Origin of the sequence: Actinoallomurus sp. CA-142502 (assembly GCF_050936355.1) — a bacterium.
GTDB classification, from domain to species: domain Bacteria; phylum Actinomycetota; class Actinomycetes; order Streptosporangiales; family Streptosporangiaceae; genus Actinoallomurus; species Actinoallomurus iriomotensis.
In genome coordinates this window covers 6823516-6938206 of the sequence record NZ_JBNJMY010000001.1, presented here as the reverse complement: position 1 = coordinate 6938206, position 114691 = coordinate 6823516, and the positions used below count along the sequence as shown (strand labels likewise).

Below are 114691 nucleotides of genomic sequence, written 5' to 3'. Positions count from 1 at the left end.
CCGCAGGGCGCCACCATGGCCGCGCCGTACATGGTCCTGAAGTCGACCAAGCACCGCGCGCTGGCGCTCAAGCTCGTCCAGTGGCTCGTCACCGACAAAGCCGCGGTGACCAGCCAGCTCCAGCAGGACGGCAACTTCCGCAAGGGCTACGACCGGAAGTTCACCCCGCTCGAACAGCAGGTGCAGCAGATCCTCGACGCCGCGCCGTCCGGCGTGCCGCAGGGTGAGGGCTACGGCGACTACACCCTGCCGAGCGGCTTCAACGACGCGTGGAACACCCAGGTGCAGGGCCTCTACGTCGGCCGCTCACCCGAGAAGGTCGCCTCCGCCGTCGACGAGTGGGTCAGCGCGCACTCATGAATTTCGTGAAGCGGACCAAGCGGGCGGGTGACGGTGCCGCCACCCTGCTCATGGTCGTCCCGGCGACCGTGGTCTTCGTGGTCATGCTCGTCGTCCCGGTCGGTCTGGCGTTCTACCTGAGCCTGACCGACTGGGACGGCTACAGCGCCCAGCCGAAGATCATCGGTGGGTCCAACTACACGCACCTGTTCTCGGACCCGGTGATGCGGCACGCCGCGTTCGTCACGCTGCTCGTCGCGGTCGCCGGCACGGCCGGGATGAACCTCCTCGGGCTCGGCTTCGCCCTCCTGGTGAACGGCACATCACGGATCAACCGGTTCCTGCGCGTGGTGCTGTTCTACCCGCACGTGCTCAGCGCGCTGGTCGTGGGCTTCCTGTGGAGCGCCATCCTCGGCACCACCGGGGCGGTGAACAGCCTGCTCACCGCGCACGGCGGGAGCGTCCTGCCGTTCCTGTCCGATCCCACCTGGGCCCTGATCACGATGATCGCGGTCCTGGTCTGGGCGGGCTTCGGGGTGAACGTCGTGCTCTACCTGGCGGGGCTGCAGGCGGTTCCGCGCTCGCTCGTGGAGGCCGCGCGGATCGACGGCGCCACGCGGTGGCAGGTGTTCCGCCACGTGACGCTGCCGGCGCTCGGGCCGGTCGTGACGGTCAACATCGTCCTGTCGCTGGTGACCCTGCTGAAGACGTACGACCTGGTGGTCTCGCTGACGGCCGGCGGGCCGGCCGGGCAGACCCAGACGGTCGCCTACCTCATCCTGTGGAACTCCTTCCATGACAACCGGCTCGGGTTCGGCTCGGCGCAGTCCGTGGTGCTCATGATCGTCACCGGGATCCTCGCCCTCGTCGTCACCCGCATGCGCCGTCGCGGCGAAATGGCGGTCTATTCATGAGCGAGCTGACGGTGACGGAAAGTCGTGCGGAGGAGGGAACGGCCGTCTCGGAGGCGGCCGCTCCCGAGCGGCGGAGCGTCCGGCGGCGCAGCGGACTGCCGCGGGCGGTGTTCCTGGGCCTGGTCGCGATCTTCATGCTGACCCCGCTGTACGTCCTGGTGGTCAACGCGTTCAAGCCGCAGGAAGAGATCCTCGCCAACCCGTTCGGCCTGCCGGTGGGCGCCCTCACCACCCGTTACCTCTCCCACGCGCTGCACAACCCGCAGTTCAACATCGTGCGCGGGTACGCCGTGACCATCCTGTTCGTGGTGGCGGTCAACGTGCTGTCCGTGGCGCTGGCCGGGCCCGTCGCGTACGTCATCGCCCGCAGTTCCCGCCGCCGGTACCGGCTGCTGCTGCTGACCTTCCTGGCCGGCACGTTCATCCCGGGCCAGGTGCTGGTCATCCCGGTCGTGTACGTGCTCAAGACGCTGGGGCTGATGGGCACGATCCGCGGTTTCGTGCTCTTCGAGACCGCGCTCACGCTGCCCTTCTCGGTCTTCCTGTACGCCGGCTACATCGGCACGATCCCGCCGACGCTGGACCAGGCCGCGGCGGTCGACGGCGCCGGGCGGCTGCGGACCTTCTGGAAGATCATCTTTCCGCTCATGCGGCCCGTGGTCGCCACGATGGTCATCCTCAACACCTTCTCGGTGTGGAACGACTTCGTGAACCCGCAGATCATCCTCGGGCCGGGCAGCGGCCTGTACACGGTCACGACGGGCGTCTACGCGGCGGTCAGCCAGTACTCCACCGACTACTCGGTGGTCTTCCCGACGCTGCTGCTGGCGATCGCCCCGCTCCTCGTCTTCTTCGTGGTCATGCAGCGGCACATCATCAGCGGCCTGACGGCCGGCGCGACGAAGGGCTGACCCGTGTCTCAAGATGTCCCGCGTGTAGTGGCGAGTGTGCCAGCCGGGGCGCCGCCGGCCTGGGCGGTGCTGGAGCGCCGGCTGTTCGACGTGCTCGACGAGGCCTGGCGCGCGTTCGCCGCGCACTACTGCCTGCCCGACGGCGCGCTGCGGTACAACGGCGAGATCGCGAGCCGCGACGGCGCCGACGACTTCTACGAGGCGTTCTTCAACTGGCCGGTCCTGTACCAGCTCGGTGGCGCCGACGACCTGCTGGACGCCTGCAAGCACCACTGGGAGGGGGTGACGGCCCAGCTCACCGGATTCGGCTACCTGGTGGACGAGTTCGAGCGCGGCTACGACTGGTTCCATCAGGGCGAGTCCCTGCTGCTGTTCTACGGGATCTGCGCCGCCGACCCCCGCGACGAGAAGTTCGCCGCCCGCGCGCACCGCTTCGCCGAGCTGTACCTGCCGGACTCGCCGACCGGCAACTACGACCCGGAGCACGACATCATCCGCGCGCCGCACAACGGCGGCGGCGGGCCGCGCTACGGCGTCAACGAGGAGTGGGCGTCGTCGTACCGCCCGGACCAGCCGTCGATGCGGCCCTTCGGGCTGCCGCTGCGCGACCTGCCCGGCATCGAGAAGTGGGACGACCTGGCCGACCCGGCGAAGGCCGCCCGTATGGGCGCCGCCATGAACGAGCGGATCGGGCGCGGCGACGTCGCGGTGAACCTGGCCGCTACGAGCCTGGCCACCAACGCCTGGCTGTACGGCCACGAGGACCGGTTCCGCGACTGGGCGCTGCGCTACATGGGCGCGTGGGAGCGCCGCGCCGCCGAGCTGGGCGGGATCCTCCCGGACAACGTGGGCCCGTCCGGCCGGGTGGGCGAGCTGCACGGCGGACACTGGTACGGCGGCAACTACGGCTGGCAGTGGCCGCACGGCATCTACAGCGTCGGCGCGGCGGCGGCCGTCGCCGCGGTCAACTCCGTCATCCTCACCGGCGGCACGGACCACCTGGACCTCGGCCGCGGCCCGATCGACCTGGTCCTGGGCGAGAGCCGGCGCGGTTCGGTCAGCGGGACCGACATGAGCATCAGCGACCGGTGGTACGCCGAGCTCGGCGAGGACGCCGCCCGCGAGACCCTGCTCGTGCCGAACCGACACGACGACGGCGGCTGGTTCGACTTCCAGCCTCCGCAGCTCGGCCTGCCGGTATGGCTGTGGCACGCGGGCATGGCCGAGCCGGACCGCGACCGTCTCGACCGGCTGCGGCGGGAGTCCGGCTACGACTGGCGGGTGGTGCGCGCCTTCCGTAACAAGGAGGAGGCCGGTCACGAGGCGCCGTGGCTGGAGTTCCTGCGCGGCGACAACCCCGGCTTCCCCGAGGCCATGCTCGCCACGGCGCTCGGGCAGGTGCAGCGGCGGATGGCGCTGATCGACGTGGACGAGGCCGACCCCGGCGAGATCCACGTCCACCACTGGCAGCGGCTCAACCCGGTGCTCACCGAGGCGCTGCTCCAGCTCACCACCGGCACGCCGCAGGTCCTCTACAACGGCGGCCTGCTGCCGGCGCGGCTGGCCTACTTCGACGCCGACCGCCGCCGGCCGGGCCTGCCGCCGGACGTGGCGGCGCTGGTCGACGAGGTCGGCCCCGACCGTACCGGCGTCGAGCTCGTGCACACCGGACTGACCGGCACCCGCCGTGTGGTCGTGCAGGCCGGCGCGTTCGGCGAGCACCGGATCACGCGCGCGGTGGTCACCGCCGCGGAGACGGCCTACCCCGGCGACCTGACCTCGTACGTCGCGCCGGACGCGGCCGTCGTCAGCCGGGAGCTCGAGGTCGGCGGATCGCGGATCGAGGTCGTCCTGCCGCCGGGCCGCCGGATCCGGCTCGACCTGCACCTGGCCCCGCGGGCCGTCCGGCCCGCCCATCAGCACGCCGGGACCATCCCGGCGGACGCATGACCATGAAGGAGTCGTCAGTGGAAGACAGCGGCCGAAGTGCCGACGAGGATTCGGTGTGGGACCTGCCCGTACGGGGCGATGCTCCGGAGCCGGCCGACCCCGACCTCGTGCGACGGCTCTCCGCGGTCAGCGCCGCGACGGCCTGCGCCAAGCTGCACGCGCAGGGAATACGCCGGACGTTCGTCGCCGGACCGCGGCCGCTGGAGCCGGGACAGAAGGTCGCCGGGCGGGCGCTGACCCTGCAGTTCATGCCGCAGCGGGAGGACATCGCCTCCGGTCTCGGCCAGGAGTACATCGAACGGCACACCGCGCTGTGGGCGGTGCTGGAGACCGTCCAGCCCGGTGACGTGCTCGTCGTGCAGGCCTACGGCAGCGCCTACACCGGCTGCTTCGGCGACATGCTGGTCCGCTACTTCAAGCAGAAGGGCGGCGCGGGCATCGTCGTCGACGGCTGCATCCGGGACGCGCCGCGCGTGCGCCAGCTCGGCGTGCCCATCTGGACGACCGGCGTCACCCCGCACTACGCGTCCCAGTCCGAGCTGTTCCCGTGGGCGTACGACGTGCCGATCGCGTGCGGCGGCGTGCTGACGCTGCCCGGCGACCTGGTGGTGGCCGACGACGACGGCGCCGTCATCGTGCCGCGCCGCCGTGCCCGCGAGGTCATCGAGTCGGCCGGCGAGCACGAGGAGTGGGAGAAGTTCAGCCGGTCCCGCATCGAGGACGGCGGCGCGCTCGTCGACTACTACCCGCTCACGCAGGAGACCCGCGCCGAGTACGAACGCTGGCGCGCCGACCGGCACTGACCGCAGGACATCGGGGGGCCCGTTCACCTGTGATCCCGAGGAGGGCTCATTGTTCCGCAGATCCCGTAAGAGATTTCTGCGCGGCGCCGTGTGCGCGGCCGCCGCGCTCGCGTGCCTGACCGTACCGGCGGCCGCCACCGCCGGTGCCGCCGACGCCGGTCAGAGCACCTGCACCCCGAAGCGCTTCTTCGTCTCCACGCAGGGAGATGACGGCGCGAACGGCACGATCGGCAAGCCGTGGAAGACCGTCGAGCACGCGCGTGACGTCATTCGTCAGCGTGGGCTGAACAAGAACATGTCCTGCGACATCCAGGTCGAGCTGCGGGCCGGGGACTACCCGGTGGCGAAGACCATCCAGTTCAACGAGGCCGACTCCGGCAGCAACGGTCACTCGGTCGTCTACCAGAGCTATGACGGCCCGGGGAAGGCGCGCTTCCTCGGCGCCCGGCAGATCACCGGCTGGCAGAAGTACAAGGGCAACATCTACAAGACCCAGGTCGACAAGAACCAGCCCTTCTACACGCTGTACGACAACGGTCAGCGGGCGACGACGGCGCGTACGCCGAACCGCACGTCCACCGAGACGCTCGGCCCGTACTTCCAGGCCGTGGAGAGCTCCGACGACGCGCTGACCAACTCCCAGCAGTGGATGGCCTACAAGGACGGCGACCTGGACCAGAACTGGGACCTGCACGACGCGCAGGTCGTGGTCTGGTCCGGCGGCCACTGGAGTTGGTTCACCGACACCGACCCGATCCTCAACGTCAACTGGACGAAGAAGTTCATCAGTCTTCGCTACCCGACGAGGTTCTCGCTGTACTCCCACGTCGGGTCCAGGTACTTCCTCCAGAACTCCCTCGACTTCCTCGACGAGGCCGGGGAGTACTACCTCGACCACGCCACCGGTGAGCTCTACTACTGGCCGCGCAGCGGCTCGATCGACAACTCGCAGGTCTGGGCGCCGACCGTGCAGACGGTGTTCTCGGTCGCGGGCAGTTCGCCGAACGCCAAGGTGCACGACCTGTCGCTCGACGGGCTGACCGTGCAGTACACCGACTTCACCGACTGGTACCGCTACGGCTGGAACGGCGTCGGCGACTCGGGCGTGATCCACAAGTACCCCGACTACGACCGCCAGATCGAGATGACGCGCAACCGGTACGGGGCCGTCACGCTGACCAACACGACACACGTCGCCCTGCGGCGCATGCACTTCGCCGACACCGGCTGGACCGGCGTGTTCATGCTGTTCGCCAACGACCACGACACGATCTCCGACAGCCTCTTCGAGCGGCTCGGCGGCGACGGCGTCAAGCTCGAGGGCGGCTACCCCGGTGAGGGGAACCTCTCACACGACAACGTCCTGACCGACAACTTCATCAACTGGGTCGGCGAACTGGTGCCCGGCGACGCCTCCGGCTACGAGGTCGTCGACAGCGGCCACAACGAGCTGAGCAACAGCGTCATCCAGCACAGCGCCCGGTACGCCGTGAGCGTCAAGGCGATCACCACGGTGGCCAACGCGGACAACTACGCCGGCGGCAACGTGCTGAAGTACCTGAAGATCGCGCACGCCGGCCAGGACAGCGGCGACATGGGCGCGATCGACTCCTACGGCGTGCAGAACTTCGAGCCGCACACCATCGAGAGCCAGATGTCGCAGATCACCGTCGACGACGTCAACGCCGACCCGTCGATGCCGGACGTCGTGCCGAGCGGCATCCACATGGACGCCGGCGGCTGCGGCTGGAACTTCAGCAACATCAAGGTCACCAACGCCCAGTACAAGGCGCCCTTCCACGGCGACACGCACTGCAACACGTTCGAGAACGACAGCTGGAACGACGGGTTCGACGAGTCCAAGCTGGAGCTCGACAAGATCGGGGTCACCCCGAACTTCCCGTATCCGCTCCCGGAGAACACCCCGGCCCACTGAGCCGCCGACGCGCCGGGGCGGGCCCGTACGGGCCCGCCCCGCGCCAGGACGTCGAGGAGCGACGTTGATCTCGAAGAAAAGAACGCGCCGGTTCGGCATGGCCACGGGCGTGGTGTTCACGGCGCTCGCCACCGGTCTGGCCGGTACGCCGGCCCACGCCGTCGGCGGGCGCGCGAACGAGGTGTCCACCTGGGCCGCCGCCGACGACACCACCGGCGGCACCCTCACCGAGATGACCGTGCGGAACCCCGTGCACATCAGCCGCGGCGGCACCGGCCTGCGGATCCGGCTGTCGAACGTCATGGGCGACCAGCCGGTGACGTTCGGCGCCGCGTACGTCGGCCGCCGGCGGTCGGGGCCGGAACTCGTGCCCGGGTCCAACCGCCGCCTGAGCTTCGGCGGCCGGTCGTCGGTGACGGTCCCGGCGGGCGCCGTGGCGTTCAGCGACCCGCTTCCGGGCCGGGTGCCGGACGGGAGCGACCTGGAGGTGAGCCTGTACCTCCAGGGCACCAGCGGGAAGCTGACCGCGCACAACCGCACCATGCAGTACACCTACAAGTCCACGACGGGCGACCACGCCGCCGAGGAGTCGGGCACGTCGTTCCCGACGCAGTCGGCCGTGTGGTTCTGGCTGGACGCCGTCGTCGTGACCGCGCCGAGGACCGTCTCGACGGTCGCCGCCCTCGGTGACTCGATCACCTCGGGCGTCGGCTCCACCCAGAACGCGAACCACCGGTGGCCCGACCTCCTCGCCGACCGGTTGCGCGCGCTGCCGCCCGCGCGGCGGCTCGCCGTGACCAACGAGGGGATCTCCGCCAACCAGGTCCTCAAGGACGGTGTCGGCCGCAGCGGGCGGACGAGGCTGGTCCAGGACGTCCTGACCAAGCCCGGCGTACGGACCGTGATCCTCTTCGAGGGGGTCAACGACATAGGCACGGGCGGAGCCTCGGCGGACGCGCTGATCGCCGGCTACCGGGACATGGTCGCGAAGGCCCATGCCGCGGGCCGCTGCCTCATCGGCGCGACCATCACGCCGTTCGGCGGGTCGGTCTACGAGGGCGACCGTAACGAGGCCGTCCGCCAGGAGGTCAACGCGTTCATCCGCACGAGCGGAGTGTTCGACGGGGTGGTCGACTACGACCGGGCGACCCGCGACCCGGACGACCCGACGCGGCTGCTTCCCGCGGACGACTCGGGCGACCACCTGCACCTCAGCGACGCCGGGTACCAGGCCATCGCCGACTCGGTCGACCTGGGCCTGCTGCGCTGCGACCGGCACGGGACGGACGGAGAGTAGGTGACCGACAGCGACGCGGGCCTCGGCGCGTTCGGCGATCTCGCCGAGGCCGCGGCCGTCCTCGCCCCGCCGGGCGACGGCCGTCTCGACATGGCCGCGGCGCGCCGGATCATCGGCGCTGACCGCGACGAGGCCCCGATCGCGCCAAGAGTGGAACGCCGCTGGTCCAGGGACGGGATCGACGGCGAAGAGGTGTCCTGGTCGGCCGGGTACGGCCCGCGGACGCACGCGTGGCTGCTGCGCCCGTCCGGGGCGCGCGGGCCGCTGCCCGGCGTCCTCGCCCTGCACGGCCACGACGCCTTCAAGTACCACGGCAAGGAGAAGATCGCGGACGGCCCGGACGGCGAGGTCCCCGGTGTCGCGGGCCTTCGGCGGGAGTTCTACGGCGGCCGTCCGTTCGCCGACGCCGTCGCCCGCGCCGGCTTCACGGTCCTGGTCCCCGACGTCTTCCTGTGGGGGAGCCGCCGGTTCCCCGCCGAGCACATGATCGACCCCGCACCGGACGGTGAGTGGATCGCGGCCGAGCCCGCCGACGGCGATCCGGCGGATCTTCGCTCGTACAACCGCCTCGCCGCGCGGCACGAGCACGTGGTCGCCAAGCACTGCGCGGTGCTCGGCCTGAGCCTGGCCGGCGTCGCCGCGTACGAGGACCGGATCGCCGCCGCGTATCTCCTGGCCCGGCCGGACGTCGGCGACGGGCCGATCGGCTGCGTCGGCTTCTCCGGCGGAGGGTGCCGGTCGGCGCTGCTCCAGGCGACGAGCCCGCACGTGGGCGCGGCGGTCGTGACCGGGATGATGAGCACGCACGGAGCGCTGCTCGACCGGCACGTCGCCGGGCACACCTGGATGTTCTTCCCGCCGGACCTGCGGCGGGCCGGCGACTGGCCCGACCTGGCCGCCGCCCGCGCGCCGTCCCCGCTGCTGGTGCAGTACCTGCGCGACGACCGGTTGTTCCCCCTCGCGGGGATGGAGGCCGCCCACCGGCGCCTCGCCGGGCACTACCGCCGGGCGGGCGCGGCCGAGGCGTACGTGGGCGAGTTCGTGCCGGGCCCGCACCGGTTCGACCGCGCCCTGCAGGAGTCCGCGATCGACCACCTACGCCGGTGGCTGACCGGATGACCGCCGAACTGCGCGGCATGACCTGGGATCATCCGCGAGGGTACGCGCCGCTGGACACGCTGGCGCGCCTGGACGACCGGTCGGGCCCGCGCGGCCCGTACCCCTACGAGCCCGTACGCCGCCCGCTGCGCTGGGACCGCCGGCCGATCGAGGACCTCGAGTCGGGTTCCCTGGCGGCCCTCACGCCCGGCCACGACGTCCTCGTCGTCGATCACGCGGCCCTCGGCACGGCCGTCGCCGACGGCTGCCTGCTGCCCCTGGACGAGCTGTTCGACGAGGCGGAGCTGGCCGCGTGGCGGGACGGCTCGGTCGGCGCCTCCTACGACAGCCACGTGATCGACGGCCGCCCGTGGGCGTTGCCGGTCGACGCCGCGGCCCAGGTCGCCGCCGCCCGGCGGGACCTAGCGGCCGCGCTGCCCGGCACCTGGGCGGAGGTGCGGGAACTGGCCCGCTCGTACCCGGTGACCCTGTGCCTCGGCGGGCCCCACGCCTTCCTGACCTTCTGCGCGCTCTGCGTGGCCCAGGGCGCCCCGCCCTGCCGGTACGAGGGCACCGTCGTCCCGCCGGACGCGGGCGAGGCCGCGCTGGACACCATGGCCGAACTGGTCTCGCGCTGCGGCTCCGAGGTCTGGCGGCGCGGTCCGGTCGGCGTCCTGGAGGCGATCGCGGCCGGCGACGGCCCGGCGTACTGCCCGCTCGTCGACGGCTACGTGACCTACGCCGGCGGCCTGCGGTACGCCGACGCGCCGGCGTGGGAGCCGGGCGGGCGGCCGGGCAGCGTCCTCGGCGGCACCGGGCTGGCCGTCTCACGCCCGCGCGCGGCCGACCCCGCGGTGCGCGACGCGATCCGCGACCATCTGCGCCGCCTCTGCTCCCCGGCGGTGCAGCGCGACCTGTACCCGGCCGCCGGCGGGCAGCCGGCGGCCCGCTCCACCTGGACCGACGCCGAGGCGAGCGCGTTGAGCGGCGGGTTCTACCGCGCCACCCTCGCCACCGTCGAGGCGGCCTGGGTGCGGCCGACGGGCGCCGGCTACGTCCCGTTCCAGGACGCCGCGTCGCGCCTGCTCCGCGACGGGATCGCCGGCCGCGTACGGCCCCGAAGCCTTCTTCGTGACCTCGACACTCTCTACCGCTCCTGGAGATGCCCATGACCACCAGTGCCCTTGTTACCGGTGCGGGCGGGGCCCTCGGCCGTGCCACGGCGCTGCGCCTGGCCACCGACGGACACCCGGTGGCCGCCCTCGACGTCGACGAGTCCTCGCTCACCGAGACCGTGCGTCTCATCGAGGGCGCGGGCGGCACCGTCCTGCCGCTGACCGTCGACCTGCGCGACGCGGCGGCGATCGAGACGGCGGTGACGGCGGCCGCCGCCGGGCTCGGCCCGGTGGGGATCCTCGTCAACAACGCGGCCGTCTATCCCAGCCGGCCGTTCCTGGAGGTGCCGCTCGCCGAGTACGACGACGTGCAGGCGGTCAACCAGCGCGCGTACTGGGTCGCCGCCCAGGCCACGGCCCGGCGGATGGCCGAGCGCGGCGGCGGCGCGATCGTCAACATCGCGTCCATCACCATGCACGGCGGGTGGGCGAACCTCGCCGCCTACGTCGCGACCAAGGGCGCGGTGACCGCCCTGACCCGTGCGCTCGCCCGCGAGCTCGGGCCCCACGACATCCGCGTCAACGCGGTCTCGCCGGGCGCCTTCCCGACCGCCGCGGAGGAGATCCACCCGGACCCGGAGGCATACACCCGGTTCGTGCTGGAACGGCAGGCGCTGCAACGGCGCGGCAGGTCCGAGGAACTCGCCTCCGTCGTGGCCTTCCTGGCCGGCCCGGACGCGTCGTTCGTGACCGGCCAGACGATCGAGGTCAACGGCGGCTGGGTGATGACTTGACGTCCTCCCCTGCCTGGAGGCGGGGGATTCCAACCCGATCCTTCTACACAGAGGAGAGAACAGGTTGAGGTTCGCGGTTCATGGCCCCGCCCAGTGGCTGGAGGGCTCCCCGCACGGGAGGTCGGTCGGGGTCGGTTGGTCGGGACAGGCACGTCACGGCACGCCCTGCCGCGATATTTTTCGCCGCGTTCACGTCCACGTGATCGACATGCCCGCAGGCGCGACAGCGAAAAACCGCTTGGCTCTCACGGTTGTCCGCTGCGCAATGCCCACAGGCATGACAGGTCTGGGACGTATAAGCGGGATGGATTTTCTCTACCCGGCCGACGGCTTTGTGCTCCAGCCAGGTCGCCAGGTGGCCCCATCCGGCTGCGTGGATGGAGCGGTTGAGTCCGGCTTTGGCGCGCACGTTCACGCCCGGTGCGGCGATGGTGCCGCGTGCGGAGCGGACCATGTTGCCGATTTTCAAATCTTCGAGGCGGATCAGGTCGAAGCGGCGGGCCAGATCGGTGGAGGTCTTCTCCACCCAGTCCTTGCGCCGATCGGTCTGGCGGGCTTTCAACCGGGCGATCGCGGTCTTGATGCGTTTGTGCCGGTTCGACCCACGCGCGGCGCGCGCCAGCCGGCGGATCTGAACCTCACCGACCTTGCGAGACAGCCGCCGAACGTCCCAGTGAGCGCCACGGTGGCCGACGATCCGGAACCCCTCGTGCACGCCCGCCTTACGCCACCTCGGACGCCGATGCGTGCCGGTGAAGAAATGCGCCATGGCCTGGCCGAAATCCCGCAACGCCTGCTGCTGCACCGTCTGCGAACCCGCCGCCAGCCACGCGAACTCTCTCCTGGCCTCGGTCAGCTGACGGCATTGTTCGGCATAGCCCGGCGCGCTCGCACGCCCCGGCCGCCAGTGCAGGTGCTGCTCACACGCCAGATTCCACACATACCGGGCATGCGCACAGTGCTCCAGCAACGCCGCCTCCTGAGCGGGCGTGGGCTGAAGCCGAAATCGCATGCGACGACGCCAACCACCACCACCGACATTCCAAGGAGGGAGCGGCGTGCCTACCCCGGCCTGACAGTCAGGGTCTCAACGCCGCGCAGCCGATGAACCTGTACGGAAAAGAGACCGGACGGCGGGAGCTCGCCGCGCGGGCCGGTGACGTGGCGGCGGCCGGTGGTGTCCGGCTGGTGACGCTCGGGGACGGCCTGGAGCGCGGGATCCGGACGCTGGAGTTCCGCACCGGCAGCGGGCTGGCGTTCGACGTGCTCGTGGACCGGTGCATGGACATCGGCGCGGCCGAGCACGCCGGACGGGCGTTCGGCTGGCGGTCACGGACCGGCTTCCGTCACCCCGGCCTGCACGAGAACGCGGACGAGGACGGGCTGTCCTGGCTCCGCTCGTTCTCCGGCCTGACCGTGACGGGCGGGCTGGACCACACCCTGTTCGGCGGTGAGGTGGACTCGGCGTCGTACCGGTATCCGCCGCGGCCGACGGTACGGCACGGGCTGCACGGCCGGGTCGGCAACATTCCCGCGCGGCTGACCGGCTACGGCGAGCGGTGGGACGGCGACCGCTGCGTGCTGTGGGCCGAGGGCGAGGTGCGGCAGGCCGCGGTGTTCGCCGAGAACCTCCGGCTCACGCGCCGCATCGAGGCCGACCTGGGCGGAGACGAGATCCGGCTGGTCGACACCGTGACCAACCCGGGGTTCGACCCGGTCCCGCACATGTTCCTGTACCACATCAACCTCGGCTGGCCGCTGCTCGACCAGGGCAGCCGGTTCCTCGCGCCGGTGCGCGAGACGGTGTGGCGGTCGGACAGCGTCGCCGAGCAGGGCGTGGACAACCGCGTCCTCCCGGCGCCGCTGCCGGGCTTCGTCGAGCAGGTGTACGAGCACGAACTCGCCTCCGACGAGGAGGGGGTGACCGGTGCCGCCCTCGTCAACGACCGGCTCGGCCTCGCGGTGAGCGTCGAGTGGCGGGCCGCGGAGTTCCCCTGCTTCTTCCAGTGGCTGAACCTGCGCGCGGGCGACTACGCGGTCGGCGTGGAGCCGTCGACGCACCACGTGGCCGGCGACGCGGCGGCCCGCGACGACGGAAGCATGATCTGGCTCGGGCCGGGCGAGTCCCGGACGTACCGGACGAGCTTCCGGGTCCACCAGGGCGCCGAGCAGATCGCCGCCCTCCAGGCCCGTCTCTCCTGAGGTGCCCGGGATGGACGGAACACCGGACCGCCGCCCCGTCGGCCGCGGCGGCCTGACCCTCGGCCGGCTGGGGCTGGGCACCGCGCCGATCGGCGGGCTGTTCGAGGCGGTGAGGGAAGACCAGGCGGCGGCGACCCTCCAGGCCGCCTGGGACGCGGGCGTCCGCTACTTCGACACCGCGCCGCATTACGGGGCCGGGCTGGCCGAACGCCGGCTCGGCGCCTTCCTCACCCCGGCCCGGCGCGCCGAGGCCGTGGTCTCCAGCAAGGTCGGCCGGCTGCTGCGGCCGGACGGGACGCAGGTCCGCGACTACAGCCGCGACGGCGTCTACCGCTCCCTGGCCGGCAGCCTCGAACGGACCGGCCTGGACGCCTTCGACCTCCTGTACATCCACGACCCGGACGACTACTGGGCCGAGGCGGTCGGCGAGGCGTACCCGGCGCTGGAACGGCTCCGTGACGAGGGCGCGGTGAAGGCGATCGGGGTGGGGATGAACCAGACCCACCTGTTGTCGCGCTTCGTGGCCGAGACCGACGTGGACTGCGTCATGGTGGCGGGCCGCTACTCGCTGCTGGACCGTGAGGCGGCCCGTGACCTGCTGCCGCGCTGCCGGGAGCGGGGCGTCGCGGTGATCGTCGCGGGCGTGTTCAACAGCGGGGTGCTGGCCGACCCGCGGCCGGGCGCGCACTTCGACTACGCCCCGGCCGGGGAGGCCGTGCTGGACCGGGCGCGGGCCATGGCCCGCCGATGCGCCGCGTACGGGGTGCCGCTGAGCGCCGCGGCCGTGCGCTACCCGCTCCGGCATCCGGCCGTGACGGGAGTGGTCGTCGGCGCCCGCACCCCCGCGGAGGTGTCCGCGGCGACGACGGCCCCGCCGGTCCCCGAGCCGCTGTGGGCCGAACTCGAGGAGCTCTGACATGCCCCGGATCGACGCCCACCACCACGTGTGGGACCTGGGCCTCCGCGACCAGCCGTGGATCGCGGGGCCGTCGATGACCGCGATCCGCCGCGACTTCACCGTCGACGACCTCCGCCCGGCCGCACGGGCGGCGGGCGTCTCCGGGACGGTCGTGGTGCAGACGGCGAGCGTCGTGGAGGAGACCCTCGAACTCCTCGAACTCGCGCACCGCGAGGACCTCGTCGCGGGCGTCGTGGGCTGGGCCGACCTCACCGCGCCCGGCGTCGCCGACGCCCTCGCGAAGCTGCGAGCCGCCCGCGGCGGCGAGCACCTGGCCGGGCTCCGTCATCCCGCGCACACCGAGGCCGACCCGCTCTGGCTGTGCCGGCCCGACGTACTGCGCGGGCTCACCGCCGTACGCGACGCGGGCCTGGCCTTCGACCTGCTCATCCGGCCGCACCACCTCTCGGCCGCCGTCCGCGCCGCGCGCGCCGTCCCCGGGCTGACGTTCGTGCTGGACCACCTGGCCGCGCCCCGGCCCGCCGACGGCGGGTTCGGTACGTGGGCGGCGGAGGTTCGCGCCCTCGCCGCCGAGCCGGGGACGTTCTGCAAGCTGTCCGGGATGCTGACCGCGGCCCCGCGGGCGGCCTGGACACCGTACGCGGAAGTGGTGCTGGAGGCGTTCGGCCCGCGCCGGGTCATGTTCGGCTCCGACTGGCCCGTCTGCCTGCTCGCCGCCTCGTACGCGGAGGTCGTCGCCGCCGCGGAAGGCCTCACCGGCGATCTGCCGGACGAGGACCGGGAGGCGGTCTTCGGCGGCACCGCCGCCCGCGCGTACCACCTCGCGCCGCCCTGAACCTTCTGTCTCTCGGGGGGTCCACCGCTCGCAGTAACGAAGAAAGGGACCGACATGTCCAAACCATCCCGGCGTGACGTCCTCAAGGCCGCCGGCGTCGGCGCGGCGGTCGCCTCGGCGACCATGGTCGCTGGCGGCGCCCTCGCCGACCCGGCTCTCGCCGGCACCGCCGCCGGCCAGGAGACCAATCCGCTTCGCCTCTGGTACAAGGGCCCCGCGCAGGAATGGCTTCAGGCCCTCCCGGTCGGGAACGGCCGGCTGGGCGCGATGGTCTTCGGCGGGACCGACACCGAACGCCTCCAGCTCAACGAGGACACCATCTGGGCGGGCAGCCCGCACGACTACGACAGCCCCGACGCCCTGGCCGCCCTTCCGCAGATCCGCCAGCTGGTGCTCGACGGCAAGTGGAACCAGGCGCAGAGGCTGGTCGACGCCAAGTTCCTCGGCCGCCCGTCGGAGCAGGCGGCGTACCAGCCCGTCGGAAACCTGAACCTCACCTTCCCCGACACCGGCGAGGTGACCGAGTACCAGCGCGAGCTCGACCTCACCACGGCGATCACGAAGGTCACGTACCTGCGCGGCGGCGTCCGCCACACCCGTGAGGTGTTCGCCAGCACGCCCGACCAGGTCATCGTGATGCGCCTGACCGCCGACAAGCCGGGCTCGATCTCCTTCCAGGCGAACTTCGACAGCCCGCAGCAGACGACCACGTCGGCCTCCGACGGCCACACCATCGCACTCGACGGTGTCAGCGGCGAGTGGCAGGGCCGGGCCGGCGCCGTACGCTTCCAGGCGCTGGCGCGGGCCACCGCGGACGGCGGGAAGATCCACACCGATCAGGGCAAGCTCATCGTCGAGGAGGCGAACTCCGTCACCCTGGTCATCTCGGTCGGCACCAGCTACCGCAACTATCAGGACGTCGGCGCGGACCCGGCGGCGCGGGCGCGCCGGCCGCTCACTCCCGCGGTGGCCAAGCCCTACGACCTGCTCCGGCGCACCCACGTCGCGGACCATCACCGGCTGTTCGGCCGCGTCGACATCGACCTGGGCACCTCCGACAACGTGAGCCTGCCCACCGACGAACGGATCCCGCTGTTCGCCTCGGGCGCCGACCCGCAGCTCGCCGCCCTCTACTTCCAGTACGGCCGCTACCTGCTGATCTCCTGCTCGCGCTCGCCCGGCCAGCCCGCGAACCTGCAGGGCCTGTGGAACGACAGCATGACCCCGGCCTGGGAGTCCAAGTACACCGTCAACATCAACTTCGAGATGAACTACTGGCCCGCCGGGCCGACGAACCTGGCCGACTGCTGGGAACCCGCGGCGGCCATGGTCCACGAGCTGGCGGAGTCCGGCCGCCGTACCGCGAAGACGCAGTACGGCGCCGACGGCTGGGTGCTCCACCACAACACCGACGGCTGGCGCGGCACGGCGCCGGTCGACTACGCGCAGTACGGCATGTGGCCGAGCGGCGGCGCGTGGCTGTCGGTCGTGCTGTGGGACCGCTACCGCTTCACCGGTGACAAGAACCTGCTGCGGCACGACTACCCGGTGATGAAGGGTGCCGCGCAGTTCTTCCTCGACACGCTGGTGGAGGACCCCGAGCACGGCTGGCTGATCACCAACCCGTCGCAGTCGCCCGAGGTCACGCACCACCAGGACGAGGGCGAGAGCGTGAGCATCTGCGCCGGTCCGACGATGGACATGCAGATCCTGCGCGACCTGTTCGACGCCTGCGCCGAGGCGTCGGAGATCCTCGGCCAGGACCGCGACTTCCGCGCGAAGGTGAAGGCGGCCCGCGCGCGGCTCGCGCCCATGCAGATCGGCTACCTGGGCCAGCTGCAGGAGTGGCTGGAGGACTGGCGGGAGGCGGCGCTGGTGCAGAGCCGGCACGTCTCCCACCTGTGGGGCGTGTTCCCCAGCGCGCAGATCGTGCCGCGGCAGACCCCCGATCTGGTCAACGCCGCCAAGCGGAGCCTCGAACTGCGCGGAAACGCCGGCCAGGGATGGTCTCTGGCCTGGAAGATCAACATCTGGGCCCGGCTGGAGGACTCCGCGAAGGCCTACGAGCACCTGTCCAGGCTGCTCACCCCGGCACGGACCGCGCCCAACATGTTCGACCTGCACCCGCCGTTCCAGATCGACGGCAACTTCGGCGGCGTCTCGGGCATCACCGAGATGCTGCTGCACAGCCACGCGGGGGAGTTGTTCCTGCTCCCGACGCTGCCCGCCGACGCGTGGCCGACCGGCCACGTGCGCGGCCTGCGGGCGCGGGGCGGCTTCGAGGTCGGCATCGAGTGGTCACAGGGACGCCTGACCCAGGCCGACATCCGCTCCGACCTCGGCGAGCAGGTCCGCATCAGGACCCAGGCGCCGGTGTCGGTGACGGGTGCGCGCGTCGAACGGCCCGAGGCCAACGTGGTGGTCTTCGACACCCGGCCGGGTCAGACGTACCGGATCCGGCCGTCCTGACCTCGATGGTGCGGGGATGATCCCGATCGGCTCGGTGTCGCGTGGGGGCGGCACCGAGCCGATCGCCGTCTACCGTGGGCGGAATGGACGACCACCCGACCGTGCGCGCGCTGGGTGCCGCCCTTGAGGCGTGGCGCGGTCTGCTCGACCAGGTCACCCCGGCGGAGCTCGGGCTCCCCACGCCGAACCCCGGCTGGGACGTCGCCCACGTCGTCGACCACGCGATCGCGGTGACCCGTAAGTTCACCGCCTTCGCCCGTGGCACGACCGACCGGCCGCGCACCCGCGCCCTCGTCGCCGCCGATCACCGCGCCGCCTTCGACGCCGCCGCCGACGACGCACGGGCCGCGTGGCGTCACGCCGATCCGCGCCGGAGCTGCCACCTGCCCTTCGGCACGTTCCCCGCCGAGCTGGCGGCCGGCATCAACCTGTTCGACCTGCTCGCCCACGGCTGGGACATCGCCCAGGCCACCGGCGCGACCTTCACCTCTTCGCCCCGGGCGTGGGAGACCGGACTCGACGCCGCCCGGCGCGTCATCGGCGAGCGGCGCGACCCTCGCCACTACGCCCCGGAGGCGCCGGTGGCACCGGGCGCGTCCGCCCGTGTGCGCCTCCTGTGCTTTCTGGGCCGGCCGGCGGACACCGGCCCGCCCGCTACCCGACCGCGGAGGTGATCGGCGCGCCGGTGCGGTCCGCGACCTCTCCGGTGCCGACGCCGGGGGCGGTCTCGACGAGGACGAGGCCCGCCGGCGTGACGTCCAGGACGGCGATGTCGGTGATGATCCGGTGGACGCACTCCCGGCCGGTCAGCGGCAGGTCGCACTCCTTGACGATCTTCGGGCGGCCGTCCTTGGCGTTGTGCGTGGTCAGGACGATCACGCGGCGCGCGCCGTGGACCAGGTCCATCGCGCCGCCCATACCCTTGACCATCGCGCCGGGGATCATCCAGTTCGCCAGGTCGCCGCGGGCCGACACCTGCATGGCGCCCAGGATCGCGGCGTCGATGTGGCCGCCGCGGATCATCCCGAACGACAGGGACGAGTCGAAGAAGGACGCGCCCGGAAGGACGGTGACCGTCTCCTTGCCCGCGTTGATCAGGTCGGGGTCGACCTCGTCCTCGCGCGGGTAGGGGCCGACGCCGAGGACCCCGTTCTCCGAGTGCAGGACGACCCGCACACCGGGCGGCACGTGTCCCGGCACGAGGGTGGGCAGGCCGATGCCGAGGTTCACGTAGGCGCCGTCGGTCAGTTCGGCGGCGGCGCGGGCCGCCATCTCGTCACGGGTCCAGGCCATCAGGCGCGCACCGTCCTCTTCTCGATCCCCTTGGCGGCCGCCTGCTCGGGTGTCAGGGCCACGACCCGTTGTACGAACACGCCCGGCAGCTGAACCTCCTCAGGGTCGAGGGCGTCCACGAGCTCCTCGACCTCGGCGATCGTGGTGCGGCCGGCCATCGCGGCGAGCGGGTTGAAGTTCCGGGAAGCCTTGGCGAACACCAGGTTGCCGTACGGGTCCCCGCGCAGCGCCCGTACCAGCGCGAAGTCGGTGGTGATGCCGCGCTCCAGCACGTGGTCGACGCCGTCGAAGGCACGGACCTCCTTGGCGGGGGAGGCGACGGCGACGGTGCCGTCCGCCGCGTACCGCCACGGCATGCCGCCCTCGGCGACGGCCGTTCCGACCCCGGCGGGGGTGTAGAAGGCCGGGATCCCGCAGCCGCCGGCGCGCAGCCGCTCGGCCAGGGTCCCCTGCGGAACCAGTTCGACCTCGACCTCACCGGCCAGGTACTTGCGGGCGAACGTCTTGTTCTCGCCGATGTAGGAGCCGGTCACCCGGGCGATCATGCCCGCCTCGAGCAGGAGGCCGAGACCGCCGCCGTCGACCCCGCAGTTGTTCGACACGACGCTCAGCTCGCGGGGCCCGGCCACGCGCACCGCCTCGATGAGGACGTTCGGCACGCCGCTCAGCCCGAACCCGCCGACGGCCAGGGAGGCCCCGTCCCGTACGTCGGCGACCGCCGTCGCGGCGCTCGCCACCACCTTGCCCATGCCCCACCCGCCGTCGTCTGTTCGCCTGGTGAACTTTCCTTCAAAAACGGATCGAGGCAGTCTCCGCCGCCGTCACCTGCGATGTCAACCGGCGGCCGTGCGGACGGCACACTGGTGGCGAGTCCGGCCCCGATGAGAGGAGCGCCGTTGCGAGACGACCGGCCGACCGTGCGGGCACTCACCGGCGAGGACCTCGTCTGGCTGCGGGCGCTGTTCGCCGAACGATGGGGCGGGGTCGTCTCGGTGAGCCGGGGCGTCGCCCACGACACGACCGCGTTGCCCGGCGTCGTCGCCCGCCTCGACGGACGGCGCGCCGGCGTCGCCACCTACCGGATCGCCGGCCGGGAGTGCGAACTCGTCACGCTCGACTCCGTACGGGAGGGCGCCGGCGTGGGCACCGCGCTCATCGACGCGGTGGCCGAGGCGGCACGCGTCGCCGGCGCCGTCCGGCTCTGGCTGGTCACGACCAACGACAACCTTCCGGCGCTGCGCTTCTACCAGCGGTACGGCTTCGACCTCGTCGCCGTGCACCACGACGCGGTCGCCCGGAGCCGGACCCTGAAACCGGCGATCCCCGCGATCGGCCACGACGGCATCCCGATCCGGCACGAGCTCGAACTGGAACTCCCGCTGCCCTCGGCGTGAGTTCGGCGTGAGCGAGGTCAGCGGTGGTCCGCCAGGGCGTCCTCGACGCGCCGCGCCGCGGTGGACAGCGCGTTGACCCACGCGGGCAGGGCGTCCCGGTCGAACCGCGCGGTCGGCAGCGCGATGGACACCCCGGCCAGCGGGACTCCCTCCGCGTCCTCGACCACCGTGCCGATCGCGGTCAGGCCGGTCTCGGTGAGCTGATCGTTGATCGCGAACCCCCGCTTGCGCACCAGCGCCAGCTCGCGCCGCAGCCGCGGGAGATCGACCTCGCCGGCGTCCTCGTACATCGCGCTCACCTCCTCGGGCGGGAGCGCGGCGAGGATCGCCTTGCCGCCGGAGGTCAGGTGCGCCGGCAGCGACCGCCCGACGCGGTCGCCCACGCGCAGGACGCGCGGAGACTCGACGGTGGCGATGAAGCGCACCTCGGTGCGGGCCGGCACCACGACGTTGGCCGACTCCTGCGTCTGTTCGACGAGCCACTTCAGCGGGGCGTCGCACACCGCGCGCAGCAGGGCGATGGGCGCGCCGGAGATCTCCGCGGGCCGCAGCACCTTCCCCGGCCCGTACCGCCGGTCGGCGCCCTGCTCGGCGAAGTCCCGGTACACCAGCATCGCCAGCAGCCGGTGAGCGGTGGAGACCGCCACGCCCAGCCGTTCGGCCGCGTCGGTCACCCGCAGCGGCCCCTCCTGCTGCAACAGCGCGGCGAGCTGGAGCGCGTGGTCGACCGAGGTGAGCGCGTACGGCGGCTTGTTCCTCATAGCAGAAAAAGCTTATCTGCCATGCGGAATGGCCGGCATCCTGGGGTCACCGCCCGAACCGAGGAGGGCCCATGACCGAGCGGAGCGAGGGAATCGAAGGCACGGCCCTGTGGTCACTCCCTCCGACGGAGGAGGGCCCATGACCGAGCGGAGCGAGGGAATCGAAGGCACGGCCCTGTGGTCACTCCCTCCGACGAAGGAGGGCCCATGACCGTTACCGACGGATCGCCGGTGAGCATCGTCGCGACCGACGCCGACGACCAGCCCACGCGGACACCGGAGCTCGAGGCGCTGTACCGGGGTTTCGAGTCCGAGCTGCTCGTCCCGCTGTGGACCGAGATCGGCGATCTCATGCCGCCGTCTCCCCGGTCGAAGGCGCTGCCGCACCTGTGGCGATGGCAGGCGCTGCTGCCGATGGCCGAGCGGGCCGGGGAGCTGGTGCCGGTCGGACGCGGCGGTGAGCGGCGGGCGATCGCGCTGGCCAATCCCGGGCTCGGCGGCCGGCCGTTCGCGACGCCGACGCTGTGGGCGGCGATCCAGTACCTCAACCCCGGGGAGGACGCCCCGGTGCACCGGCACACCCAGAACGCCTTCCGTTTCGTGGTGGAGGGTGAGGGCGTGTGGACGGTGGTGGACGGCGACCCGGTGGCGATGCGGCGCGGCGACTTCCTGCCCCAGGCCGGGTGGCACTGGCACGGGCACCACAACGTCACCGACCGGCCGATGGCCTGGATCGACGGGCTCGACATCCCCTTCCAGCACTTCGCCGAGTCCACGTTCTTCGAGTTCGGGCCCGATGAGGTCGAGACGCGGGAGGCCCCGGAACGGTCGCGGTCGGAACGGCTGTGGGGTCATCCCGGCCTGCGCCCGCTCACGCACCTGCGGCCGGCGCCCGCCACACCGCTGCTGGCGTACCGGTGGGAGCACACCGACCGCGCGCTGACCGAGCAGCTCGCGCTGGAGGCCGAGGGACACCGGGCCACGGTCGAACCCGGTCACGCCGCCGTCCGCTACACCAACCCCACCACCGGGGACGACGTCATGCCGACGCTGCGCGCCGAGTTCCACCGGCTCGCGCCCGGCACGGAGACCGCCGCCGCCCGGGAGGTCGGCTCCTCGGTGTTCCAGGTCTTCGACGGTACGGGCCGGGTCACCGTGGGGGAGCGCTCGTGGTCCGTCGAGCGCGGCGACCTGTTCGTGGTGCCGTCGTGGCAGCCGCTGACGCTCACCACCGAGAACGGCCTGGACCTGTTCCGCTTCAGCGACACCCCGATCTTCGAGCGGCTGTACCAGCACCGCGCCCAGAACGACCGTCAGGAGAACCCGCGGTGAAGCTCGCGACCGTCCGTACGGACGAGGGAACCCGTGCCGCCCGCATCGTCCCCGGCGGGTGCGTCCTGCTGGACGATCCCGACGTCGGCGCGCTCCTGGCGCGCGAGGACGGGGCGGCGTCCGCCGACGGGGAGGTCCACCCGCTGGACGAGGGCTCCCTCGCGCCCGTGGTGCCGCGTCCGGGCAAGGTCCTGTGCGTCGGGCTCAACTACCGCAACCACATCCTGGAGATGGGCCGGGACCTCCCCGAGTACCCGACGCTGTTCGCCAAGTTCGCCGACGCCCTCATCGGCGCGCGGGACGACATCCGGCTGGCGCCGGAGTCGTCGGCCGTCGACTGGGAGGCCGAGCTCACCGTGGTGATCGGCCGTACGGTCCGGCGGGCGTCCGAGGACGAGGCGGCCCGGGCCATCGCCGGGTTCACCGTCATGAACGACGTCACGATGCGGGACTGGCAGTTCCGTACCAAGGAGTGGCTGCAGGGCAAGACGTTCGAGGGCACGACGCCGCTGGGCCCCGTCCTGGTCACGCCGGACGAGCTGCCCGGCGGTGTGCGTCCCGCCCTCGCGCTCACCTGCCGGGTCGACGGCGAGGTGATGCAGAAGGGCGACACCTCCGACCTGGTGTTCGACCCGGTCGACCTGGTGCGTTACGCCTCGACCATCCTCACACTGCGGCCGGGCGACGTCATCGCGACCGGCACGCCCGGCGGTGTGGGCCACGCCCGCAGGCCGCCGCGTTACCTGTCGGACGGCGCGACCGTGGTGACCGAGATCGAGGGCATCGGGCGGCTGGAGAACACGGCGAGGACGGCGTGAGCACGCGGCTCTGGATGGACCGGGGCACCGAGCTCTTCCTCGGCGTCGTCGACCGGCTCACCGACGACGAGCTGGCGGCGCCGACCGCGCTGGACGGCTGGACGCGCCGGCACGTCATCGCCCACGTCCACGGCAACGCCGAGGCCCTGCGCCGGCTGCTCGGCTGGGCCGCCACCGGCGTGGAGAACCGGATGTACTCCGGGCCGCGGCAGCGGGCGGAGGAGATCGAGACCGCCGCGCGGCTGCCGGCGGACGAGCTCCGCGCCCTCGTCCACGGATCGGCCGCGTCCCTGGCCGGCGACATGGACGCCCTGCCGGAGAGCGCGTGGCGCAGCCCAGTGGTGACCGCGCAGGGCCGGACCGTACCGGCCGAGGAGATCCCATGGATGCGGGCCCGCGAGGTGGCGGTGCACGCCGTCGACCTGGACCACGGGGTGGGCTTCGCCGACCTGCCCGACGGCTTCAACGCCGCGCTGGCCGCCGACGCCGCGGCCCGGCACGCGGCGCGGGGACACGCCGCCGGCCTGGCCGCCTGGCTCAGCGGACGCGCCGCCCAGGCGCCCGTGCTCGGTCCCTGGCTCTGAACGAACGACGAAAAGGAACACGACGATGAACTCCGCACCCGGTCCCGCCGGCATCGTGGTCGTCGGTGGAGGCATCGGGGGGCTCGCGACCGCCTACGCGCTGGCCTCCACCGGGCACGCGGTCTCCGTCCTCGAACGCGCCCCGAAGTTCACCGAGGTCGGAGCCGGCCTGCAGATGGCGCCCAACGCCACGCGGATCCTGAAGGACTGGGGCCTGCTCGACGAGGTCCTCCAGGCCGGCGTCGTGCCCCGCCGGCTGCTGTTCAAGGACGCGCTGGACGGAAGCGAGCTGACCCATCAGGACCTCGACGACGACTTCGTGCGTCGCTACGGCGCCCCGTACGTCGTCATCCACCGCAGCGACCTGCTCGCCATCCTGGTCCGCGCCTGCGAGCGGGCGGGGGTGGAGATGGTCGCGGACTGCGACGTCCAGGACGTCGTACCGGACGCCGACGGCGCGACGGTGCGCAGCCGACTGGGCGAGCACCGGGCACCCCTCGCCGTCGCCGCCGACGGGCTGCACTCCACCCTGCGGGCCAGGCTCAGCGACGACCGCCCGGTCTGCTCGGGGTACGTCGCCTACCGGGGCGCGTTCCCCGTGGCGGACCTCGGCTCGAGGATCGACCGGGACACCTTCCGCGACGTCGTGGTCCACGTCGGCCCCGGCTGCCACCTGGTGCAGTACGCGCTGCGGCGCGGTGAGGTCCTCAACACGGTCGCGGTGTTCGCGTCCCCGGCGTACCGGCGGGGCGAGCCGGAGTGGGGCGGCCCGGAGGAGCTGGACACGGCGTTCGCCGGAGCGTGCGCGGACGTACGGACCGGGCTGGAGTCACTGTGGCGCGACCGCCGCTGGCCGATGTACGACCGCCCGCCGATCCCGAAGTGGACCGACGGCCGGCTGGTCCTGACCGGCGACGCCGCGCATCCCATGCTGCAGTATCTGGCGCAGGGCGCCTGCCAGGCGATCGAGGACGCCCACTGCCTGGCCCGCGAGCTTGGGGACACCGCGCCGCCGGAGTGGACGGACGCGCTCAAGCGGTACGAGGCCGAACGCACCGAGCGCACCGCCCGGGTACAGGACACCGCCCGGACCTGGGGCGACATCTGGCACGTGGACGGCGTAGGCCGGCTGCTGCGCAACGAACTGTTCCGCCGGCGCGACCCGCACGACCACCGGTACACCGACTGGCTGTACGGCTGAAGGGCTTCCGGGCCCATCCGCAGCGACGCGGCCGCATCGTCATCAGTCGAGATCGAACTCGTTGCCCTCGATGTCCTGCATCACGAGGCACGACTCGTTGTACTCGTCCGCCCGCAACAGTCGCACGCGTACCGCGCCGAGCGCGACCAGCCGTGCGCATTCGGCCTCGAGCGCGGCCAGGCGTTCCTCACCCACGAGCCCGGTGCCGACCCGCACGTCGAGATGCACCCGATTCTTGACGACCTTGCCTTCGGGAACGCGCTGGAAGAACAGCCGCGGGCCCACCCCTGAGGGATCCATGCATGCGAACGCCGCACCCTGACGCTCAGGCGGCAGCGTGCGATCGTATTCGTCCCACGTGGCGAACCCCTCCGGCGGCGGCGGTACGACGTACCCCAACACCTCGCACCAGAAGCGAGCCAAGCGCTCAGGTTCCGCGCAGTCGAAGGTGACCTGGACCTGCTTAACCGACGCCATCGGGCCATCATAGGGTCGCGATCAGCACGGAACGGGCGCGGAACGGCCCAATGGCCAAGGGAGCATCATGGTCGGCGAACACGCAGTCATCGTCCATCTCAAGCTCGGTGACGACAGGTACGGGTCCGAGGATGAACGCGCCGCCGTCTACGCCCTTCAGCGAACACTGGCCGCCGCGATCGAGGACGCGGACGCCGGAGAGTTCGACGGCAATGAGTTCGGCGGAGGCGAAGCCGTGCTCTACGCCTACGGCCCTCACGCAGGCGACCTCTTCACAGCGATGGAGCCCGCCCTCCGCGACTCCACCATCAGGCCGGCCTACGCGATCGTCCGCTACGGCACCGCCACCGACCCCGGGAGCCGCGAAGACCTCATCCGCCTCTAGACGAAACCGCCACCGGCTCCGAGCGGCTGCACCGCGGGAGCCGAGCTGAGTGGGTGGTTGAGGTGCCGTCAGTCGACGGCGGGCCCGAGTTGCTTGGTGAAGTGCAGGTCGGCGTGGCCGATCGGGTGTCCCTCCGTACGGCCGGTCTCGACGTATCCGAGGCTGCGATAGAAGCCGGGAGCTTGGAACGACAGCGTGGAGACGATCATCTGCGTGCAGCCCCGCCGCCGGGCCTCGGTCTCCGCCGCGCCCATCAGCGCCCGCCCCCAGGACTCACCGCGACGGTCGGCGCGGACCCACAGCAGTTCTACGCCGCCGCAGCCGGCCCATGTCCAGCCGGTCAGCCCGCCGACCAGCTCACCGTCGGCATCAACGGCCCGCACGGAGAGCTCAGCCTGGTCGTCCGCACCGGTCACCTGCACGTTGTAATCATGGAGTTCCTGGTTGAGCCGCGCCGACAGCGCGTGATCACCGGCCCCTGTCTCGATAAGGACATCCTCGGCGCTGTTCGTCACACCCGGCACTCTGCCAAAGACCGGAGCGGATCTCTTCATCTTTTCGGGCCCGTAGGCGGGGCCCCGTTCCGCGTACCCTCCGTGTGATCGTTGCCCGCCTGATCACTCTCTCGGGACTTGCCCCCGCGGCGCTGCCGCAGGAGCGTCAGCTTCTACCACTGAGTGAACACCGCACCGGCCCGGCCGCGCGCGAGGCGGCCGATGTCGCTCTGGCCGAGCAGATCCGCGAGATCCACACCGACTCGTCCGGCACCTACGGCGCCCCGCGGGTCGCCGCCGGCCGTGTTCGGCTGGGCACACCGCCACAACACCCGCCGCCGCCACTCCCACCGCGGGCAGATGTCCCCGATCGACTACGAGAACACCTTGATCGCGAAGTCGACCACGCTGTCCCTGGCCGGATGAACCCGTGTCCGAAGTTCGGGGTCAAGGCCCCTCCGCACGCCTTGCCGCCTTCGGGCCATGAGAGCATCACGCGCATGGCGATAGGGCACGCATCGTTGGTGCGGCTTGCGCGACGTGAGCTTCCTCCCGCAGTTGCCGATCAGTGGGTCGGTCTCCTGCGTCCGAGCCTTCACCTCAGGGCAGCAGATGAGGATGAGCCTCTCGTCGGCCAGCTCGGCGGTGTTCCTGTTCTTCCGGACGGGTTCGCCTGGCCGCACTGGGACGGCTATGGGCCGTTGGCCTTCGTCGCCGAGATCGACTGCGGTCAGCTGCCGTCGAGCACACTGTCCATGCCACGCACCGGCACGCTGTTGTTCTTCTGCGCGGATGGTCAAGTCGGCAGCGATCCGTATTCCGGATGGCCGCCAACGGTTCGAGGAGACCCGGAGAACCGTGCCGCGGCACGTGTGGTGTACATACCGGCCGGCACGCCGGTGAGTGAGCGCAATGGTCCGGCTGGTATCGAACCGTATTCTCTTGTCGAGTTGGCGGGAGAGCTGTTCACCACCGGGCCTGCCTGGGACAGCCCCGTTTTCAGGGAAGCGATCGCTCATTTGGACGACGACATCCACGCGTTCATGAGCGACTCCTCGAACCAGAAGTCGTTCGGGGAGGCTTTGTGGGACCTGATGCCCAAGGCTCCGGGGCGGCATCGCATCAGTGGTCATGCCGACCCGATCCAGGAGGCGGTCGAACTCGACGTCGCTCATACCCGGCTCGACGGTGCCGTGCCTTACGGTAACCCGGCTTTGCATGAAGAGGCCCTGCGCTGGACCCTGCTCGCTCAGTTCGACAGCGACGAGCAGGCCGGAATGAGATGGGGCGGCGCCGGATGCCTGTACTGGTTGATGCGCCCACATGACCTGGCGACCCGCAGATTCGATGCGGCGCTCTTCACCTGGCAGCGCGACTGATGGAATGACCGGCGCAGGAGGTCAGAGGTTCAGCCCGGCTGCGCGCGTGCCCGATCACGGTCACGATGCACGACCTTGTGTCTTGAGCAGCCGGGCTAGAGCCCCAATGGATGGCTCGACAGCCAGGCACTGTGTCGCTGTTCGAACGCATCCCGTTCTTGGACCGTGGAGGTGATGAGGTCTGCGCCGCCGTCGTAGGGGTGATACAGCCAGCGCAGATCACTCGGAGCGAGGATCACGAAGCCGAGCTGGTCGTCCGCGACGGCCCGCAAGAGTGGATCCAGCAGGGCCGGCTCGTAGGGCATCCAACTCGCGCGGAGTTCGATCTCCGTCGCAGGCTCAAGCTCTGTGCCGTCTTCTGACGTCAGCGTGTACCACAGCACCGCGTCCGGGTGCTTGCTGCTGTCCGGCCGCCAGCGCCACTCGGGCCCGTGGTAGGAGTCGGCGATGACATACAGGCCTTCTGCGGTGCCGAGTTCCTGAAGGATGGTGTGGTGCCGTCCGAGCACGACGCCAAGCTGCTCTTCGGTGTCGGGATACCGCTTCGAGCCGGGAAGGCTGTGGAACCTCACCCACCTGTCCCGAAATCGATCTTTCAGCTCGTAGGCGGACGGTGCCCCACCCCACCGGTCGCTCCACAGCGCCGTCAGCGCATCGAACCGCTTCTGATCCAAGGCATCTCCAAGCCTTCATGGACGCCCGCAGGCTATTACCTCGCCGACCAGGCACCTGCGTCGAAGGTCATGCCGGCCGGCAGTACACCTCGTGATCGTCCTGTTCGGCCAGCCGTGCCAAGCCGGCGACATCATCGAGGATGATCCGCGCCATCTCCGGGTCGAACGCATCGCCGTCGACGGCATCTCGCCGAACCCATTCCGAGGCAACACGGTCGAGCCGGGCGTCATCGGCCGCAGCCAACTCGGAGCGAAGGGCAGAGGAGAACGCGAAGACCAGGCTCAAGCCACCGTCCCGTGCATAGGCGACGATGCGCGGCATACCGAGCGCGACAAGGTCGGCGGAGGCACGGCCGGTCAGAATGCTCTCCCACTCGATCACAGCCGTACCGGCGACGAAGTTACCGAACGGCACCGACTCGAAGACACCCTCCGGTCCGGCATCCAACACACCGGCCGCAGCCGCATCGTCCGGCGCGACAAAGAACTCGACGATGATGCTCACCGCCGCATCCTGCCTGCCGTCCCAGGCCATGTCATCCCCGAGCACCTGATGCGGTCGGCCGACCGCTCGCGAGGCTCCGGAGGCCGAAGTGGAGATTCTCATGAGCGGTGAAGGGGAAGAAGCGGCGAAGGCCGGTGTTCCTCGCGGCCAGGACCGGAGCGGTGAGGTTCGGCGGAATCCATGACTCGGACGGGCCCTCGCAGTGAGCGTCGAACGACCTGGCGGTGGCCTCTTGAAAGTCCTGCGGCGACGCTGCGCGCCGCCGCAGGCCGCCCGCTTCGGCCGTGCCGGAGCGGGTGGCTCACGAAGTCGCACGTCCCGCCTGTTGTTCGCATCGCCGCTGCCACCACGGCCGATCGTAAGGCGCCAGCGGGTCCGGCAAAGTCCGGCGTAGAAACGCCTCATCAAGCGGCCCGACAAGCGCTTCCAAAGCGCGCGCGGACGGAGCGGACAACAGATCCATGACCTCTTGGAGGATCTGACGGCTCGAACGACCGCAGCAACCACATGGATGAAACTCAAGGGCCGCCGGCGAACGAGACGTCCGGGACCACCCAGCAAGAGCATCGACGACCACCCCCGGCCACAGACCGAAGCGCGCCCAATCCGAAGCCGACCGCAACTCGACCTGGTGTACCTCTTGCTGAACGAAGCCAGGGAGACCAGGAACGTGGGGAACGTCGTGCCAACCAGGACGGTGACGAGCCAACCGCCGAAGCTTACGAGGCCGCCTCCGCGGCATCGGCACTCTTTTCGAAGGCAACAGGCGGAACTGCCCACACTCTACTCATCCCAACGGCCAGGGGCTGAGCGCTTAAATGCCTCCGGCGGGGGCGAGAGCGGGCGCGTGTTGCGGGTGGTCTACCCGCATCGTTGGCTGACGCCGATACAGGACACGATTCGGGAGCCATCCGCGGCCACGAAGCAAACGAAGCTGCGGCGGTGGTCGAGGTCGTTGACAGAGCCGATCCGGACCTTCTCCAGACCACTGGTCTGGAGGCGTAGCAGGGCCTCAGCGAAACCAGGGGTAGAGATGCCCGCTTCGGTGGTCGTGCGTTCGCGCACCCGGTAGGTGGCCACCAAGTCGTCTACCGGGGTGGGCTCGTGCTCGGAAAAGTTGAAGGGAGCTCCGCCGAGGAGCGCCTGCCGACAGGCGGAGTCCGTCGCCCAGCGGGGATCCAGCAGTTCCACGAGGGTCGTTCGATCCACGCAGTCAGTCTGCCATCGTGCCATTAACGTGCCATTAGCCCCGGTGAACAACTGTCAACGGCGGTCACTCCCGGGCACACGCATGAGGCTCAGGCTGGGGGGTAGGGCCAGTGCGGGTCCTCCCAACGCGCGGGCGCGTCGAGGCTGAGAAGCCGCACCCGGTGAAGCAACTCCTCAGGCGCGCCGTGAGACCGGAGACGTGCGGGGGCGTGACGAATCAGCCAGGCGGTCAGCACGTCACACATGTCTTCCTTGTTGATCCAAGCGTCCCAAGGGAGGTCGTCTAGCAGCAGGTCGTACTGCCAGTGGGCCACGGCTTCGGCCAGATGCTGGTCGGCCACGGGGTTGGCCAGCGCCTCCCAAAAGGCAAGCCAGGGGCTGAGCGTTCTGGAGGCCTCCGCGCACAGCGCCAGGACCTCGTACGCGGGCACGGGGGTTTTGGGGGTAGCGAGGCTGTACGCCCACCAGGCCAGGAGAAATTCCTGCACCGCCGCAGCCTGCTCGGCAGGCCATTTCTGCCACTGACCGTGGGCAAACGATTGGCCGACTTCCTCCAGGCCGAAAAGAGGCTCCACACGGCCGCTGACGAGAGCCGTCACGAGTTGGGGCAGGATGCGGCGCAGCACCGCTCCGTGGTCGTTCCAGCCGGGAGCCCGCCACGTTCGCCCGAGGAGGTCAGGGCTCAGCTCCACATCTGGGATCTTCAGGCGGGCGAGGTCTTCTGCGCTGCCCCAGTGGCACTCACAATTGTGCTCGTCGGGACGGGCGGTCATCCCACCAAAAGTGGCGGCCATGCCATCCAGCGCGGCGTCGAGGCGAAGTCGTGCGTGCGTCCGATCGAGGTTCGTCATTGGCGTTCGCCTTCAGGACTCCGGGGGCTTTACGCCAGCCGAAGATTGTCATCCTAGCGGGCCGGCCCCAGGCTCACACGGAGGTCAAGGCATCGCCTCAGGCTCCTGATGACCCGGCCGGCCGCAGACTCGGGAAGACGGCGGACAGTCCGTCCAGCACCGTCGCGCGGCTCACCCGGCCTGGCGGGTTCCTGCGTAGAGAGTTAGGAGGGTATCGCGCCCAGCTGGCGCATCATGCGCAGGTCGTCCGAGACGAAGTCGGCCTCGGTGATCTGCTCACCGTCTACCTGGTACATCGCCACGATCGAGTACCGCACCTTCCGCCCGGTCGGCTCGACGCCGCGCAGCGCCCCGCGGTGCGTGCCCTCCATCGTGTACAGCGCCCACACGTCGGGGCCGTCGACCACCAGCTTCTCGATCGTGTGATCAGACATGTTCCGGACAATAGTCGGCCGTCTCAGTATCGCTCCCCTTCATCAACAGGCTCTAAGGCCGTGACGATCGCTGCGGGTGGCCACGTGCCGTCCAGGGTCGGGGCGATCAGCTGACGCGCCGCTTCCGGTCCTCAGATAACGGAGTTGCCCTACTCCCGGTCCGCAGGGTCTGGCTTAAGCGGAGTTACGTAGTGACCTCAACGCGGAGAAGGGGACGACGAGCCGCCGGCGGACAGCGTGGAATGTCTCCTTCCGCCCACTGTTGGACACCACCGTGATGACGGAGTCATCGGCCGAAATCGGCAGCGGATAGCCTCTCTGCGGCACCTGCGCCGTGAAGGTGGATCCCGCCGTCACCGACACCGACCCGAGCCAGACATACTGCGCCGCACAGCCCGCGGCCACGTACGTCTGATCTTTCACGCGTACGGATACCAATGGCTGCCCGCAATGCGTGTTCCCCGACTCAGAGCCACACGCGGCCAATGCGGCGCTCGCCAGCGATGCCATTAGCAATATCGCCTTTAACGGTGAGGTTCACATCCGGTTCACCCATTCCGAACGGCGGACGGGCGGCGCAGCCCGTTGAATCCCAGGCTAATGGCCCGCGGAATTCCCCACCAGCCGCCGATGCGGTAAGTCAGAAGCCGCGCACAGGGGTGAGGCGGACGCGGACCGGTACCACCCCAGCTTCGGCACCGAGGGTTGCCGCGCGCATTTCCGCAGGCTCGGTACGGCCGCTTACGGGAAGATCGCCGGAAAGACCTAGGTCGGCAATGCCGCGGGTCATCACCGGTGAGCGTGCCGACTTCCCAGGCTGGTGACGCGGACTGAATTTCCGTTAGGCGAACATGCCTGCGTACGGGACGGGTTCGCCTGTGATCGGGTCCAGGCCCGCTTCGAAGCGACGTTCCTGTTCACGCCAGTGCACGAAAGGCTCGACGTTTCCCCCCAGGGAGACGTCCACCTGTTGGGACAGCCGACTCCCCAGGCAAGTACGGCATCAGCGCCCAGTTCAACGCCTGATATCCCGCCGTACTGTTCCCAGTGGTGGTCTCCTGAGCGATCGTTCCCTTCCAACGCGGGAAGTCGTCAGGCGCCAGCGGCAGCTCAATGCTCACTAGGCCGGCGATGCTTCCACCGCCGGAGACCGTCATGAATGCACGGTAGTCAGCCGGCAGACGGGTACCCGGCTGGGCCTCGACGGCTTCCCAATCCACCTGTTCGTCAGCGCCACCGGAACGATGCCCACGCAGCGTAGGAACCCAGGTCAGTGCCCGCGACGGTCAAGTTCCCCACGCCTGGGGTCCGTTATCCCGACAGGTGCGAAGACCTTGCCGTCATCAGACGGTTGTGGGAAGTCTTCGTCGTTTCCGTCGAGCCAGCCAGTGAGCCGTTCGGCCAGCGTGCGGTCCTCGGGGAAAAGGGCATGTCGCAGACTGCGCCCGTTGGGATCCCAGCCCCACATCCGCCCTTCCGGAGTGCTGTAGTCGACCATGGACCAAATCGCGCAGCCCCACGTCAGCAACGGCACCACGGACGGCGGGTGAACGAACCCGCGTTCAGGCCCTCCTTCGAGCCAGCCCAGGTATGACTCAACGAGGATGGGGCTGTCACTGAACTCGTACGGGACGGTCAGAGACAGCGCTTCTCCCCAGCGGCCGAATCCTCCATCGGCAACCTCGAGGTAGATCCGCTTGAGCAGAACCGGCATCGGATGACCGACCACTGCCTCAACCTCGGCAACGGCCTCGGGAGGCGCCGGAGGCGGCAGGTCTGAGCTCTGCACTCTGATCCTGGCGATGATCTCCTCGTCACTCATAGAGCCACGGATATCAGAGCTATCTGACACGGTTGGACTCTAGAGACCGTCGGACATGTGGCCGAACTCGAACGTGAGCACCTGGCAGAGCTCGCCACCGGAGCCAGACAGGCGGTCTCAGCTTTGCCATCAGCGTGCCATTAGCCACGGTGATCAGGGGCCAACAGCGGTCGCGCGCGGACACATGCATGCCCAGGTCGGCGTCTATGACGGCCGAGACCCCTGCGCTTCCCAAGGCTTCGACCTTCACTCGTTCCGATGGAGCCAGCGATCGTCCTGGAATTCGGCGGGAATTTCGCCTTCCCACGGATCGATCCCGCGTCTTTCCATCTCCGCGAACCAGCGGTCCCGTTGCGACGTGGGCAGCCGCTGCCCGCACCACGGACAGAAGTCGATCCCGATGCTCGACGTGCCACCGTCATGGATGGTCAGCCCGTACTCCTGGAACCTGGCGCTGAACCGTACGATCGCGTCCGGGCAGTCGAACGGGTCATCGTGGTGATCTCAGTGCCGGTTCACCTGGCGCGTCATCGTTTCGCAGCAGTGCCGGGTCATGAGTATCAGTTTCAACCAAAGGTCGAAGAGACGTCGCGTGTTGCCGGCGCCGATCTTGGTGTGGTCGCTCCGGCTGAGCGGGCACGCGGTGAACCAGGCGACCGCCTCGTCCATCGTCTCGTACGGGTGTCCACCGAGAAGTCCCGCGCAAGCTCGGCCGCCTGCCGCGGGTCGAGCACCGACTGCACGTCCGGTGAGGCCAGCGACACGATCGCGGTCTCGATGCCGGGACGGTACGCACCGCGCGGGTCCAGCGCACCGCCCGCACCTGGGGCGAGCTGTGGCACTGCGACGGGCTGTTCCGCGCGGTCCGCAACGCCCCGCTCATCGACCGCGACCCGGCCGACTACCGCTACATCGACTGGCCGTACGGCGGTTGAGACTCAGACGGTGGCGTCCGCGCGGTCGCGTTCGGCGACGAGCTGGAGGGCGACGTCGATGATCATGTCCTCCTGTCCGCCGACGTAGCCGGCCTCGCCGACGCGCTGCAGGATCTCGTGGGCGGGCACGTCGTAGCGTTCGGCCGCGCGCTCGGCGTGCAGCAGGAAGCTGGAGTACACGCCCGCGTAGCCCTGGGTGATCGCGCCGCGGTCGGCGAACGGCAGCCGGTGCAGGAACGGCTTGACCACGTCCTCGGCGGCGGCCAGCGCGCCCTGGACGTCCACGCCGGTGGGGACGCCGAGCCGTTCGAACGTGGCGACCAGCACCTCGGTGGGCGAGTTGCCCGCCCCCGCGCCGAGCGCGCACAGCGCGCCGTCGATCTGCAGGGCGCCGTTCTGCGTGGCCAGCACCGAGTTGGCCACGCCGAGAGAGAGGTTCTGGTGCCCGTGGAAGCCGACCTGGGCCTCGTCGCCGATCTCGTCGACCAGGGCGGCGACCCGCGCCTGCGCGTCGCCGAGCACGAGGGCACCGGCCGAGTCCACGACGTAGACGCACTGCGCGCCGCCGTCCACCATGATCCGGGCCTGCGCGGCGAGCTGCTCCGGGCCGACGCGGTGCGACAGCATCAGGAAGCCCACGGTCTCCATGCCCAGCTCGCGGGCCGCGGCGAAGTGCTGCAACGAGACGTCCGCCTCGGTGCAGTGGGTGGCGATCCGGGCCACCGACGCGCCGGCGGCGTGCGCCCGCTTGAGGTCCTCCACCGTGCCCAGGCCGGGCAGCAGCAGTACGGCGATCTTCGCGTTCGCCGCCTCGTCCACCGCGGCGGCGACCAGCTTGATGTCGTCCTCCAGCGAGAACCCGTAGTTGAAGGACGACCCGCCGAGCCCGTCGCCGTGCGTGACCTCGATGACCTCCACCCCGGCGCCGTCCAGGGCGTGCACGACACCGCGGACCTGCTCCTCGGTGAACCGGTGCGCCATCGCGTGGCTGCCGTCCCGCAACGTGGAGTCGGTGATCCTGATCTTCGCGGGGGTACGGCCCTCCGCGGCCGCCACCTTGGTCCTGCGTTCGTTGGCCACGTGGCCGCCGTCGTTCATCGGGCCTCCTCCACTTCGGCGGTCGCCTTCTCCAGCGCCAGCTGCTCGCCCACCCGGGCGGCCGCGGCGGTCATGATGTCGAGGTTGCCGGCCCACGGCGGCAGGTAGTCACCGTTGCCCCGGACCTCCAGGAACACCGCCACCCGCGCGTTGCCGTTCCAGATGTCGCGCGGCCCGTCGAACTGCGGCTCGGCGCGAAGGGTGTAGCCGGGGACGTACTCGCCGACCCGGGCCACCATGCGGTGGACCGACGCGCTGATGGCCTCGGTGTCGGCGTCGGCGGGGATCGCGCAGAACACCGTGTCCCGCATGATCATCGGCGGGTCGACGGGGTTGAGGATGATGATGGCCTTGCCCTTGGCGGCGCCGCCGACCTGCTCGATCGCGTGCGACGTCGTCTCGGTGAACTCGTCGATGTTGGCCCGGGTGCCGGGGCCGGCCGACCGGGAGGCGATGGAGGCGACGATCTCGGCGTACGACACCGGGGTCACGCTCGACACGGCGTGCACGATCGGGATGGTCGCCTGGCCTCCACAGGTGATCATGTTGAGGTTCGGCGCGTCGGCCAGCGTCTCCAGGTTCACCGGCGGGCAGACGAACGGCCCCGCGGCGGCGGGAGTCAGGTCGATGGCCTTGATGCCGGCTTCGGCGTAGCGCGGGGCGTTGGCCAGGTGCGCCTTGGCCGACGTGGCCTCGAAGACCAGGTCCGGCAGCGTGTCCTGGGCCAGTAGCCAGTCCACCCCGCCGGCCGAGGCCTCGACGCCGCGGGCACGGGCGCGGGCCAGCCCGTCGGACGCCGGATCGACGCCGACCATCGAGTGGACCTCGAGCAGATCGCTGCGGAGCAGCTTGACGAGCAGGTCGGTGCCGATGTTCCCCGGGCCGACGATCGCGGCGCTCAGCTTCTTCCCGCCGCTCACGCGGTCACCTGCCGGAAGTCGGCGGTGACGCTGCCGAGGCCGGCGAACGTGGCGGTGACGATGTCGCCCGCCGCGACGTCGACGGCCGCGGTGATCGAGCCGGGCAGCACGACGTGGCCGGCCTCGAGGGTGACCCCGAGCGCGCCGAGCGTGTTGGCCAGCCAGATCAACGCGTTGAGCGGGCTGCCGAGCACGGCCCCGCCCGCCCCCGTCTGCACGAGCTCGCCGTTCCGGTGCAGGAGGCAGCCGGCCGTGACCAGGTCCACGGCGTCCAGCCTGGTCGGCCGGGTGCCGAGCACTACGCCGCCGGAGGAGGCGTTGTCGGCGATCGTGTCGGCCAGGGTGATCTTCCAGTCCGCGATCCGGGAATCGATGATCTCCAGGGCGGGCAGCAGGAAGTCCACCGCCGCGATCGCCTGGGCGGCCGTCACGCCGGGCCCGGCCAGCGGCCTGCCCAGCACGAAGGCGATCTCCGGCTCGATCCTCGGCTGGAGGAACCGGCCGGCGTCGATCGGAGCGCTGTCGGTGTGGAACATCGAGTCCACGAGGTGGCCGTAGTCCGGCTGGTCCACGCCGAGCTGGCGCTGCATCGCCGCCGAGGTCAGGCCGACCTTGTGGCCCTTGATCACGGCACCGTCGCGCAGCCACCGGTCGACCTGGATCCGCTGGATCCCGTAGGCGTCCTCCAGCGACAGGTCCGGAAATGTTCTGGTGAGCGGCTGGATCGCCTCGCCGGTGTCGTAGGCGGTCAGCAGTTCGGCGGCGGCTTTCTCCGCGGAGCCCGGGTCCATGATCGTTCCTCTCGTCCTTTTCGCAGCTCAATCCTGGTTTCCGAGGTCCGCTTCGGCCAAAGGATGCGTCCCACCTCATGGGACGCGACTCCTACAGTGATGGGTATGCCTGAGATTCCGGACGATTCGTACCTCCGTCGGGTGGTGGCCGTATTGGGTGCCTTCCGGGCCGAGGACGGCGAGGTCGGTGCCGCCGAGCTGGCCCGGCGTACCGGTCTGCCCAAGTCGACCGTGCACCGGATCACCGTCGCCCTCGCCGAGGAGGGCCTGCTCGAACGGCAGGGCTCCGCGATGCGGCTGGGGCTGCGGCTGTTCGAGATCGGGCAGCGGGTGCCCCGGCAGCGCGTGCTGCGCGACGCCGCCCTGCCGTACATGACGGACCTGCGGGAGGCGACCCGGCAGACGGTGCACCTCGCCGTGCTGGAGGGCAACGAGGTCGTCTACGTGGAGATCCTCGGCACGCCCGGCGGTCCCGTGATGCCGTCCCGGGTGGGCGGCCGGCTGCCCGCGCACGCGACCGGAGTGGGCAAGGCGATCCTGGCCTACTCCCCACCGCCGGTGACGCGCGCGGTGCTGGACGGGGAGCTCGCCAGGCTCAGCGAGCGCAGCGTGATCGCTCCCGGCCTGCTCGCCCGGGAGCTCGCCGGGATCCGCCGCGACGGTGTCGCCTACGACTACGAGGAGTCCGGCCGCGGCATCGTCTGCGCCGCCAGCCCGGTGCTCGGCCCGGACGGCGAGGTGCTGGGCGCCCTGTCGGTGTCGGGCTGGGTCAACCGGATGCGCCCGGCCGGAGTGGCCCCGGCCGTGCACACCGCGGCGCTCGCCCTTTCCCGCACGCTCGGCCACCGGGACCGTCCCCGGACACCGTCGACCGGCCACGTACGGGCTGAGCGCGGGTTACAGATGGCCGGAATCGGTCCCTGACGGGACGATGGGCGGCACCGGCCACGGCCCGTGGATCCAGTGCGGTGACCTCGGTGTTTATACATCTTGTATAGCGACGATCCGGCTTCTATGGTCATCGCATGGGGCATGACACCGGCCTTTACAGCGGTTCACCAACCCAGTCCGACGTGCGTAAGAAGCCGACTCGCGACCGGATCCTCGACGGGGCCGTGGCGGTGTTCGGCGACAAGTCCTTCGTCGAGGCGACGATGGATGACATCGCCAGGGCGGCGAAGGTCACCCGGGCGACGGTGTACGCCTACTTCCCCGGCAAGGTGGAGATCCTGAGGGCGCTCGTCGCGCGCGTGTACGAGGTCGCCGACGGCGTGTGCGCCTCCCTGGCCGCCCGCGAGGAGTGGTCGCGCGAGGAGGTCCGCGCGTGGCTGCACGAGGCCGCGGCGGGCTGGCGCGAGATGGCGCCGGTGATCAGGGTGCTGGCGGCGGCGGGGTCCACGGCGGTCGGCGACCCCGGCGGTGCCCGCGACCGTTCCCTCGCCGCGCACGAGCGCTACGTGGCGTTGCTGGCCGACCCCCGTCACTGGCCGGACACGCCGCCCGCGGAGGCCCGGCAGCGAGCCCTGATGGCCGTGCTTCAGGTGGAGTCGTTCCTGTCGATCTGGATCGCCGGTGGCTGGCCGCTGGCGACCGACGACCCGTTCGACCTGCTCACGGACGCGATCTGCCACCTGCTCGGGCCCGCGCTGCGCGAACGACCGGGCTGACGGCCTCGAAGGAACCCGCCCGCCCAAGGTGTACACGACACGGAGGAGTTGGTGATGACGACGACGGCAAGGTCCTGGTCCGAGATCTTCGGTGAGCCCGACCGCCTCAGCATCGATCCGGAGTTCGCCGAGCTGCGCAGGGAACAGTCGCTCCGTCGCGTACGCCTGCCGTACGGCGAGCCCGCCTGGCTGGTCACCCGCTACGAGGACGCCAAGGTCGTCCTCGGCGACCCGCGGTTCAGCCGGGCCGCCGCCAACGACCGGGACGAACCCCGGACCCGGTACCACGTGGGATCGCCGGGCAGCCTGCTGCGCCATGACCCACCCGAGCACAGCCGGCTGCGCAGGCTGGTGGCCAAGGCGTTCACCGCCCGGCGCGTCGAGGGGCTGCGGCCCCGCGCCCAGCAGATCGCCGACCAGCTCATCGACCGCATGATGGCCCAGGGCCCGCCCGCCGAGCTGGTCGAGGACTTCGCGCTACCGCTGCCGATCACCGTCATCTGCGAGCTGCTCGGGGTGCCGGTCGAGGACCGGGTCGACTTCCGCCTGTGGTCCGACGCGTTCCTGTCCACCACCAGGTTCACGCCGGAACAGGTCACCGAGTACGTCGGCCGGATGCGGGAGTACATGGCGGGTCTGATCGCCGAGCACCGCGAGGAGCCGCGAGACGACCTGATCGGCGCGCTCGTCACGGCGCGCGACGAGCAGGACCGGCTGTCGGAGGAGGAGCTCCTGGCGATGGCCGAGGGGATCCTGGTCGCCGGGCACGAGACGACGGCCTCCCAGATCCCCAACTTCGTCTACACGCTGCTGACCCACCCCGAACAGCTCGCCGCCGTACGCGCCGATCCCGGGCTGATACCGCAGGCGGTGGAGGAGCTCATGCGCTACGTGCCCCTGGGCGGCGGCGCGGGCAGCGCGCGCTACGCGCTCGAGGACGTCGAGCTTGGCGGCGTGACGGTACGGGCCGGCGAGCCCGTCGTGGTCGCCCTGCAGTCGGCGAACCGCGACGAGTCGATCTACGCGGACCCCGACACCCTCGACCTGCACCGCCGGGAGGCGTCCCACGTCGGTTTCGGGCACGGCCCGCACCACTGCCTGGGCGCCCAGCTGGCCCGGATGGAGCTCCAGGTCGCCCTCGGCGCGCTGGTGCAACGCCTTCCGGGTTTGCGGTTCGCCGGCACCGAACAGGACATCGTCTGGAAGACGGGAACGGCCACCCGAGGACCGGCGCGACTGCCGATCACCTGGGACCGCCCATGAGCACGAAGGAGGACTCATGACCTGGGAGATCGAGGTGGACGCGGGGACCTGCATCGGCTCGGGGATCTGCGCCGGCACCGCCCCGGACCACTTCAAGGTCGTCGACGGTGTCTCCCACCCCCTGCGCCCGGAGACCGACCCGGCCGAGCCGGCGCTCGACGCCGCCGAGTCGTGCCCGGTCGAGGCCATCACCATCCGCGACAAGGAGACCGGCAGGACCCTGGCCCCCGAGGAGTGACCGGCCCGCCTCCGAAGCCCACATACTGTCTCATCGACATCAGCCACCACGGCGTGAAGGAGACGGTGTGAAGGTCACCGCCGGCCAGGTGTTCGCCTGGCGGATGCGGAGGCAGTTCGTCGATCCCCGTGGTGACACGGGCGCGGTCGACGTGGCCGGGAGGTTGTGCGGCGTTCAGGCGCAGGTCGCCTCGGCCGCGGAGACGGCCGTCGGGCTCCGGCAGGCGACGCCGAGGATCGGCGAGGTGAAGCGCCGCCTCGCCGACCGGTCGCTGGTGAAGACCTGGGCGATGCGCGGCACCCTGCACCTGCTCCGGCCCGCCGAGCTGGGCGCTTTCCTGTCACTGGTCGCCTCGGCCCGCGTCTGGGAGAAACCGGCCTGGCAGCGGACGTTCGGCGCGACGCCGCAGGAGGTCGGCGAGCTCGCCGAAGCGGTCCCGGCGATCCTCGACGGTGCGGCGCTGACCCGCGACGAACTCGTCACCGCCCTGGTGGCCGACCAACGGTTCACGGGGATGGAGGAGCAACTGCGGTCCGGCTGGGGCGCGCTCCTCAAGCCGCTGGCGTGGCAGGGCGCCCTGTGCCACGGCCCCGTCCGGAGCGGCAACGTCACCTTCACGAGCCCCGCCCGTCTCATCCCCGGGTGGGACGGGCTGCCGGAGCCCGAAGCGGCCGCGCCCGTCGCCATCGCGGCGTACCTGGGCGCCTACGGACCGGCCACACCGGAGGTGTTCGACGCCTGGCTGACGCGGGGCAGCCTGCGCAGAACGGTCGTGCGCCGGTGGTTCGCGGAGATGGGCGAGCGGCTCACCGAGGTGGAGGTCGACGGCCGGCCGGCGTACGTCCTCACCGAACACGCCGGTGAACTCGCCGACTCCGCGCCCAGCCGGTCGGTGCGGCTCCTGGGGGCCTTCGACCAGTACGTCCTGGGCCCGGGGACCACGGACACCCGCATGCTGCCCGCGGAGCACCGCGCCAGGGTGAGCCGCGCCGGGGGCTGGATCTCGCCGGTCGTCATCGTGGGCGGCCGGATCGCCGGCGTCTGGGAGGCGACCGGCGAGGAGATCGTCGTGTCGCTGTTCCCGGGCGCCGGCGAACCACCGGTCGAGGCCCTGGAGTCGGAGGCCGCTCACGTCCCGCGCGTGAGCGGCCTCGACACCGTCAAGGTACGGACGGCGTAGCCCGCCCGCGGGTCAGGACGGCAGGTGCCACACCTGGTTCGCACCGCCGGTGCAGTCCCAGATCTCCACCTGGGTGCCCGGCGTCGTGGACCAGCCGGTGTCGTCGAGACACCGGTTCGACTGCGGGTTGTACAGCGAGCCGTTGGACTGGGGGATCCAGACCTGCGCGGCGGTGTTGTTGCAGTCGTACAGGTCGACCTTCGTGCCGTTCGCGGTGCCGCCGCCGTTGATGTCCAGGCACTTGCCCAGGACGTGCAGCGTGCTGCCGGCCTCCACGACGGTCCACTGCTGGGCCGCCGTGCCGTTGCACGTGTAGACCTGTATGGGGTTGAAGTTCGTCGTGTCGGAGGAGCGGTCGTCCAGGCACAGGCCGCCGTAGCCGGTGATGGCCTTGCCGCCCGACGGCGGGGGCGTCGTGCCGCCTCCGCCACTCGTCAGCACCCGAACGTAGTCGACCAGCATCGGCACGCCCGACTGCGTCGAGCCGGTGGGCCCGCCGCCGAACGCCGCCGGGAAGCCGCCGCCCATCGCCACGTTGAGGATCATGAAGAAGCCGTGGTGGAGGGCGTTGTTCCAGGTCGTCGCGTCGACCTGGTTCGCGTTGATGGTGAAGAAGTTGTTGCCGTCCAGGTAGTAGCGCAGTTGCTCGGGGGAGACGCTGCGGTCGTACTCCACCGCGTACTGGTGGAAGCCGGCCTGGCAGCCGCCGCAGGCGCGTTCACCGCTGCCGATGCCGGTGGTCTCGTTGCACGGGCCGCCCGGGTTCGTCCCGCAGTGCAGGGTGGCGAACTCCGAGCTGCGTCCGTTGATGTCCTCCATCACGTCGATCTCGCCGATGCTCGGCCAGTTCGTCGCGCCGACCGGCCGCGCGGCCGCGCCGAGCGCCCAGAACGCCGGCCAGTAGCCGGCCGCCGCCGCGCCGGAGACGTTCGGCTGCTGGATCGAGGCCTCCATGCGGAGCTTCCCGCCGGAGGGGGCGGCGAAGTCGGTGCGCTGGGTCTCCACCCGGCCGGAGGTCCAGTGGCCGCTGCCGTCGCGGAGCGGCTTGATCACCAGGTCGCCATTGCCGTCCTGGTAGACGTTCTGCGTGCTGTTGGTCATGGTCTCGACCTCGCCGGTGCCCCAGTTCCCGGCACCGCCCGGATAGCCGGTGCCGGTGTCATAGAGCCAGTTGGCGGTGTTGAGTCCGGTGCCGGAGGCGCCGGTGAAGTCGTCGCTGAAGACGGTGCTCCAGCCCGAGGGCGGTGGGGGGATCGACGCGCCGGAGCTCGGCGCGACGGCGACGGTCGCGGTCAGGGTGGCCGCCGCCGTGACGGCGGCCAGGATGAGTCGGCGAAGGCGCGTTGGCCGAGGTCTCCGCGCGGATATGGCAGGGGGATCCGCGATCACGACGTACCTCTTCTCAGGCAGCCGCTGCCGGACGCGACGGTGCCGGCCGTGGACGGGGGAGTCCGCGGCACCGAGACGTGACAGGGGCGGGGGCGGGGCGGAGAGAGCGCTCTATCGCATGGTCGTCCTCTGTTAAGAATGTTGTCAATACCGCGTCGCCGTTCGCTTGACAGCGCGGATGTGTCGGGGGCGGGTGGGCCGGGTAGCCGAGCGGTCAGTGCGGCGTGCCGTAGCGCCGCCCCGGCAGGAGGGAGAGACCGTGACCGAGTACGAGGCGTCCCGGAGCATCGCCGCGGCTCCGGAGTCGGTCTTCGCGGTGGCGTCCGACGTGGGGGCGATGGACGACTGGTTGCCCCGTGACGTCCACGTGGAGTCGGCCGAACCGCCGGAGGTGACCGTGACCCATGGCGCGGACGTCGACCGGGAGCGTGCCCTGCTGCGTGCCGACCCGGACCAGCTCAGGGTCGAGTGGGGCACCCGCGACACCGATGAGTACGCCGGATGGCTCCAGGTCACCGGCATGGGCACGGGCCCCAGCGAGGTGGTCGTCCACCTGTCCTTCTTCGACCCCGATCACGCGCCGCCCGGTCCGGACGTGGAGGCGGCACTGCACCGCAGCCTGGACCGCCTGGCCGAGAAGGTGGGAAAGGGCGGCGGGTGACCCGGCCTCGCGGCAGCCGCTTCCTCTAGGGTCCTCACAGGGTCACGCCGTCCAGGTGAGGGAAAGGGGCTGTCGCCGGTGGAGATCTGGATCAATCCGAGGTGCTCGAAGTGCCGTTCGGCGCTGTCCCTGCTGGACGCGCAGGGGGCCGGGTACACCGTGCGCCGGTATCTGGACGATCCGCCGACGGCGAAGGAGCTTCAGGACGTCCTCGCCCGGCTCCGGCTGGAGCCCTGGGACATCACCCGTACCGGCGAGCGCGTCGCCGCGGAGCTGGGGATCGCGGACTGGCCGCGGGACGCCGCGACCCGGGACCGCTGGATCGAGGCCCTGGCCGCACACCCGATCCTCATCCAGCGGCCGATCATCACCGCGGATGACGGTACGGCGGTGATCGGCCGGTCCGACGAGGCCGTACGGTCACTGTTCACGTGAGATCCGGCCTTGACCTTCGAGCCGGCTCGAAGGTCTACGGTCAACGTCGTGACCAGCATGCGGATCTCCCAGCTCGCCGAGCGCACCGGCGTCCCGGCCACCACCCTGCGGTTCTACGAGACCGCTGGCCTGTTGCCGGCCGGGCGCAGCCGGTCCGGATATCGCCTCTACGGTCAGGAGTCGATCGAACGCCTGGCGTTCATCCGCGCGGCCAAGCACCTGGGGCTGCCGCTGGAGGAGATCGCCGGCCTGCTGCGAGTGTGGTCCTCGGGGTCGTGCGCGGACGTCAAGGCCGGCCTCCGGCCGCGCGTCGCCGATCGCCTGGCCGAGACCGACGCCCGCGTCGGCGAGCTGACCGCGTTCGCCGCCTCGCTACGGCGGGCGCTGGCCCACCTGGACGCGCTGCCCGACCGGTCCGGCCGCTGTGACCCGCACTGCGGCTTCCCCGGCCCGGCGAACGGTCCGTCCCAGCCCCCGCCGTACGCCGGCGGGCAGCGGTGGCGGGAGGCGCCGGTGGCCTGCTCGCTGACCGGCGGCGCCATGGCCGACCGCGCCCGGCGCTGGCGCGGGCTTCTCGACGGCGCCGGACGGCGGGAGATCGACGAGGGCGTCCGGCTGACACTGCCCGCCGACCGCGCCGCCGCGCTGACCGCGCTCGCGGCCGACGAGCAGCGCTGCTGTCCGTTCTTCGACTTCCGCCTCCACCTCGACGGCCCGGTCGTGCACCTGGAGGTCCGGGCCCCGGCCGACGGCACCGCCCTGCTGACCGAACTGTTCTCCCACTCCTGATCCACCGCCGCCGCGTGACCTCACCGGCCGACCCGTGAGAAGGCCATGCTCGTCCTCCGTTCCATCGCGCTGTTCCTCCTGGCCGCCGTCTTCGAGATCGGCGGTGCCTGGCTGGTCTGGCAGGGAGTACGCGAGCACCGTGGCTGGGTCTGGATCGGCCTGGGGGTGATCGCGCTCGGCGTCTACGGGTTCGTGGCCACCGCTCAGCCCGACCCGCACTTCGGCCGCATCCTGGCCGCGTACGGCGGTGTCTTCGTCGCGGGCTCCCTCACCTGGGGCGTGGTCATGGACGGCTACCGCCCCGACCGGTGGGACGTCATCGGCGCCGTGATCTGCCTGATCGGCGTCGCCGTCATCATGTACGCCCCGCGCACCTGAGCCTCAGCCGGTCGGGCGTCTTGAGCGGACGGTTTACCGCACCCTGGAGAAACGACCCGTCGCAGGGGCATTCCCCGGCCGGCTCGGCGTCGTTGAACCCGACGAGGAATCCCAGGTGGGCGCAGGTCGCCGCTACCGGGCGCTGACGTCACCGGCGGCAGTACGGCGCGGTCTCTTGGTCGTGGGCCGCGCGGAGCTCGGGGTTACGTGGCACGACCGGATGTTCTGACGCGGCCGGGCTTGGCACCGCTTCGCGGCGTTCATCGGGTGGTCGTTGAGTGGGTTGTCCGGGTGTGCTCGGGCCCGGTGCCGGTGGTGGCGCGTGCGTGTTTTTCGGCGGCGCGGAGGATGTCGTCGCCGAGTTGTTCGAGGAATCGGCCCGCGGTGGCGAGTCGGGTTCCGACAGCGGTGTCGGACCCGAAGATGTCGGCGCCGCGCAGCGCGGTGGCGGCGAGTCGCTGGTTGGAGCGGACGCCGACGACCGCGGAGCGGACGCCCGCGTTCTCGTCGAGGAAGTACCGGTGGCGCCGGCTCTGGCTGTCGCGGCCGCGGAGGATCAGCCCGTGCTCGTGCAGCAGGCCGACCGCGTGCGAGATGGTCGCCGCGCTGACCTGCAGGTGCCGCGCCAGCTCGGCGGCCGTGCGGCTGCCGGTCTCGGAGGTGAACAGACAGGCCATCACACCGGCGGCGGTGCGCGGCATGCCGGTCTCGATGAGAGCCGTGGTGAGGTCGGCCACGAACGCGGCCGTCACGTCGGGGCCGGTGTGGTCGCCGGCCCGCCGCGCGGCCGCCGCTGGGCGAGGGGTGCGCCGGGCGCGGTGGATGGTGGCGAGGTGGGCGAGGTCCGCGCGGTAGCGGCCCGGCCCGCCGTTGCGCGCGACTTCGCGGCTGACCGTCGAGGTGGGGCGGCCCAGCCGGCGGGCGATGCCGGCGTAGTCCAGGCCCTGCTCCAACCCGGCGGCGATCTGCCGCCGGTCGGCTCTGGTCAGTCTGCGTCCTGGCATCCGGCGGTTCCCTCCGATCCGGTCGGCTCGCGGTCAGTATGCGAGCCAGGCGCCAACCGTTGCAACGGGCGGCTCCCGGCGTGCATCAGCCGGCAACGTCATTGCAATCGCCGACAGCGGCCGTGAACAGCGAGAACAACGTGAATAAGGAGGAGGCTTCGTTGACTCGGGTTTCACGACCTGCCTAACGTTCGGATCCGCCGGCCGGGCAGCAGCACGAGAGGTGACCGCGTTTCCGGTCACCCGGTGAGGAGCGATGACATGCGTGCCAAGGGCATCACCTACGACACCGGATTCACCCCTGGCGGGCGGTGTTCGCGGCCCGTCTTCGACGCCGAGGCGGTGCGTCGGGAGATCCGTGTCATCGCCGACGACCTGCACTGCGACGCCGTGCGGATCACCGGCGGCGACCCCGAGCGGCTGGCGGTCGCCGCCGGGCATGCCGTCGACGCCGGGCTGGAGGTCTGGTTCTCCCCGTTCCCGTGCGAGCTGCCCGCAACGGAGCTGCTGCCGTACTTCGCCGACTGCGCGGACCACGCCCAGGAGGTGGGGGCGGAGGTCTTCGTCACCGGCTGCGAGCTGAGCCTGTTCATCCCCGGTTTCTTCCCGGGAGACGACAGCCTCGCCAGGATCGACACCCTGGTGGGCGGCGCCCCTGAGTCACTGGCCAAGGTCGCCGAGGTGCCCGCCAAGCTGGACCCATTGCTCGCCGACGCCGCGGCGACGGTGCGCGAACGGTTCCGGGGCAAGATCACCTACGCCTCCGGAACATGGGAACAGATCGATTGGACGCTCTTCGACATCGTGAGCGCGGACGCCTACGGCGATCCCGGGGACGCCTTCCGCCGGGGCCTGCGGGAATACTTCCGGCACGGTAAGCCGCTCGCGGCGACCGAGTTCGGCTGCTGCACCTACCGGGGCGCAGCCGAGCGCGGCGGCATGGGCTGGACAGGTGTCGTCGATCACGACGCCGATCCGCCCCGCGTCAACGGCGATTACGTCCGCGACGAGGAAGAACAGGCCCACTACCTGCGCGAGATGCTCGCCGTCTTCGACGATGAAGGCGTGGACACCGCCTTCTGGTTCACCTTCGCCGGCTATGAGTACCCGCACGACCCCGACCCGCGCTTCGACCTCGACATGGCCTCCTACGGGGTGTGCAAGCTGATGCCCGACGGCGGCCTCGCCCCCAAGGCCTCCTTCCACGCCATGGCCAAGGCATACCAATGAAGCCCACGCCTCCTCGTGCCGCACCGAGACCCTCTCGATGCCGGGCGTACGGCGGGTCGAGCCGATGATCGGGCTCTACCCGTGGCCGACGGTCGACCGGATCCTGACATTTCGGTCATCCGCTTGTCGTGTGCCCACCTTGGAAGAGTCCGTAGGATTGTCGGCGTCTGTTCCGGTCATAGCTACCCAGGGGTCATGCGATGACGCAGCCGACGCCGGACCCGGCGGCTCCAGCGGCCGGGCTGCGAGTCGAGCCGCTGATCGGGCGGACCGGTTTCCAGGCGACGGGGGAGGTGAACGCGGTCAACCGGAGCATGTGGGAGTCGGCGCTGGACGCGTCGGTCGCGGCGGCGGGATCGGGTGCCCTCGCCGGCCCGGTGGTTCACCTGGACCTGTCGGAGCTGACGCGTGTGGACGCCGGAGGCGCGGCGGCGGTCGCGGCGTCCGCCGGACGGCTCGGGCCGGACGGCCGGGTCGTGCTGCACAGCCCGCCCCCGCACCTGCCGCGAATACTCGATGTCCTGTGGCCGCGGGTGCCCGGAATCGAGGTGGAGCCATGAGCGTCGACGCGCCCGGCGCCGCCACCGGGAGGTCCGGCGAGAGTTTCCGGCATCCGGCCCTGTTCTACCGGGGGCGTGAGGAGTATCTGGCCACGACGGTGCCGTTCGTCACCGGCGGCCTGGCCGCCGGCGAACCGGTCGCCGTCGCCGTGCCGCGGCCCAACCTGGAGCTCCTGCGGGAGGCGCTCGGCCGCGAGCTGGGCGGTGACCTGAAGCGGGTCGAGCTGCTGGACATGGCTCAGGTCGGCCGCAACCCCGGACGGATCATCCCGGGGGTGTTGCGGGCGTTCGCCGACCGGCACCCGCACGGCCGAATACGCATCATCGGTGAGCCGATCTGGGCGGGCCGCACCGGCGAGGAGTACCCCGCCTGCCTCCAGCACGAGGCGCTGATCAATCTGGCGTTCGCCGGCCGGCCGGTGTCGATCCTGTGCCCGTACGACGCCGCGGCACTGGACCCCCGCGTGCTGGCCGACGCCGCCACGACCCATCCGGTCCTGGTCGACCGTGCGGCTGAGCGTGTCAGCCGCGGGTTCGCCCCGCGGTGGGCCATCGCGGCCGGCAACGTGCCCCTGCCCGATCCCTTCGGCGACTCCGGCCGCGAACGCGGCGCGGAGGGGGTGGCGACGGTGCGGTTCGACCACACGACTCTGGCTCCCGTCCGGGCCCTGGCGGTGCGCGAGGCCGCCGCGGGCGGGCTGGATCCGGACCGGGTCCTGGACGTCGAACTGGCCGTCAACGAACTCGCCGCCAACAGCCTGGCGCACGGCGGCGGTTCGGGCACACTCCGGGTCTGGATCGCCGGCGGGCGGCTGGTCTGCGAGATCAGCGACGGCGGGCAGATCACCGATCCGCTGGCCGGACGCCGCCCGGTCGACCCGGCCACTCCGGGCGGCCGCGGGCTGCTGCTGGTCAACCAGCTCGCCGACCTGGTCCGGACGCACAGCGTCCCCGGCGCGACGACCATACGCGCCTACTTCCGGCTGTGACCGTGCCGGGACGCTGAGCCGGTCAGCCGCCGGCCACCTCGACGCGGTCGAAGCCCTCTTCCACCGTGGGGGCGACCAGCCGCTTGGCGGTGGCGAGCACGCCGACGAGCGGCACCCGGGCGCGTCCGGTTCGGGCGGCGTTGCGGTCCAGGCAGACCGGGAGCGGCACGTCGACGTACACGGCCCGGACGACCGCGCCGTGCGCCCTGGCGACGGCGAGAGCGGCGCCCGCTCGCCGGGTGACGGATTGGTGTTGTCGACCACGACGTCGCGCCCGGCGGCCAGCAGTTCGTCGACCAGCCGCCGCTGCCGGCGCTCTCGCCGACGTGCGTTCGGCCACTGGTCCTTGCTCACCACCACGTGCGTCCCGGTCAGGTGTCCGGCCACCCACGGGGACAGGCCCATCGAGGGTTCGTCGAGCATCAGCGGGGCCGGCCGGCACATCGTGCCGCGCGACGGCACCCAGGCCGACGCCACGATGGCGGTGGCGGCGGCGAAGGCCACGGCGCACGGCCGGCGGGACCTCTCCTTCGACGACCGGGCCGCGGTCTTCCTGTGGGCCGCCGATCCACTAGGCCCGTCGCGCCCTTAATCCCCGCACAGAGCCGAGCTCAATGCGGGAAAAACGCAGAATCCGGCTCAGTATGCGAGATTCCATCATGGCTGGCCTTGAATAGCCGGTTTCGGTCGTCCACTATGGCTCCATGGTCGATGACACCCGGCTCGGCGAGGTGGACCGCCAGGTGATGGCGGCGCTCCAGCTCGACGGCCGCGCCCCCTGGCATCTCGTCGCCCGTGCCGTCGGCGTCAGCGAGTCCACGGCGCAGCGGCGCTTCGCCGCGCTGCGCGAACGCGGCGCGGCCCGCGTGATCGGCGTCGTCGACGTGCTGCGCTGCGGGCTCGGCGTCCCTGTCCTGACGCGGGTCTCCTGCCGCCCGGGGACCGCCGAGGACGTCGCCGCATCCCTGGCCGCTCGGCCGGAGGCGCGCTTCGTGGCGGTCGTCACCGGCGCCGCCGACGCCGTCGCCGAGTTCGTCGTGCCCACCCACCGTCACCTGCCGCAGCTGCTCACCCGCGACGTGCCGGCGCACGACCAGCTCACCGAGACCGAGACGTTCACCGTGATGCGGACCTTCACCTCCGCGCACGACTGGGATCCCGGGCTGCTGAAACCCGACGCCGCCGCGCTGCTGCGCCCGGAGCCGGTGCGCCCGTTCGAGGACCAGGTGTGGGAGCGGCCCCCGGACCGGCTCGACGACCTGGAACTGGCCATCGCCGCCGAACTCGGCGAGGACGGCCGGATGCCGGTGAAGGAACTCGCCGGCCGGGTGGGCGTCAGCGAGTCCACGGTGGCGCGCCGCATCGACTCGATGGTCGAACGCGGCTGCCTGCGCTTCCGCACGCTCGTCGAGCCGGCGCTCCTCGGCTTCGCGGTCGAGTTCATGCTGTGGCTCGACGTCGAGCCGGCGCACCTGGACTCCGCCGGGCGGCGGCTCGCCTCCCGGCCCGGCGTCAAGTACCTGTCGGCCACGGCCGGCCGGTTCAACCTGTGCGGGCAGGTGTCCCTGCGGCACTTCGCCGACCTGTACCGCTTCACGACCGACGTGGTCGGCGCGCTACCGGGCGTACGCCGCGCCGACACGACTCTTCAGCTCGACACGCTCAAGCGCGCCTGGGTCCCCACCGCGCCGGAGCCCCGTAAGGAAAGGAGTGGCCGGTGAACGCGACGAGCGAACCCTGGCAGTGGGATGAGACGACCTGGCGAAGGCACGTGGACCGGGTCCGGGCCGGCCGCCGGCTGACGCCACCGTGGCCCGGCGGGGCGAAGGTCGCCGTGGCGCTTTCGTTCGACTCCGACCACGAGACCATCCCCCTGCGCGAGGGGGAGACCCGGCCCGGCAAGCTCGCCCAGGGCGAGTACGGCTCACGGGTCGCAGCGCCGCGCATCCTCGCCGCGCTGGAACGGCACGGCGTGCCCGCGACGTTCTTCATGCCGGCGGTGTCGGCGCTGCTGCATCCGGAGGAGGCGCGCGGCTATGTCGCGGCCGGCCACGAGATCGCCGCGCACGGCTGGATCCACGAGCGCAACATGCTGCTCGACCCGGCCGACGAGCGGCTGCTCGCGGTCCGCGCCCTGGACACCCTGGAGGAGATCACCGGCGTACGCCCGGTCGGCCTGCGCACCCCCTCGTGGGACTTCTCCGACGCCACCCTGGACATCATCCGGGAGCTGGGGCTCGTCTACGACTCGTCCCTGATGGCCGACGACGACTGCTACGAACTCCTCGCCGACGGCGAGCCCACCGGCATCGTCGAGCTCCCCGTCGAGTGGATCCGCGACGACGCGCCGTACTTCATGATGGAGCGCTACGGCTCACTGCGCCCGTACACGCCGCCGCGCGAGGTGCTCCGGCTGTGGTGCGACGAGTTCGACGCCGCGCGCGCGGAGGGCGGCCTGTTCCAGCTCACCATGCATCCGCACATCATCGGGCACCGCTCGCGCATGGTCGTGCTGACCGGTCTGCTCGACCACATCGCCGGCTTCGACGACGTCTGGTTCGCCACGCACGCCCAGGTCGCCGAGCACGTCCGCACGGCCCTTCCGCGGCAGACCGCGCCGCCCGGGGAGGCCTCATGAGCGAGCGAACCAAAGAACACGCGCGCCGGGTCACTCCTCCGACGAAGGAGGACTCATGAGCGTCACGCACTCGCGCGAAGCCGTCCGTACGGGCGGGCGGAGCGTCCGGATGACCGACAAGCAGCGCCGCGCGGTCGTCGCCGGGGCGGTCGGCAACACCGTCGAGTGGGTCGACTGGGCGGTCTACTCGGCGTTCGCACCGATCTTCTCCACCCAGTTCTTTCCCAAGGGCGACAAGACCGCCGACCTCCTCGCGACCCTCGCGGTGTTCGCCGTCGGATTCGTGATGCGGCCGGTCGGCGCCGCGGTCCTGGGCGCCTACGCCGACCGGCGCGGCCGCAAGGCGGGCATGACGCTGACCATCTCGATGATGGCCGCCGCGGCGCTGGTGGTCGCGGTGTGCCCGCCGTACGGCGCGGTCGGCGTCGTCGCCCCGGCGGTGCTCCTCATCGCCCGCCTGGTGCAGGGCTTCTCCGCCGGAGGGGAGTTCGGCACGTCCTCGGCGTTCCTCATCGAGTCGGCGTCACCGGGCCGCCGGGCGTTCATCGGGTCCTGGCAGCAGGTCTCGGTCGGCGCCGGCACGCTCATCGCCTCCCTGATGGGCACCCTGCTCACCAGCACGCTGAGCGACGGGGCGCTGTCGGCGTGGGGCTGGCGCGCGGCGTTCGGCGTCGGCGGGCTGCTCGGGCTCGTCGGCCTGTGGCTGCGCACCGCCGTCGAGGAGACCGACGCCTTCACCGAACTGGCCGGGAAGCGCGATGGCGACGCCCGGCCGACTCCGCTCCGGGACATGGTGGCGCGCCACCCGCGCGCCGCGCTGCGCGTCATCGGGATCACGATCGCCGGAACCCTGCTCTACTACGTCTGGGTCAGTTACATGCCCGGGTACGCGCACGCCGCCGAGGGCGTGCCGCTCAGTCGCGCCTTTCTCGCCAACACCCTGGCGATCGTCGCCTTCCTGGTGATGCTGCCGTTCGGCGGGATGCTGTCGGACCGGTTCGGCCGCAAGCCGACGATGACCGCGTTCGCGGCCGGGTTCCTCGTGCTGTCGTGGCCGCTGTTCCAGCTCGTCGGGAACGGTTTCTGGTCGCTGCTGCTGGTCGAGCTGGCCGGGATGTTCTTCCTGGTCGGCTACTCCGCCAACTGCGCGGTCGTGATGGCCGAGCAGTTCCCCGCCGAGGTGCGGACGACGGGCATCGGCCTGCCGTACGCCCTCGCCGTCGCGCTGTTCGGCGGCACCGCGCCGTACGTCACGACCTGGATGGCCACCCACGGGCACCGCGAGAAGGTCTGGGTCTACACGGCGATCGCGGCCGCCATCGGCGTCGTCGTCTACACCACGATGCCCGAGACCAAGGGAAAGGAGATCGAGTGACGACCGAGAGCCGCCATGTACTGGTGACCGGGGCGGCGAGCGGCATCGGCGCCGCCGTCGCGGCGGGGTTCGCCGCGGACGGCTGGACGGTGACCGGGGTGGACCTGCGCGAGGCTCCGCTCCGCGCCTCGCTGGAGGGCCTCGCGGCGGCGCCGATCGTCGCCGACCTGGCCGAACCCGACGCGCCCGAGCGCGTCGTACGTCGGGCGTGGGAGTCCGGCGGGCCCCTCGACGCGCTCGTCAACGCCGCCGGCATCTACCCGGCCCGCGCCTTCCTGGACCTCGACGCGGCCCTGTGGGACCGCGTCCAGGCGGTCAACGTGCGGGCGCCGATGCTGGCCGTCCGCGCGTACGCCGCACTGGCCGTCGCGGCTGGCCGGCCCGGCAGCGTCGTCAACATCAGCTCGGGGGCGGCCCTGCGCGCCCGGCCCGGCGCCGCGCACTACAGCACGTCGAAGGCGGCGCTGGAGATGCTCACGAAGGCCGCGGCCGTGGAGCTCGGCGGAGCCGGCATCCGCGTCAACGCGGTCAGCCCCGGTTTCGTCACGGTCGACAGCGCGGCGAACCCGGTGACCGAGGAGTACGCCGCCGCCGTGTCGGTCAACCCGCTGGGGCGGCGCGGGCGGCCGGGCGACATCGCCGCGGCGGTCCGCTGGCTCGTCTCCCCGGCCGCCGAGTGGGTTACCGGCACGATCCTGCGGGTCGACGGCGGCGCCTCCGCCGGGACGACCACCCTCCCCACCCACTGGCCGGGGCTCACCGACGTGCAGACCCCCGGCCTCGACCCTGAAGGAGGACACCTGTGAGCTCTCGTGAGTACACCGTCGTCGGCGCGGGCGCGATCGGCGGCACCCTCGCCTGGCATCTCGCCCGTGCCGGACACCCGGTGACCGTCGTGGACGCCGACGCCGCGCACGTCGCGGCGATCGCCCGCGACGGCCTCATCCTCGAACGCGGCGGCGTGCGGACGCCGCAGCCGGTCGCCGCGGCGCGCACGCCCGACGAGGTGCACGCGCCGCTCGGCCGGGTGCTGCTCGCGGTGAAGGCGCAGGCCACCGGGACCGCCGCCGGCTGGATCGCCGGGCGCCTCGCCGCGGACGGGTACGTCGTCAGCCTGCAGAACGGGCTGAACGAGGAGCTCATCGCCTCCCACGTGGGCGCCGAGCGTACGGTGGGCGCGTTCGTCGACCTGTTCGCCGACGTCCTGGCCCCGGGCGTGATCGGCGACGGCGGCGCGGGCGCCATCGCGATCGGGGAGATGGACGGCACGGTCTCCGCGCGGGTGCGCGAGCTGGCCGCCGACCTGGGCGCGTGGGGACCCGTCGAGGTCACCGGCAACGTCCCCGGGTACCTCTGGGCCAAGCTGGGCTTCGGGGCGATGCTGACCGCCACCGCGCTGGCCGACGACGCGATGGGCGACCTTCTCGACCGGCACCGCCCGGCCGCGCACGCGCTCGCCCGTGAGGTGTTCGCCGTGGCCGCCGCGGAGGGCGTCACCCTGGAACCGTTCGACGCGTTCGAGCCCTCGGCGTACGTCGACGGCGCCGACCCCGGCAAGTCCGCCTCCGCGACCGACCGGCTGGTCGCGTGGCTGCGGACCCAGACCAAGACCCGCAGCGGCATCTGGCGCGACATCGTGGTGCGCCGCCGCCCGACGGAGGTGCCGACGCAGTACGGGCCCGTGGTCGCCACCGCCGAACGGCACGGCATCGAGGTCCCCGTCCTGCGCCTGCTGCTAGACCAGCTCGCCGAGGTCGAGGCCGACGCGTCCTCGATGGCCGAGTCGCGTGTCGAGCGGCTCGACGCCGCCGCGGCGAACGGACCGGTGCGATGAGCGACCTGCTGGAGTGGATGCGCGCCGGCGTCGGGGAGATGCTCGACGACCTGGGCGAGTACGTCCGGCTGGAGACCCCCAGCGACGACCGGGACCGGCTCGCGGCCGGCCGTGAGTGGGTCGTCTCGTGGCTCGGCCGCCGCCTGGGCGCGCCGGCGTCCGTGCGCGCGTACACCGGCGCGCCGCATGGCGACACCGTCGTGGTCGACTATCCGGGAAGCGGCTCCGGCACCGTGGTCATCCTGGCGCACTACGACACCGTGTGGCCGGTCGGCACGCTCGCCGAGCTGCCGTTCTCCGTCGACGGCGACGTGATCCGCGGTCCGGGGGTGTTCGACATGAAGGCCGGCCTCGTGCAGGCGGTCTGGGCCCTGCGCGGTCTCCGTACGACCGGCCGGCGCCGCCCGCCCGTACGCCTGGTGCTGAACGGCGACGAGGAGATCGGCAGCCCGTCGTCCCGCCCGGTCATCGAGGAGGCCTGCCGCGACGCCGCCGCCGTGCTGGTGTTCGAGGCCAGCGCGGACGGCGCGGTGAAGACGGCACGCAAGGGCGTCGGCCTGTTCGACGTGACGCTGACCGGCGTCGAGGCGCACGCGGGTCTCGACCCCACCGCGGGCGCCAGCGCGATCACCGCGCTGGCGGAGTTCGTGCTCGCGGCGACCGCCCTGACCGACCTGGCGGCGGGTACGACCGTGAACGTCGGCGTGGCCGGCGGCGGCACCCGCCGCAACGTCACCGCCGGATCGGCGCACGCCGGCATCGATGTGCGCGTCGCCGACGAGGCCGAGGCGCGGCGGGTGGAGCGGGCGCTGGCCGAATGGCGGCCGGCGGACCCGCGGGTGGGCGTACGGGTCGACGGGGGCTGGAACCGCCCGGTCATGGCCCGCACCCCGGCCGTCGCGGACCTGTACGAGCGGGCCCGCGACCTCGCCAAGGACCTGGGGCTCGACCTGCGGGAGACGGCGGTCGGCGGCGCCAGCGACGGCAACTTCGCGGCCGCCCTCGGCGTCCCGGTCCTCGACGGCTTCGGCGCGGTGGGGGCCGGCGCCCACGCCCGTACCGAGCACGCCACGGTGTCCGGGATGATCGAGCGCGCCGCCCTGGCGGCCGCCGTCATCGAGTCGTTCGGCTGACGCCCGGCGCCCGCGCGGGCGCGGAGGGACGACGGCGGAGCCGAAGACGAGTAATCTCCCGGTGGGATGGATCCACGCTTAACCGATCTACAAAATCCGGGTGTTCCAGGAGGCGTCCTTGCCCCGATCCTCGCTGCCGTTGGTCGTCGCGGGGCTCACCGCGCTCACCGTCGTCGCTCCGGCCTGCGCCCCGGCGGACAGCACGGGCGACACCAAGACGAGCGCCACGGCGACCGGCACCGCGGCCTGCGTCAAGGACAAGCTCAAGCTGATCAAGCCCGGCACGCTGACGGTCGCCACCGACAAGCCGGCGTTCGCGCCGTGGTTCAAGAACGACGACCCGGCCAACGGACAGGGCTTCGAGAGCGCGGTCACCTATGCCGTGGCGAACAAGCTGGGCTTCGCCAAGAACGAGGTGACCTGGACGACCGAGTCGTTCGACTCCTCCTACGCGCCGGGCCCGAAGAAGTTCGACTTCGACATCAACCAGATCTCGGTCACCCCCGAGCGGCGGAAGGCCGTCACCTTCAGCGACGGCTACTACGACGTCGCACAGGCCGTGGTGGCCGCCGACGGCGGCACGTACGCGGGCGCCACGAGCGTCAACGAGCTCAAGAACGCGCGCATCGCGGTCCAGGTCGGGACGACCGCGTTGCAGGCGGTCCGGCGGCAGATCCAGCCGGCCACCCAGCCGCGCGTCTTCAACAACGAGATCGACGCCATCAACGCCCTGAAGAACAAGCAGGTCGACGTGCTCGTACTGGACCTGCCGACGGCCTTCTACGTCACCGCCGCCCAGGTGAAGAACTCCAAGATCGTCGGTCAGCTCCCGCGGAGCGCCGACGGGAACGAGCAGTTCGGCCTGCTGCTGCAACGGGGCAACCCGCTGGTCGGCTGCCTCAACGTCGCCCTCGGGCAGCTGAAGTCCTCCGGTGAGCTGGCGCGGATCCAGGACCGGTGGCTGACCTCGTCCGCGGGCGCCGCGGTGCTGAAGTGACCCGGCCCGAGAAGACCGCCCTCACGTGACCATGTCCGGTGCGAAGTCCGGTGCGAACCCGCCCGCCTGGGTGAAGAGCGCACGCCAGCTCGAACGCGAGCGGCGGCTGAGGCGGACCGGCCGCCGGTCCGCCTCCGTGGCGACCGCCTCGACGGTCCTCTTCCTGGCCGTCGTGATCGGGGTGGTCGTCTCCTCGCCCGGCTGGCCGCGGGTGCGGGAGACGTTCTTCTCCGCCGGCCGGTTCAGCGACGCGTTCCCCGACGTGCTCCGCGGATTCTGGCTCAACGCCGAGATCTTCCTGATCGCCGAACCGCTGATTCTGGGCCTCGGCCTGCTGGTCGCGCTCGCCCGCAGCCTGACCGGCCCGGTGTTCTTCCCGATCCGGGCCCTCGCCGTCGGCTACACCGACGTCTTCCGCGGCATCCCGACGATCCTGCTGGTCTACCTCGTCGGCTTCGGCGTTCCCGCGCTCAACCTGCGGGGCGCTCCGAGCGATCCGGCCGTGCTGGGCGGTGCGGCGCTCGTCCTGTCCTACGGCGCGTACGTGGCGGAGGTGTTCCGGGCCGGCATCGACTCGGTCCATCCCAGCCAGCGGGCGGCGGCGCGCTCACTCGGGCTGAGCCACGCGCAGAGCCTGCGGTTCGTAGTCCTTCCCCAGGCGGTGCGGCGGGTCGTGCCGCCGCTCCTCAACGACTTCGCCTCGCTGCAGAAGGACACCGCCCTCGTCGCCGTGCTGGGTCCGCTCGAAGCGCTCCGGCAGGCCCAGATCCACTCGGCCGACATGTTCAACTACACGCCGTACCTGGCCGCGGCGGTGCTGTTCATCGCGTTGACCGTGCCGCTCGCCCGGTTCACCGACCACCTCGCGGCCCGCGCCGAGCGGCGACGCGCACCGGGAGGCGGCACATGATCGAGACACCCGCGCTGCTCCGCATGGAGAACGTCTGGAAGACGTACCACTCTCAGCCCGTGCTGCGCGGCATCGATCTGGACGTCGCACCCCATGAGGTGGTCTGCCTCATCGGCGCGTCCGGTTCGGGCAAGTCCACCCTGCTGCGCTGCGTCAACCTCCTGGAGACCGTCGACGACGGCGCGATCTACCTGGACGGCGCCGAGCTCACCGAGGTGGGCGCGGACGCGGACCGGGCACGCCGGCGCATCGGCATGGTCTTCCAGTCGTACAACCTGTTCCCGCACATGTCGGTGCTGGACAACATCACGCTGGCGCCCATCCGTGTGCACCGGACACCACGGGCCACGGCGGTCGCCCAGGCGAAGGAGCTGCTGGAGCGGTTCGACCTGGCGGACAAGGCACAGGAGTACCCGGATCGGCTCTCCGGCGGCCAGCAGCAGCGCGTCGCCATCGTCCGTGCCCTGGCCACCCGGCCGAGCCTGATGCTGCTGGACGAGGTCACCTCCGCACTCGATCCCGAACTGGTGACCGAGGTGCTGAGCATCATCCGCGAGCTCAAGGAGTCCGACATGACGATGGTGCTGGCCACCCATGAGATGGGATTCGCCCGCGACATCGCCGACACCGTCTGCTTCCTCGACGACGGCGTGCTCCTCGAGACGGGCCCGGCCGAACAGATCTTCACCGAGCCGCGGGAGCCGCGGACCCGCGAGTTCCTCCAGCGCGTGCTGGAGGCCCGCCGGATCTAGGACCGAAGACGCCGCTCGGACGGTCCGCGTGACCGATCTGAACGACGGCACGCCCCTGCGTGCCTGGGACGCACCCGAGCGCACGCGCTGGGGCATGTCCGGCGGACCGGAACCGCTGCTGATCGGGCTCGGGCCGACCGGGATGTCCGGCCATGCCGTGGACGGGACGGCCGGCGAGAGGTTCGCCGCCGCTTCCGCCGTCTTCGCCGGAGTCGTCGCCCTGTCCGGAGAGTGGTACGCCGTCACCGGGACCGGTGGGCAGAACCACCCCCCCTGTGGCTGTGGCGGCTGCCGGAGTTCGACCGCGTCATCGAGCTCGCCCGTACCGATCTCAGCGGTGACACGGGGAACAGAAGCCCTGCGGTGGCGCGGTACGCGACCGCCCGGCTCGACGGCAGGGACGTCCTCGTGACCGGTGGCGGCGACGGCCGGGTCGTCCGCGTCGAACCGCCCGCCGCGACCGCTCCCGCGCGCGACCACCGGAGCGCGCCTCGGCGCGCCGAGCCCCGCGCCGCGCGGCACGTCGCACGGAGCGCGTACCGGCCGGTCGCACGGTCGTTGTGACCACCGCGGGCGAGGACGGCATCGTCGCCATCACCGAACACGGCGCGCGCGACTATCGCGTCGACCAGCGGATGCGGAGGCCGGACCGCCGAAGGTCGCAATAGATACCTGAAAGGGGCTATTTTGATAGCGTGAGGTGGCAGGCCCGGCGGGAGGGCGTCTCGGGGGAGTGCTCACAAGGAAAGGGTCGCCATGCGAATCTCGGCACGAGCGGACTACGCGATCCGGGCGCTCCTGGAGCTCGCCGCCGACACCGGCCGGCCGCTCACCTGTGAAGGCATCGCCGAGGCCCAGCAGATCCCGCACCGGTTCCTCAAGGCGGTCTTCCGCGACCTGCGGCGCGCCGAGCTCGTGCGCAGCCAGCGGGGCTGTGAGGGCGGCTACTGGCTGAGCCGCGACGCGGCCTCCATCTCGCTGGCGGCCGTCGTCGCCGCGGTCGACGGCCGGCTGATGACCGTTCACGGGGAGAGCCTCGGCGACCAGCGTTATCCGGGCCCGGCCGCCCGGCTGTCGGAGCTGTGGGCGGGCCTGCAGAAGCGGTTCGAGGACATCCTGGACGGCGTGACCTTGGCCGACCTGCTGGCGGACGACCCGCCCGAGCCCGCCGTGTCGTTGCTGCGCGACGCGGCCCTCAGCGCGTGACGGCGGAACAGACCCGAGAGGGAGGCATCTGGTGGCAGACGACTGGCATGGCGAACTGCGGCACATCCGCGGCGTGGACCTGACCGGTGAGACGAGTCAGACCTCCGGCATGACGCGGCTGGAGGCGATCTCCGGCAAGACGGTGGGCTCGTCGAAGCTCTGGACCGGCAAGACCCTGGTGGCGCCCGCCACGAACTCCGGCGACCACCATCACGGTGAGACGGAGACCTCGATCTACGTCGTGTCGGGCAATCCGGTGTTCGTCTTCGCCGACGGGGAGGACGAGGTACGGCTGGAGACCGAGCCCGGCGACTTCATCTTCGTTCCGCCGTACGCCCCCCATCGCGAGGAGAACCCCGGCGACACGGAAGCGGTCGTGGTGATCTCGCGTACCAGCCAGGAGGGCGTCGTGGTGAACCTGCCGAGTCTGTGGGCGCCGGTCGAGCGCCCATGACCGCCGGCGGTCCGTTGACCGTGGTGGAGTTCACCGACCCGGCGTGCCCGTGGGCCTGGGGCTCGGAGCCGAAGTTCCGCTGGCTCCGCGCCGCGCTGACCGGCCCGGACGGTCACCGCGCGAGGTGGCGCCGGGTCTTCGGGATCCTGTTCGACGATGACGACGATCCGGCGCCGGACCCCGACGCGGAGGCCGCCTGGTATCAGCGGTACATCGCGGACATCGCCGCGCATACGGCGGCCCCGTACGCGCCGCGCCTGCGGTGGGTGGCGCGGAGCAGCTGGCCGTCCTCGCTCGCGGCCAGGGCCGCCGAGGCGCAGGGCGCCGAGGTGGCCGAGCCGGTCCTGCGCCGGCTGCGGGAGACCACCTTCCTGCTGGGCGCGCCCGCCGACCGCGCCGAGACCGTGCTCGACGCCGTCACGGGAGTTCCGGGGCTGGACCACGCCCGGCTCTCCCGCGATCTCGCCTCCGAGGAGGTGCGCTCCGTGGTCCGCCGCGACTGGGCGGAGACACGGGACCCGTTCCCGGAGGTCCTCACCGTCGCGGGGCCGGGCCCGCATCCGGGCCGGGCGAAGGAGGCCGGCCAGCGGTACCGGTTCGCCCTGCCGACGCTGGTGTTCACCGGTCCCGCCGGACGCGCGGTGGTCCCCGGCTGGCGCGAGCTGGACGAGTACGTGGAGGCCGCCGAACGCGTGGCGCCCGGTGTGCGCCTCACGGCTCCGCGCCGCAGCGCGTCGGAGCTCCTCGACCGCCACCGCAGTCTGACCGGGCCGGATCTGGTCCTGCTCGCCGGATCGACCGATCCGCCACCCGGCGCCGTACGGGTCGACGGCGTGGGCGGGCCGGTCTGGCTGCACCCGTCCGAGGCGGCCACCCACCCGGTGCTCCGCGGCTGACCAGCGTCTCCGTCAGGTCGAACGCTCCGTACGGCAAAAGACATATTTAGGTATCTATTGACAGGATTAGCGCTCGCGGTGACGATAGGGGCATGACTTCGACGCATCCGGGTGTGGTCTGCCGCTTCGTCGACTACCGGCTCACGTCCAGCGCCCTGTGTCGGTAGGCGCCGGCATCGGGGCCGCCACCGTCGCCTGAGCCCCTGCCCGCGCGACCGTCGCCGCAGACCGTCTCCATCAGGACCGCCGCCGCGACCTTCCCGCGTGACCGTCCCAGCGCCGAGCCGGTCACCTTCTCCTGATCTCCCCGAACTCACGGACACGCGCCCCGCGCCGTTCCGGTGAATCGCCATGCCCGACGCCCACGAGCCTGCCACCTCTCGGGTGATCACGACCGTTCACGAAAGGTGGACTCGACCCCCCATGAACACCGCTCTCTCCGAACCCAGCAGACGTTCCTTCCTGGGACTCGGTCTCGCCACCGGCTCGTCGCTGCTGCTCGCCGCCGCCTGCGGTTCCGGCGGCGTGGCCGGCGCCGGCGGGACGACGGCCGACACGCTCAAGTGGGGCTGGGACCTGCCCACGTCATGGGATCCGGTGACGTCTTCGGCGGGCTGGGACGTCCACGCTCTCTCGCTCGTGTACGCCGGACTCACCAAGCACGACGAGCAGGGCAACGCGGTGCCGGCCCTCGCCGAGTCGTGGAAGTACGGCGACAAGGGCGGCCGTGTCACATTCAAGCTCCGGTCCGGCCTGAAGTTCAGCGACGGTACGGCGCTGGACGCCACCGCGGTGAAGAAGAGCATCGAGCGCGGACGCGACGCGCCCAAGTCGCTCATCGCCGCGCAACTCGTCGACATCAAGACCGTCAGCGCGCCGGACGCCACGACCGTCGTCCTCGAACTGAAGGCCCCGAACTACCAGATTCCCAGCCTGTTCGCCGGAAAGACCGGAATGGTGGTCAACCCGGCCGCGTTCGAGGGCGACGCCGCGGGACTGGCCACCAAGCCGGCCGGCGCCGGCCCGTACACGCTGACCTCCTATGTGGAGAACTCGCAGGCGACCCTCAAGCGCAACCCCGGCTACTGGGACGCCGCGAACATCAAGACGGAGAACTTCCAGCTGTTCCCGCTGCCGGACGCCGCCACGGTGATCGCCGGTCTGCGGTCCGGCCGCTACAACGTCGCCCAGATCCCGGGCAGCCAGGTCGCCGCGGCGAAGGCCGCCGGGCTCGAGGTCCAGGTGATCCCCTCACTGGTGGTCGCGGTCCTGGACGTCAACGTCACCAAGGCGCCGTTCGACGACCCGAACGTGGTGCTCGCCCTGAAGTACGCGGTGGACCGCGCGGCTCTGCTGAAGACCCAGCAGTTCGGCATCGGCGAGGTCTCCTACCAGCCGTTCCCCAAGGGCTACGTCGGCTACGACCCCGGGCTGGAGGGCATCTACGCCTACAACCCGGCCAAGGCCCGCGCGCTGCTGGCCGCGTCCAAGTACGGTGCGGGAACGCGGGTCACGATCACCGCGTCGAGTCCCGGCACCCTCGCGCAGCAGCTTCAGGCCCAGCTTCAGGCGGTCGGGTTCAAGCCGGCCATCGAGACGATCCCGGAGTCCCAGGCCACCCAGATCATCTACATCCAGCACGACAAGGCCCTGGCCGTGGACGGGTTCGCCGGCCGTGACTCGACCGCCCAGGCCTTCCAGGTGCTGTTCGGCGCCGAAGGCCTGATGAACCCCGGCCGCACCACGTCCCCGGAACTGACCGCGGCGGTCCAGAAGATCGTCCAGACGCCGCTGGAGGACCCGAGGTACCCGGAGGTGGTGCGGGCCGCGACCAGCGCCGCCGTACGCACGATGCCCAACGTGTTCCTCTACACGACACCGCGGATCCTGGCGCATGCCAAGTCGGTGTCGGCGCTGCCGAAGGCCACGGTCGTCCAGCGGTTCGAGGGGGTCACGGCCGCGTGAACGCCCCGGATCGGAGTACCCGATGAGCGCCGTGACCGCGGCGGCGCGGCCGGCCCTTCCCGACGCGGCCGCCGCGTCCCGGCGGCTGTCCGGCTGGGCGCGCAAGGTGCTGCGGATGGCGGTCACCACGGCCACGGTCTTCCTCATCACCTCGTTCGGGACCTACGCGCTCGGCGCGCTGTCCAAGAGCAACCCGGCCGCGGCCGTGCTGGGGGAGACCGCCACCCCGGCGGACATCGCCCGGATGAACCACCAGTTCGGGCTGGACCGGCCACTGCTGGTGCAGTACGCGAGCTGGCTGGGCCACGCCTTCACCGGCGACCTCGGCACCTCCTACTTCACCTCCATCCCGGTCGCCGGCAGCATCCGCCAGGCGCTGCCGGTGGACCTGGGCATCACCGGGCTGGCCGCCCTGTTCGCGGTGCTGATCGGCGGTACGGCCGGGATCGCCGCGGCGCTGAACGGCGGCGGACGGCTGGACCGCTCCGTCACCGCGGTCTGCTCGGTGCTGGGCACGATCCCCGGGTTCGTCATCGGCATCGTGCTGATCGTGATCTTCTCCGCGACGCTGCGGATCCTGCCGGCCGGCGGATACGTGAGCCTCACCACCGATCCGGTCCAGTGGTTCCGGTGCCTGCTCATGCCGTCGTTCGCGCTCAGCCTGAACCTGGCGGCCGGCATCGCCCGGCAGCTCCGGACCTCCCTGGTCGGCACGTTGCGGGAGAACTACGTCGTCGGGGCGACCGTGCGCGGCCTGTCGCGGCGGCGGGTCCTCCTGCGGCACGCGCTGCGCAACGCCGCGGGACCGGCACTCGGGATCCTGACGGTGGGCGTGCCCCTGCTGCTCAGCGGCTCGGTGCCCACCGAGCGGATCTTCAACCTGCCGGGCGTCGCGCTGCTGACGCTCCAGTCGGCGGAGCGGCACGACATCCCGGTGATCCAGGGGACGCTGCTGGTGACCGTGGCCACCGTGCTGCTGTGCAACCTGGTCCTCGGCGCCCTGCTCGCCCGGTTCACCCCGCAGGCGAGGAGGTAGCCGTGCTCACCCTGCGTCGTGCCCTGCGGCTGCGGTCGGCCCGCCTGTCGGCGGTCGTCCTGGTCGTGGTCGCGGTGGCCGCGGTCTTCGGTCACCGGCTCGCCCCCCTCGACCCGCTGGCCCAGGACTCGCGTCACCTGCTGTCCGGACCCACCGCCGGTCACCTCCTCGGCACCGACAGCCTCGGCCGGGACGTGCTCAGCCGCCTCGTCGCCGGCACCGGCTCGTCCCTCGTCGCGACACTGGAGGCCGTCGGCGCGGCGCTCGTGGTCGGCGTCGCCCTCGGGGTCGGCTCGCTGTGGCTGGGGCGCGGCTACGAGTGGACGTCGCTGCGCTTCATCGACGCGCTGCAGACCCTGCCGTACGTCGTGTTCGTGGTCGCCGTCGTCGGCGTGCTCGGCAACGGCCTGGCCCAGGCGATGATCGCGATCGGGCTGCTGTACTCCCCGGTCTTCTTCCGGGTGAGCCGGGCCGCGTCGCTCACGCTGCTGCGCGCCCAGTACGTGGAGGCGGCCGAGCTGTTCGGCGCCGGCCGGCTGTGGATCCTGCGCACCCACCTGTGGAGCAAGATCCTGCCGACCATCGCGGTCACCGCCGCCCAGGCCGGTGCCGAGTGCCTGCTCGCCGTGCAGTCGCTGAGCTTCCTCGGCATCGGGGTGCAGCCGCCGGCGCCCACCTGGGGCGGGATGCTCGCGGACGACCTGGGCTTCCTGGCCCAGCAGCCGTGGGCGCCGTTCATCCCCGCCCTCGCGATCATGATCACGGTGGGCGCGCTGAACGCCGTCGCCGACGCGGTGAGCGACAGCGCCGACCTGCCCCTGGACGCCTCGCCCACCGCGGCCGGAACGGCCGACCCTGTTCAGGAGGTGCCCGATGCCGCCGTCCCCGTCCGCTGAGACCAAGGCCGAGCCCCGGACCGCCGTACCGGCCGCACCGCTGCTTCGCGTCGACGGCCTGCACGTCACGGTCGGCGACGGCAGCCGGGAGGCCGTCCACGACGTCTCGTTCACCGTCCAGCGCGGCGAGGCCGTCGGCCTGGTCGGCGAGTCCGGGAGCGGCAAGACGCTGACCTGCCGGTCGATCCTGGGCGTCCTGCCCAAGGGATGCGCCGTCGGCGCCGGGACCATCGACCTCGGCGGGGTCGAGCTGACCGGGCTGACGCGCCGCCAGTGGGACGGCGTACGCGGCCGGGCCCTCGGCGCGGTCTTCCAGGACCCCGCGTCCTACCTCAACCCGTCGATCACGGTGGGCCGCCAGCTCGCCGAGTCGCTGCAGGTCGCCGCCGGCCTGCCCCGGGCGCGGGCACGGACCCGGGCGGTCGAGCTGCTCGACTCGGTGGGCCTGCGCGACCCGGCCACGGTCTACCACCGGTACCCCGACGAGCTGTCCGGCGGCATGCTCCAGCGGGTCCTGATCGCGATCGCGATCGGCGGCGAGCCCGACCTGCTGATCGCCGATGAGGCCACCACCGCGCTGGACGTGGTGATCCAGGCCGAGGTGCTGGACCTGCTCGCCCGGCTGCGGGCCGAGAGCGGCCTGTCGCTGCTGCTGGTCACCCACGACCTCGCCGTGGTCGCCGAGAGCTGCGACCGGGTGCTGGTGTTCTACGCCGGCGAGCTGGTGGAGTCCGGGCCGACCGCCCAGGTCTTGCGGTCACCGGCCCACCCGTACACCGAGGCGTTGCTGCGGCTCGCCGAGCCCGGCTCGGCCGAGGTGCTTCCCGGGCAGCCGCCGCCGACCGGCGCGAAGCCGCCCGGCTGTCGCTTCGCCGATCGCTGCGCGTACGCCGAGGACCGGTGCACGGCCGGCCCGGTGACGCTGCGGTCGCCGGGCGAGAACCGCGCGGCCCGGTGCGTACGCGTCGAGGAGGAATCATGAGCGAACGCAGTGAGCGAATCGACGAACACAGCGTCCGTGGCCTCTCCTCCGGCGCAGGAGGACCCATCAGCCTGCTGGAGGTCGACGGGCTCGGGGTGTCGTACGGCCGCCGGTCCGGCCGGGTGCTGTCCGGGGTGAGCCTGAGCGTGCGGCCCGGAGAGGTCGTCGGCGTGGTCGGCGAGACCGGCTCGGGTAAGACGACGCTGGTCCGCGCCGTGGTGGGCCTCGTCCCGGCGGACGCCGGACGCGTCACCTTCGACGGCACGGAGGTGACGGCGCTGCGCGGACGACGGCTGCGCGGATTCCGCCGTTCCGGCGGCATCCAGCTGGTCTTCCAGGATCCGCTGCGCTCGCTCGACCCGGACCTGACCGTGGCGGCGATCACCGGCGAGGGACTGGCCGTCGCCGGCGGCCTCACGCGGGCCGAGCAGGCCGAACGCGTGGACGAGGCGCTGATCCGCGTCGGCCTGGACCCCTCGCTCGGCTCCCGGCGGCCCGGCCAGATCTCCGGCGGGCAGCGGCAGCGGGTCGCCCTGGCGCGGGCCATCGCGGTGCGTCCGAAGCTGCTGCTGTGCGACGAGCCGGTCAGCGCTCTGGACGCCTCCAGCCGCAACCGCGTCCTGCTGTTGCTGGACCGGCTGCGCCGTGAGCTCGGCGTCGCGATCGTCATGATCTCCCACGATCTGACCTCGCTGGCCGGGGTGGTGGACCGGGTCGCGGTGCTGTTCGGCGGCCGGCTGGTGGAGCAGGGCCCGGTCGGTGAGGTGTTCGGCGACCCTCGCCACCCGTACACCGCCCTGCTGGTCGCCTCCGCCCCGAGCATCGGCGAACGCCCGCTCGGCCGGCCCGCCGCGAGCCTGCGTCCCGCCCGCGACCGGGAGCCGTGGCGGCACCGCGACGGGTGCCGCTACGCGTCGCTGTGCCCGTTCGCCACCGAGGAGTGCGCCGTCGAACCGCGGCGCGAAGCGCGGGCGGATGGCCGGGCCGTGGCCTGCCACCACGCCGACACCTGGTCCGACCTGGTCGGGCCGACGAGAGGAACAACGGGATGAGCATCGAGTTCATCGGAATAGCCGCCACCCAGAAGCACACCGAGACCGAGATCGAGACCGTGCCCGACGGCCCGGTGGTGGACGCGGACTACCTGCGGGCGCTCGCCGGGGCGCACGAGGACGCCGGGTTCGACCGGGTGCTGGTCGCCCACTCCTCGGCCAGCCCGGACGGCTTCATCATCGCCGACCAGGTGCTCACCGGAACCGACCGGCTCGGCGTGCTGCTGGCACACCGGCCCGGCTTCGTGGCGCCGACGCTGGCGGCGCGCAAGTTCGCCACCCTCGACGCCTTCCACCCCGGCCGGGTCGCGCTGCACGTCATCACCGGCGGCGACGACGCGGACCAGGCCAGGGACGGCGACATCACCGACAAGCCGACCCGCTACCGGCGTACGGACGAGTTCCTCGACGTGCTGCGCCTGGAGTGGGAGTCCACCGCGCCGTTCGACTACGACGGGGAGTTCTACCAGGTGCGCGGCGGCTTCACGCCCGTACGCCCGGACGGCCGGATCCCGGTCTACTTCGGCGGCGCCTCCGCGGACGCGGTACGGGTCGGCGGGAAACACGCCGACGTGTACGCGTTCTGGGGCGAGCCGCTGGCCGGGATCGCCGAACGCATCGCCGAGGTGCGCGCCGCCGCGGCGCCGCACGGCCGCGACCCGCGGTTCAGCGTCAGCCTGCGGCCCATCCCGGCCGCGACCGAGGCCGAGGCATGGGAGCGCGCACGCGAGATCCTCCGGCTCACCCGGGAACGGGCCGGCGAGCTGAAGAAGACCTTCAACATCGACGGGTCCGCCCAGCAGGGCAGCAGGCGGCTCCTGGACTTCGCCGCCCAGGCGGAGGTGCACGACGAACGGCTGTGGACCGCGATCGCCAAGGAGACCGGCGCGGCCGGGAACTCCACCGCCCTGGTCGGCAGCTACGAACAGGTCGCCGAGTCGCTGCTCGACTACGTCAACCTCGGCGTCGGCACCCTGCTCATCCGCGGGTTCACCCCGCTCGCCGACGCCACCGACTACGGAAACCTCATCCGCCTGGTGCGCGCCCAGGCCCTGACCGGCATCCCCGCCTAGAAAGAGAGCGGACATGACCTTCGAACTCCTCGGCATGGTCGGGACGCGGGACGCGTCCGAGACGCACGGCGACCACTACGGCACCATCGACGCCGACTATCTGACGAGGTTCGCCCAGGCCCACGAGACTGCCGGGTTCGACCGCGTCCTCATCGGGTACGGCGCGACCGGCGCGGACGGGTTCGCCGTCGCCGCGCACGTGCTGAACGCCACGACCAGGCTCAAGGTGCTGATCGCGCACCGGCCCGGCTTCGTCGCGCCGACCCTGGTCGCCCGCAAGCTGGCCACCCTGGACCAGCTGACCGGCGGCGGACGGGTCGCGATCCACCACATCAGCGGCGGTGACGAGGCGGACCAGAAACGCGACGGCGACTTCGCCGACCACGACCGGCGGTACGCGCGGACGGCCGAGTTCATGAGCCTGCTGCGGCGCGTCTGGAGCGCGGACGAGCCGTTCGACCACGGCGGCGAGTTCTACCGGGTGGAGGGCGCCTTCAGCACGGTCCGGCCGGCCACGCCCGACGGCATCCCGCTGTACTTCGGCGGCGCCTCGCCCGCCGCGATCGAGGTCGGCGCCGAGCACGCCGACGTCTACATGCTGTGGGGCGAGCCGAGGCGGCAGGTCGCCGAGCGGATCGCCGCGCTGCGTGAGGCCGCCGCCGCGCACGGCCGTACCCTGCGGTTCAGCCTGTCGATCAGGCCGATCATCGCCGACACGGAGGACGCGGCGTGGGAGCGGGCCGAACGCATCCGCGCGCTCACCGCCGAGCGGGCCGGCGCGTCCCACCCGTACCGCATGTCCACCTCGGTGGGCTCCGCCCGGCTGCAACGGCAGGCGGCCGAGAGCGAACGCCACGACGAGCGGCTCTGGTACGGCATCACCGCGCTCACCGGGCCGGGCGGCAACTCCACCGCGCTGGTCGGCACGGCGGAGCAGGTCGCGGACGCGCTCGACGGCTACCGGCGGGTGGGCGTCGACACCATCCTGATCCGCGGCTTCGACCCACTGGAGGACGTGGTCGACTGGGGCCGGCGCCTGGTACCGCTGCTGCGCGCGAACGCCGCGGCGCTGGTCTGATCCGGTGACCCTGCCCACCATCTCGCCCACCACGTCCCACTGGGGCGCGTACCGGGTGCGGCGGCACGAGGACGGTTCCGTCGCCGTGCTGCCGCACCCGCGCGACCCCGACCCGTCGCCGCTCCTCGGCAACGTCGCCGGCGCCCTCGCGCACCCGACGCGGGTGAGCGCGCCGGCGATACGCCGGGGCTGGCTCGATCACGGGCCCGGCCCCAGCGACCGGCGGGGCGCCGAGGAGTTCGTCGAGGTCGGCTGGGACGAGGCCCTGGACCTGCTGGCCGCCGAACTGGCGCGGGTCCGCGACCGGTACGGCAACGAAGCCGTCTACGGCAACGAAGCCGTCTACGGCGGCTCCTACGGCTGGGCGAGCGCGGGCCGCTTCCACCACGCGCAGAGCCGGCTGCACCGGTTCCTGGCGATGTTCGGCGGCTACACCGGATCGCGCAACTCCTACAGCCTCGGCACCTCACTGGTGCTGCTGCCGCACCTGGTGGGCGACGTCGACGCGGTCCTGCGGTGCGCCTCCAGCTGGCAGACCATCGAGGACGCCACCGAACTCATCGTGGCGTTCGGCGGGATGCCGGCCAAGAACGTGCACGTCGTGCCCGGCGGGGTGACGCGGCACCGCACCGCGGCCCGGCTGGCCGCCCTCGCCGCGGCCGGGGTACGGGTCGCGCTGGTCAGCCCGCTCCGCGACGACCTGCCCGAGGGGCTCGACGCCACCTGGTACCCGATCGTCCCGGCCACCGACGTGGCGCTCATGCTGGGCCTGGCGCACACCCTGCTCGCCGAGGACCTGCACGACCGTGCGTTCCTCGACCGGTACTGCACCGGTTTCGAGGCGTTCGAGCGGTACCTGCTCGGCCGCGCCGACGGAGTGGTCAAGGACGCCGCGTGGGCGTCGGCACGGTGCGGGATCGCGTCCGCCGACATCGTGGCGCTGGCGCGCCGGATGGCCGCGTCGCGGACCCCGGTCACCGTCACCTGGTCGTTGCAGCGCGTCCAGCACGGCGAGCAGCCGGTCTGGGCAGGGCTGGCGCTCGCCGCGATGCTCGGCGGGATCGGGTTGCCGGGCGGCGGGTTCGGCCACGGCTACGGCTCGATGGGCGACGTCGGCGACGACGGGCCGCGGGTGCGGCTGCCGGGACCGCCGGCGGTGCCCAACCCCGTAGGCGCCTTCATCCCGGTGGCCCGCGTCGCCGACATGCTGCTGCACCCCGGCGAGCCCTTCCGCTACGACGGCGCCACCCACACCTATCACGAGATCCGGCTCGGCCAGGCCCGCGACGACTACGCGATCCTGGCCGCCCTGGCCGGCCGGCTGGGCTTCGGCGACCGGTTCACCGAGGGGCGGACCGCCCGCCAGTGGATCGAGCACCTCTACACCTCCTGGCGGAACGAGGAGCAGCCGTCGTTCGAGCGCTTCTGGGCGGACGGGGAGCTGCGGCTGCCGCCGGGCCCCCGCCGCTTCACGCTGTTCGAACGGTTCCGGGCCGACCCCGCGGGCGCGCCGCTGAGCACGCCGAGCGGCCGGATCGAGATCGCCTCGGAGGTGGTGGCGGGCTTCGGCCTGCCCTACTGCCCCGGCCACCCGGTCTGGCTGGAGCCCGACGAGTGGCTCGGCGCACCGGCGGCAGCCCGCCACCCGCTGCACCTGATCGCCGACCAACCGGCCACCCGGCTGCACAGCCAGCTCGACGTCGGCGAGGTCAGCCGGGGTAGCAAGGTCGCCGGCCGGGAGCCCCTGACCATGCATCCCGATGACGCCGCGGCCCGCGGCATCGCCCCCGGCGACCTCGTCCGGGTCTTCAACGACCGCGGCGCCTGCCTCGCCGGAGCGGTGCTGAGCGAACGCATCCGGCCCGGAGTCGTCCGGCTCGCCACGGGCGCCTGGTACGACCCGCACGGGGCACTGTGCGTCCACGGCAACCCCAACGTCCTCACCGCCGACGTGCCCAGCTCGGAGCTGTCCCAGGGCTGCACCGGCCAGCACGCGCTCGTCCAGGTCGAGCGGTACGCCGGTGACCCACCGCCGCTGACCGTTCTCCGGCCGCCCCCGATCAGGAAGAGGAGACGCTGATGCCCACCGACGCGCCGCCGGACACGGCACCGCCGCCGTACGCGCCCGAGCGGCTGGCCGACGTCGTCGCCGCGCTCGCGGCCCGCGCCGACGAGCACGACCGCGACGGGTCCTTCCCGTTCGAGGGGGTCGCCGCCGTGCACGACGCCGGCCTCCTCACCGCGACCGTCGGCACGGACTTCGGCGGCGCCGGCGCCGGCCTCGCCGAGACCGTACGGATCCTGCGCGGACTCGGCGCGGGTGACCCGTCGGTCGCCCTGGTCACCGCGATGACGCTGTTCATCCATGCGCTGCAGGCGCGCGGCGGCGCCTGGCCCGAGCCGGTCTACCGGGAACTCCTGGCCACGCCCGGTCCGGCGCTCGTCAACGGGCTGCGGGTGGAGCCGGACCTCGGCACGCCGGCGCGCGGCGGCCTGCCCGCCACGACGGCCCGGCGCGACGGCGACCACTGGTCCCTCACCGGACGGAAGATCTTCTCCACCGGCGCGGTCGGCCTGAGCTGGATGGCGGTCTGGGCCCGCACCGACGACGAACCCGCGCGCGTCGGCTCGTTCCTCGTACGCGCCGGCAGCCCGGGAATCGTCATCGAGCCGACCTGGGACCACCTGGGGCTGCGCGCCAGCCGCAGCGACGACGTGATCCTCACCGACGTGCCGGTGCCCCTCGGCTCCGTGGCGAACCTCGCCGAACCCGGACCGGGACGAGGCGGCGACCAGGCCGCCTGGAACTCCCTCGGCCTCACCGCCCTCTACCTCGGCGTCGCCGGGGCCGCGCGGGACTGGCTCGTACGGTTCCTGCACGAGCGGGTCCCCACCTCGCTCGGCGCGCCGCTGGCGACCCTGCCGCGGTTCCAGACCGCGGTCGGCGAGATCGAGACCGCGCTCACCGGCGCGAACGACCTCGTCGACGCCCTGGCCTGCCGCTACGACGAGGGCGACCTGCCCGAGGGCCACGCCGAGACCGCCAAGCTGCTCGGCACCCGCGCGGCGATCACCGCCGTCGAACAGGCCGTGGCTCTCGTCGGCAACAACGGCCTGACCAGGAACAACCCCCTGCAACGGCACTACCGGGACGTGCTGTGCGCCCGGGTCCACACCCCACAGGACGACGTCATCACCGCCGCGGCGGGCCGTACCGCGCTCGCCCGCGCCGACTCGGAAGAGCTGAGGAACCGGCCATGACCGAACCCGCCACCCTGCCCACCGTCCGCTCCTGGCTCCCCGCCGGCGAGCTCCACCAGCGCGGCACCGTCCTGCTGTTCCCCGGCCGCGGCGAGCACGGAGGCGTCTACGAGCGGCTGGGCCGCCGGCTCTCCGCCGACGCCTACGCCGTCCATGCCGCCGACAGCACCCCCGGCGACGACCTGGACACCCTCGCCCGGCTGGTGGACGAGGTCGCCGCGACCTCGGCCGGGCCGATCGTGCTGGCCGGCTCGGACACCGGCGCCCTCCAGGCCCTCGCCGTGGCCGCCGCGCGGAGTCGCCCACCGGACGGCGTCATCATCGCCGGGCTCGCCGCCTTCGGGACGACGCCCCAGTCCTCATGGACGGACGAACTCGAGGCGCGCACCGCCTGCCCCACGCACCGGCAACGCCTCACCGACGACATCCGGTTCGTCCGCGGCTCGCTGTCCGCACCGCCGCCGCCGGCGCTGCTGTCCGCCGAGCTCCCGCTGGACCGGATCAGCCTGCCCGTACTCCTCCTGCACGGCGACGCCGACCCGGTCACCCCACCGGCGACCGCACGCTCGATCGCCGCCCGGCTGCCCGCCGCCGAGCTGGGAATCGTCCGGGGAGGACGACACGACGTCCTCAACGACCTCGACCACCGCAGCGTCGCCGCCCACGTCGTGCAGTGGCTCGAACGCCTGCGCTCCGGCCCGGACCGCGGCCCCGCCGTGGTCGTCGAGCCCCTCAGCTGAGTACGCGTCCCGTTCCCCTCTCCACCGTGAGGTGAGGTCACCATGGCCAGCATTCTGTCCGTCTCCGGAAGCCCGTCCGTCACCTCCCGTACCGCCCGGCTCCTCGATCACGTGGCGGCCCGGCTGGCGGCCCAGGGCCACCAGGTGACGCCGTTGGAGGTACGCGGCCTGCCGAGCGAGGCGCTGCTCGGCGCGGACTTCGGGCATCCGGCGATCGTCGCGGCCACCGAGCTGTTCGAGCAGGCCGACGGCGTCGTCATCGGCACCCCCGTCTACAAGGCGGCCTACTCGGGCCTGCTCAAGTCGCTGCTGGACCTGCTCCCGCAGTACGCGCTCACCGGCAAGACCATCCTGCCGCTGGCCACGGGCGGCAGCACGGCCCACGTCCTGGCCATCGACTATGCCCTGCGCCCCGTCCTGTCCTCCATGGGCGCACGGCACATCGTCCAGGGCTGGTTCGTCCTGGACCGCCACATCACCGCCCACGAAGACGGGAGCACGAGCGTCGAGGCCGGCACCGAAGAGGCACTCGCCCGCCTGGTCGACCACTTCTCCGCCGAGGTCGGCGCCGTCCCACGACTCGCCGCCGCCGGCTGAGCGCCCGCCTGAAAGCGGTTCGGCACACCGCGAGATCAGGGCAGGAACGTGAGTGCCAGAAGGCCCGTGCAGAGTGCCGCGAGAGCGATCCACCCCGTCAACGGGATGGCCGGGAGGCGCAGCCGGCGACGGGCGGTGGTCGTTCCGGCGGCCGGAGAGGCGGGGAGGTCCTCGTCGAGGAGGTCGGCGTCGGGCGGCAGGCCGCGGTACCACCACAGTGCCAGCCTTCGCCAGCGTTCCTCGCCGCGGTCGGGCTCCGACGGGTCCAGCCGGTCGAGGAGTGCGCCGCGGTACAGGTCGAAGGCGACCTTGACCCGCATCCCGTACAGGCGTGCGGAACGGAGCGCGCCGACGTAGGCGGCCCACGCCAGCAGGCCGCCGCCCCAGTAGCAGGCCAGGAAGACCCCTGGGGATTCGCCCGCTGCCAGGGCGAGGACTCCTGCGATCACGGAGAAGACCGCCGACAGTGTCGAGACGACCAGCTGGAACTCGAGATCGGCCTTGGCCGCCGAAAGAGGCGCGGTGAGCTCGGGCGGCAGGAGCGGGTGGAGCCGCGGCCAGACGATCGCCGCGTCGATGCCGTACCGGTCGTAGGGGTAGAGCTCGGCGTTGCGCAGGATGTTGCCCAGCCGCGTCGCCTGGACGTCATCGGGCCGGCTCGGCAGCGGATAGGTGTGGTGGATGCGCTCGTAGTCGGCCGGATCGGCGGGGTCGAGGCGTTCGAGTCTCCGGCGGTGCCAGCGGCGGCCCGCCTTCGCGACCCGGAGGCCGATCGGTGACCTCCAGTGGCCTTCGTACCAGCTGATCAGCGTGGAGGTGTGGGCGGCGACGACGTTGGCGAGCACTCCGGCCAGCAGCACGACGCCCGTGATGACCAGGCCTTTGGCCGTGGGGGTGAGCCGGTCCCAGGTGCGGCTCGAGGTCGCGGCCCCGTTCCACCAGACCATCGCCAGGATCGCGACCGATCCGACGAGGATCAGGGCGGGCAGGAACGCGTTCATGACGAACCTGCGGTCGAGCAGGCCGAATGTGTCCTTGCCGAGCTGGCCGAGCATGTCCCTACCTCATCCGCAGCCGGTGGGGTGGCAGGCCGGGATTCGTGCATGGTGGAGGATGCCGGGGATCGAAGTAGTCGAGGTCGTTGACGAACAGGCATCCGTCAGCGCGGCATCGCACCCGGGCCGACGGCGTGCGCGGGGGGCCGTGCAGCCGGCCGTCGTCGTTGGCTCCGTGCACGCCCATCTCGTCGGGCGGGGGATCGTAGGCACCAGAGCCGAGAAAGGCGAAGAGTTCGCTCACCGGGAGCACGGCGGTGACGGCTCCGCCGCCCGTCAGCACGATGGCCGGGGGACCGAGTTCGAGGAAGGTGACGCCGGGAGAGTCGGCGAACTCGGTGAAGGTCAGATCCTCGTCGGCGACGACCGCCGGCGGGAGCGCCGCCGAGGACAGTGGGGAGATCCCTTCATCGAGCGCGGACCGCAGGCCGGCCCCTGTCACGACCGCGACCGGATCTCCGCCGGTGACGACGATGCCGAAGTCACGGGAGCCGAGGACCTCCAGCGCGCTCGCGGGCGTCGACGACGCCTCCAGCAGCATGAAGGAGCCCGTCGCTCGCGACAGCAGGGTGTCGTCGTGGTTCCCCGTCGTCATCGCCAGTCTCCGATCAGCACGAACGGCGCCCAGTAGTAGGGGTGGGCGTACGGGGTCAGCAGATAGTCCGGGGAGGCGGCCTCCCGGTACCGGGAGGCCGCCCGGCTACGGGCCACGGCCGCCGTCAACCGCCGGTGCTCGGAAAGTCCGGGCGGAACCGCGTCGGCCAGGCGCTCGTAGTCGGCGCACGCCGCGACGTAGTCGCCGGCCCGGTAGCGGGCGTCGGCGATGTTCCGCTCCAGTAGGAGCCGGACGCTGGACGGCATCGTGTCGTGGGCGGTCGCCACGGCCTCGGAACAGTAGTCGATGACATCGGCGAGGGAGGTCGCGCGAAGCCGCCGCTGTGCCAGGCTCAGCGCCTCGGCTCGGCTCCGCCCTTCGACGAGACCGGAGTAGAAGCCTCGCATCAGCAGGCTCGTCGACAGGTCGTCGACCGCCCACAGGGAGACGAGGACGCTCGCCGCACCGGCGTAGATGAGCGATCGGGCCAGGCCGATGAGCTCGTCGCCCAGGCGCCGTCCGCTGACGCCGCTCTCGCAGGCGCTCAGCGTGATCAGGCCGGCGGGCAGGGGCATCGCCATGATGCGTTCGGCGGTCAGCACGCCGTCGCCATCGGCGCCGGGCGCCATGAGGATCGCCGACCTGAGCGGGTGCTCCGGGTCGAACCGGCCGTGGCAGGCGAAGTGGAGGACGCGCGCCGGGCCACCGGAACCGAGGTCACCCTCCAGTGCGTCGATCGTGGCGTCCGCTCCGCTGCGCAGGACCGTGTCGGCGGCGAACAGCCCGGCGATCGAGGTCGCCTGCTCCCTCGCATGTACCAGCGGCAGGTCCGCGCGGGTGTCGGCGTACAGGAGGACTCGACGGCTACCTGGCCGTGCCTTCGCCCGGCAGTGCCGCATGACGGCTGCGCTCGGCGCGTAGCAGACGGCGTTGCGGTCGGCGAGCGGGCCTTCGTCGACGTGTAAGGCGTGCATGGGCACCAGGTGCAGAAGGTCGTGCGGGACGATCCACACGAGGTCGCGCGGTTCGCTCATCCGCCGGATCGGCTCGATGAGCTGGCTGAGCGGTTCCACCCAGTCGGCGGGTTCGCGGGACCGCAGCGTCCGGGCGGGCTGGGCGTGGCCGAAGACGTCCTCGATCAGGGTACGGATCTGGCTCCGTCCCAGCGGGATCTCCTCGAGACGGGGCTGGAGCAGGTCGGCGCGGGCGAGGAAGAGCAGCGTGCTGTCCTCGCCCACGAAGTACTCGGCGAGCAGGACGTCCGCGGGCAGCATTCCCCGCACCTCTTCATAGGTGATCGCGTCGGCGCGGCGGAGCTGCGCGTACTCGGCGCCGTCCGCGCCGACCTCGGCCATCTCGCGCCAGAGGTCCTCCAGCCGGGACCTCGCCTCCCGTACCTCCGCCAGTGCCTCCTCGGACACCGCTCCGACCGAGGACCGCCGTGCTTCGGCGAGGAGTCGCCGCTCGCGTCCGACCAGGTCATGGTAGGGGGCGGCATCCAGCTCGGGCAGGTTCCCGGCGAGCAACTCCAGCATGGCGCGCGAGCGGGCCCGCTCGGCGAGCTCGAACGCGACGGCGGCGGGCAGGTCCGGCCATGCCGGGTCCGGCCGCCGCTCCGCCGAGGCCAGCAAGGACAGCAGCCGCTCATAGAGCGGTTCGGTGGCACCTCCGATCCGCATCCGGAGATCCGCGTCGAGGGCCAGGACGCGAGCCTCTTCCCTGAGCGACAGCGCACGGCCCAGGTTCCGCACCGCGCCGACCGGGTCGACCGCCCGCTGCGCCATGCCCAGCTGAAGGGAGACCGTATAGGCGTGCGTCAGCTGCCGGTCGCGTTCGAGGACCGCGGATGCCTGCTCAAGGGCCTCTGCCGCGGCGCGGAACCGGCCGAGGAACCACAGGCGCTTCCCCTCTTCCACCAGGGCCTGCGACTCCTCGTGCTTCCAGCCGAGAGTCGTGATCATGGGGCCGAGCCCGGCGGCCTCATCGTCGATCTCCTCCATCGGCCACAGCCCGATCGCGGACATCGCGATGGCCGTCTTGGAGGCGTCGACCACGCGGTACGTCACCCGGTTCATCGGGGCGAACCCGGCCACGCGTCGATCGCGGTTCAAACGCCACAGAAGATTCAAGACGGAGGGGCGGATCTGGCGATATCGGGCGTAAAGCTCGTTCGCGACGTCGTGCTCGTTCAGCGAAGAATGGCAGACCGCCGCCGCCAGCAGCACCCACTGGCGCATCGCCGGGCTGAGCCGCCTGTCCAGCAGTGGCAGGAGACCTGCGAGTATCTCCTCGGGAGACGCCGCGACGATGGACTCCTTCTGCTGACGGGCCGCGGCGGCGTAATCGGAGGCCTTCATGGCCCACAAGTCGTTCAAGCCGTACTCGCGCCAGATCCGCAGCGCCTCCTGGCGGGCGGCGAATCCCTCGTCGAGGCGGTTCGCGTACTGGAACGCACCGGATCGGGTGTTCGCGCAGAGGGCCAGGGCCAGGTCCACGGCGCGCCGCGTGGGCTCGTCGCCTGCGTCCGAGATGAGGAGACGCGCACGGGCGACCAAGCCGACGGCGTGGTCGAGCCAGTCGTCCGGGCCGATGACGAGGTCGGGGGTTCCGGTCTGGCCGCCCATGACCGCCGATTCCGCCTGGGAGCACAGGGTGCCGATGAACGCCAGGTTCGGGGCTCGGTGACGGGCGACGCGGCGGACCACCGAGTCCGCCAACCACGCCTCGACGATGTGGTCACGCTCGTCGTCGGAGGCGCCGATGAAGCCGACCGCGTCCTGACGCCGGTACTCCCATTCGGGGCCGCGATTCACGAATGTCAGGTACAGCATCAGGGCCATCTCGCTGGGGACCAGCCAGCAGGCGAACCACACGAGGCCGTGGCCGCCGCTGTACTCCGCGGCGGCGAGGAAGAAGATCCCCTTGTCGAGGAAGACCATGGACAGAAGAGGGACGAGGTTCAGGACGGGGATCCGACGCAGGACAGAGCTCGCGATCACCGGAGGGAGAAGAATCAGCGCGGGCGCCAGCCACCACGCGTCACCGACCAGCGCCGGATGGCCGTCCCAGAGATCTGCCAGCGGCCCGGCCACCGGCACCGCGAACAGGAGGGCGAGGAGACCGCCCAGAACCTCCAGTAAGAGGATGCGGGTGCGCGTTCTTCGGGTGACGACGGCCGTGATCCGGTACCGGACAGTCGCCGATACGAGCACGCACACGGCCAGGAGCAGTAAGGCCAACCTGGTCGGGCTCGGTTCTCGGAGCTGCGCGACGACGGCGATGACCAAGGGCGTGACCGCGACTCCGCAGGCGCTCAGGCGGATGAACCGGGCCGCCATCCCGAGGCGGCCTCCGGGGGTGGCCACTGAGTCATCATGCCAGGCCGGGGTCGGTGAGAACACTCCTTGCCCGGTGGCGGTCTTTGCGGTACGACGGGCGTACGTGTCCGCGGCAGGCGTCTTCGACAGGGGCGGCCTGATGTCCACGATTCCCCTCGTCCTCAAGCTCCTCGTGGTGGCGACCTGTATCGAGTGCGTGGTGCTCCGGCGCCGCATCGCGTTCCGGAGCGCACGGGAGGAGAACACCCTTCTCGACCTTTTCTCGGCGATGCCTCCGCTACTGCAGCTCGAACTGTCCGCGGCGCTCTCGGTCGTCGTGTGGGCGCCGCTGATGTGGCTGTCGCACTGGCCGCTCGATGTCGCCGCGGAGCTGGTCGGAGTCGGAGCGCTGATCGTCGTCGGACTGGCGCTGGGTCTGGCCAAAGGGGCTGAGGCCGTGCTCGGCGCCGCTGTCGTCTTCGGACTCGTGACGCCCGACGACCGGCTCTTCACCGGTTTCGTCCTTCCCGCCGCCGCCGCGTACCTGATTCGAGTGGTCCACACCGATCCGGACTTCTGGAGGACCGGCGTCCAGCAGATGCGGGCTCTCTCCCGGCAGACGGCCGACCTCGCCCCACCCACACTGCTGGACCGGTTCTGGCAGGCCGTCCTGGCGGCCGTCGCGGCGCTCCCCGTCGTAGCCGTCGCGGCCTTGCCCATGCCCGGCGCCACCGTCACCGACCAGATCCTGCGGTGGACGGCAGCGGTGATGGTCACCGGGCAACTCGCCGGCACCCTCTGGTCCGCGGCTCCGCTGCCACGAACCTTCCGGCACATCCAGACGGGAGCCCTGACCGCGTCCGTCCTGGTCGCCGCGGCGGTCGCCGCGAGTCCGTTCGGTGGGTGGCTGGCACATCTGTGGTCGCTCTCGTTGCCGGGCGTGGCCGGCGGCCTGATCCTCGCCGTGATCGCCGCACTCGCCCACCTGGGCTATGTCCACGGTCGCGGATGGTGGCAGGCGGGGGCGCTGCTCGTCAGGCTGCCACTCGCCGCGGCCGTCTTTCCCTTCGCCTTGGGAGTGGCCTTCCAACCGGGGCACGGACGGATCGTCGCCGCGACGCTGCTCGTGACGGCGGAGGCCGCGGCGGCCGCGGTGGGACGGCGAAGGCCTCGACCCGACCACGCGAACGCCGCATGGGCCGCGAGGACGGCCGGTTGGCCCCTCGAGAAGTGGACCTACCAGCTTCGTCCCTGGCAGTACGACGCCTTTCTGAGACGTCCGGGCAAGCCCGATCACCTGCTGGTGCGCACCTACGCGAGTTTCGCCGTGCGATCGGCCCGCGGCGAGATGATCACCGGACAGGACTATCTCGTCAGGGCCCCCGGGCTCCGGCGACCGCTGTCCGGGGCAGCCGCCCTGGTCTGGGCGGACCTCGCCACACGCGCCCTGGACCTGGTGGACGAGCAGGTCGTCCCGCGTTATCCCCGCGAGCACCTGGAGACCCTCCGCAAGGCCCAGCGGAACACCCGAGCCGACGTCGCCTATGCCACGGGGATGGTCCTCGCGTACGCCGAGCACTGGCCGAAGGCCTACGGAGAATTGCGGAACGCCGGCGATCTGTACCGGAGGATCGGCGCGACGCACAGGGCGGCGCTGACCACAGCCGCGGCGGCCTATATCTCCGCCGCGCACCTCGCCCGACCAGGATCGGCGGGCCGCGACCTGGAGACGATCCCGGGGCCCGTCGCAGGCGACCCGGCGATCGAGTACGTCACCACGATCGCGCGGGCGGCCATCGAGCGGTGCGAGCCTTCGCCCGGTCCATCGCTGGACGACGCCGTCCTCCTCGTGTCCTTACGCCGGGACCCGGGCGCTCCTGTGTGGGGCCGCTCATTCCGGATCGCCCTGCTGGAACTGCTGGACCAGGCGCGAAACGGCGCGGCGGATCTGGTTGACTCCGCGAGTCGGCGCAACCGGCCCAGGACTCGCGGCTCAGGGCGACTGCGGTAAATACGTTGCGAGGTTCCTGGTACGGCGGGCATCCTCGGATGATCGAGCGGCGGCGAGCGCTGCCTGGACCTAAGGAGGGCTGACGAATGGCCATCACTGTGCTGCGGCATGTCCGCGTCAGTCCCACCTCACCGTTCAGGAGCACTCCCGTTGTCTTCCGAGTACGAACTCATCGATACCTCCTCCGACCTCGACTCCCGCTGGGCCGACTCCACCAGCGGTGAAGGCGAACCAGATCCGGCCGACGCGTACGTCTTCGAGTTCCACTCGATCGACGAGGAGCTGGGGCCGGATCAGCGGTGGACCACCTGGCCGGACGTCGAGCGCGGCTGTCGCGGCCCGGAACCACGCCCCTCGTGGGTCGTGACGGAACAGGCCGCGATCGACACCGAGCTCGGCATCCTCAAAACCGGTAAGGAAGCGGACGTCTTCCTGCTCGAACGGGCCGTCGAAGCCATCGGCGACAACCCGGCGAAGTCCTCGCTGCTGGCCGCGAAGCGGTACCGCACGGAGGAACACCGGTCCTTCCACCGCAGTACGGCGTACGCCGAAGGCCGCCGTACCCGCAACAGCCGGGACAGCCGGGCGATGGCGAAGAAGACCGCGCACGGGCGCAGTGTCGCGGCCGGTCAGTGGGCGTACGCCGAATGGGATGCCCTCAACCGGCTCTGGAAGGCCGGCGTTCCGGTGCCGTATCCCGTGCAGGTGGACGGCACCGAGCTGCTGATGGAGTTCATCGACGACGGCGAGGGCGGTGCCGCGCCACGACTCGCCCAGGTCCGGCCGACGAAGGAACTGCTCGGCCGGTACTTCGAGCAGCTCCGCGACGGGATGCGTGAGCTGGCCCGCGCCGGGCTGGCGCACGGCGACCTGTCGCCGTACAACGTCCTCGCCCAGGGGGAGCGCATCGTGATGATCGACCTCCCACAGGTGGTCGACATCGTCGGCAACCCCAAGGGGATGGACTTCCTGATGCGCGACTGCCACAACATGGCCGGCTGGTTCACCAACCGCGGCCTGGAGGTCGATGAGCAGGAACTGTTCGCCGATCTGCTCGCGATGGTGTTCTAGATCCCCGTCGTGCAGAGGCCCAGCTTGACGAGCGTGTCCGCGATCTTGAGTGCCTCTTCCGGCGTGGGGGAGAGCTCGGCCACCTTCAGTGGCCCGTCGTGCAGGCGGCGGCACGTCTCGGCGATCTCCCGGGGCAGGCGGAGTTCGCCGGTCCCGGTCGTCAGCCGTCCGTCGCCGGTGAACACCGGCCAGGTCCCGGGGCGCAGGGAGATCGGATCCGACAGGGCGATCGGTTCGTCGAGCAGCGCCTGCCGGAAGAGGCCGGTGCCGAGCCCGTCGGCGAAGGCGGTCCGGCCGTAGATGATCCGGTGAACGGAGTCCGGGGCGGCGCGGTCGATCAGCGCCGCCGAGAGCAGGCCCGCGTACTTCCCGACCATCGGCGCGACCCGTTCGGCGACGTCGCGCCCCAGGGGGAGCGCGCCGGCGAAGGCGTCGGACCGGAGGATCTCCTGCGTCATGCCGCGGAGCAGGTCGGCCCAGGTCATGGTGTTGATGCTGATCGTGAGGTGGATCGACGACGAGTCGGCCGTGCGCACCAGGTGAGGCATGCCGCGGGGCACGTAGAGGACGTCGCCCTCCCGCAGTTCGTACAGTGACGACGAGGCGCCCAGGTCGGTGAGGACCTTTCCGCCGCCGGGATTCGGCACGATCGCGTCGAACAGCTCCCACCGCTTACCGCCGTGGATCTGGACGATGATGATGTCCTGGGCGTCGCAGTGGACCTCGAAGGCCCGCGCGTGCGGCGGCGCCGCGTAGACGTTCGCGTCCACCGGATGCCCGAGGTCGGTCTCGATGTCCTTGCAGAGCTCGTGCAGGTGCGGCAGCAGCAGGTTGACCGTGCCCAGCACGATGGTCGCGCCGCCGCGGAAGAGCCGGACGGCCTTGACCGGGTCGACGACGTCGCCGAGGTCCGCGTACCCGAGCGTCGACTTCGACACGTACCGGTCCGCCGGGATGACCGCCCCGTCCTTGGCGATCCGGACGCCGGGCGTCCGGAGCGCGCTGCCGGTGAGGACCCGGTCGATGTCCTCGACCGAGATCAGGTTCGGCAGCTCCGACGCGGCGCCGGGCCGGTGGAGCGCCGTCCTTCCGAGGTGCCGGGAGAAGAATTCGTCGACGTCTCCGACGAGGGTGGAGAGTGCCGTCACTGCGAGAACTCCTTCTTGTCGTCGGCGGTGGAGGCCGGCGTGTCGACGTACTGGTCGGCCTGCAGCCGGTACATCTCGGCGTAGGTGCCGTCGTCGGCCATCAGGCTCTCGTGCGTGCCGTGCTCGATGACCTTTCCCTGCCGCAGGACGTAGATCCGGTCCACGCGGCGTACGGAGGCCAGCCGGTGCGTGATGAGGATGACCGTCCGGCCGTCCGCGGCCAGGGTTCCGACCTTGGCGAAGATCTCCGTCTCCGCCCGGGGATCGAGGGCGGAGGTCGGCTCGTCGAAGACGAGAACGGGCGCGTCGCGGAACCACGCGCGGCCCAGGCCGAGGCGCTGCCACTGGCCGCCGGACAGCTCGGTGCCCCCCATGAACTCCCGGGCCAGCAGGGTTTCCCAGCCGTCGGGCAGCGACGCGGCCACCATGTCGGCGCCGCTGGCCAGCCCCGCCCACCACAGGCGGTCGCGGTCGCGGGCGTGGTCGGTACGCCCGATGGCCAGGTTGACGCGCGCGGTGAAGGGCCAGCGTGGGAAGTCCTGGGCGGCCAGGGCGATCCGCTCGAAGACGCTCTGCCGGTCCAGCAGCTCGATGGGCGTCCCGCCCCAGGTCACCTGCCCGCCGCTGGGCAGGTAGAGGCCGGAGAGCAGCTTGGCCAGGGTGCTCTTGCCCGAACCGTTCTCCCCGACGAGCGCCACGATCTCGCCCGGCCGGATCACGACGTCGACGCCGTCCAGCGCGGGCCGCGTCTTGTGCGGATAGACGAAGCTGAGGTTCCGGGCGCGGATCTCCACCGGCCCCGGCGGAAGCGCCAGCTCGCCGGTGTGCATGGCGCGCTCCTCCGCCTCCGTGCACGCCCGTTCCCATTCGAGGACGAACAGTCCCTGCTCGTACATCTGGTTGGTCGACATGATCAGGCCGATCAGGCTGGTCCGGCCGGTGCGGATGGCCATCACCGCCGCCCCGGCCACCGCGAGCGGGACGGTCCCCATGAGGAGGAGCGCGCCGAGGGCGGCGTAGGTCGCCATGCTCGCCAGACCCGACAACGCGTCACCGGCCAGGACACCGCGCGCCTCGGCCCGGCCCAGCCGTTCCTGCTCCTCCTCGGCCACCGACGACAACCGGTCGTAGTGCGCGAGCAGGTACGGCGCCGCACCGTGCGCCCGGATCTCCGGGCCGGTGTTCGGGCTGCTGAGCAGGTCGCCCAGGACTTCGAGCTGACGTGTCAGGTCCATGTAGCGCTTGGCCGAGGCGAACCGCGCCCGCGCGGCCCGTACGGCGCTCCAGCCCTTCGGCGCGATCGTCGCCAGGAGCAACGGCAGGAGGACCGGGTGCAGCACCGTGAGAACCCCGGCGGAGGCCACCAGGTTGGTCAGGCCCGTGAGGAGCGCGATCGCGTTCGTGATCACGACCCTGGTCGCCCGGGTGCCCTGGCGGGCCGCCCCGAGCAGGTTGTGGAAGCCGGCGTCCTCCAGGGCGGCGAGTTCCACCTTCGCGGCCCGCTCCAGCAGCCGCGTGTACGCCAGGCGTTCGGCGCGCGGGCCGAGGCGGCTCGCCGCGGCCTTGCTGCCCGCCCGCATGGCGCTGGCCGTCCCGGCGGCCAGGGCGATCGCGATCAACGCGGGCGCGGCGGCGAGCAGCCGCTCCCGGGACGGGCCGCCGGCCATCAGCGGCACGAGGACACGGTACGTCGCCATCAGCGTCACGACGGTCGCGACGCCCCCGATGAGTTCGGCGGTCACGATCGCGGCGAGCGCACCGGGGGCGGCCGTCCGCCCCAGCCGGACCGTGACGGCCAGCAGCCGCGGGAGCTCACGGGCCATCGTGAAGAAGCCGACCCGCAGTCCGGCCCCCTCGTGACGGAGCTGGCCGAGGGCAAGGCGGATGCCGGAGCCGAAGAGCTCGTCGCGGGTCTCCTCGAGCGCCGCGCCGGCGCGATGCCGTCCCATCACGCCACCAGGAACGGGCGAGCGGCCGGATCCGGGCGGTCCCCGGTCACCGTCAGCAGCGTCAGCGCGACACCCGCCGCCCCGGTCAGCAGGCCCGGGCCGTCGGTGTCGAAGCCGAGCGGCAGGTCCGGGTCGAAGGCGCCGAGGATCCGGTCGAGCAGTTCTCTCGCGGGCGCCGCGAACCGCGGGTCGTCGGCCGCGAAGGCCGCCGTGACCAGTAGCAACCCGCCGAGCCCGTGACAGAGGTTCGGCGAGTCGCCGATGCCCCAGGCCTCCGGATGGTCGAGCAGCGCCGCCATCGCCTCACGGGCGAGTTCCTGGTAGCCCGGCTCGTCCAGGGCCCGCCCGGCGAGCCAGAGGGCGCGGGCGATCCCGGGGACGCCGTAGCACCACGACGCCCGGCGCGGCGACGGCAGCCGGTCTCGGCCCGCGATGCCGGCGGGCCACGCGATGCCCCACTCGTCGGTGTGCGCCGCGTCCCGCAGCCAGTCCGCGATCCGCGCGATCGTACCGGCGGGAACATCGGCGTGTTCCTCGCTGAGCAGGGCGAGGAGCGCCAGCGGGCCCGCGGCGCCATGGGCCAGGCCGCAGTCGGCGTAGCCACGGGGCAGGGACCAGGCCTGCGGGACCCGGTGCGGCGGCACGTGGAACGGCGGGTCGCCGTCGGCGGCCTTCGCCAGCGACCGGACCACGGCCTGCCGTTTCGACGGCAGCGGCCGCATCAGCAGATAGACCCCGACGCCCGTGACCCCCTCGATGAGGTCATGGTTCTCCACCAGAGCGATCGCCCCGTCCACCTTCGCCAAGAGGTTCCCGTAGCGGCCGGTCCCGCCTTTCAGGAGCGCGGCGGCCACACCGAGGCCGGCGAGGCCGCGGTTGAACAGCCCGGCCGGTCCGGCCGTCGTGAGCCCGCTCCGCAGGAACCGATGGCCGATCTCGTCCCAGCCCGCCTCGGGCTCGAGCCCGTGCAGTGCCGCGTAGAGCTGCGCGCATCCGGCGTGGTCCGGCCGTGCCGTGCCGTCATGCGTTCCCCGCAGGGCAAGGCGAGCCGCCACGTCGCCTGCGATTCGTCGGGCGGCGGCTCGCCGAGCGGGATCGATCAAATGCACATGCCGGGGGCCATGGCGCCGTACGTGGGGCTGCAGGTGCCGCAGTCCTGCGTCCCGGTGCAGGTACCGCTCCAGGACACCTGCGTGCCGCAGGTGTTCTCACTGCCGCTGCACGACTGAATCGGCGTGACGGAGTCCGATTCCATCAGCAATTCGATGTCCAGGTCGAAGATGCTCTCATCCACATCCGGAGATGCGACCGGGGGCATATGTAATCCCTTCTGTAATGAAGAACGCCGCAGGTTCGGCGGCGCGCGGAGAGTCTGCCATGGTGCGCTTACCGATCGCTGACGTCGCGAAATCGCGCCTTTTCGCCTAATCGCGCTGGTACCTTCTGGGGCGGGTATCGCGACTATTCGCTTAACGGATCTGGTCAGATATCCGAGTTCAATCAGCGGGCACGGAGAGATGTTGCATGACAGATATGCCGAGACTCAGGGCCGCCGAACGCGTGCTGGTACGGATGAGCGTGCTGCCGGCGGACTCGGCGGCGCGGACCCGCAGCGATGGCGACGACCCGGCCGGTTACCTCCGCTCGATGATCGCCGACCCGCTGGTCCGGGAGGCGATCGCCGTGTCCAGCCCGTCGCTGACGCACACGCTCGACGCGCTGGAGGCCGGGCGGCCGGTCGACCCCAAGAAGCTGCGGCGTGCCGTGATCTCGGTCTCCCGCTACGCGCTCCGCATGGCGACCCGTGCCACGCCCTTCGGCGTCATGGCCGGCGTGTCCGAGGCGCGCTTCGACCACGCGGCCAAGGTGGAGTTCGGCGGCGACCACCGGAAGAGCGCCCGGCCCGACGTCGGCTGGCTGCACGCGCTGGTGCGCGACTGGGAACGCAAGCCCGAGGTCGTACGGCGGCTGCGCGTGGTCCGCAACAACCTCTGCTTCATCCGCGGTGACCGGCTCGTCCTGCCGCACCTGCCCGTGGGCGACGACGGACCCGCGCTCGAGGTGTCCGTGCGGCGCACGCCCGTGGTCGAGGCGGTGATCGAGCGGGCGCGCCGCCCGGTGCGATTCACCGAGCTGACCGAGCACCTGCGCGCGGCGTTCCCCCAGGGGTCGCCGGAGGCCGTGGAGCGGCTCTTGTTGCAGCTCGTCGAGCGGTACCTGCTGCTCACCGAGCTGATGCCGCCCGACGACGCGGACCCCGTGCGGCACGTTCTGGACCGCCTTCCCGCGGGGGAGCGGACCGGGCTGGAGGAGGCGGCCGCCGCGCTGGACGCCTACGCGGTCACCCCGATGGCCGAGGGGCTGGAGGCGTGGAACGCGGTCCTCCGCACCACCCGGCGGCTCGGTGACAAGCAGCACGCCCCTCACGTCGACGTGAGACTCGACGCCGATGTCACCCTTCCCCGGGCGGTGGCCGAGGAGCTGGAGTCCGTCGCCGCGGTCCTGACTCGCGTCACCCCGCCCGACCGTGCGGCCCCGCACATGCGCGCCTACTACGACGACTTCGTGGACAGGTACGGAACCGGCCTGCTGGTGCCGGTGAAGGAACTGCTGGACCCGGAGAAGGGGATCGGCACTCCGGCCGGTTACCGCACGTCGACCCGCGATGTCGCCCGGCCGGAGCCGAACCGGTACCGCGAGCGGGTCTTCGGCGAGCTCGCCCAGCGCGCGCTGCTGGACGGCGCGCACGAGGTCGAACTCGACGCGGAGATGATCGACCGCCTCTCCGGCGCCGACGACGGACGCCTGCCGTCGACGCTGGAGATCGGGGCCCACCTCCTGGCCGAGTCGGTGACCGCGCTGGAGAACGGCGACTTCCGCCTCGCCCTGGCCACGATGCCGCTGTCGCGCCGCGCGGGCGCGCTGAGCGGCCGCTTCGCCTACCTCCTCGACGGCCTCCGCGACCAGACCGCCCGGATCCTGCACGATGACCGCACCGTCCGGCCGCAGCTCACCTTCCAGGCGAACTGGACACGGGTCGCCAACGTGGCCCGGGTGCCCCTGATGACCGACCACAGCCTGCCGGTCGGGACGTTCGCGGACCCGGGCGACCCCTCCGTGATCGACCTCGACGATCTGGTCGTCGGCGCGGCGCACGGGCGCCTGTTCGTGCACTCGCTGAGCCGTGACACCGAGATCGCTCCGACGACCGTTCACATGCTCGTCGTGAGCCGGGTCGGCCCGGAGATCGCCCGGTTCCTCTACGACGTGACCGAGGCCCGTCACCGGGCGTGCAACGCGTGGACCTGGGGAGAGCTCGACGCGATGCTGCCGTTCCTGCCCCGGGTCCGGCACGGCCGTACGATCTTGGCGTCCGCCACCTGGCGGCCGGCCGTCGGCCTCATCGACGCCGGGCTGACCGAGGCGGAATGGCAGCGCCGCCTCGACGCGTGGCGCGAGCGCTGGCGCGTGCCGACCGAGGTGTTCATGACGAACGGCGACCACCGCATCGGGCTCGACCTCGACGCGCCGCTGCACCGCCGGATCCTCCGCCACGAGCTCAGCCGCCGCCCGAGCACACTGCTGGTCGAGTCGCCCGGCGGGGAGGGGTTCGGCACCGGCTGGTCGAACGGGCGCGCCAACGAGGTCGTCGTCACGTTGAGCACCGGCCCCTCCGAGCCGCCCGTCCGTACGTCGGCGACGGTGCGGAGCCGCCCGTCGGCGCACCGGCCGGGCGGAGAGTGGCTGTTCGTCAAGCTGTACGCCTCCGCCGACCGGCATGCCGACCTGATCGGCCAGCGGCTGCCGGCGTTGCGGGCGGCGTTGCCGCCGTCGGTGGACCGGTGGTTCTTCATCCGGTACTTCGATCCCGAACCGCACCTGCGGCTCCGGTTCCACGGCAGCCCGGACCGCCTGAACGCCGAGGTCCTGCCGCTGGTGCACGACTGGGCGGACGAGCTGTGCCGGGCCGGGCTCGCCCGGACGACCATGCTGGACACCTATGAGCCCGAGGTCGAACGCTACGGCGGGCCCGAGGCGCTGGAGGCGGCCGAGCGGGCCTTCCAGGCGGACAGCGAGGCCGTGATCGAGCAGCTCCGCCTGCGCCTTCCCCTGCGGCCCGAACTGCTCGCGGCGGCGAACTACGTGGACCTGGTACGCGGCTTCGGCGACCCGGACTGGCGGGACTGGTACCTGAACGCCTACCCGAAGGGCGAGCACCACGCCGCCTTCCAGGCGATGCGCCGGACCGCGATCGAGGTCATCGACGGGCGGAACGTCGATCCTCGCCTGGCCGAGATCTGGGCGCGCCGCCGGCCCGCCGTGGCGGCGTACGGACAAGTGATCCGTTCGCTGGACCGCCGGCCGCCGCTTCCCGCGCTGTTGCACATGCACCACAACCGGCTCGTCGGCGCGGCCCCGGAGGCGGAGGGCGCCTCGTACGCCATCGCGCGGGGCGCGCTCCAGGCGCTGCGGGACAGAGACAGGCACGCGAAGTGAGGCAGGGCGGAGTGACCACCGGCACCGTGCGGACGGAGGCGGCGGAGATCGTCGCGGAGGTGGCGCGGCGGCTGGCCGACCCGGCCGCCGTCGCGCGGATCACCGAAGGCGCGGTCGACCGGTTCCCGGACGGCAGGACGCCCCCGACCTGGCATCCGGCCGCGCTGAACGAAGGATGTCTCGGAATCGCGCTGCTGCACGCCGAACTGGGCGACCGATCGAGCGCGCACGCGTACCTGGCCCGGGGGGCGAAGGCCGCGATGCCCGGGCAGGGAAGCCTGTTCGCCGGCCTGCCCGCCGTGGTGTTCGCCACGCGCGCCGCGGTGACGCGACCCGGCGACTACGCGAGCCTGCTCGGCCGCGCCGAACCCGCGGTCCGCGCCGCCGCCGACGAACGAGCCCGCGAGGAGATCGACCGCATCACCGCCGGCCGGCCCGGCACCGCCTTCGCCGCGTACGACGTCGTGCAGGGGCTCACCGGCCTGGGCCGGCTGCTGCTCGGCACCGGGCACGCCGAGCCGGCGGTGCGCTACCTCATCGCCCTCACCGAGCCGGTGGAGGTCGACGGCGCCCGCGTGCCCGGCTGGTGGGTGCCCCACGCTCCACTGAGGAACACGCCCGACGGAGAGGGCCACTTCAACCTCGGCCTGGCGCACGGAGTCGCGGGGCCGCTGGCCCTGCTGGCCATCGCCCACCGGGACGGGCTGCGCCTGCCGGGTCAGGAGGCGGCGATCGAGCGGATCGTCACGTGGCTGCTGGAGTGGCTCCACGAGGGTTCGTGGCCGTCGGTGGTCGGCTTCCACCGGCAGCTCCGCGGCCCGGACGGATCGACGCGGCCCGACCGGCCCAGCTGGTGCTACGGCGCGCCCGGGATCGCCCGCGTGCTCCAGCTCGCCGGCCTCGCGCTGGACCGCCCGTCGTGGCGGGAGACGGCCGCCTCGGTGCTGCGCCGCGCGCTCGCGCGTCCCTGGGACGAGTGGGACATGATCGACGCCGGCCTGTGCCACGGCTGGGCGGGCATGCTGCACATGACGCGCCTGATGGCGGCCGACGACGGCGCCGACGACCTGCACGAGGCGGTCGACGGGCTCGCCCGCCGAGTCGTCGGCTGCTTCGACCCCGAAGCCCCGTTCGGCTTCCGGTACGCCGCGGGAGCCGGCGCGGCGGTCGCACCCGACCGCGCGGGCTTCCTGGAGGGCGCGGCCGGCATCGCGCTCGCGCTCCACGGTTACGCGAACGACGGACCCGCGAACACCGGCTGGGACACGGCCCTGCTGCTGAACTGACAATGAGCGGGTACGACGCGTCGCCGTTCCGGCGCTCGGGTCGTTTCGTGCGGCGAGCGGGCGCGTTCGGGTACGGTGCCGCCGTTTCGGGTAGGCGGGTCGTTTCGTGCGGCGAGGGGACCTGTTCGGCTAGGGTGCCGTGCCGCCCTTCCGGCGGGAGGCTGGTCTCGCGCGGTGAGCGGGCGTGTTCGAGAACGGTGCGCCGCCGTGCCGGCCTGCTGAACGCGTGCGTCGTCCCAGCGTGGTCGGCGGCCCCGCGCCGTAGGGTGCTGGCGCTGGGCTCAGCCGATCAGCGGGGGAGCCACGTCGTCGTCCGGGGAGAAGACGTCGTCCTCCTCACGGAGGGACGTCGTGCGTTCCCGTTCCCCGTCCTTGTCGCGGGCGCCGGCCGGGCCCACCGGCATCGGCATCCCGGCCATGCGAGCCGCGGCGTTGTCCAGGGCCGCCGCCTCCTGCGCGGTCGCCGCCAGGCTGTTGCGGCCGGCCGCCGTCTGTCCTGCGTTGTCGCCGCTCGCGACGTACGGCATGCTCCCGCCGGGAAGCCGGTACGAGTGCCGCCGAGACCGTCCGGCGGCTTGCTGCCCGCCAGGTCCGTGCCGGCCCCGTTCCCCCGTCCCGGCCCCGCCGACGGGATCGTTCACGCCCGAAAGGTCGGTGCCGGAACAGCCGGCCTCGTGACCACCGGTGGCGTTCATCCAGCTGCTGTCCCCACCGGGCCGGTGTCCTCGCCAGTTTGATCACCTTGGCCGGTCCCTGCTCACACGGTATGGGATTGTGAGGCGGCGGGGAGCAGCGTTGGGGCACCGTTCGGCACCGTATCTCCGGCGGAGCCGTCCGCCCGACGAGAAAGGAGCGGGTTGTGAGGGAAAGCCGTGACGGATGGAAGGCTGTTTCCGACCCGTCGGCATGGGTCGGCGTAGTCTTCGTCGACATTGACGGCACCCTCGTACCGGCCCCCGGCTCCGCTGTCCACGTAGCCCGATATCTGGGCACGGAGGAGGAGATGGCCAAGGCCGAGGCAGCCTACGCGGCCGGTCAGTTGACCAACCCCGAGATCGCGGCGGTGGACGCCCTCGCATGGGCGGACCGCACCGAACGGGAGATCGACGACTGGCTGACTCAACTGCCGCTCGTCGACGGAATCGCGGAGACGGTCCAGTGGTGCCGTGCTCATCGTCTGCTGCCGGTACTGGCCACCCTGGCCTGGCAGCCGATCGGGAAGCATCTCCGGAAGAGGTTCGGGTTCGCCGCCTACTGCGGACCTGAGCTGGAGATCCTCAACGGGTCCTTCACCGGTCGAGTGCGGGCCACCTTCGATGAGTTCGATAAACGCGACTTCGCGCTCCGCTACGCGAAGAACCTCGGCTTCGGCCCGTCCCAGTGCGCCGCCATCGGCGACAGCCGGTCGGACCTGCCGCTGTTCGACGAGGTCGGCCTCAGTGTCGCCTTCAACGCGGACCAGCAGGCGCGCGACAGGGCCTCGACGACGGTGGACGGCGGGGACCTACGGGCCGTGACACCGCTTCTGGCGGATTGGCATCAGCGCATTCGTTGAAGGCCGTGCAGGACGTGGATGGCCTCGACCGGCGCGCGCCGGCGAAAGCTTCACCGCGTTCGCCGATCGCGAGTCGCCATTCCACGCACACGGGCTCGCCACTTAAGGAACGAGTCGCCACGGCGCGCATGCGTGGTCGCCATTTCGCGTACTCGGGCCCGGACATTGCCGTCCCGTGACCAATCGGCGATTGGGTGAGCTCCGCTCGGAACTCGCGGAGGGAATTCATGACGTCCGGATCGATCCAACGGGCCGCCGACGAGGCGGGCCTGGGCGGGCTCATCGAGCCCTTCGCGCTGGAGGGCGGCTGGGGCAACCGGGTGCTGCGGAAGTTCACGGTCGCCCACGTGTACGAGAACGGCTGTGTCTACGGCCACCACGAGAAGGACACGGCCGACGCCGTCCGGTGGGCCGACGTCGCCCGGTTCGTCCAGCGGGTGACTGAGAAACGCACCAACGGCTCCTACACCAGTACCACCTACGACTTCGACGTGGTGCACACGGACGGCCGCCTGTTCAACCTGGTCGGCGTGGGGACCCGGCGGAACTCCTCCGGACTCGAACGGTTCGCCGAGGTCGTCGGGCCGCTGGTGACCGAGGCCCAGCTTCCGCGGTTCCGGGAGGCCCTCGCCGGCGGCGAACCGGTCGAGTTCGGCTGGTTCACCGTACGGCCCGAGGGAATCGGACGGGGCCGCAAACTGCTCCCGTGGGCGGAGCTGGAAGAGGTGAACGTACACGAGGGCAAGGTCGGCGTCCGCCGGCACGGCAAACGGCTCAACTGGGCGAAGGCGGGCGTCCCGGACGTGCCCAACGTCGGGGCGTTCCTGACCCTGACCCGGGAGACCGACGACGCCTCCTGGCGGCGCTGACATGGAGTCGGCGGCACGGGCGCTCGCGAGCGCCGTCGCGGTGACCGTGACGGCCCTCCTCACGTACCTCTCGATCGCGCATGGCGTGCACGACCTCGGCGCGACCCCGGACCTCGACCACGTGACCTGCGGCTACGCGACGGGCGTCAATGAGATGTCGCCGGGCGACAAGTGCGTCACCGGCCACGGCACCTTCGGCTACGAGGAGATGGCCGAGCACCACGCGCACGGTGTCCACCAGCACGGCTGGTTCTTCATCATCCTCGGGAGCGTGCTCGGCCTCGCCGGGCTGCCGCTCGTCCCGGCCTTCGTGGTGTACACCGGCCGGGCCCTGCGCCGAGGCACGGCCGGACCCTGACCGGCCGCTCAGCGCCGGAGCCGGCCCAGCAGGTCGGTCAGCGCCTTACGGCGGTCGGCGGCCAGCGGGTCGTCGGGGTCGTCGGGTTCGGCGAGGTAGGCCTCGCAGCGCGTCCGGCACTGGTCCGAGATCGTGCGGCGGGCCTCGAAGTGGCGGCGTCGCTCGGGTCCCAGGCTCTCCCGCTCGCGCAGCCGCAGCTCCTCGATCTGCGCGACGAGACCGTTGCCGATGAGCTGGAACTCGGCGACCCGGTTGCCGGGGTCGTCCGCCAGCAACCGCTCCATGGCGGCCGTCACGGCGGCCCCTGACGCGCTCTTCAGCCGGGCCAGGGTGGCGCGGGCCAGCAGGAAGCGGCGGTCACGGACGGACTGCGGGTCGCTCCAGGAGGCGAAGTCCCGGGCGATGTCCGCCGGGTCCGGCCCCGGGGGAGCCACGTTGATCCAGCCCCGGTAGGCGGTGGCCAGCAGCCGCCTCCGATCGTCGGTCTCGCCCGCCGCCAGCAGTCCGCGTACGCGCGAGACGGCCCGCGCGAAGTCGTCGGTGGCGAAGTCGATGTGGATCCGGGCCTCCTCGATGCGTTCGCCGGCGCCGGGCGCGAACGCCTCCTCGGCCGCCGCGTCCAGGCCCCGGTACGCCTCGGTGTGACGACCCAGCACGCTCAGGAGCTCGGCCCGCAGGATCGGCGGGCCGGACGCGCCGCGCAGGCGGTCCGACCAGGTGGCCAGCGTACCGATCGCCCGTTCCAGGACCTCGCGGGACGCCTCGTCGAGCTCTTCGCGGGAGCGGTTGGCGATGGACACGGCGTCCCGGACGAGTTGTGGGTGCGCTATGCCCGGATCGTCGAGGTACCCCATGAACTCCGAGGAGACGGCCCTGCGCGCCCAGGACCGGCCGGTGCCCCGGAACCGCTCGGGGAACAGCGGGTCGTCGCCCTCGGCCTCGTCGAACACCCGGTTGAGCGCGACCCTGCAGGCGAAGTCGGCGAGCCGGTTGAGCTCCCCGATGAGCGTGACCGGGTCGGTGCCGCTGTCCATCCGCTGTACGGCCGCGACCGTCGCGTCGTCGTCGGCGTCGAGCGGCAGCGTGTCCATCCGGGCGAGTCCGGCGATCACGTCGCCGGAGTAGACCGACAGGCACCAGGTGCGGTCCTCGACGAGGAGGGTGCGCCACCGCCGCTTCTGCTGGAACAGCCGTTTCACCAGGTCGGTGTGCGTCTCCTCCTCGGCCTTGGCGGCGGCCGCCGAGCGGGCGGGCGGCGCGTCCTCCGCCAGCACCCGCTCGCACAGCAGCGCGAACGGCTCGGCGATCCGGCCGGGAAGACGCGCGCAGGCGGTGCGGGCGTCGGCGACCGCGCGGTCCCGCGCCGCCTCCCGTACCTCCTGCGGCGCGTCCGGGGAGACGCCCAGCCGTAGCCGCACGCCGTGCCCGGCGACGCGCCGGTTGAGCAGCTCCAGCCGCAGGTGCCGCTCGTACGCGGCGACCCGGGCGGTGCCGGCCAGCACGGCCATGACCTCACGGGCCCGCGGCTCGTCCTGGTCCGGCGGCGGCACGGCCAGCGCCGCCGTTCCGAAGGCCCCGGCCAGGACGCCGTGCAGCTCCGCCCGCTCCGCCGCGTGGCCGCGCGGGTCTCCGGCCGCCACGTCCAGCGCGTACAGCGCATGGAGGTACGCCTGCCAGCCCTCCGCCGCCGCCGGCAGGTCTCCGGCGGCCGTCTGCGCCATCGCCAGGTTGTGCAGCACGGCGAGGTCGTACGGGTCGGCGGCCAGCATCCGGCTCCAGATCCGGCGGGCCGCCACCGGGCGGCCCAGCCGGTAGGCGGTCTCGGCCGCCCGGCCGGACACCTCACGGCGGAGCAGGTCCAGCGCCCCGCCGGGCGGCAGGTCCGTGAGGCTCGCCTGGGCCTGCGCGAACACCTCGGCCACGGCCGTGTCGGCGATGGCGAGCGCCGACTCGACCAGCTCCCGGCCGGTGCCGGAGGGCTCGGCCTTCAGGCGGGGCGGCTCCGGCCCGCTCTCGCGCCGCGGACCGGGGGTGTCGAGCAGCGACCGTACGGCGTCGCGCAGCCCCAGCGTCGCGGCCGACGGCTCCGGCGCGCCGCCACCGGCCACCTTGCCGAGGGCGTCCTTCACCGGCTTGAGCTGCTTCTTGGTCCGGCCGTGCATGGTGTTCTGCAGGTCGCGCTTGACGGCCTGGTAACGGCGCTGGAACTCCTCGGGCGGCAGGTCACCGGGCTCGGCCCGTCCCACGGCGTCCCAGTCGGCCAGCCGAGCGGCGACCACCGACTTCAGCGCCTGGGTCGTCTCCTCCATCACGGCCAGGTCGCCCGACAGCCGGGCGTGGCCGCCGGCGTCGATGGTCCTGGCGGACGCCCGCAGCGCCTTGGCCAGGTCCAGGGCCTCGGCGTCGTGCTTCTTGAACAGTGCCGTGTCGGCCTCCAGCTTCAGCAGCAGGCCCTCCGCGTCGTCGTCCGGCTGAGCCACCACGGGGTCGGCTACCCGTTCGGCGGGTACCGGGTCGAGCCGCCGTACCGCCGCCATTAGCGCCGCCGCGCACTGCGCGGCCTGCGCCGGATCGGGCTCCTCGGGCGCCGCCAGCAGCTCGCGGGCGGCCCGGTGCGCGTCAAGGTCGGGGAACTCCAGCGGCCGCCTGAGCAGCAGCGCCCGGTGCAGCAGCAGGAGCAGGAACCCCGGCAGGGTCCCCTCCCGTTCGTGGCGGGCGAGCCGGGCGGGGACCTCCGCGAGCGGCAGGTCGTAGAGGTCGAGCACGTCGGTCAGCAGCCGGAAGGCCGGGCCGGGCGCGCGCAGCGGCTCGGCGAGGCCGCGCAGCGTCGCCTTCGGATAGCCGCGCAGCAGCCACTGGACGCCGAGGACGGCGAACGCCGCCGTGCCGCCGGATCGGCGCGGCGCCAGCCGGGCCAGCTCCGTGAGTTCGGCCAGCAGCCAGTCGCGGGTGCGCTCGCTGGGCGTGCCGAGCAGGCGTTCCTCCACGTCCAGGTCGCGCACGCCGCTCCAGCGGCACTCGCCGCCGCGGTCCAGCCGTACGGCCGTCACGCCGAGGTGGGGGTTCGGGTCCGGCCCGTCGGGGCCGGGGTCGGGGTTGTCGGCGCCGGCGCGGATCGCGCCGCTGATGCTCTCGGCGCGGCGACGGAAGGCGCCGGCGTACCCGGCGGTGCCGACGTGGGCCTCGTCCAGGCGGCGCTGCACGATCGCCAGGTGCGCCCAGATCCGGTGGCTGGTCGGGGCGAGTTCGCCCGCCTCGCGCAGCTCCTCGGCGGCCTCGGTGAGCCGGCCGTGCCGGAGCTGGAGCAGGCCCAGGTGGTAGCCGTGCTTGGGGTTGGCCGGGTCGAGGCGGCGGGCGCGGCGCAGGAGGACGAGTGCCTCCTCCGGCGGCGTGTCCGGGTGCACGGCCAGCCGGAACGTGGCCTCCACCAGGGTGTGGAACTCCTGCGGCTCCAGCCACTCGCCGCGCGCCCGCCGATCCCACAGTCTCAGCGCGACGTGGCGGAGCACGACGGGGTCGTTCTGCGTCATGGCGTCGTACCCAGCTCTCGGCGCGGGACGATCCGGACTCCCGCCCCGACCGGCTCGGCGATCAGCGACGCGTCCGGCGATATCCCGAGCGGCCCGGTGTCGCAGGTGTAGACCACCCGGCCGTCCTCCATGAGCACGTGCGCGCCCTCCGGATAGGACAGGATGAGGATTCGGCCGGTGCGGTCGCCGGCCACCAGGCGGGCGCCGCGATGACCCTGGAAACCCCGGCGCACCGACAGCTCGTGGTCGATCAGCACGCCACGGCCGTCGGCGTCGATGACGACGACTCCCTCCTCGGTGAACAGCGCACCGACGTGGGTTCCGATCGGCGGGGACAGCTCTACGACGTCACCGGTGACCGGGTCGACCCGGTGGACCTGCCGCTCGCCCACCGCCAGCAGCCGGCCGCGGACGGCCCGGCAACCCAGCAGCACCGGTTCGAGCCGGTGTTCCCAGCCGTCCGGGCCGAAGCACTGGACGGTGCCGTCGAGCCGGCCGACCAGCAGCCGTCCGTCGAGCCGGGCCAGTGTCTGCACCCCCTCCGGGAAGAACGCCACCCGGGACGGCTCGGTGGATCCGGCCGGCAGCCGGTGGACGGCGCCGTTCCACATTCCGGCCAGCAGTTCGGCGCCGTCGAACAGCAGCGCGCCGGGCGCGCGCAGCGGGTTCAGCGTGCTCTCGCCCGGCAGGTCCACGGTCACGGCGCCGCCGTCGGTGTCGAGGCGGACGACCAGGCCCGACCAGTCGGCCACGGCGAAGGACTCCTCGCCCACCGCCACGTTCTTGATCCGCGCGGGCACCGGAGAGCGGGCCAGGACCTGCCCGGTCAGGTCGTACACCACGGCCTCGGTCGCGCCGAGCAGGGCGACCGCGCGGCCGCCCAGGAAGTACGGCTGACCCGTGCCGTCCAGCACCGGGTGCGCGCCGCCGGTCAGGGCACGCCGCGGACGGTCGGGCGGGTCGACGCTGAACCAGCCGGTCGTGGCCTCCGCGCAGCCGGGCGCCCGGGCGATGAGCCGCACCTGGTCGTACGGGGCCGGGAACGACAGGTCGGGGAAGGTGGCCGTGCGGCCGTACAGGGAACGGCGCGCGGTCCCGGTGAACGGCACCTCGCCGGCGGGAGACCTGGCCGACAGCTCGATCTCCACGGGAGTGTCGCCCTCGGCCTCGACCACGACCTCCGGGAGGGTCAGGTTGACGGTGGTCCGCGTGATCACGGCGCCGGTGAACCGCAGCAGGCCCGGCGGGCGGCCGCTGGTGAGGCCCAGGGCCTCGCGTATCCGGTCGAACCAGTCGGGGTCGTTGGTGTCCTGCCACTGGACCCGGTTGAGCTTGTGCGGCACGAGGTCCTTGCAGGCGGGGTCGAGGAGCACGGGAATGATCTTCAGGCCGGAGGTCATGCTGAGGTCGAAGGCCTCGTCCAGCTCCCATTTGCAGATCGGCTTGGAGTCCTCGAAGTAGAGCGGCGAGTAGAGCGGGATGAAGCAGCGGCTCTCCTGGAGCGCCTCGGCCAGGGAGCTGGTCCACTTGTCCCCGGGCGCGATGCCGTCCCGCGAGGTGTCCAGGAAGACGACCGGGCGGCGGCCGTCGGCCGTGCTGCAGCCGAGCAGCTTGTCGTACAGGCGGTTCGCGGTCAGGCTCTCCTCTCTGGCGTAGCTGAGGAACACGTCCCACTTCTTGGTCATACACGCCCCCTCGCCGTCCGCGCCGTCTGCTCGATCTGGTGGATGATCCGTGTCGTGTCGGCGTCGCGGGTCGTTCGGCGCAGGGCCGCACATCGTTGGATGACCCGGTCCAGCTCGATCCCTATGCCGGCGTGCCAGCCGGCTCGCAGCACGCGGGTCAGCTCGTTCGACACCAGGACCACGTCGAGCTGCACGGCGTTCACGGCGAGGACGCCCACCAGCGAGCGCAGCTGGTCGCGGAACGGCTCGCCGATGGTCCGCAACAGCCCCTCGGCGTGCGTGCGCAACGTCCGCGTGCGCTGCAGGGCCTGCTTGATCCGGGCGGACGGGCAGTCGTTGATGTCGCCGACGAAGTCGTGGATGGCCACCGCCTCCCGGTCCACGCGCCGCAGGGCGACGGCGTCCAGCAGATCGCCGGCACCGGTGACCCGTTCGTCGGTGCCGGCGACGCGGGCGGCCGCCTCGATCTCGTCCAGGTCGCCACCGGTGACCAGCAGGCAGAGGCCCAGCACGAAGTTGGTGCACGGGTCGGTGGGCACCAGCCGGACGGTGCGCCGCATGAGGGCCAGGCCCTGCTCCGGGCGTCCCTCGTCCAGGAGGGCGCCGGTCCGGCCGAGGTCGTACCCGGCCAGCAGGTCATAGACCACGTCGGCGCGGTCATGGGGCAGGTCCGGCCGCCCGGGGCCCTCCCGCGCGATCCGCAGGATGTAGGAGGCCAGGTCGATGACCGGCTCGAAGTCGCTCCATTCCGGGCCGAGCCGTCGCAGCTCCTCCAGCGCCGTGTCGTAGGCGCCCGCGTGCAGCGGCTCGACGAAGCGCGGCGCCAGCGCCCGCAGCAGGTGCAGCCGGAGCCGGTGGACGAGCCGGTCGAGGGCGCGGCGGTCCGCCTCCGCGTCGGCGACCCCGGCCCCCGCCCGCGCCGTGGCCACGGCACCGTGCAGGTCGCCGCGCGACGCCCGCTGGACCGTCAGCTCCAGCCAGCAGCCGCCCTCTTCGGGCACCAGGCGCAGGTACTCGACCAGCGCCTTCTCGTCCGGGTCGGCCAGCAGCCGGTCGGTGAGCCGGCCGCGTAAGGTGGTGCGCAGCTCCAGCACCCGTGCGGCCAGGTCGGGCCCTGGCCGGTCGGCGCGCAGCGACTCCAGCTCGGTGAGCGCCGCCATCTCGTCGCCGCCGAACAGCAGGCAGTACGACCGCAGGTAGCGTGCCTCGTAGTGGCCGGGCAGCAGTTCCAGCACCTCGTCGAGCTGAGCGAGCGCCAGTTCGAGGTTGCCCGCGGCGATGTTGGCCTTGGCGTCCTCGATCAGCCCGTCCTCGTACGAGGCGTACTCCAGCGAGAGTGGCACCTCGCCGTCCTCGAACTCGCGCAGCACCGGGACCCGCTCCTCGTGCCGCCCGCCCTGCAGCTCGCGTCTGGCCCGTTGCAGCTCCTCGGTCAGGTCGACGGCCGTCGCCCGCGCCGGCACGTCGAAGGCCGGCATGCGCAGCGTCTGGGCGGAGCCCAGCGTGCGCAGTGTCTGTGGTTCGTCCACGGTTCTCCCAGAGTTCGTGGCCGGGCGGCTCAGAAGGGCAGCGCACCCGGATCGGGCTCGGCACCCAGCCGGTGCCGGGCGACGTCGTGGCAGAGGCCGAACTCCAGGTCCTGGTCGAGGCCCAGCAGCAGCGGCAGCACCCGGCCGAGCCCGGCCTGCTCGAACAGCTCCCGCTCGTCGGCGTCCGGCTCGTACTCGATCGGGCTCAGCCGGCCGACCAGGGAGTAGCGCTCGGGCCGGAGGCGTCGGCGCGGCAGCCGCAGGGATGACCGAATGAGACTCATCACGACTCCTTCTCCGGGGGCGCCTCGTTCAGCAGGAACTCGCCGGTCCGCACGATCAGGTCCTGGCGGGCGCTCTGCACCGCCTCGAACCCGTCCTTGAACCGCTTGCTCGCCGCGTCCACCTCGTCGACGCTCTGCTTCAGCTCTTCGACCCCCGGCCGCTCGGGGTCGTCGCGGAGCAGCGGTCCGGCGATGCCGCGTAGCCGCGCCCGCATCAGCTCGTTGCTCTCGCTGATGTCGCGGACGCTCGGGTGCTCGGCCGGACCGGCGTCGGCGGCCACGGCGGCCGGGTCGCCGTACCGGGCGTACCGGCGTTCCATCTCCGCGCGCAGTGCCAGCAGCTCACGACGCTTCTCCGGGCTCAGGTCGCCGTTCCGGAGGGACTCGTCGATCAGCTCGACGTACCGGTCGCGTCCGGTCGTCGTGTCACCGAGCTCCCGCTCGAACCGCACGATCCGCCGGGCCTCCGGGTGCACGATCGGCCGGGCCGTCTCCAGGCCGCGCTCCAGCAGCGCCACGCCCTGCTCACGCATCGCCGGGTCGCGGACGGCGAAGTAGTAGCGGCACAGCCCGGCGATCAGCAGCGCGTCGCCGTGGTCCGGCTCCGCACGCACGACCCGGTCGATCCGCTCGTCCAGCCGGGCGAAGTCGGCCCGGCCCGGGGCCACCCCGGCCAGCTCCGGCCGCTGCCACTCGTGCAGCAGCGTGACGACGTGGAACAGTGCGGCGTTGACCCGCAGCCGCTGCTCCTCCGGATCCGGGTCGGGAGTCTGCGCCAGCTCCTCCAGCACGGCGCCGAGACCGCCGTCGGCGTTCGCCCGCTCTCCCTCCCGCCAGTCGCACACCAGCAGGCCGAGCGTCGCGCGGGCGGCGGACTTGCCCTCCTGCACGGCGTGCTCGTGGGCGTTGGTGAAGCAGCCGCGGGCGTCGCTCATCCGGTCGTCGAACAGCGCCTGGACGCCCTCGACCAGCTCCATGTCGTCCACGTGCTCGGGGATCTCGGCGGTCAGGCAGTCGAGCTCGCGGACCTGGCGGAAGTAGTGCAGCGCGCCCTGCGGCTCGCGGCGGCGCCAGCTCGCCACGGCCTGCTTGAGGAACGAGATCGAGGCGATCAGCCGGGCCTGCGGCGACCAGTCCAGCAGCGCCCGCTCGCTCTCGAACAGGTCGCAGACCCGGGAGTGCTGCCCCATCTTGGAACGCAGCCACAGGTCGAGGAATGCCGTCGCCTCGTCGTGCCCGGACGCGGCCACCAGGTCGGCCAGCGCGGCGGCGGCCGCCGCGTACTGGTCGGGGTCGAAGTCGCCCAGCCGGGCCCGGACGTACGCCTGGGCGAAGCGGGCGTCCTCCAGCGCCCAGCCGCGCGGCCCGGCGTTGACGGCCTGGGCGATGAGCCGGTCGGCCCGCTCCAGGTCGGCACGGTCGGCGCTGTCGAGCAGCTCCCGTGACTCGTCCAGCGGGATCCGCCAGCGACGCGGCACCACCCCGAAGAAGTACGTGCCGCCGGCGGCCAGCAGCACCACCAGCACGACGATCAGCAGCACCTGGAGGCCCATCACCGCTCCTCACGCAGTTTGCGAAGGTCATGCCGGAGGTTGTTGAGCCGGTGCCCGTGCGCGCCGATCTCCGCGTCGTTCATCGACCGGTTGGCGCGCACCTTCTGCAGGCCCTGCCGTACGGTCTCGGCGACGGCCTCCGCGTCGTCGAGCCGGTCCAGGAGCATGAACGAGCGGGCGTAGTCGATCATGAGGTCGAACCGCCACCACTCCAGCCGCCCGTTCTTGTTCAGCCAGGTGTACGCGGCCTGGTTGGCGTCCTCCGCGTTGCCCCGTTCGAGCAGGTAGACGGCCAGGTCGTGGGCTTTGGCGCCCTTGCCCTCCGCGCCCTCCGGCGGCAGATGGTCGAATGCCGTGCGGACGGTGGCGTCCATCCGCTCGGCGAAGGAGGGATCGACGGCGTCCGACAGCCGCCGGGCCAGATCGTGGCGGAACCGGCCGACCAGGGCGAACTGGGTCATGTACGCCTCACGCCGCCCCTGCTGCATCCGTACCGCCCGCTCCAGCAGGTCCCACGCCTCCAGCGGCTGCGGCGAGTGCAGATCCCGGTAGGACAGCTCCGCGGCCAGCACCAGCAGCTCATACGACGGATCGGTGAGCAGGATCGTGTGCGCCAGGTGCAGCGCGCGCTCGGGGTTGCCCTCCTCCCGCAGCCGCCGGACGGCCATCAGCGGGTCCATGCTCTCGCGGCAGCGGTCGAGCAGGTCGGCGATCTCGGCCGGGTCGATCGCCAGGCGTTCGGCGTGGCCGGCCGCGAGGACACCGCGGAGGTAGGCGAGGGTCTCGGTGACGGGGCCGACCTGCCGCATCCAGTGCGGGAGGCGGCTCGCCCCGTCTTCGGGACGCCCCGCCGCCGCCCAGTGCAGCAGGCGTTCCGGCTCGGCCGCGGGCGGTTCGAGGAAGCAGCGTAACGCCGTGACGGTCAGCGCGTACACGTCGGCGGCCCGGTCGGGGCCCGACACGCCGCGCACGACGTCGGGAGCCAGGTAGGGGATGCGCTCGGGGGAGCGCAGCAGTGTGCCCACGGCCGGGACGCCCCAGGGCGGCAGCTCCAGGAGGTACGGCTGGCCGCGGGAGAACACGATGTCGGCGCCGGTCGGGATCATGCCCTCGACGCGGCCCCACCAGCCGGGCAGCGCCCGCAGCACCGCGGAGACCGCGGCGAGCCGCGGCTCGGGACGCGGTTCGCCCACGACCCGGGCCAGGGTGGCGTCCAGCTCCAGCTCGTAGGTGACGACGTCGTAGTAATGGCCCTCCCACTCCACGACGTCGTCCTCCTCGTTCTGGAGGAGGGGCGCGACACCGGGATACCTGGCTCGTTCTCGCAGGCGGTCGAGCTGGTCCCGCTGCTTGGCGAGGAGTTCGTCGGCCGGGACCAGGCGGTAGCAGCGGCGGCCGCCAGGGCGGCTGTGGATCTCGCCCCACATGCCGCCGCCGACGGGGACCCGCTCCGCCTCAACGGGCGTCGTCATACGCCGCCTCGAGGCGGTCGAAGAGCGCCTCGATCTCGGCCTCCGGCGCCTTGGCGGCGACGGCGGAACCGAACGCGTCGTAGGCCGAGCGCACCGCCGGCGCCGCGGCACCGCCGGTCAGGTACGCGACGATCTTCCGGTAGGTACGACGCAGCTCGGCCGGCACGGCGTCGGCCGGCAGCACGGCCGGAGCGGCCGCGGCGACCGGGGGCGGCAGGACGAAGTCCGGTGCCGGATCTCCGTGGCTCGACGGCGTGTGCTCGACCGGCGCCGGCGCGGTGACCCGACCCTCGGGGTCGTACAGCCCCAGCAGCACCTCGCGCCGCTCCGCCAGCTCGTCCTGCCGCCCGATCTCGGTGCTGCGCTCGAACTTCGCCTCGAAGGTACGGCCGGTGTTCAGGTGCTGGACGGCCACCTCCAGCAGACCGTTGCGGGTCATGGTGTACTCCACCTCGAACCGGTGGTAGCCCTCCGGCCGGGGCTCGATGTCCTCCAGGTTGACGGTGCCCACGAGAGCGTTCTCGTAGGTGTACTCACCCTCCCCCTGGTAGACGACGGCGGCGATCTGGGAGGCCATGTCGGGATTGGTGTAGGTCTTCTTCCGGCTGGCGGGGATCCGGGTGCCCCGGGGGATGAGGCCGTCGAACCGGTCGTTCTGAATGGCCAGCCCGAGGGTGTGCTCGGTGATCAGGCTGACCTGCAGGCTGTCCTCGTCCGGGTCGGGGTCGGTCGGCGGACGCTCGGCCAGGTCGAAGCCGTCGGACGGGGTGAAGTCCTTGGCCACGAGGGCCGCGCCGCGGGCGACGAGGGTGTCGGGGTCGGCGTCGCTGCGGACGAAGTCGTCGCCCTTGTCGAAGTGCTCCAGCAGCATCTGCTTGACCAGCGGGATCCGGGTGGAACCGCCGACCAGCAGAATGGCGTCGATCTTGCCGCGGTCCATGCCCTTGCTCTCCGCGGCGAATCGGAGCGCCTCCTCGACCTGGGTGAGCGAGCGGTCGAGGACGGGCTTGATGGTCGCCTCGAACTCCGTACGGGCCAGCTCCCGTGTGGCGCCGTCCGGAAAGACCACGGTGGTGGTGTCGGCGAAGGATAAGGCCCGCTTGGCCTTCTCGGCGGCCATCTTGACCTTCAGCCGATCGTCGGCCGACGGCTCCGGCCGCCCCGTCAGCAGCTCCTCCACCAGCGCGTCGTCGAAGTCGCCGCCGCCGAGCCGCTGGTCACCGGCCGTGGCCAGGACGTCGATGGCGTCCTCGCGGGTCTCGATGATCGACACGTCGAAGGTGCCACCGCCCAGGTCGTACACCAGGTAGACCTGCCGCTCCTCGTCGGCGCGGTCCACGCCGTAGGCGATGGCGGCCGCCGTGGGCTCGGGGATGAGCTGGCGCGGGTAGAGCCCGGCCAGCAGCGCGGCCTCCTCGGTCGCCTTCTTCTGCCGCTCGGTGAAGTACGCGGGGACCGTCACCACGGCGTCGTGCACGGTGGCGCCGAGGCCGGCCTCGGCGATCTGCTTCATCTTCATGAGGATGAGCGCGCTGACCTCCTGCGGCCGCAGCCACTCTCCGCCGACCCGGACCCGTACCGGGTCGTCCACCCGGTGGTCGGTCCCGGCGGCGAAGCGGGCCAGCGAGTCCTCGGTGAAGGTGGCCCCCATCTCACGCTTGATCTCGATGATCGTCTGGGCGTCGCCGCGGGTGCCGGCGATGGCGTCCTTGGCGTGGTGGCCGACCGTCGCGCGGCCGTTCTGCGGCTGGTAGCGGACCACCGAGGGGGTGGCGGCGCCCAGCTCCTCGTCGACGGCGGCGTCCGGAATGATCTCGGCGTAGGCCTCCTCGGGGTTGTAGGCCGCGACGGCCGAGTAGGTGGTGCCCAGGTCGATTCCGACGACGTGGTGGAGGGGGGATTCGTCCATCCGGTCTTCTCCCTTGGGGGTCTCGTCAGGCTCCGTCGAGCAGGGGGTCGGGCGTGTGATCGGCGGTGAAGTCGGTCCGGGTCAGGTCGGAGGGCCGGTAGACCGGCTCGCCCCGCTCCTGCAGGAACAGCTCCAGCTCGCGGCGGAGCACGTGGTGCTGGACGGCGGCGTCGTCCAGCACCGGATGCCAGGCGGGACGGAGTTTGAGCAGCGCCAGCGGCGGGTGCGCCGCGTCGTAGGCCGCGCGGTCGTCGGCGCTCTCCAGCCGGATCGCGTGCGCGGCCGCCAGCTCGGCCTCGTCCGCACCCTGGCGGCGCAGCCGCTGATCGAGCCTGCTGGAGGCGGCGCGGATCTCGTCGACGGAGGCCTCGGGGCCGAGCCCGAGGCGCGTGTAGTCGGTCGTGACCGGAGGGCTCAGCGGTGCGGGGAACAGTTCCAAACCTGCCTCCCTGACCTGTTGGAGATCCTTATTCTTGACGGCTCGCACGGTTTGGTGCAACCAATTCTTGTGTGCGTAGATGCGGCGGGCGGAAAGATTCCCGAGTGACTGACGAGAAATCGATCATCGTCCCAATGCGATCGACATAAAGGCGCGACCGAAAGCCGAGCAAAAGCAGGGAATTAAGTGGGGCTACATCGACGCGGACGGCGGAAAGCGGTAGCCCGATAAGCTTCGGACCGACTCGTCATGCCGGGTCGACCTTCTCGAACGCCGCGATCGTCCGCTGAACGTCGCGGATCCGGTCCAGGGGAAACTTCTCCGAGCGGTCGAACCGATAGATGCCGTTCTGCTCCTGGAACACGTCGGTGAGTTGTGTGTAGCAATAGCCGAACATCGACGGGTTCTCGAGCAGCACCCTGGTCAGGCCCTCGAAGCGTTCGAAGAACTCTTCTTCCGAGCTCACCCGCTGGCCGTAACCCCACGACTCTGCTCGGTCCGTGCCGTCCGACGCGCGTGCCAGCTCCGGGTTCCACCAGATGCCTCCGTACTCACTGACCATGTACGGCTGCCCGGCGTAGGCCAGCGACATCGGTTCGTCATCCGGGGTCAGGTTCGTGAAGGGCTTCCCGTAGGCGAGGCCGGACTGCGCGATCGCGAACTCCGCGGGGTCCTGTTCGTAGCAGTGGCTGTCCCAGACGTCGGTCTCCGGGACCCGGTGACTGTAGCCGGAGGCATCGATCACCGGCCGGCTCGGATCGGCGTTCTTGGCGGCTTTGAACATCCCCTTGGTGACGTCGTCCAGCACGGTCGTGCGGTCATGCAGCGCCTGATGGGTCTCGTTCAGAGGACACCAGCCGATGATCGACGGATGGTTGTGGTCTCGTTCCAGCACCTCGATCCACTCGGCGACGTATGACGGGGTCGGCCGCTGATTGTCCCCCCGCGGCCCTTGGCCGCCGGCGCCCCAGTCGGGGAACTCCGCCCAGACGAGGTACCCCATCCGGTCCGCGTGGTAGAGGAACCGCTCCTCGAAGACCTTCTGATGCAGGCGGGCGCCGTTGAAACCGGCGTCGCGGGCGAGTTCGATGTCGCGTACCAAGGCCGCGTCGCTGGGCGCGGTCATGATGCCGTCGGGCCAGTACCCCTGATCGAGAACGAGGCGCTGGAACACGCGCTCACCGTTGATCAGCACGGCCTGCCCCTCGATGGACACCGATCGCAGCCCCGCGTAGCTGTGGACCTCGTCGATGACCGCGCCGGTGGGGTCGATGAGCCGGAACCGCAGGGAGTACAGATGCGGGTCGGCCGGAGTCCACAGCCGCCGGCGCTCGGCGGGAACATCGAGGACCAGGCGGGGGCACAGGTCGTGTCCCAGCGGAATGCTCTCCCGGCTCACGACGCCTGAGGTATCGCTGAGTTCGACCTGGACGGTGATGCCGCGCTTCGGGTCGGAAACCGGCGTCTCGACGTGGAAACGGGAGCCTGTGACGTCCGGTGTGATGCGAGGCCGCCGCAGGTGGGTGGCGGGGACCGCCTCGAGCCACACTGACTGCCAGATGCCCGTGGTTCGCGTGTAGAAACAGTGCGTGTTGGCGTACCAGGTCGCCTGTTTCCCTCGTGGTTGGACCGAGTCGCGTGAGTCCCTGGCCCGTACCACGACCGTGGCTCGTGTCTTGCCGGCCAGAGCCGCGGTGATGTCCAGGCCGAAAGGTGTGAAGCCGCCGCGATGACGGCCGACCTCGACCCCGTTCACCCAGACGGTGGTGTCGTAGTCCACCGCCTGGAAGTTCATGAGCACCCGGCCGCTGAGCCATTCATCGGGGACGGTGAACTCGCGTCGATACCAGACCGCCGCCATGAAGTCGACGTGTCCGATGCCCGAGAGGGACGACTCGGGAGCGAACGGCACGATGATCCGGCTGTTCAGTTCCGCGTCGCGAAGCCCGCGCTCGAACCCGGAGTCCGACTTGTCCAGCTCGAACTGCCACTCGCCGTTGAGGCAGAGCCATTGATCTCTGCGCCACTGCGGACGAGGGTGCTCGTTTCGGGGGACCGCCAGGTCATGCGTCATTCGCAACTCACTCTCGTGGACTGGATGGTTCGATGTGCCGGTCCGCGATCTCGCGCTCGCGGCGTGTTACTTGATGCCGGTCGTGGAGATCCCGCGGGTCAGGAACCGCTGGCCGAAGAGGAACGCGGCGAACACCGGTAGCAGCGCCACGACCGACATCGCGAAGAGCGGCCCCCAGGAGGTGTCGCCGTTGGCGTCGACGAACGATCGAAGTGCTACCGGTACGGAGTAGACGTTCGGTGCCGTGAGGTAGATCAGCTGGCTGAAGAAGTCGTTCCACGTCCAGACGAACGTGAAGATCGCGGTGGTCGCCAGGGCGGGCTTCATGAGCGGCAGGATGACTCGCGTGAAAGTGCGGAAGTAGCCGCAGCCGTCAAGCCGTGCGGCATCGTCGAGCTCCCGGGGTATGCCGCGGATGAACTGGACCATCAGGAAGACGAAGAACGCGTCCGTCGCCAGGAACTTCGGCACGATCAGGGGGAGGAACGTGTTCAGCCAGCCCATCCTCGAGAACAGGATGTACTGAGGAACGATCACGACATGCATGGGCAGCATGATCGTGATCAGCATGATCGCGAACAGGGTCCGCTTGAAACGGAATCGCAGCCGTGCGAACGCGTACGCGGCCATGGAACAGGAGATGAGGTTCCCCGCGATGGCGCCCGCGGCGATGATCGCCGAGTTGATGAGATACAGGCCGAACGGAAACTTCAGCCCGTTCCACCCTTTCCCGTAGTTGCCGGTCTTGAAGTGCGTGACCCAGATTCCGGAGAGGCGGAAGATGTCGTCGCTCGATCGGAAGGAGCTCGCCAGCATCCACAACAGTGGATAGAGCATGACGATCGCCAGGGCGATGAGTGCGCAGTGCCTGCCGAAACCGCGTGCCGTCTTCAGCCGCCTCGTGCTGGAGCGCGGCGTTTCGCGGCGCTGCGACACGGTGTGTGCGGTGCGCGTGCTGCTAATTGTCATAGAACACCCAGAACCTTGCGGCGTAGAAGTTCAGCGCGGTGAGGGCCGCGACGATCAGGAGGAGCAGCCAGGCCATCGCGGCCGCGTAGCCCATCTGGAAGTTGTTGAATCCCACTTGATAGAGGTAGAGCGTGTAGAACATCGTCGAGTCGGACGGGCCCCCGGTGCCGCTCGATACGACGAAAGCCTGGGTGAACGCCTGGAAAGCGTGGATGATCTGCAGGACCAGATTGAAGAAGATGATCGGGCTGAGCAGGGGAAGCGTGATGCTCCGGAGCTGACGCCATTTCGAGGCGCCGTCGACCTTGGCCGCCTCGTAGTAGATCGCCGGAATCTGCCGCAGCCCCGCCAAGAAGATCACCATCGGCGCGCCGAACGTCCACACATTGAGCACGATGAGCGTGCCCAGCGCGGTCGACGGGTCGGAAACCCATGCCGGCGCGTTCTCGATGCCGAGATGGCCCAGCAACTGGTTCACGAGGCCGTGGTCACCGAAGATCTGCCGCCACAGGACGGCCACGGCCACCGACCCGCCTAGGAGGGACGGAAGATAGTAGACCGAACGGTAGAGCGGCAGCCCGCGCAGGCCTTTGTCGAGCAGCATCGCCAGGGCCAGGGCGACGATGAGCTGGATCGGAACCGAGACCACCACGTACTCGAACGTCACGCGTAGCGAGTTGTGCAGCCGCGGGTCGGAGAGCATGCGGCTGATGTTGTGCAGGCCGGTCCAGTGCGGAGCCTGGATCAGGTTGTAGTCGGTGAAGGCTATGTAGAGCGAGACCAGCATCGGACCGGCCGTGACGCCCACCAGGCCGATGATCCATGGGAGGAGGAGAAGGTAGGCGGCCCGCTCCTCCTTCGCGGCCGCTGAGGATTTGTCGCGCCGCCCCGTCTTCTCGCTGAGCGTGCGCAACTCGTCGATCACCGTCAAGACAGCACTCCCAGTGTCAGGCGCCGAGGATCTGCTTGGACTGGCTGTAGAAGCTCGCCGCGCCCTTGCTCGGCGTCGATCTGCCGAAGCCGATGTCCTGGGAGATCTTGGTGAACAGGGTCGACAGCTGGCTGTATCCCTTGGGCCACGGCGGAGGTGGCGTGGCCGCCTTGTCGCCGAGACCTTGCACGTACGCCACCGCCTTGCCCGCCGGGGATTTCGGTTCGAGCGAGAGGAGATCCACGGCGTGCTTCGAGGGCGGCACGCCCAGTACGACGCCGATCGTCTTGATCGCGAAGTCGTCGTTGACCAGGTAGTTGATCAGTTCGGCCGCGGCGTCCGGATTCGTCGAAGTCGCGGCGATGGACCACATGTCCTGGCTGTCGACGTAGAGCCCCGGCTTGCCGTTCGGCAGGTTCGGGATCGTCATGATCTCCAGCTCCTGTTTCATCAGGCCCTGGAGGAACTGGATCTGCTGAACCCACCCGAAGTCGATGGCGGCCTTGCCGGTGACGATGGGATCGGTCTCGAAGCCGGTGGCGGCCGCGGTCACCGACGCCGCAGGCGTTCCCTTGCCCGCGCGCAGGTCCTGCCAGTAGGCCCACCACTGCTCGACCAGATCCTGCCCGGCCGCGAGCGCCTTGCCGTCGGTCGTGAAGAGGCTCTTTCCGTGCTGGCGCGCATACGGCTCGAACAGCTCGAGGTGGCCGCTCTGATCCGATGTGCCGGCGACCTTCCCGTTGCTGCTCTGGCCCACCGCCTTCGCCCAGGATGCGAGGCTGTCCCAGGTCCAGTCCGCGGTGGGAACCTTGGCCCCGACCGACTCGATCAGCTCACGGTTGACGAAGACCGCATTGGCGATCGAGCTCTGTCCCACTCCGTACCGCTTGCCGTCCACGACACCGCTGCCCGCGACTCCTTCTTCCATCGTGCTGATGTCGATCGTCTTGCCGATGTACTTGGTCATGTCGAGGAGGGCGCCCCGGCCGGCGTAGTCCGTGAAGTACGTCATCGACATCCGCATGACGTCGGGGGAGTTGCGGGCGGCGGTCTCCGTCGACAGCTTGCTCCAGTAGTCGGTGAACGCGGCGTGCTCGCCGCCGACCTTCTGCCCGGAATGCGTCGACTGATAGTGCGCGAGCACCTTCTCCAAGGCCGTGTGGACGGCGTCCCCGCCGTACCACGCGGCGCGCAACGATCCGGAGCCGCTGGACTTTCCGCCCCAGCTGCCGCAGGCGCTGAGTGCCACGGTGCTCAACCCCATCGCGCTGAGGCCGAGAAAACGCCGTCGGCTGAATACGTCAGACATCTCTCCTCCGAGAGTTGTGTTGCCATTCGAAAATTGCCGAACGATGCCGGGACTCAGCGCCCAGGCGTAGTCGTGGGCGAGGCCTCGATGCCCGCCCAGTTCCGATCCGCGGCCTTGGGCGTGTACGCGCCTTCAGGCAGGTCGTCTTGCAAGCGCAGCGTCCACTGCAGCAACAGCCAGATCATCTGGTCCCGGACCGCCGTCAGGGACCGGTCGTCGAAGAGGTTCTTGGTCTCGTGGGGGTCGACGCTCAGGTCGAAGAGTTCGCCCTGGCCCGTGCTGTGAACCAGCAGCTTGTAGTCCCGGAAGCGGAGCATCTTCGTGCGTCCGCTCTGGGTGACCGTGTTCAACTCGTCGAAGGTCGGCCCGTCGTACGGGAAGTGCAGGGGCGGCCGCTCATCGGCTCCGTAGGTCAGGCCGCCATAGCCACGCTCGGCATAGAGACTGTCGAATTCGCCGGTGGCGACGCCGTCCCCCGCGAGCAGCGGCGCCAGACTTCGTCCCTGTACGCCCGGCGGCAACGCCTCACCCACGAGTTCGCACAAGGTGGGGAACACGTCGACGATCGATACGAGCTCCGGCCTGACCTGCTCGGCGACCATCGTGGAACCGGAGAAGAACATCGGTATGCGCATGAGGCACTCCGGCATTCCCGCGCCCTTGCGTTGCAGCCCGTACTCCCCGACGTAGTCGCCGTGGTCGCTCACAAAGACGTAGATCGTCTCTCCCGGCAGCTCCGCGTCGACGTTCTCCACGAGCCGCTTCACCTGATCGTCGATCAGGCGAAGCATGCCGCAGTAGTTCGCTCGGTAGCGCCGCCACTCGGCCTCGTAACCAGGGCGCTTCTCTTCGATGAGAGCTTGGAGCCACCGCCAGTGGCCGCCCCGGGCGCGCGCCACCTCCGCCCCGGTCGCCGGGGCGGGAACCTCCGCTTCGTCGAACAGGCTGAAGTACGGTTCCGGGACCTGGTATGGATTGTGCGGCTCGGGAAGGGAGACCCAGAGGAACACCGGCTTGTCGTCGGCCCGTGAACCCACCTGCTCCAGTGCGTCGGTGACGATCCGGTGCGGCAGCTGACGCTCGAGCGGGAAGGGCGTGGGTTCGTGCGCCACCCCGTGGTCGAGCCGCTCGAGCCATTCGTCGAAAGCGGCATCACCGGCTCGTTCGTGCGGACCACCCGTGTGGAAGTAGGGGCCGGCGTACGCGTCGAAGTCCGCCGGCTCCGGATGCATGTGCGGCTTGCCCGAGAACAGCAGCTGGTAACCGGCGGCACGAAGGACGTCGAGCAGATCGCGTGAGTAGTAGGCATGAGCGGCGTTGCTGTTCTGCGTGACTCGGTGCGCAACGGGAAAGCGGCCGGTCAGCAGGCTCGTGCGGGCGGGTACGCACGCCGGGTAGCTGGTGTACGCGCGTGGGAAGTAGGTGCCCTCCGCCGCCATGCCGTCGAGGAACGGCGTGGTGTCGAGGGGGAAGCCCGCGATCTTCGAGAAGTCGGCACGATGCTGGTCGGTCATGATCACGACGATGTTCGGCTTCACTGTCGCCTCCTGGCCCCAGCACGGTCATCCGGCCGCGGGTTCCTGCTCACGGCCCTGCATCGATGCAAGCTTGCCATTGGTCTGCATCGATGCAAGTCACGAATTGGTAACGCTGACGAAACCGCGTCGTTCACAAGTCGTGCGTGACGAGGGCGTGAGCCGCGTTAACGACTCAGGGCACTAGGGCTGTGAGTCCGACCGGGTGGGCCGACTCGCCGGCCGGTCGGCCTGGTGTCGCGAACCGCCGTCGCGCGGTATGCCGGCCGTGCTCTCCCGGATCGCCAGGCGAAACGGCGCCCGGATCTCGATCGGGGCGGCGTCGTCCGACTTGGAGATCCTGGTCAGGATCTGCTCGATCGCCTGGCGTGCGATCAGCTGCTTGTCCGGCGAGATGGTGGTGAGGGTCGGGGTGCTGAACCGTCCGTCCTCGATGTCGTCGAAGCCGACGATGGCCACATCCTCGGGGACCCGAAGGCCCGCCGCGAGTACCGTCCGCATCGCGCCGAGGGCGAGCAGGTCGTTGAAGCAGAAGACCGCGTCGGGCCGGTCCGGGCGGGCGAGCAGTCGCCGCATCGCCTCCGCTCCGTCCGTGCGGTGAAACCGGGTCGCCGTCATCAGCAGTGACCGGTCCACGGGGATGCCGGCACGCCGGTGTGCCCGGCGAAATCCCTTCAGCCGAAGCTTCGCGGTGTCGTACCCCGACGGCTGGACGCCGATCGCCGCGATGCGGCTCCGGCCGATGTCGATCAGATGGGTGGTCGCCTCGTCCGCCGCCGCGACGTTGTCGATCGCCACGTGGTCGGCGAGCGAGTCGAAGCTCTTCTCGCCGAGCAGCAGGATCGGGGCGCCGGGCGGTCTTTCGCTCAGGTCCGCGCCGGACAACGCCAGCGGGCTGAGGATCACGCCGTCGAAGTTCATGGGGCGGGCGTTCTGGAGGATCAGCTCCCGCTCCAGGTTCTTGTCTCCGTCGGTGTGGTCGATCATCACCAGGTATCCGCGTTCCCGCCCCTCGGCGATGATCAGCCGGGCCAGCTCGGCGAAGTACGGCACGTCGAGTTCGGGTACGACCAGCGCGATCACGTGCGAGCGGCCCTGCTTGAGGCTGCGGGCGAGAAGATTCGGCCGGTACCCCAGCCGGTCGATCGCCGCCTGCACTCGCGCGCGGGTGTCGTCGGCCACGTAGGGGTAGTCGCTCACCACGTTCGACACCGTGCGGATCGACACCCCGGCTTCCGCTGCGACATCGCGAAGTGTAGGGCCAGCCATGGCTCGATCTCCCGTTGTTGCTGTCGGCGCGGCGCACTATTGCATCGTTGCTAAGCCTATGCCATAGTCTGCGCTCACATCGGCTTTGCCATCGATGCAAGAGTCTGCGCATCGACCGACGGACGCCGCCCATACGGTCGGCCGAGCCGACCGTCGAGTCATGCCGATGGCCAGGAACTGTCGGGTTGAGCAAACCGAGATTCCCGCACATTCGCAGGATCGAGAAATGGAGCCTCGCCGTGCGACAACACTTCTGGATGAAGTCGATGATCAGACGCGCCGTATGTCTGCTCGGCGCCGTCGTGGCCGCCGTCGCGGTACTCGCCCTCCCCGGAACTCCGGCGCTGGGCAACGTATCGGGAAACGCGCTCTACAGCCCGAGTTCCAGCAATGAGACGCTTGCCTATAACCGCATGATCCGGCTTCAGCACAGCGGCCGGGCGAACGGACGCCTGCTGGCGAGTTTCGAGCGTTCGGGCCTGGGCGGTGCGCCATCGCGATATGTCATCCGGCAAAGCACGAATGATGGCCAGACGTGGTCGACACTGGCGACGGTGAGCGACGGCGAGACGGGAGAGGGGCATCCGTGGAACACCTTGTTCCAGCCGTTCCTGTTCGAGTTCCCCCGCGCGACCGGCGGCCTGCCTGCCGGAACGCTGCTCCTCGTGGGCAACGTGTTGCCTCCCGGCCGCTCCACGACCCACTTCGAGGAGTGGCGCAGCACTGATCACGGTGCCACCTGGCATTATGTCGAGACCTTCCAGATCGGCGGCGCCAGTGCCAAGTTCGAGCCCGGCGGCGTCGGGGCGGGCATCTGGGAACCGTTCCTGATCATGAACTCACGGGGGGAGATCGAGTGCTATTTCTCCGACGAACGTCAGAACAAGGAGCACAG

General features: G+C 71.5%; 109 protein-coding genes (2 of these 109 running past the window's edge). 67 read left to right on the top strand and 42 right to left on the bottom strand.

What is annotated here, in order from left to right; all coding sequences use genetic code 11:
- The 10 genes from ACQEV1_RS32715 to ACQEV1_RS32670 all read left to right on the top strand — a co-directional run.
- A protein-coding gene (locus ACQEV1_RS32715; protein ID WP_433398671.1) for an ABC transporter substrate-binding protein crosses the window boundary here: on the top strand, positions 1–360 show its 3' end. The gene continues 909 nt to the left of window position 1, outside the view; the window shows 360 of its 1269 coding nt (coding positions 910–1269); its start codon lies beyond the left edge, outside the window; its stop codon occupies positions 358–360.
- Entirely contained in the window at positions 357–1253 is an 897-nt protein-coding gene (locus ACQEV1_RS32710; RefSeq protein WP_285623306.1) for a carbohydrate ABC transporter permease, read from the top strand. The genes ACQEV1_RS32715 and ACQEV1_RS32710 overlap by 4 nt, the downstream gene beginning before the upstream one ends.
- A complete protein-coding gene (locus tag ACQEV1_RS32705; RefSeq protein WP_285623303.1) occupies positions 1250–2164 on the top strand; it encodes a carbohydrate ABC transporter permease in 915 nt (304 codons plus the stop codon). Before ACQEV1_RS32710 ends, ACQEV1_RS32705 begins: the two co-directional genes overlap by 4 nt.
- Before the next feature lie 36 nt (positions 2165–2200).
- Complete coding sequence (locus ACQEV1_RS32700) at positions 2201–4114, top strand: hypothetical protein (protein WP_433398667.1); 1914 nt, start codon at positions 2201–2203, stop codon at positions 4112–4114.
- 17 nt (positions 4115–4131) lie between these two features.
- Positions 4132–4917, top strand: coding sequence for a hypothetical protein (locus ACQEV1_RS32695; protein WP_285623298.1), 786 nt, complete (start codon positions 4132–4134; stop codon positions 4915–4917).
- A 49-nt stretch (positions 4918–4966) separates the two neighbouring features.
- Entirely contained in the window at positions 4967–6853 is a 1887-nt protein-coding gene (locus ACQEV1_RS32690) for a right-handed parallel beta-helix repeat-containing protein (protein ID WP_285623296.1), read from the top strand.
- 64 nt (positions 6854–6917) lie between these two features.
- Positions 6918–8150, top strand: a complete 1233-nt coding sequence (locus tag ACQEV1_RS32685; RefSeq protein ID WP_433398662.1) for an SGNH/GDSL hydrolase family protein — start codon at positions 6918–6920, stop codon at positions 8148–8150.
- Complete coding sequence (locus tag ACQEV1_RS32680; RefSeq protein WP_433398659.1) at positions 8151–9269, top strand: dienelactone hydrolase family protein; 1119 nt, start codon at positions 8151–8153, stop codon at positions 9267–9269. It abuts the gene before it with no gap.
- The gene (locus ACQEV1_RS32675) at positions 9254–10420 is read left to right on the top strand and encodes a hypothetical protein (RefSeq protein ID WP_433398656.1); all 1167 of its coding nucleotides are present in this window, start codon (positions 9254–9256) and stop codon (positions 10418–10420) included. Before ACQEV1_RS32680 ends, ACQEV1_RS32675 begins: the two co-directional genes overlap by 16 nt.
- The gene (locus tag ACQEV1_RS32670; protein WP_285572422.1) at positions 10417–11157 is read left to right on the top strand and encodes an SDR family NAD(P)-dependent oxidoreductase; all 741 of its coding nucleotides are present in this window, start codon (positions 10417–10419) and stop codon (positions 11155–11157) included. Before ACQEV1_RS32675 ends, ACQEV1_RS32670 begins: the two co-directional genes overlap by 4 nt.
- A 43-nt stretch (positions 11158–11200) precedes the next feature.
- On the opposite strand, the gene ACQEV1_RS32665 is transcribed toward ACQEV1_RS32670, so the two are convergent.
- On the bottom strand, positions 11201–12169 hold the full coding sequence (locus tag ACQEV1_RS32665) for an RNA-guided endonuclease InsQ/TnpB family protein (RefSeq protein ID WP_433398652.1): 969 nt from the start codon (positions 12167–12169) through the stop codon (positions 11201–11203).
- A 92-nt stretch (positions 12170–12261) separates the two neighbouring features.
- On the opposite strand from ACQEV1_RS32665, the gene ACQEV1_RS32660 reads away from it, so the two are divergent.
- From ACQEV1_RS32660 to ACQEV1_RS32640, 5 genes are all read left to right on the top strand, one after another.
- Entirely contained in the window at positions 12262–13359 is a 1098-nt protein-coding gene (locus ACQEV1_RS32660; protein ID WP_285572418.1) for an aldose 1-epimerase family protein, read from the top strand.
- Positions 13360–13369: 10 nt separating this feature from the next.
- A complete protein-coding gene (locus ACQEV1_RS32655) occupies positions 13370–14275 on the top strand; it encodes an aldo/keto reductase (protein ID WP_433398648.1) in 906 nt (301 codons plus the stop codon).
- Position 14276: 1 nt separating this feature from the next.
- A complete protein-coding gene (locus ACQEV1_RS32650; RefSeq protein ID WP_433398645.1) occupies positions 14277–15113 on the top strand; it encodes an amidohydrolase family protein in 837 nt (278 codons plus the stop codon).
- A 54-nt stretch (positions 15114–15167) separates the two neighbouring features.
- The gene (locus tag ACQEV1_RS32645) at positions 15168–17582 is read left to right on the top strand and encodes a glycoside hydrolase family 95 protein (protein ID WP_433398642.1); all 2415 of its coding nucleotides are present in this window, start codon (positions 15168–15170) and stop codon (positions 17580–17582) included.
- An 83-nt stretch (positions 17583–17665) separates the two neighbouring features.
- Positions 17666–18256, top strand: a complete 591-nt coding sequence (locus ACQEV1_RS32640; RefSeq protein WP_433398639.1) for a TIGR03086 family metal-binding protein — start codon at positions 17666–17668, stop codon at positions 18254–18256.
- Here the strand turns inward: ACQEV1_RS32640 and ACQEV1_RS32635 are convergent.
- Together ACQEV1_RS32635 and ACQEV1_RS32630 are read right to left on the bottom strand one after the other, a co-directional pair.
- On the bottom strand, positions 18237–18875 hold the full coding sequence (locus ACQEV1_RS32635) for a 3-oxoacid CoA-transferase subunit B (RefSeq protein ID WP_433398636.1): 639 nt from the start codon (positions 18873–18875) through the stop codon (positions 18237–18239). The genes ACQEV1_RS32640 and ACQEV1_RS32635 overlap by 20 nt on opposite strands.
- Positions 18875–19624: a CoA transferase subunit A gene (locus tag ACQEV1_RS32630; protein WP_433398633.1), complete on the bottom strand. Its 750-nt coding sequence runs from the start codon at positions 19622–19624 to the stop codon at positions 18875–18877. The genes ACQEV1_RS32635 and ACQEV1_RS32630 overlap by 1 nt, the downstream gene beginning before the upstream one ends.
- 147 nt (positions 19625–19771) lie before the next feature.
- Here ACQEV1_RS32630 and ACQEV1_RS32625 point away from each other — a divergent pair, with 147 nt between their 5' ends.
- A complete protein-coding gene (locus ACQEV1_RS32625) occupies positions 19772–20269 on the top strand; it encodes a GNAT family N-acetyltransferase (RefSeq protein ID WP_433398630.1) in 498 nt (165 codons plus the stop codon).
- 17 nt (positions 20270–20286) lie between these two features.
- Here ACQEV1_RS32625 and ACQEV1_RS32620 read toward each other — a convergent pair whose 3' ends face one another.
- On the bottom strand, positions 20287–21030 hold the full coding sequence (locus tag ACQEV1_RS32620; protein ID WP_285623261.1) for an IclR family transcriptional regulator: 744 nt from the start codon (positions 21028–21030) through the stop codon (positions 20287–20289).
- Positions 21031–21237: 207 nt separating this feature from the next.
- Here ACQEV1_RS32620 and ACQEV1_RS32615 point away from each other — a divergent pair, with 207 nt between their 5' ends.
- The 4 genes from ACQEV1_RS32615 to ACQEV1_RS32600 are packed head-to-tail and all read left to right on the top strand — an operon-like array spanning position 21238 to position 24965.
- Positions 21238–22362, top strand: a complete 1125-nt coding sequence (locus ACQEV1_RS32615) for a cupin domain-containing protein (RefSeq protein ID WP_285623258.1) — start codon at positions 21238–21240, stop codon at positions 22360–22362.
- On the top strand, positions 22359–23180 hold the full coding sequence (locus ACQEV1_RS32610; RefSeq protein ID WP_433398625.1) for a fumarylacetoacetate hydrolase family protein: 822 nt from the start codon (positions 22359–22361) through the stop codon (positions 23178–23180). The genes ACQEV1_RS32615 and ACQEV1_RS32610 overlap by 4 nt, the downstream gene beginning before the upstream one ends.
- Positions 23177–23764, top strand: coding sequence for a maleylpyruvate isomerase N-terminal domain-containing protein (locus ACQEV1_RS32605; protein ID WP_433398622.1), 588 nt, complete (start codon positions 23177–23179; stop codon positions 23762–23764). Before ACQEV1_RS32610 ends, ACQEV1_RS32605 begins: the two co-directional genes overlap by 4 nt.
- A gap of 25 nt (positions 23765–23789) precedes the next feature.
- Positions 23790–24965 (top strand): FAD-dependent monooxygenase, encoded by a 1176-nt coding sequence (locus tag ACQEV1_RS32600; protein ID WP_433398619.1) that lies wholly within the window; start codon positions 23790–23792, stop codon positions 24963–24965.
- 42 nt (positions 24966–25007) lie between these two features.
- Here the strand turns inward: ACQEV1_RS32600 and ACQEV1_RS32595 are convergent, their stop codons facing one another.
- A complete protein-coding gene (locus ACQEV1_RS32595; protein ID WP_285623249.1) occupies positions 25008–25442 on the bottom strand; it encodes a VOC family protein in 435 nt (144 codons plus the stop codon).
- Between the two features lie 67 nt (positions 25443–25509).
- On the opposite strand from ACQEV1_RS32595, the gene ACQEV1_RS32590 reads away from it, so the two are divergent.
- A complete protein-coding gene (locus ACQEV1_RS32590; protein WP_285623245.1) occupies positions 25510–25827 on the top strand; it encodes a hypothetical protein in 318 nt (105 codons plus the stop codon).
- 68 nt (positions 25828–25895) lie between these two features.
- On the opposite strand, the gene ACQEV1_RS32585 is transcribed toward ACQEV1_RS32590, so the two are convergent.
- Positions 25896–26342 (bottom strand): GNAT family N-acetyltransferase, encoded by a 447-nt coding sequence (locus ACQEV1_RS32585; protein WP_433398614.1) that lies wholly within the window; start codon positions 26340–26342, stop codon positions 25896–25898.
- An 83-nt stretch (positions 26343–26425) separates the two neighbouring features.
- On the opposite strand from ACQEV1_RS32585, the gene ACQEV1_RS32580 reads away from it, so the two are divergent.
- Complete coding sequence (locus tag ACQEV1_RS32580) at positions 26426–27700, top strand: DUF1963 domain-containing protein (protein ID WP_433398611.1); 1275 nt, start codon at positions 26426–26428, stop codon at positions 27698–27700.
- A 95-nt stretch (positions 27701–27795) separates the two neighbouring features.
- Here ACQEV1_RS32580 and ACQEV1_RS32575 read toward each other — a convergent pair whose 3' ends face one another.
- The 12 genes from ACQEV1_RS32575 to ACQEV1_RS32520 all read right to left on the bottom strand — a co-directional run bounded on the left by ACQEV1_RS32575 (position 27796) and on the right by ACQEV1_RS32520 (position 36939).
- On the bottom strand, positions 27796–28374 hold the full coding sequence (locus tag ACQEV1_RS32575) for a DUF3885 domain-containing protein (RefSeq protein WP_433398608.1): 579 nt from the start codon (positions 28372–28374) through the stop codon (positions 27796–27798).
- Between the two features lie 67 nt (positions 28375–28441).
- Positions 28442–28879: a hypothetical protein gene (locus ACQEV1_RS32570; protein WP_433398605.1), complete on the bottom strand. Its 438-nt coding sequence runs from the start codon at positions 28877–28879 to the stop codon at positions 28442–28444.
- A gap of 861 nt (positions 28880–29740) precedes the next feature.
- Complete coding sequence (locus ACQEV1_RS32565; RefSeq protein ID WP_433398602.1) at positions 29741–30088, bottom strand: hypothetical protein; 348 nt, start codon at positions 30086–30088, stop codon at positions 29741–29743.
- A gap of 89 nt (positions 30089–30177) precedes the next feature.
- Positions 30178–30939: a hypothetical protein gene (locus ACQEV1_RS32560; protein ID WP_285623233.1), complete on the bottom strand. Its 762-nt coding sequence runs from the start codon at positions 30937–30939 to the stop codon at positions 30178–30180.
- Between the two features lie 203 nt (positions 30940–31142).
- The gene (locus ACQEV1_RS32555) at positions 31143–31373 is read right to left on the bottom strand and encodes an ester cyclase (RefSeq protein WP_433398599.1); all 231 of its coding nucleotides are present in this window, start codon (positions 31371–31373) and stop codon (positions 31143–31145) included.
- 917 nt (positions 31374–32290) lie between these two features.
- Positions 32291–32593: an SMI1/KNR4 family protein gene (locus tag ACQEV1_RS32550; protein WP_433398596.1), complete on the bottom strand. Its 303-nt coding sequence runs from the start codon at positions 32591–32593 to the stop codon at positions 32291–32293.
- Between the two features lie 50 nt (positions 32594–32643).
- Positions 32644–33195, bottom strand: a complete 552-nt coding sequence (locus ACQEV1_RS32545) for a hypothetical protein (RefSeq protein WP_433398593.1) — start codon at positions 33193–33195, stop codon at positions 32644–32646.
- A gap of 246 nt (positions 33196–33441) precedes the next feature.
- Complete coding sequence (locus tag ACQEV1_RS32540; RefSeq protein ID WP_433406025.1) at positions 33442–33663, bottom strand: DUF6980 family protein; 222 nt, start codon at positions 33661–33663, stop codon at positions 33442–33444.
- 36 nt (positions 33664–33699) lie between these two features.
- Entirely contained in the window at positions 33700–33864 is a 165-nt protein-coding gene (locus ACQEV1_RS32535; RefSeq protein ID WP_433398590.1) for a hypothetical protein, read from the bottom strand.
- A 269-nt stretch (positions 33865–34133) separates the two neighbouring features.
- Entirely contained in the window at positions 34134–35228 is a 1095-nt protein-coding gene (gene dmpG / locus ACQEV1_RS32530; RefSeq protein ID WP_285623225.1) for a 4-hydroxy-2-oxovalerate aldolase, read from the bottom strand.
- Complete coding sequence (locus ACQEV1_RS32525; protein ID WP_285623223.1) at positions 35225–36148, bottom strand: acetaldehyde dehydrogenase (acetylating); 924 nt, start codon at positions 36146–36148, stop codon at positions 35225–35227. Before ACQEV1_RS32525 ends, dmpG begins: the two co-directional genes overlap by 4 nt.
- A complete protein-coding gene (locus tag ACQEV1_RS32520; protein WP_285623221.1) occupies positions 36145–36939 on the bottom strand; it encodes a 2-keto-4-pentenoate hydratase in 795 nt (264 codons plus the stop codon). Before ACQEV1_RS32520 ends, ACQEV1_RS32525 begins: the two co-directional genes overlap by 4 nt.
- Before the next feature lie 105 nt (positions 36940–37044).
- Here ACQEV1_RS32520 and ACQEV1_RS32515 point away from each other — a divergent pair, with 105 nt between their 5' ends.
- From ACQEV1_RS32515 to ACQEV1_RS32495, 5 genes are all read left to right on the top strand, one after another.
- The gene (locus ACQEV1_RS32515; RefSeq protein ID WP_285623219.1) at positions 37045–37863 is read left to right on the top strand and encodes an IclR family transcriptional regulator; all 819 of its coding nucleotides are present in this window, start codon (positions 37045–37047) and stop codon (positions 37861–37863) included.
- A 101-nt stretch (positions 37864–37964) separates the two neighbouring features.
- On the top strand, positions 37965–38606 hold the full coding sequence (locus ACQEV1_RS32510) for a TetR/AcrR family transcriptional regulator (RefSeq protein ID WP_433398585.1): 642 nt from the start codon (positions 37965–37967) through the stop codon (positions 38604–38606).
- Positions 38607–38660: 54 nt separating this feature from the next.
- A complete protein-coding gene (locus ACQEV1_RS32505; protein ID WP_433398582.1) occupies positions 38661–39869 on the top strand; it encodes a cytochrome P450 in 1209 nt (402 codons plus the stop codon).
- Between the two features lie 16 nt (positions 39870–39885).
- Positions 39886–40107, top strand: a complete 222-nt coding sequence (locus ACQEV1_RS32500; RefSeq protein WP_285623213.1) for a ferredoxin — start codon at positions 39886–39888, stop codon at positions 40105–40107.
- A 67-nt stretch (positions 40108–40174) separates the two neighbouring features.
- Positions 40175–41287, top strand: coding sequence for a winged helix DNA-binding domain-containing protein (locus ACQEV1_RS32495; RefSeq protein WP_433398579.1), 1113 nt, complete (start codon positions 40175–40177; stop codon positions 41285–41287).
- A 12-nt stretch (positions 41288–41299) separates the two neighbouring features.
- On the opposite strand, the gene ACQEV1_RS32490 is transcribed toward ACQEV1_RS32495, so the two are convergent.
- Positions 41300–42676 carry a ricin-type beta-trefoil lectin domain protein gene (locus tag ACQEV1_RS32490; RefSeq protein ID WP_433398576.1) on the bottom strand — a complete coding sequence of 459 codons (1377 nt, stop codon included), beginning with the start codon at positions 42674–42676 and terminating at the stop codon, positions 41300–41302.
- Positions 42677–42935: 259 nt separating this feature from the next.
- On the opposite strand from ACQEV1_RS32490, the gene ACQEV1_RS32485 reads away from it, so the two are divergent.
- The 4 genes from ACQEV1_RS32485 to ACQEV1_RS32470 all read left to right on the top strand — a co-directional run bounded on the left by ACQEV1_RS32485 (position 42936) and on the right by ACQEV1_RS32470 (position 44939).
- On the top strand, positions 42936–43337 hold the full coding sequence (locus ACQEV1_RS32485; RefSeq protein ID WP_285623208.1) for an SRPBCC family protein: 402 nt from the start codon (positions 42936–42938) through the stop codon (positions 43335–43337).
- A 78-nt stretch (positions 43338–43415) separates the two neighbouring features.
- Positions 43416–43772 (top strand): arsenate reductase family protein, encoded by a 357-nt coding sequence (locus ACQEV1_RS32480; RefSeq protein ID WP_285572352.1) that lies wholly within the window; start codon positions 43416–43418, stop codon positions 43770–43772.
- A gap of 57 nt (positions 43773–43829) precedes the next feature.
- A complete protein-coding gene (locus ACQEV1_RS32475; RefSeq protein ID WP_285623560.1) occupies positions 43830–44561 on the top strand; it encodes a MerR family transcriptional regulator in 732 nt (243 codons plus the stop codon).
- A gap of 45 nt (positions 44562–44606) precedes the next feature.
- Complete coding sequence (locus ACQEV1_RS32470; protein WP_285572351.1) at positions 44607–44939, top strand: YnfA family protein; 333 nt, start codon at positions 44607–44609, stop codon at positions 44937–44939.
- A gap of 260 nt (positions 44940–45199) precedes the next feature.
- Here the strand turns inward: ACQEV1_RS32470 and ACQEV1_RS32465 are convergent, their stop codons facing one another.
- Positions 45200–45943, bottom strand: coding sequence for a helix-turn-helix domain-containing protein (locus ACQEV1_RS32465; protein WP_432705578.1), 744 nt, complete (start codon positions 45941–45943; stop codon positions 45200–45202).
- Between the two features lie 261 nt (positions 45944–46204).
- Between ACQEV1_RS32465 and ACQEV1_RS32460 the strand changes: the two genes are divergently transcribed.
- The 3 genes from ACQEV1_RS32460 (at position 46205) to ACQEV1_RS32450 (ending at position 48722) form a co-directional block, all read left to right on the top strand.
- Complete coding sequence (locus tag ACQEV1_RS32460) at positions 46205–47173, top strand: hypothetical protein (protein ID WP_433398571.1); 969 nt, start codon at positions 46205–46207, stop codon at positions 47171–47173.
- 200 nt (positions 47174–47373) lie between these two features.
- Positions 47374–47733: an STAS domain-containing protein gene (locus ACQEV1_RS32455; RefSeq protein WP_433398568.1), complete on the top strand. Its 360-nt coding sequence runs from the start codon at positions 47374–47376 to the stop codon at positions 47731–47733.
- Entirely contained in the window at positions 47730–48722 is a 993-nt protein-coding gene (locus ACQEV1_RS32450; protein ID WP_433398565.1) for an anti-sigma factor RsbA family regulatory protein, read from the top strand. The genes ACQEV1_RS32455 and ACQEV1_RS32450 overlap by 4 nt, the downstream gene beginning before the upstream one ends.
- 22 nt (positions 48723–48744) lie before the next feature.
- On the opposite strand, the gene ACQEV1_RS32445 is transcribed toward ACQEV1_RS32450, so the two are convergent.
- Positions 48745–48903 (bottom strand): hypothetical protein, encoded by a 159-nt coding sequence (locus tag ACQEV1_RS32445; protein WP_433398562.1) that lies wholly within the window; start codon positions 48901–48903, stop codon positions 48745–48747.
- Between the two features lie 165 nt (positions 48904–49068).
- On the opposite strand from ACQEV1_RS32445, the gene ACQEV1_RS32440 reads away from it, so the two are divergent.
- The 25 genes from ACQEV1_RS32440 (at position 49069) to ssuE (ending at position 73597) form a co-directional block, all read left to right on the top strand.
- Positions 49069–49314 carry a hypothetical protein gene (locus ACQEV1_RS32440; RefSeq protein ID WP_433398559.1) on the top strand — a complete coding sequence of 82 codons (246 nt, stop codon included), beginning with the start codon at positions 49069–49071 and terminating at the stop codon, positions 49312–49314.
- 112 nt (positions 49315–49426) lie between these two features.
- Complete coding sequence (locus ACQEV1_RS32435) at positions 49427–50443, top strand: Lrp/AsnC family transcriptional regulator (RefSeq protein WP_285623195.1); 1017 nt, start codon at positions 49427–49429, stop codon at positions 50441–50443.
- Positions 50440–51360 (top strand): polysaccharide deacetylase family protein, encoded by a 921-nt coding sequence (locus tag ACQEV1_RS32430; protein ID WP_433398556.1) that lies wholly within the window; start codon positions 50440–50442, stop codon positions 51358–51360. Before ACQEV1_RS32435 ends, ACQEV1_RS32430 begins: the two co-directional genes overlap by 4 nt.
- Before the next feature lie 55 nt (positions 51361–51415).
- Entirely contained in the window at positions 51416–52735 is a 1320-nt protein-coding gene (locus ACQEV1_RS32425) for an MFS transporter (RefSeq protein WP_433398553.1), read from the top strand.
- The gene (locus ACQEV1_RS32420; RefSeq protein WP_433398550.1) at positions 52732–53541 is read left to right on the top strand and encodes an SDR family NAD(P)-dependent oxidoreductase; all 810 of its coding nucleotides are present in this window, start codon (positions 52732–52734) and stop codon (positions 53539–53541) included. The genes ACQEV1_RS32425 and ACQEV1_RS32420 overlap by 4 nt, the downstream gene beginning before the upstream one ends.
- Positions 53538–54569 carry a ketopantoate reductase family protein gene (locus ACQEV1_RS32415; protein ID WP_433398547.1) on the top strand — a complete coding sequence of 344 codons (1032 nt, stop codon included), beginning with the start codon at positions 53538–53540 and terminating at the stop codon, positions 54567–54569. The genes ACQEV1_RS32420 and ACQEV1_RS32415 overlap by 4 nt, the downstream gene beginning before the upstream one ends.
- The gene (locus ACQEV1_RS32410) at positions 54566–55702 is read left to right on the top strand and encodes a M20 family metallopeptidase (RefSeq protein ID WP_433398544.1); all 1137 of its coding nucleotides are present in this window, start codon (positions 54566–54568) and stop codon (positions 55700–55702) included. Before ACQEV1_RS32415 ends, ACQEV1_RS32410 begins: the two co-directional genes overlap by 4 nt.
- Positions 55703–55820: 118 nt before the next feature.
- The gene (locus ACQEV1_RS32405) at positions 55821–56699 is read left to right on the top strand and encodes an ABC transporter substrate-binding protein (RefSeq protein WP_285623183.1); all 879 of its coding nucleotides are present in this window, start codon (positions 55821–55823) and stop codon (positions 56697–56699) included.
- A 31-nt stretch (positions 56700–56730) separates the two neighbouring features.
- Positions 56731–57609, top strand: coding sequence for an amino acid ABC transporter permease (locus ACQEV1_RS32400; RefSeq protein WP_433406023.1), 879 nt, complete (start codon positions 56731–56733; stop codon positions 57607–57609).
- Positions 57606–58361: an amino acid ABC transporter ATP-binding protein gene (locus tag ACQEV1_RS32395; RefSeq protein ID WP_433398540.1), complete on the top strand. Its 756-nt coding sequence runs from the start codon at positions 57606–57608 to the stop codon at positions 58359–58361. The genes ACQEV1_RS32400 and ACQEV1_RS32395 overlap by 4 nt, the downstream gene beginning before the upstream one ends.
- Positions 58362–58592: 231 nt before the next feature.
- On the top strand, positions 58593–58925 hold the full coding sequence (locus tag ACQEV1_RS32390) for a hypothetical protein (RefSeq protein ID WP_433398537.1): 333 nt from the start codon (positions 58593–58595) through the stop codon (positions 58923–58925).
- Positions 58926–59117: 192 nt separating this feature from the next.
- On the top strand, positions 59118–59567 hold the full coding sequence (locus tag ACQEV1_RS32385; RefSeq protein WP_433398534.1) for an RrF2 family transcriptional regulator: 450 nt from the start codon (positions 59118–59120) through the stop codon (positions 59565–59567).
- Between the two features lie 31 nt (positions 59568–59598).
- The gene (locus ACQEV1_RS32380; protein ID WP_285572325.1) at positions 59599–60021 is read left to right on the top strand and encodes a cupin domain-containing protein; all 423 of its coding nucleotides are present in this window, start codon (positions 59599–59601) and stop codon (positions 60019–60021) included.
- A complete protein-coding gene (locus ACQEV1_RS32375) occupies positions 60018–60917 on the top strand; it encodes a DsbA family oxidoreductase (RefSeq protein WP_433398530.1) in 900 nt (299 codons plus the stop codon). Before ACQEV1_RS32380 ends, ACQEV1_RS32375 begins: the two co-directional genes overlap by 4 nt.
- A 423-nt stretch (positions 60918–61340) precedes the next feature.
- The gene (locus ACQEV1_RS32370) at positions 61341–62882 is read left to right on the top strand and encodes an ABC transporter substrate-binding protein (RefSeq protein WP_433398527.1); all 1542 of its coding nucleotides are present in this window, start codon (positions 61341–61343) and stop codon (positions 62880–62882) included.
- 22 nt (positions 62883–62904) lie between these two features.
- Positions 62905–63918 (top strand): ABC transporter permease, encoded by a 1014-nt coding sequence (locus ACQEV1_RS32365; protein WP_433398524.1) that lies wholly within the window; start codon positions 62905–62907, stop codon positions 63916–63918.
- A gap of 2 nt (positions 63919–63920) precedes the next feature.
- Positions 63921–64814, top strand: coding sequence for an ABC transporter permease (locus tag ACQEV1_RS32360; RefSeq protein WP_433398522.1), 894 nt, complete (start codon positions 63921–63923; stop codon positions 64812–64814).
- Positions 64792–65796, top strand: coding sequence for an ABC transporter ATP-binding protein (locus tag ACQEV1_RS32355; protein ID WP_433398520.1), 1005 nt, complete (start codon positions 64792–64794; stop codon positions 65794–65796). The genes ACQEV1_RS32360 and ACQEV1_RS32355 overlap by 23 nt, the downstream gene beginning before the upstream one ends.
- The gene (locus ACQEV1_RS32350; RefSeq protein WP_433398518.1) at positions 65793–66848 is read left to right on the top strand and encodes an ABC transporter ATP-binding protein; all 1056 of its coding nucleotides are present in this window, start codon (positions 65793–65795) and stop codon (positions 66846–66848) included. The genes ACQEV1_RS32355 and ACQEV1_RS32350 overlap by 4 nt, the downstream gene beginning before the upstream one ends.
- The gene (locus ACQEV1_RS32345) at positions 66845–67921 is read left to right on the top strand and encodes an LLM class flavin-dependent oxidoreductase (RefSeq protein ID WP_433398516.1); all 1077 of its coding nucleotides are present in this window, start codon (positions 66845–66847) and stop codon (positions 67919–67921) included. Before ACQEV1_RS32350 ends, ACQEV1_RS32345 begins: the two co-directional genes overlap by 4 nt.
- A gap of 13 nt (positions 67922–67934) precedes the next feature.
- Entirely contained in the window at positions 67935–68999 is a 1065-nt protein-coding gene (locus ACQEV1_RS32340) for an LLM class flavin-dependent oxidoreductase (protein WP_433398514.1), read from the top strand.
- 4 nt (positions 69000–69003) lie between these two features.
- On the top strand, positions 69004–71079 hold the full coding sequence (locus ACQEV1_RS32335) for a molybdopterin dinucleotide binding domain-containing protein (protein WP_433398512.1): 2076 nt from the start codon (positions 69004–69006) through the stop codon (positions 71077–71079).
- Positions 71079–72260 carry an acyl-CoA dehydrogenase family protein gene (locus ACQEV1_RS32330; protein ID WP_433398510.1) on the top strand — a complete coding sequence of 394 codons (1182 nt, stop codon included), beginning with the start codon at positions 71079–71081 and terminating at the stop codon, positions 72258–72260. Before ACQEV1_RS32335 ends, ACQEV1_RS32330 begins: the two co-directional genes overlap by 1 nt.
- Positions 72257–73000 (top strand): alpha/beta hydrolase, encoded by a 744-nt coding sequence (locus tag ACQEV1_RS32325; protein ID WP_433398508.1) that lies wholly within the window; start codon positions 72257–72259, stop codon positions 72998–73000. The genes ACQEV1_RS32330 and ACQEV1_RS32325 overlap by 4 nt, the downstream gene beginning before the upstream one ends.
- A gap of 42 nt (positions 73001–73042) precedes the next feature.
- Positions 73043–73597, top strand: coding sequence for an NADPH-dependent FMN reductase (ssuE, locus tag ACQEV1_RS32320; RefSeq protein ID WP_433398506.1), 555 nt, complete (start codon positions 73043–73045; stop codon positions 73595–73597).
- Positions 73598–73632: 35 nt separating this feature from the next.
- Here the strand turns inward: ssuE and ACQEV1_RS32315 are convergent, their stop codons facing one another.
- From ACQEV1_RS32315 to ACQEV1_RS32305, 3 genes are read right to left on the bottom strand one after another with little or no spacing between them, the layout of a single operon-like run.
- On the bottom strand, positions 73633–74652 hold the full coding sequence (locus ACQEV1_RS32315; RefSeq protein ID WP_433398505.1) for a hypothetical protein: 1020 nt from the start codon (positions 74650–74652) through the stop codon (positions 73633–73635).
- Between the two features lie 4 nt (positions 74653–74656).
- Positions 74657–75247: a hypothetical protein gene (locus tag ACQEV1_RS32310; protein ID WP_433398503.1), complete on the bottom strand. Its 591-nt coding sequence runs from the start codon at positions 75245–75247 to the stop codon at positions 74657–74659.
- Entirely contained in the window at positions 75244–78612 is a 3369-nt protein-coding gene (locus ACQEV1_RS32305) for a CHAT domain-containing protein (protein ID WP_433398501.1), read from the bottom strand. Before ACQEV1_RS32305 ends, ACQEV1_RS32310 begins: the two co-directional genes overlap by 4 nt.
- 112 nt (positions 78613–78724) lie before the next feature.
- Here ACQEV1_RS32305 and ACQEV1_RS32300 point away from each other — a divergent pair, with 112 nt between their 5' ends.
- Together ACQEV1_RS32300 and ACQEV1_RS32295 are read left to right on the top strand one after the other, a co-directional pair.
- Positions 78725–80575, top strand: coding sequence for a hypothetical protein (locus ACQEV1_RS32300; protein ID WP_433398499.1), 1851 nt, complete (start codon positions 78725–78727; stop codon positions 80573–80575).
- Between the two features lie 150 nt (positions 80576–80725).
- The gene (locus tag ACQEV1_RS32295) at positions 80726–81646 is read left to right on the top strand and encodes a serine protein kinase RIO (RefSeq protein ID WP_433398497.1); all 921 of its coding nucleotides are present in this window, start codon (positions 80726–80728) and stop codon (positions 81644–81646) included.
- On the opposite strand, the gene ACQEV1_RS32290 is transcribed toward ACQEV1_RS32295, so the two are convergent.
- Genes ACQEV1_RS32290 through ACQEV1_RS32280 form a run of 3 tightly spaced genes read right to left on the bottom strand, consistent with a single transcriptional unit; the run spans position 81643 to position 85798 of the window.
- On the bottom strand, positions 81643–82794 hold the full coding sequence (locus ACQEV1_RS32290; RefSeq protein ID WP_433398495.1) for a JmjC domain-containing protein: 1152 nt from the start codon (positions 82792–82794) through the stop codon (positions 81643–81645). The genes ACQEV1_RS32295 and ACQEV1_RS32290 overlap by 4 nt on opposite strands.
- Positions 82791–84743 carry an ABC transporter ATP-binding protein gene (locus ACQEV1_RS32285; RefSeq protein ID WP_433398493.1) on the bottom strand — a complete coding sequence of 651 codons (1953 nt, stop codon included), beginning with the start codon at positions 84741–84743 and terminating at the stop codon, positions 82791–82793. The genes ACQEV1_RS32290 and ACQEV1_RS32285 overlap by 4 nt, the downstream gene beginning before the upstream one ends.
- The gene (locus ACQEV1_RS32280) at positions 84743–85798 is read right to left on the bottom strand and encodes a lanthionine synthetase C family protein (RefSeq protein WP_433398491.1); all 1056 of its coding nucleotides are present in this window, start codon (positions 85796–85798) and stop codon (positions 84743–84745) included. Before ACQEV1_RS32280 ends, ACQEV1_RS32285 begins: the two co-directional genes overlap by 1 nt.
- 478 nt (positions 85799–86276) lie before the next feature.
- Here ACQEV1_RS32280 and ACQEV1_RS32275 point away from each other — a divergent pair, with 478 nt between their 5' ends.
- Positions 86277–89240 carry a lantibiotic dehydratase gene (locus ACQEV1_RS32275; protein WP_433398489.1) on the top strand — a complete coding sequence of 988 codons (2964 nt, stop codon included), beginning with the start codon at positions 86277–86279 and terminating at the stop codon, positions 89238–89240.
- An 11-nt stretch (positions 89241–89251) separates the two neighbouring features.
- A complete protein-coding gene (locus ACQEV1_RS32270; RefSeq protein ID WP_433398487.1) occupies positions 89252–90526 on the top strand; it encodes a lanthionine synthetase C family protein in 1275 nt (424 codons plus the stop codon).
- Positions 90527–90807: 281 nt separating this feature from the next.
- Here the strand turns inward: ACQEV1_RS32270 and ACQEV1_RS32265 are convergent, their stop codons facing one another.
- On the bottom strand, positions 90808–91167 hold the full coding sequence (locus ACQEV1_RS32265; RefSeq protein WP_433398485.1) for a hypothetical protein: 360 nt from the start codon (positions 91165–91167) through the stop codon (positions 90808–90810).
- A 218-nt stretch (positions 91168–91385) separates the two neighbouring features.
- Here ACQEV1_RS32265 and ACQEV1_RS32260 point away from each other — a divergent pair, with 218 nt between their 5' ends.
- The 3 genes from ACQEV1_RS32260 to ACQEV1_RS32250 all read left to right on the top strand — a co-directional run bounded on the left by ACQEV1_RS32260 (position 91386) and on the right by ACQEV1_RS32250 (position 93308).
- Entirely contained in the window at positions 91386–92081 is a 696-nt protein-coding gene (locus ACQEV1_RS32260) for an HAD family hydrolase (protein WP_433398483.1), read from the top strand.
- A gap of 227 nt (positions 92082–92308) precedes the next feature.
- The gene (locus ACQEV1_RS32255; RefSeq protein WP_433398481.1) at positions 92309–92950 is read left to right on the top strand and encodes a DUF6585 family protein; all 642 of its coding nucleotides are present in this window, start codon (positions 92309–92311) and stop codon (positions 92948–92950) included.
- Between the two features lies 1 nt (position 92951).
- Complete coding sequence (locus ACQEV1_RS32250; protein WP_285623139.1) at positions 92952–93308, top strand: hypothetical protein; 357 nt, start codon at positions 92952–92954, stop codon at positions 93306–93308.
- Between the two features lie 8 nt (positions 93309–93316).
- Here the strand turns inward: ACQEV1_RS32250 and ACQEV1_RS32245 are convergent, their stop codons facing one another.
- The 14 genes from ACQEV1_RS32245 to ACQEV1_RS32180 all read right to left on the bottom strand — a co-directional run bounded on the left by ACQEV1_RS32245 (position 93317) and on the right by ACQEV1_RS32180 (position 113796).
- Positions 93317–96838, bottom strand: a complete 3522-nt coding sequence (locus ACQEV1_RS32245) for a hypothetical protein (RefSeq protein ID WP_433398479.1) — start codon at positions 96836–96838, stop codon at positions 93317–93319.
- Positions 96835–98523 carry a toll/interleukin-1 receptor domain-containing protein gene (locus ACQEV1_RS32240; protein ID WP_433398477.1) on the bottom strand — a complete coding sequence of 563 codons (1689 nt, stop codon included), beginning with the start codon at positions 98521–98523 and terminating at the stop codon, positions 96835–96837. Before ACQEV1_RS32240 ends, ACQEV1_RS32245 begins: the two co-directional genes overlap by 4 nt.
- The gene (locus ACQEV1_RS32235; RefSeq protein WP_433398475.1) at positions 98520–100052 is read right to left on the bottom strand and encodes a tetratricopeptide repeat protein; all 1533 of its coding nucleotides are present in this window, start codon (positions 100050–100052) and stop codon (positions 98520–98522) included. The genes ACQEV1_RS32240 and ACQEV1_RS32235 overlap by 4 nt, the downstream gene beginning before the upstream one ends.
- A 29-nt stretch (positions 100053–100081) precedes the next feature.
- Positions 100082–100336: a hypothetical protein gene (locus ACQEV1_RS32230; RefSeq protein WP_433398473.1), complete on the bottom strand. Its 255-nt coding sequence runs from the start codon at positions 100334–100336 to the stop codon at positions 100082–100084.
- A complete protein-coding gene (locus ACQEV1_RS32225) occupies positions 100336–101889 on the bottom strand; it encodes a hypothetical protein (RefSeq protein ID WP_433398471.1) in 1554 nt (517 codons plus the stop codon). The genes ACQEV1_RS32230 and ACQEV1_RS32225 overlap by 1 nt, the downstream gene beginning before the upstream one ends.
- Positions 101889–103361, bottom strand: a complete 1473-nt coding sequence (locus tag ACQEV1_RS32220) for a hypothetical protein (RefSeq protein ID WP_285623120.1) — start codon at positions 103359–103361, stop codon at positions 101889–101891. The genes ACQEV1_RS32225 and ACQEV1_RS32220 overlap by 1 nt, the downstream gene beginning before the upstream one ends.
- Positions 103345–105270, bottom strand: a complete 1926-nt coding sequence (locus ACQEV1_RS32215) for an Hsp70 family protein (RefSeq protein WP_433398469.1) — start codon at positions 105268–105270, stop codon at positions 103345–103347. The genes ACQEV1_RS32220 and ACQEV1_RS32215 overlap by 17 nt, the downstream gene beginning before the upstream one ends.
- Before the next feature lie 25 nt (positions 105271–105295).
- A complete protein-coding gene (locus ACQEV1_RS32210; protein WP_285623116.1) occupies positions 105296–105709 on the bottom strand; it encodes a hypothetical protein in 414 nt (137 codons plus the stop codon).
- Between the two features lie 247 nt (positions 105710–105956).
- A complete protein-coding gene (locus ACQEV1_RS32205; RefSeq protein WP_433398466.1) occupies positions 105957–107783 on the bottom strand; it encodes a glycoside hydrolase family 2 protein in 1827 nt (608 codons plus the stop codon).
- Positions 107784–107849: 66 nt separating this feature from the next.
- Positions 107850–108752, bottom strand: a complete 903-nt coding sequence (locus ACQEV1_RS32200) for a carbohydrate ABC transporter permease (RefSeq protein ID WP_433398464.1) — start codon at positions 108750–108752, stop codon at positions 107850–107852.
- Positions 108742–109683: a carbohydrate ABC transporter permease gene (locus ACQEV1_RS32195; protein ID WP_432705576.1), complete on the bottom strand. Its 942-nt coding sequence runs from the start codon at positions 109681–109683 to the stop codon at positions 108742–108744. The genes ACQEV1_RS32200 and ACQEV1_RS32195 overlap by 11 nt, the downstream gene beginning before the upstream one ends.
- Before the next feature lie 16 nt (positions 109684–109699).
- A complete protein-coding gene (locus tag ACQEV1_RS32190) occupies positions 109700–110992 on the bottom strand; it encodes an ABC transporter substrate-binding protein (RefSeq protein ID WP_433398461.1) in 1293 nt (430 codons plus the stop codon).
- 53 nt (positions 110993–111045) lie between these two features.
- The gene (locus ACQEV1_RS32185) at positions 111046–112530 is read right to left on the bottom strand and encodes a sulfatase-like hydrolase/transferase (RefSeq protein WP_433398459.1); all 1485 of its coding nucleotides are present in this window, start codon (positions 112528–112530) and stop codon (positions 111046–111048) included.
- A 180-nt stretch (positions 112531–112710) separates the two neighbouring features.
- Positions 112711–113796, bottom strand: coding sequence for a LacI family DNA-binding transcriptional regulator (locus ACQEV1_RS32180; protein WP_433398457.1), 1086 nt, complete (start codon positions 113794–113796; stop codon positions 112711–112713).
- A 14-nt stretch (positions 113797–113810) separates the two neighbouring features.
- Between ACQEV1_RS32180 and ACQEV1_RS32175 the strand changes: the two genes are divergently transcribed.
- Positions 113811–114691, top strand: partial view of a family 16 glycoside hydrolase gene (locus tag ACQEV1_RS32175; RefSeq protein ID WP_433398455.1) — the start only. It continues 1177 nt past the right edge of the window; only the first 881 of its 2058 coding nucleotides appear in the window; its start codon is at positions 113811–113813; the stop codon falls past the right edge of the window.

Bases quoted from the DNA above. Each gene is read 5' to 3' on its own strand.
- ACQEV1_RS32255 (WP_433398481.1), top strand. From the start codon at position 92,309: ATGACGTCCGGATCGATCCAACGGGCCGCCGACGAGGCGGGCCTGGGC.
- ACQEV1_RS32670 (WP_285572422.1), top strand. From the start codon at position 10,417: ATGACCACCAGTGCCCTTGTTACCGGTGCGGGCGGGGCCCTCGGCCGT.
- ACQEV1_RS32240 (WP_433398477.1), bottom strand. From the start codon at position 98,523: ATGACCAAGAAGTGGGACGTGTTCCTCAGCTACGCCAGAGAGGAGAGC.
- ACQEV1_RS32455 (WP_433398568.1), top strand. From the start codon at position 47,374: ATGACGCAGCCGACGCCGGACCCGGCGGCTCCAGCGGCCGGGCTGCGA.
- ACQEV1_RS32665 (WP_433398652.1), bottom strand. From the start codon at position 12,169: ATGCGATTTCGGCTTCAGCCCACGCCCGCTCAGGAGGCGGCGTTGCTG.
- ACQEV1_RS32375 (WP_433398530.1), top strand. From the start codon at position 60,018: ATGACCGCCGGCGGTCCGTTGACCGTGGTGGAGTTCACCGACCCGGCG.
- ACQEV1_RS32555 (WP_433398599.1), bottom strand. From the start codon at position 31,373: ATGTCTGATCACACGATCGAGAAGCTGGTGGTCGACGGCCCCGACGTG.
- ACQEV1_RS32650 (WP_433398645.1), top strand. From the start codon at position 14,277: ATGCCCCGGATCGACGCCCACCACCACGTGTGGGACCTGGGCCTCCGC.
- ACQEV1_RS32635 (WP_433398636.1), bottom strand. From the start codon at position 18,875: ATGGCCTGGACCCGTGACGAGATGGCGGCCCGCGCCGCCGCCGAACTG.
- ACQEV1_RS32275 (WP_433398489.1), top strand. From the start codon at position 86,277: ATGCCGAGACTCAGGGCCGCCGAACGCGTGCTGGTACGGATGAGCGTG.
- ACQEV1_RS32450 (WP_433398565.1), top strand. From the start codon at position 47,730: ATGAGCGTCGACGCGCCCGGCGCCGCCACCGGGAGGTCCGGCGAGAGT.
- ACQEV1_RS32620 (WP_285623261.1), bottom strand. From the start codon at position 21,030: ATGAGGAACAAGCCGCCGTACGCGCTCACCTCGGTCGACCACGCGCTC.
- ACQEV1_RS32505 (WP_433398582.1), top strand. From the start codon at position 38,661: ATGACGACGACGGCAAGGTCCTGGTCCGAGATCTTCGGTGAGCCCGAC.
- ACQEV1_RS32325 (WP_433398508.1), top strand. From the start codon at position 72,257: ATGACCGAACCCGCCACCCTGCCCACCGTCCGCTCCTGGCTCCCCGCC.
- ACQEV1_RS32510 (WP_433398585.1), top strand. From the start codon at position 37,965: ATGGGGCATGACACCGGCCTTTACAGCGGTTCACCAACCCAGTCCGAC.
- ACQEV1_RS32330 (WP_433398510.1), top strand. From the start codon at position 71,079: ATGCCCACCGACGCGCCGCCGGACACGGCACCGCCGCCGTACGCGCCC.
- ssuE (WP_433398506.1), top strand. From the start codon at position 73,043: ATGGCCAGCATTCTGTCCGTCTCCGGAAGCCCGTCCGTCACCTCCCGT.
- dmpG (WP_285623225.1), bottom strand. From the start codon at position 35,228: ATGAACGACGGCGGCCACGTGGCCAACGAACGCAGGACCAAGGTGGCG.
- ACQEV1_RS32345 (WP_433398516.1), top strand. From the start codon at position 66,845: ATGAGCATCGAGTTCATCGGAATAGCCGCCACCCAGAAGCACACCGAG.
- ACQEV1_RS32230 (WP_433398473.1), bottom strand. From the start codon at position 100,336: ATGAGTCTCATTCGGTCATCCCTGCGGCTGCCGCGCCGACGCCTCCGG.
- ACQEV1_RS32310 (WP_433398503.1), bottom strand. From the start codon at position 75,247: ATGACGACGGGGAACCACGACGACACCCTGCTGTCGCGAGCGACGGGC.
- ACQEV1_RS32615 (WP_285623258.1), top strand. From the start codon at position 21,238: ATGACCGTTACCGACGGATCGCCGGTGAGCATCGTCGCGACCGACGCC.
- ACQEV1_RS32245 (WP_433398479.1), bottom strand. From the start codon at position 96,838: ATGACGCAGAACGACCCCGTCGTGCTCCGCCACGTCGCGCTGAGACTG.
- ACQEV1_RS32590 (WP_285623245.1), top strand. From the start codon at position 25,510: ATGGTCGGCGAACACGCAGTCATCGTCCATCTCAAGCTCGGTGACGAC.
- ACQEV1_RS32545 (WP_433398593.1), bottom strand. From the start codon at position 33,195: ATGAGTGACGAGGAGATCATCGCCAGGATCAGAGTGCAGAGCTCAGAC.
- ACQEV1_RS32560 (WP_285623233.1), bottom strand. From the start codon at position 30,939: ATGACGAACCTCGATCGGACGCACGCACGACTTCGCCTCGACGCCGCG.
- ACQEV1_RS32500 (WP_285623213.1), top strand. From the start codon at position 39,886: ATGACCTGGGAGATCGAGGTGGACGCGGGGACCTGCATCGGCTCGGGG.
- ACQEV1_RS32435 (WP_285623195.1), top strand. From the start codon at position 49,427: ATGGTCGATGACACCCGGCTCGGCGAGGTGGACCGCCAGGTGATGGCG.
- ACQEV1_RS32600 (WP_433398619.1), top strand. From the start codon at position 23,790: ATGAACTCCGCACCCGGTCCCGCCGGCATCGTGGTCGTCGGTGGAGGC.
- ACQEV1_RS32350 (WP_433398518.1), top strand. From the start codon at position 65,793: ATGAGCGAACGCAGTGAGCGAATCGACGAACACAGCGTCCGTGGCCTC.
- ACQEV1_RS32460 (WP_433398571.1), top strand. From the start codon at position 46,205: ATGCGTGCCAAGGGCATCACCTACGACACCGGATTCACCCCTGGCGGG.
- ACQEV1_RS32385 (WP_433398534.1), top strand. From the start codon at position 59,118: ATGCGAATCTCGGCACGAGCGGACTACGCGATCCGGGCGCTCCTGGAG.
- ACQEV1_RS32710 (WP_285623306.1), top strand. From the start codon at position 357: ATGAATTTCGTGAAGCGGACCAAGCGGGCGGGTGACGGTGCCGCCACC.
- ACQEV1_RS32660 (WP_285572418.1), top strand. From the start codon at position 12,262: ATGAACCTGTACGGAAAAGAGACCGGACGGCGGGAGCTCGCCGCGCGG.
- ACQEV1_RS32535 (WP_433398590.1), bottom strand. From the start codon at position 33,864: ATGGACGAGGCGGTCGCCTGGTTCACCGCGTGCCCGCTCAGCCGGAGC.
- ACQEV1_RS32640 (WP_433398639.1), top strand. From the start codon at position 17,666: ATGGACGACCACCCGACCGTGCGCGCGCTGGGTGCCGCCCTTGAGGCG.
- ACQEV1_RS32705 (WP_285623303.1), top strand. From the start codon at position 1,250: ATGAGCGAGCTGACGGTGACGGAAAGTCGTGCGGAGGAGGGAACGGCC.
- ACQEV1_RS32595 (WP_285623249.1), bottom strand. From the start codon at position 25,442: ATGGCGTCGGTTAAGCAGGTCCAGGTCACCTTCGACTGCGCGGAACCT.
- ACQEV1_RS32285 (WP_433398493.1), bottom strand. From the start codon at position 84,743: ATGGGACGGCATCGCGCCGGCGCGGCGCTCGAGGAGACCCGCGACGAG.
- ACQEV1_RS32250 (WP_285623139.1), top strand. From the start codon at position 92,952: ATGGAGTCGGCGGCACGGGCGCTCGCGAGCGCCGTCGCGGTGACCGTG.
- ACQEV1_RS32215 (WP_433398469.1), bottom strand. From the start codon at position 105,270: ATGGACGAATCCCCCCTCCACCACGTCGTCGGAATCGACCTGGGCACC.
- ACQEV1_RS32200 (WP_433398464.1), bottom strand. From the start codon at position 108,752: ATGACAATTAGCAGCACGCGCACCGCACACACCGTGTCGCAGCGCCGC.
- ACQEV1_RS32630 (WP_433398633.1), bottom strand. From the start codon at position 19,624: ATGGGCAAGGTGGTGGCGAGCGCCGCGACGGCGGTCGCCGACGTACGG.
- ACQEV1_RS32300 (WP_433398499.1), top strand. From the start codon at position 78,725: ATGTCCACGATTCCCCTCGTCCTCAAGCTCCTCGTGGTGGCGACCTGT.
- ACQEV1_RS32225 (WP_433398471.1), bottom strand. From the start codon at position 101,889: ATGGGCCTCCAGGTGCTGCTGATCGTCGTGCTGGTGGTGCTGCTGGCC.
- ACQEV1_RS32220 (WP_285623120.1), bottom strand. From the start codon at position 103,361: ATGACGACGCCCGTTGAGGCGGAGCGGGTCCCCGTCGGCGGCGGCATG.
- ACQEV1_RS32315 (WP_433398505.1), bottom strand. From the start codon at position 74,652: ATGCTCGGCCAGCTCGGCAAGGACACATTCGGCCTGCTCGACCGCAGG.
- ACQEV1_RS32395 (WP_433398540.1), top strand. From the start codon at position 57,606: ATGATCGAGACACCCGCGCTGCTCCGCATGGAGAACGTCTGGAAGACG.
- ACQEV1_RS32655 (WP_433398648.1), top strand. From the start codon at position 13,370: ATGGACGGAACACCGGACCGCCGCCCCGTCGGCCGCGGCGGCCTGACC.
- ACQEV1_RS32645 (WP_433398642.1), top strand. From the start codon at position 15,168: ATGTCCAAACCATCCCGGCGTGACGTCCTCAAGGCCGCCGGCGTCGGC.
- ACQEV1_RS32190 (WP_433398461.1), bottom strand. From the start codon at position 110,992: ATGTCTGACGTATTCAGCCGACGGCGTTTTCTCGGCCTCAGCGCGATG.
- ACQEV1_RS32180 (WP_433398457.1), bottom strand. From the start codon at position 113,796: ATGGCTGGCCCTACACTTCGCGATGTCGCAGCGGAAGCCGGGGTGTCG.
- ACQEV1_RS32425 (WP_433398553.1), top strand. From the start codon at position 51,416: ATGAGCGTCACGCACTCGCGCGAAGCCGTCCGTACGGGCGGGCGGAGC.
- ACQEV1_RS32520 (WP_285623221.1), bottom strand. From the start codon at position 36,939: ATGGACCCGGGCTCCGCGGAGAAAGCCGCCGCCGAACTGCTGACCGCC.
- ACQEV1_RS32355 (WP_433398520.1), top strand. From the start codon at position 64,792: ATGCCGCCGTCCCCGTCCGCTGAGACCAAGGCCGAGCCCCGGACCGCC.
- ACQEV1_RS32470 (WP_285572351.1), top strand. From the start codon at position 44,607: ATGCTCGTCCTCCGTTCCATCGCGCTGTTCCTCCTGGCCGCCGTCTTC.
- ACQEV1_RS32475 (WP_285623560.1), top strand. From the start codon at position 43,830: ATGCGGATCTCCCAGCTCGCCGAGCGCACCGGCGTCCCGGCCACCACC.
- ACQEV1_RS32370 (WP_433398527.1), top strand. From the start codon at position 61,341: ATGAACACCGCTCTCTCCGAACCCAGCAGACGTTCCTTCCTGGGACTC.
- ACQEV1_RS32365 (WP_433398524.1), top strand. From the start codon at position 62,905: ATGAGCGCCGTGACCGCGGCGGCGCGGCCGGCCCTTCCCGACGCGGCC.
- ACQEV1_RS32515 (WP_285623219.1), top strand. From the start codon at position 37,045: ATGCCTGAGATTCCGGACGATTCGTACCTCCGTCGGGTGGTGGCCGTA.
- ACQEV1_RS32205 (WP_433398466.1), bottom strand. From the start codon at position 107,783: ATGACGCATGACCTGGCGGTCCCCCGAAACGAGCACCCTCGTCCGCAG.
- ACQEV1_RS32340 (WP_433398514.1), top strand. From the start codon at position 67,935: ATGACCTTCGAACTCCTCGGCATGGTCGGGACGCGGGACGCGTCCGAG.
- ACQEV1_RS32410 (WP_433398544.1), top strand. From the start codon at position 54,566: ATGAGCGACCTGCTGGAGTGGATGCGCGCCGGCGTCGGGGAGATGCTC.
- ACQEV1_RS32465 (WP_432705578.1), bottom strand. From the start codon at position 45,943: ATGCCAGGACGCAGACTGACCAGAGCCGACCGGCGGCAGATCGCCGCC.
- ACQEV1_RS32400 (WP_433406023.1), top strand. From the start codon at position 56,731: ATGTCCGGTGCGAAGTCCGGTGCGAACCCGCCCGCCTGGGTGAAGAGC.